At 70.8% G+C, this 113,116-nt stretch carries 101 protein-coding genes, 1 tRNA gene and 3 pseudogenes (1 of these 105 cut by a window edge); 54 read left to right on the top strand and 51 right to left on the bottom strand.

Annotated elements, in window-relative coordinates; translation table 11 throughout:
- Positions 1-517, bottom strand: the 5' end (the start) of a protein-coding gene (gene lnt / locus AB0I69_RS41015) for an apolipoprotein N-acyltransferase (RefSeq protein ID WP_363100882.1). Its footprint begins 1,094 nt before the window's first position; the window shows 517 of its 1,611 coding nt (coding positions 1-517); it begins with the start codon at positions 515-517; its stop codon lies off the left edge, out of view.
- Positions 518-753: 236 nt separating this feature from the next.
- On the opposite strand from lnt, the gene AB0I69_RS41010 reads away from it, so the two are divergent.
- Positions 754-1,821, top strand: coding sequence for an O-antigen ligase family protein (locus tag AB0I69_RS41010; protein WP_363100920.1), 1,068 nt, complete (start codon positions 754-756; stop codon positions 1,819-1,821).
- Between the two features lie 16 nt (positions 1,822-1,837).
- Here the strand turns inward: AB0I69_RS41010 and AB0I69_RS41005 are convergent, their stop codons facing one another.
- A complete protein-coding gene (locus AB0I69_RS41005) occupies positions 1,838-2,383 on the bottom strand; it encodes a hypothetical protein (protein ID WP_363100881.1) in 546 nt (181 codons plus the stop codon).
- Positions 2,384-2,489: 106 nt separating this feature from the next.
- Positions 2,490-3,275 carry an aspartate/glutamate racemase family protein gene (locus tag AB0I69_RS41000; protein ID WP_363100880.1) on the bottom strand — a complete coding sequence of 262 codons (786 nt, stop codon included), beginning with the start codon at positions 3,273-3,275 and terminating at the stop codon, positions 2,490-2,492.
- Positions 3,276-3,332: 57 nt separating this feature from the next.
- On the opposite strand from AB0I69_RS41000, the gene AB0I69_RS40995 reads away from it, so the two are divergent.
- The gene (locus AB0I69_RS40995) at positions 3,333-4,511 is read left to right on the top strand and encodes a glycosyltransferase (RefSeq protein WP_363100879.1); all 1,179 of its coding nucleotides are present in this window, start codon (positions 3,333-3,335) and stop codon (positions 4,509-4,511) included.
- A gap of 4 nt (positions 4,512-4,515) precedes the next feature.
- Here the strand turns inward: AB0I69_RS40995 and AB0I69_RS40990 are convergent, their stop codons facing one another.
- The gene (locus AB0I69_RS40990; RefSeq protein WP_363100878.1) at positions 4,516-5,808 is read right to left on the bottom strand and encodes a TerD family protein; all 1,293 of its coding nucleotides are present in this window, start codon (positions 5,806-5,808) and stop codon (positions 4,516-4,518) included.
- A 279-nt stretch (positions 5,809-6,087) separates the two neighbouring features.
- Between AB0I69_RS40990 and AB0I69_RS40985 the strand changes: the two genes are divergently transcribed.
- The 4 genes from AB0I69_RS40985 (at position 6,088) to AB0I69_RS40970 (ending at position 10,722) form a co-directional block, all read left to right on the top strand.
- Positions 6,088-6,528 (top strand): DUF6643 family protein, encoded by a 441-nt coding sequence (locus AB0I69_RS40985; RefSeq protein ID WP_363100877.1) that lies wholly within the window; start codon positions 6,088-6,090, stop codon positions 6,526-6,528.
- A 42-nt stretch (positions 6,529-6,570) separates the two neighbouring features.
- A complete protein-coding gene (locus tag AB0I69_RS40980) occupies positions 6,571-7,395 on the top strand; it encodes an MOSC N-terminal beta barrel domain-containing protein (protein ID WP_363100876.1) in 825 nt (274 codons plus the stop codon).
- 179 nt (positions 7,396-7,574) lie between these two features.
- Positions 7,575-8,180, top strand: a complete 606-nt coding sequence (locus AB0I69_RS40975) for a hypothetical protein (protein WP_363100875.1) — start codon at positions 7,575-7,577, stop codon at positions 8,178-8,180.
- A gap of 106 nt (positions 8,181-8,286) precedes the next feature.
- Positions 8,287-10,722 carry a right-handed parallel beta-helix repeat-containing protein gene (locus AB0I69_RS40970; protein ID WP_363100874.1) on the top strand — a complete coding sequence of 812 codons (2,436 nt, stop codon included), beginning with the start codon at positions 8,287-8,289 and terminating at the stop codon, positions 10,720-10,722.
- Here the strand turns inward: AB0I69_RS40970 and AB0I69_RS40965 are convergent.
- Positions 10,692-13,042: pseudogene (locus tag AB0I69_RS40965) on the bottom strand (hypothetical protein). The gene AB0I69_RS40970 and the pseudogene AB0I69_RS40965 sit on opposite strands and share 31 nt — an antisense overlap.
- Before the next feature lie 278 nt (positions 13,043-13,320).
- Here AB0I69_RS40965 and AB0I69_RS40960 point away from each other — a divergent pair.
- Together AB0I69_RS40960 and AB0I69_RS40955 are read left to right on the top strand one after the other, a co-directional pair.
- Positions 13,321-14,148 carry a DeoR/GlpR family DNA-binding transcription regulator gene (locus AB0I69_RS40960; protein ID WP_363100873.1) on the top strand — a complete coding sequence of 276 codons (828 nt, stop codon included), beginning with the start codon at positions 13,321-13,323 and terminating at the stop codon, positions 14,146-14,148.
- 71 nt (positions 14,149-14,219) lie between these two features.
- Complete coding sequence (locus tag AB0I69_RS40955; protein ID WP_363100872.1) at positions 14,220-14,690, top strand: SRPBCC family protein; 471 nt, start codon at positions 14,220-14,222, stop codon at positions 14,688-14,690.
- Positions 14,691-14,773: 83 nt separating this feature from the next.
- Here AB0I69_RS40955 and AB0I69_RS40950 read toward each other — a convergent pair whose 3' ends face one another.
- On the bottom strand, positions 14,774-15,898 hold the full coding sequence (locus tag AB0I69_RS40950) for a PLP-dependent cysteine synthase family protein (protein WP_363100871.1): 1,125 nt from the start codon (positions 15,896-15,898) through the stop codon (positions 14,774-14,776).
- A gap of 305 nt (positions 15,899-16,203) precedes the next feature.
- On the opposite strand from AB0I69_RS40950, the gene AB0I69_RS40945 reads away from it, so the two are divergent.
- Entirely contained in the window at positions 16,204-16,527 is a 324-nt protein-coding gene (locus AB0I69_RS40945; RefSeq protein WP_363100870.1) for a hypothetical protein, read from the top strand.
- Positions 16,528-16,764: 237 nt separating this feature from the next.
- Positions 16,765-17,316, top strand: a complete 552-nt coding sequence (locus AB0I69_RS40940; RefSeq protein ID WP_363100869.1) for an ATP-binding protein — start codon at positions 16,765-16,767, stop codon at positions 17,314-17,316.
- Positions 17,317-17,734: 418 nt separating this feature from the next.
- Here AB0I69_RS40940 and AB0I69_RS40935 read toward each other — a convergent pair whose 3' ends face one another.
- Genes AB0I69_RS40935 through AB0I69_RS40925 form a run of 3 tightly spaced genes read right to left on the bottom strand, consistent with a single transcriptional unit; the run spans position 17,735 to position 21,350 of the window.
- Positions 17,735-20,296, bottom strand: a complete 2,562-nt coding sequence (locus AB0I69_RS40935; protein ID WP_363100868.1) for an FtsX-like permease family protein — start codon at positions 20,294-20,296, stop codon at positions 17,735-17,737.
- Complete coding sequence (locus AB0I69_RS40930; RefSeq protein WP_363100867.1) at positions 20,293-21,045, bottom strand: ABC transporter ATP-binding protein; 753 nt, start codon at positions 21,043-21,045, stop codon at positions 20,293-20,295. Before AB0I69_RS40930 ends, AB0I69_RS40935 begins: the two co-directional genes overlap by 4 nt.
- The gene (locus tag AB0I69_RS40925) at positions 21,042-21,350 is read right to left on the bottom strand and encodes an SHOCT domain-containing protein (RefSeq protein ID WP_363100866.1); all 309 of its coding nucleotides are present in this window, start codon (positions 21,348-21,350) and stop codon (positions 21,042-21,044) included. The genes AB0I69_RS40930 and AB0I69_RS40925 overlap by 4 nt, the downstream gene beginning before the upstream one ends.
- Positions 21,351-21,541: 191 nt before the next feature.
- Between AB0I69_RS40925 and AB0I69_RS40920 the strand changes: the two genes are divergently transcribed.
- Genes AB0I69_RS40920 through AB0I69_RS40905 form a run of 4 tightly spaced genes read left to right on the top strand, consistent with a single transcriptional unit; the run spans position 21,542 to position 24,020 of the window.
- Positions 21,542-22,108: a TetR/AcrR family transcriptional regulator gene (locus tag AB0I69_RS40920; RefSeq protein ID WP_363100865.1), complete on the top strand. Its 567-nt coding sequence runs from the start codon at positions 21,542-21,544 to the stop codon at positions 22,106-22,108.
- A 12-nt stretch (positions 22,109-22,120) separates the two neighbouring features.
- Positions 22,121-22,516 carry a cupin domain-containing protein gene (locus AB0I69_RS40915; protein ID WP_363100864.1) on the top strand — a complete coding sequence of 132 codons (396 nt, stop codon included), beginning with the start codon at positions 22,121-22,123 and terminating at the stop codon, positions 22,514-22,516.
- An 11-nt stretch (positions 22,517-22,527) separates the two neighbouring features.
- On the top strand, positions 22,528-23,112 hold the full coding sequence (locus tag AB0I69_RS40910; RefSeq protein WP_363100863.1) for a DUF4865 family protein: 585 nt from the start codon (positions 22,528-22,530) through the stop codon (positions 23,110-23,112).
- Complete coding sequence (locus tag AB0I69_RS40905; RefSeq protein WP_363100862.1) at positions 23,106-24,020, top strand: phosphotriesterase; 915 nt, start codon at positions 23,106-23,108, stop codon at positions 24,018-24,020. Before AB0I69_RS40910 ends, AB0I69_RS40905 begins: the two co-directional genes overlap by 7 nt.
- A 105-nt stretch (positions 24,021-24,125) precedes the next feature.
- Here AB0I69_RS40905 and AB0I69_RS40900 read toward each other — a convergent pair whose 3' ends face one another.
- Complete coding sequence (locus tag AB0I69_RS40900; RefSeq protein ID WP_363100861.1) at positions 24,126-25,595, bottom strand: ketol-acid reductoisomerase; 1,470 nt, start codon at positions 25,593-25,595, stop codon at positions 24,126-24,128.
- A gap of 88 nt (positions 25,596-25,683) precedes the next feature.
- Between AB0I69_RS40900 and ilvY the strand changes: the two genes are divergently transcribed.
- Complete coding sequence (gene ilvY, locus AB0I69_RS40895) at positions 25,684-26,535, top strand: HTH-type transcriptional activator IlvY (protein ID WP_363100860.1); 852 nt, start codon at positions 25,684-25,686, stop codon at positions 26,533-26,535.
- Between the two features lie 110 nt (positions 26,536-26,645).
- On the opposite strand, the gene AB0I69_RS40890 is transcribed toward ilvY, so the two are convergent.
- From AB0I69_RS40890 to AB0I69_RS40875, 4 genes are all read right to left on the bottom strand, one after another.
- Positions 26,646-27,827 (bottom strand): SPFH domain-containing protein, encoded by a 1,182-nt coding sequence (locus tag AB0I69_RS40890; RefSeq protein WP_363100859.1) that lies wholly within the window; start codon positions 27,825-27,827, stop codon positions 26,646-26,648.
- 10 nt (positions 27,828-27,837) lie between these two features.
- Positions 27,838-28,089, bottom strand: coding sequence for a hypothetical protein (locus AB0I69_RS40885; protein WP_363100858.1), 252 nt, complete (start codon positions 28,087-28,089; stop codon positions 27,838-27,840).
- Positions 28,090-28,219: 130 nt separating this feature from the next.
- The gene (locus AB0I69_RS40880) at positions 28,220-29,458 is read right to left on the bottom strand and encodes an ROK family protein (protein WP_363100857.1); all 1,239 of its coding nucleotides are present in this window, start codon (positions 29,456-29,458) and stop codon (positions 28,220-28,222) included.
- Positions 29,459-29,604: 146 nt separating this feature from the next.
- Positions 29,605-30,246 (bottom strand): alpha-ketoglutarate-dependent dioxygenase AlkB, encoded by a 642-nt coding sequence (locus tag AB0I69_RS40875; RefSeq protein ID WP_363100856.1) that lies wholly within the window; start codon positions 30,244-30,246, stop codon positions 29,605-29,607.
- A gap of 77 nt (positions 30,247-30,323) precedes the next feature.
- Between AB0I69_RS40875 and AB0I69_RS40870 the strand changes: the two genes are divergently transcribed.
- Entirely contained in the window at positions 30,324-31,454 is a 1,131-nt protein-coding gene (locus tag AB0I69_RS40870) for a methyltransferase (RefSeq protein WP_363100919.1), read from the top strand.
- Here AB0I69_RS40870 and AB0I69_RS40865 read toward each other — a convergent pair.
- Together AB0I69_RS40865 and AB0I69_RS40860 are read right to left on the bottom strand one after the other, a co-directional pair.
- Complete coding sequence (locus tag AB0I69_RS40865) at positions 31,444-32,313, bottom strand: ketose-bisphosphate aldolase (protein WP_363100855.1); 870 nt, start codon at positions 32,311-32,313, stop codon at positions 31,444-31,446. The two genes, AB0I69_RS40870 and AB0I69_RS40865, sit on opposite strands and share 11 nt — an antisense overlap.
- Before the next feature lie 33 nt (positions 32,314-32,346).
- Entirely contained in the window at positions 32,347-33,228 is an 882-nt protein-coding gene (locus tag AB0I69_RS40860) for an SIS domain-containing protein (RefSeq protein ID WP_363100854.1), read from the bottom strand.
- A gap of 126 nt (positions 33,229-33,354) precedes the next feature.
- On the opposite strand from AB0I69_RS40860, the gene AB0I69_RS40855 reads away from it, so the two are divergent.
- Positions 33,355-34,134, top strand: a complete 780-nt coding sequence (locus AB0I69_RS40855; protein WP_363100853.1) for a DeoR/GlpR family DNA-binding transcription regulator — start codon at positions 33,355-33,357, stop codon at positions 34,132-34,134.
- 36 nt (positions 34,135-34,170) lie between these two features.
- On the opposite strand, the gene AB0I69_RS40850 is transcribed toward AB0I69_RS40855, so the two are convergent.
- From AB0I69_RS40850 to AB0I69_RS40840, 3 genes and pseudogenes are all read right to left on the bottom strand, one after another.
- Entirely contained in the window at positions 34,171-34,761 is a 591-nt protein-coding gene (locus AB0I69_RS40850) for a dihydrofolate reductase family protein (protein WP_363100852.1), read from the bottom strand.
- A gap of 47 nt (positions 34,762-34,808) precedes the next feature.
- Positions 34,809-35,153: pseudogene (locus tag AB0I69_RS40845) on the bottom strand (phospholipase); the annotation flags it as partial.
- A 195-nt stretch (positions 35,154-35,348) separates the two neighbouring features.
- The gene (locus AB0I69_RS40840) at positions 35,349-35,495 is read right to left on the bottom strand and encodes a hypothetical protein (protein WP_363100921.1); all 147 of its coding nucleotides are present in this window, start codon (positions 35,493-35,495) and stop codon (positions 35,349-35,351) included.
- 163 nt (positions 35,496-35,658) lie between these two features.
- Between AB0I69_RS40840 and AB0I69_RS40835 the strand changes: the two genes are divergently transcribed.
- Entirely contained in the window at positions 35,659-36,630 is a 972-nt protein-coding gene (locus AB0I69_RS40835; protein WP_363100851.1) for an ATP-binding cassette domain-containing protein, read from the top strand.
- The gene (locus tag AB0I69_RS40830; RefSeq protein WP_363100850.1) at positions 36,627-37,418 is read left to right on the top strand and encodes an ABC transporter permease; all 792 of its coding nucleotides are present in this window, start codon (positions 36,627-36,629) and stop codon (positions 37,416-37,418) included. Before AB0I69_RS40835 ends, AB0I69_RS40830 begins: the two co-directional genes overlap by 4 nt.
- On the opposite strand, the gene AB0I69_RS40825 is transcribed toward AB0I69_RS40830, so the two are convergent.
- The 4 genes from AB0I69_RS40825 to AB0I69_RS40810 form a co-directional block, all read right to left on the bottom strand.
- Positions 37,399-40,521, bottom strand: coding sequence for a BTAD domain-containing putative transcriptional regulator (locus tag AB0I69_RS40825; protein ID WP_363100849.1), 3,123 nt, complete (start codon positions 40,519-40,521; stop codon positions 37,399-37,401). The genes AB0I69_RS40830 and AB0I69_RS40825 overlap by 20 nt on opposite strands.
- A 235-nt stretch (positions 40,522-40,756) precedes the next feature.
- Complete coding sequence (locus tag AB0I69_RS40820) at positions 40,757-41,497, bottom strand: TIGR03943 family protein (RefSeq protein WP_363100848.1); 741 nt, start codon at positions 41,495-41,497, stop codon at positions 40,757-40,759.
- Complete coding sequence (locus AB0I69_RS40815) at positions 41,494-42,537, bottom strand: permease (protein WP_363100847.1); 1,044 nt, start codon at positions 42,535-42,537, stop codon at positions 41,494-41,496. Before AB0I69_RS40815 ends, AB0I69_RS40820 begins: the two co-directional genes overlap by 4 nt.
- Before the next feature lie 305 nt (positions 42,538-42,842).
- On the bottom strand, positions 42,843-43,523 hold the full coding sequence (locus tag AB0I69_RS40810) for an FCD domain-containing protein (protein ID WP_363100846.1): 681 nt from the start codon (positions 43,521-43,523) through the stop codon (positions 42,843-42,845).
- A 333-nt stretch (positions 43,524-43,856) separates the two neighbouring features.
- On the opposite strand from AB0I69_RS40810, the gene AB0I69_RS40805 reads away from it, so the two are divergent.
- Genes AB0I69_RS40805 through AB0I69_RS40780 form a run of 6 tightly spaced genes read left to right on the top strand, consistent with a single transcriptional unit; the run spans position 43,857 to position 50,578 of the window.
- Positions 43,857-44,753, top strand: a complete 897-nt coding sequence (locus AB0I69_RS40805; protein WP_363100845.1) for a proline iminopeptidase-family hydrolase — start codon at positions 43,857-43,859, stop codon at positions 44,751-44,753.
- Positions 44,754-44,811: 58 nt separating this feature from the next.
- On the top strand, positions 44,812-46,539 hold the full coding sequence (locus AB0I69_RS40800; protein WP_363100844.1) for an ABC transporter substrate-binding protein: 1,728 nt from the start codon (positions 44,812-44,814) through the stop codon (positions 46,537-46,539).
- The gene (locus tag AB0I69_RS40795; protein WP_363100843.1) at positions 46,536-47,564 is read left to right on the top strand and encodes an ABC transporter permease; all 1,029 of its coding nucleotides are present in this window, start codon (positions 46,536-46,538) and stop codon (positions 47,562-47,564) included. Before AB0I69_RS40800 ends, AB0I69_RS40795 begins: the two co-directional genes overlap by 4 nt.
- Positions 47,565-47,569: 5 nt before the next feature.
- Positions 47,570-48,538 (top strand): ABC transporter permease, encoded by a 969-nt coding sequence (locus AB0I69_RS40790; RefSeq protein ID WP_363100842.1) that lies wholly within the window; start codon positions 47,570-47,572, stop codon positions 48,536-48,538.
- On the top strand, positions 48,531-49,574 hold the full coding sequence (locus tag AB0I69_RS40785; protein ID WP_363100841.1) for an ABC transporter ATP-binding protein: 1,044 nt from the start codon (positions 48,531-48,533) through the stop codon (positions 49,572-49,574). Before AB0I69_RS40790 ends, AB0I69_RS40785 begins: the two co-directional genes overlap by 8 nt.
- On the top strand, positions 49,571-50,578 hold the full coding sequence (locus AB0I69_RS40780; protein WP_363100840.1) for an oligopeptide/dipeptide ABC transporter ATP-binding protein: 1,008 nt from the start codon (positions 49,571-49,573) through the stop codon (positions 50,576-50,578). The genes AB0I69_RS40785 and AB0I69_RS40780 overlap by 4 nt, the downstream gene beginning before the upstream one ends.
- Here the strand turns inward: AB0I69_RS40780 and AB0I69_RS40775 are convergent, their stop codons facing one another.
- From AB0I69_RS40775 to AB0I69_RS40765, 3 genes are read right to left on the bottom strand one after another with little or no spacing between them, the layout of a single operon-like run.
- Positions 50,579-51,052 carry a DsrE/DsrF/DrsH-like family protein gene (locus AB0I69_RS40775; protein WP_363100839.1) on the bottom strand — a complete coding sequence of 158 codons (474 nt, stop codon included), beginning with the start codon at positions 51,050-51,052 and terminating at the stop codon, positions 50,579-50,581. It lies immediately after the preceding gene.
- Between the two features lie 14 nt (positions 51,053-51,066).
- Positions 51,067-51,384 carry a TusE/DsrC/DsvC family sulfur relay protein gene (locus AB0I69_RS40770; protein WP_363100838.1) on the bottom strand — a complete coding sequence of 106 codons (318 nt, stop codon included), beginning with the start codon at positions 51,382-51,384 and terminating at the stop codon, positions 51,067-51,069.
- Between the two features lie 31 nt (positions 51,385-51,415).
- Positions 51,416-52,657: an FAD/NAD(P)-binding oxidoreductase gene (locus tag AB0I69_RS40765; RefSeq protein WP_363100837.1), complete on the bottom strand. Its 1,242-nt coding sequence runs from the start codon at positions 52,655-52,657 to the stop codon at positions 51,416-51,418.
- Positions 52,658-52,933: 276 nt separating this feature from the next.
- Between AB0I69_RS40765 and AB0I69_RS40760 the strand changes: the two genes are divergently transcribed.
- From AB0I69_RS40760 to AB0I69_RS40745, 4 genes are all read left to right on the top strand, one after another.
- Positions 52,934-53,383 (top strand): OsmC family protein, encoded by a 450-nt coding sequence (locus AB0I69_RS40760; RefSeq protein WP_363100836.1) that lies wholly within the window; start codon positions 52,934-52,936, stop codon positions 53,381-53,383.
- The gene (locus AB0I69_RS40755; RefSeq protein ID WP_363100835.1) at positions 53,380-53,865 is read left to right on the top strand and encodes a nitroreductase family deazaflavin-dependent oxidoreductase; all 486 of its coding nucleotides are present in this window, start codon (positions 53,380-53,382) and stop codon (positions 53,863-53,865) included. The genes AB0I69_RS40760 and AB0I69_RS40755 overlap by 4 nt, the downstream gene beginning before the upstream one ends.
- Positions 53,866-53,879: 14 nt before the next feature.
- Complete coding sequence (locus AB0I69_RS40750) at positions 53,880-54,122, top strand: hypothetical protein (protein WP_363100834.1); 243 nt, start codon at positions 53,880-53,882, stop codon at positions 54,120-54,122.
- 510 nt (positions 54,123-54,632) lie between these two features.
- Positions 54,633-55,106 (top strand): DUF5990 family protein, encoded by a 474-nt coding sequence (locus tag AB0I69_RS40745; protein ID WP_363100833.1) that lies wholly within the window; start codon positions 54,633-54,635, stop codon positions 55,104-55,106.
- Between the two features lie 22 nt (positions 55,107-55,128).
- Here AB0I69_RS40745 and AB0I69_RS40740 read toward each other — a convergent pair whose 3' ends face one another.
- From AB0I69_RS40740 to AB0I69_RS40730, 3 genes are all read right to left on the bottom strand, one after another.
- A complete protein-coding gene (locus tag AB0I69_RS40740; RefSeq protein WP_363100832.1) occupies positions 55,129-56,862 on the bottom strand; it encodes an LCP family protein in 1,734 nt (577 codons plus the stop codon).
- A 187-nt stretch (positions 56,863-57,049) separates the two neighbouring features.
- Positions 57,050-58,804, bottom strand: a complete 1,755-nt coding sequence (locus tag AB0I69_RS40735; RefSeq protein ID WP_363100831.1) for a hypothetical protein — start codon at positions 58,802-58,804, stop codon at positions 57,050-57,052.
- A gap of 178 nt (positions 58,805-58,982) precedes the next feature.
- Positions 58,983-60,629, bottom strand: coding sequence for a serine/threonine-protein kinase (locus tag AB0I69_RS40730; protein WP_363100830.1), 1,647 nt, complete (start codon positions 60,627-60,629; stop codon positions 58,983-58,985).
- A gap of 532 nt (positions 60,630-61,161) precedes the next feature.
- Here AB0I69_RS40730 and AB0I69_RS40725 point away from each other — a divergent pair.
- Positions 61,162-62,268 (top strand): substrate-binding domain-containing protein, encoded by a 1,107-nt coding sequence (locus tag AB0I69_RS40725; protein WP_363100829.1) that lies wholly within the window; start codon positions 61,162-61,164, stop codon positions 62,266-62,268.
- A gap of 75 nt (positions 62,269-62,343) precedes the next feature.
- Here AB0I69_RS40725 and AB0I69_RS40720 read toward each other — a convergent pair whose 3' ends face one another.
- On the bottom strand, positions 62,344-64,092 hold the full coding sequence (locus tag AB0I69_RS40720; protein ID WP_363100828.1) for an esterase: 1,749 nt from the start codon (positions 64,090-64,092) through the stop codon (positions 62,344-62,346).
- A gap of 304 nt (positions 64,093-64,396) precedes the next feature.
- Positions 64,397-65,272 carry a PhzF family phenazine biosynthesis isomerase gene (locus AB0I69_RS40715; protein WP_363100827.1) on the bottom strand — a complete coding sequence of 292 codons (876 nt, stop codon included), beginning with the start codon at positions 65,270-65,272 and terminating at the stop codon, positions 64,397-64,399.
- 331 nt (positions 65,273-65,603) lie between these two features.
- On the opposite strand from AB0I69_RS40715, the gene AB0I69_RS40710 reads away from it, so the two are divergent.
- The 3 genes from AB0I69_RS40710 (at position 65,604) to AB0I69_RS40700 (ending at position 70,094) form a co-directional block, all read left to right on the top strand.
- Positions 65,604-67,382 (top strand): protein kinase, encoded by a 1,779-nt coding sequence (locus tag AB0I69_RS40710; RefSeq protein WP_363100826.1) that lies wholly within the window; start codon positions 65,604-65,606, stop codon positions 67,380-67,382.
- A gap of 566 nt (positions 67,383-67,948) precedes the next feature.
- On the top strand, positions 67,949-69,118 hold the full coding sequence (locus AB0I69_RS40705) for an MFS transporter (protein ID WP_363100825.1): 1,170 nt from the start codon (positions 67,949-67,951) through the stop codon (positions 69,116-69,118).
- Positions 69,119-69,278: 160 nt separating this feature from the next.
- The gene (locus tag AB0I69_RS40700; RefSeq protein ID WP_363100824.1) at positions 69,279-70,094 is read left to right on the top strand and encodes an SAM-dependent methyltransferase; all 816 of its coding nucleotides are present in this window, start codon (positions 69,279-69,281) and stop codon (positions 70,092-70,094) included.
- Positions 70,095-70,161: 67 nt separating this feature from the next.
- Here the strand turns inward: AB0I69_RS40700 and AB0I69_RS40695 are convergent, their stop codons facing one another.
- Positions 70,162-71,052, bottom strand: a complete 891-nt coding sequence (locus AB0I69_RS40695; protein ID WP_363100823.1) for a helix-turn-helix transcriptional regulator — start codon at positions 71,050-71,052, stop codon at positions 70,162-70,164.
- A gap of 335 nt (positions 71,053-71,387) precedes the next feature.
- Here AB0I69_RS40695 and AB0I69_RS40690 point away from each other — a divergent pair, with 335 nt between their 5' ends.
- The 6 genes from AB0I69_RS40690 to AB0I69_RS40665 are packed head-to-tail and all read left to right on the top strand — an operon-like array spanning position 71,388 to position 77,573.
- Positions 71,388-72,479, top strand: coding sequence for a substrate-binding domain-containing protein (locus tag AB0I69_RS40690; RefSeq protein ID WP_363100822.1), 1,092 nt, complete (start codon positions 71,388-71,390; stop codon positions 72,477-72,479).
- A 52-nt stretch (positions 72,480-72,531) separates the two neighbouring features.
- Positions 72,532-73,626 carry a mandelate racemase/muconate lactonizing enzyme family protein gene (locus AB0I69_RS40685; RefSeq protein ID WP_363100821.1) on the top strand — a complete coding sequence of 365 codons (1,095 nt, stop codon included), beginning with the start codon at positions 72,532-72,534 and terminating at the stop codon, positions 73,624-73,626.
- The gene (locus AB0I69_RS40680; RefSeq protein WP_363100820.1) at positions 73,623-74,687 is read left to right on the top strand and encodes an ABC transporter permease; all 1,065 of its coding nucleotides are present in this window, start codon (positions 73,623-73,625) and stop codon (positions 74,685-74,687) included. Before AB0I69_RS40685 ends, AB0I69_RS40680 begins: the two co-directional genes overlap by 4 nt.
- A gap of 5 nt (positions 74,688-74,692) precedes the next feature.
- On the top strand, positions 74,693-75,727 hold the full coding sequence (locus AB0I69_RS40675) for an ABC transporter permease (RefSeq protein WP_363100918.1): 1,035 nt from the start codon (positions 74,693-74,695) through the stop codon (positions 75,725-75,727).
- The gene (locus tag AB0I69_RS40670; protein ID WP_363100819.1) at positions 75,724-77,250 is read left to right on the top strand and encodes a sugar ABC transporter ATP-binding protein; all 1,527 of its coding nucleotides are present in this window, start codon (positions 75,724-75,726) and stop codon (positions 77,248-77,250) included. The genes AB0I69_RS40675 and AB0I69_RS40670 overlap by 4 nt, the downstream gene beginning before the upstream one ends.
- Positions 77,247-77,573, top strand: a complete 327-nt coding sequence (locus tag AB0I69_RS40665; RefSeq protein ID WP_363100818.1) for an L-rhamnose mutarotase — start codon at positions 77,247-77,249, stop codon at positions 77,571-77,573. Before AB0I69_RS40670 ends, AB0I69_RS40665 begins: the two co-directional genes overlap by 4 nt.
- Before the next feature lie 40 nt (positions 77,574-77,613).
- Here the strand turns inward: AB0I69_RS40665 and AB0I69_RS40660 are convergent, their stop codons facing one another.
- Together AB0I69_RS40660 and AB0I69_RS40655 are read right to left on the bottom strand one after the other, a co-directional pair.
- A complete protein-coding gene (locus AB0I69_RS40660; protein WP_363100817.1) occupies positions 77,614-78,336 on the bottom strand; it encodes a GntR family transcriptional regulator in 723 nt (240 codons plus the stop codon).
- A 100-nt stretch (positions 78,337-78,436) separates the two neighbouring features.
- The gene (locus AB0I69_RS40655; protein WP_363100816.1) at positions 78,437-80,011 is read right to left on the bottom strand and encodes an MFS transporter; all 1,575 of its coding nucleotides are present in this window, start codon (positions 80,009-80,011) and stop codon (positions 78,437-78,439) included.
- 164 nt (positions 80,012-80,175) lie between these two features.
- Here AB0I69_RS40655 and AB0I69_RS40650 point away from each other — a divergent pair, with 164 nt between their 5' ends.
- Both AB0I69_RS40650 and AB0I69_RS40645 read left to right on the top strand, forming a co-directional pair.
- A complete protein-coding gene (locus tag AB0I69_RS40650) occupies positions 80,176-80,805 on the top strand; it encodes a hypothetical protein (protein WP_363100815.1) in 630 nt (209 codons plus the stop codon).
- 57 nt (positions 80,806-80,862) lie between these two features.
- On the top strand, positions 80,863-81,579 hold the full coding sequence (locus AB0I69_RS40645) for a DUF1775 domain-containing protein (RefSeq protein WP_363100814.1): 717 nt from the start codon (positions 80,863-80,865) through the stop codon (positions 81,577-81,579).
- A 141-nt stretch (positions 81,580-81,720) separates the two neighbouring features.
- Here AB0I69_RS40645 and AB0I69_RS40640 read toward each other — a convergent pair whose 3' ends face one another.
- A complete protein-coding gene (locus tag AB0I69_RS40640; protein ID WP_363100813.1) occupies positions 81,721-83,688 on the bottom strand; it encodes a heavy metal translocating P-type ATPase in 1,968 nt (655 codons plus the stop codon).
- A 162-nt stretch (positions 83,689-83,850) separates the two neighbouring features.
- Between AB0I69_RS40640 and AB0I69_RS40635 the strand changes: the two genes are divergently transcribed.
- Positions 83,851-84,231, top strand: coding sequence for a metalloregulator ArsR/SmtB family transcription factor (locus AB0I69_RS40635; RefSeq protein WP_363100812.1), 381 nt, complete (start codon positions 83,851-83,853; stop codon positions 84,229-84,231).
- 51 nt (positions 84,232-84,282) lie between these two features.
- Here AB0I69_RS40635 and AB0I69_RS40630 read toward each other — a convergent pair whose 3' ends face one another.
- Positions 84,283-85,533, bottom strand: coding sequence for a DUF418 domain-containing protein (locus tag AB0I69_RS40630; RefSeq protein ID WP_363100811.1), 1,251 nt, complete (start codon positions 85,531-85,533; stop codon positions 84,283-84,285).
- A gap of 195 nt (positions 85,534-85,728) precedes the next feature.
- On the opposite strand from AB0I69_RS40630, the gene AB0I69_RS40625 reads away from it, so the two are divergent.
- The 4 genes from AB0I69_RS40625 (at position 85,729) to AB0I69_RS40610 (ending at position 89,439) form a co-directional block, all read left to right on the top strand.
- Positions 85,729-86,397 carry a response regulator transcription factor gene (locus tag AB0I69_RS40625; protein ID WP_363100810.1) on the top strand — a complete coding sequence of 223 codons (669 nt, stop codon included), beginning with the start codon at positions 85,729-85,731 and terminating at the stop codon, positions 86,395-86,397.
- Positions 86,394-87,512, top strand: a complete 1,119-nt coding sequence (locus tag AB0I69_RS40620; RefSeq protein WP_363100809.1) for a histidine kinase — start codon at positions 86,394-86,396, stop codon at positions 87,510-87,512. Before AB0I69_RS40625 ends, AB0I69_RS40620 begins: the two co-directional genes overlap by 4 nt.
- 160 nt (positions 87,513-87,672) lie before the next feature.
- A complete protein-coding gene (locus AB0I69_RS40615) occupies positions 87,673-88,017 on the top strand; it encodes a hypothetical protein (protein ID WP_363100808.1) in 345 nt (114 codons plus the stop codon).
- 357 nt (positions 88,018-88,374) lie between these two features.
- Complete coding sequence (locus AB0I69_RS40610; RefSeq protein ID WP_363100917.1) at positions 88,375-89,439, top strand: LacI family DNA-binding transcriptional regulator; 1,065 nt, start codon at positions 88,375-88,377, stop codon at positions 89,437-89,439.
- A 302-nt stretch (positions 89,440-89,741) separates the two neighbouring features.
- On the opposite strand, the gene AB0I69_RS40605 is transcribed toward AB0I69_RS40610, so the two are convergent.
- The 4 genes from AB0I69_RS40605 to AB0I69_RS40590 are packed head-to-tail and all read right to left on the bottom strand — an operon-like array spanning position 89,742 to position 94,369.
- Positions 89,742-91,133 carry a glycoside hydrolase family 32 protein gene (locus AB0I69_RS40605; RefSeq protein ID WP_363100807.1) on the bottom strand — a complete coding sequence of 464 codons (1,392 nt, stop codon included), beginning with the start codon at positions 91,131-91,133 and terminating at the stop codon, positions 89,742-89,744.
- Positions 91,130-91,984 carry a carbohydrate ABC transporter permease gene (locus tag AB0I69_RS40600; RefSeq protein ID WP_363100806.1) on the bottom strand — a complete coding sequence of 285 codons (855 nt, stop codon included), beginning with the start codon at positions 91,982-91,984 and terminating at the stop codon, positions 91,130-91,132. Before AB0I69_RS40600 ends, AB0I69_RS40605 begins: the two co-directional genes overlap by 4 nt.
- 13 nt (positions 91,985-91,997) lie before the next feature.
- Positions 91,998-92,963: a sugar ABC transporter permease gene (locus AB0I69_RS40595; protein ID WP_363100805.1), complete on the bottom strand. Its 966-nt coding sequence runs from the start codon at positions 92,961-92,963 to the stop codon at positions 91,998-92,000.
- Complete coding sequence (locus tag AB0I69_RS40590) at positions 92,960-94,369, bottom strand: extracellular solute-binding protein (RefSeq protein ID WP_363100804.1); 1,410 nt, start codon at positions 94,367-94,369, stop codon at positions 92,960-92,962. Before AB0I69_RS40590 ends, AB0I69_RS40595 begins: the two co-directional genes overlap by 4 nt.
- 181 nt (positions 94,370-94,550) lie before the next feature.
- On the opposite strand from AB0I69_RS40590, the gene AB0I69_RS40585 reads away from it, so the two are divergent.
- The gene (locus AB0I69_RS40585; RefSeq protein WP_363100803.1) at positions 94,551-96,110 is read left to right on the top strand and encodes a GH32 C-terminal domain-containing protein; all 1,560 of its coding nucleotides are present in this window, start codon (positions 94,551-94,553) and stop codon (positions 96,108-96,110) included.
- 63 nt (positions 96,111-96,173) lie between these two features.
- Here the strand turns inward: AB0I69_RS40585 and AB0I69_RS40580 are convergent, their stop codons facing one another.
- Positions 96,174-97,163, bottom strand: coding sequence for a penicillin-binding transpeptidase domain-containing protein (locus AB0I69_RS40580; RefSeq protein ID WP_363100802.1), 990 nt, complete (start codon positions 97,161-97,163; stop codon positions 96,174-96,176).
- Positions 97,164-97,341: 178 nt separating this feature from the next.
- Positions 97,342-97,836, bottom strand: a complete 495-nt coding sequence (locus AB0I69_RS40575; protein WP_363100801.1) for a DUF1877 family protein — start codon at positions 97,834-97,836, stop codon at positions 97,342-97,344.
- Positions 97,837-98,147: 311 nt separating this feature from the next.
- Between AB0I69_RS40575 and AB0I69_RS40570 the strand changes: the two genes are divergently transcribed.
- On the top strand, positions 98,148-98,831 hold the full coding sequence (locus tag AB0I69_RS40570; RefSeq protein WP_363100800.1) for an RNA polymerase sigma factor: 684 nt from the start codon (positions 98,148-98,150) through the stop codon (positions 98,829-98,831).
- A gap of 67 nt (positions 98,832-98,898) precedes the next feature.
- On the top strand, positions 98,899-99,660 hold the full coding sequence (locus tag AB0I69_RS40565; protein WP_363100799.1) for a hypothetical protein: 762 nt from the start codon (positions 98,899-98,901) through the stop codon (positions 99,658-99,660).
- A 128-nt stretch (positions 99,661-99,788) separates the two neighbouring features.
- Here AB0I69_RS40565 and AB0I69_RS40560 read toward each other — a convergent pair.
- From AB0I69_RS40560 to AB0I69_RS40545, 4 genes are all read right to left on the bottom strand, one after another.
- Positions 99,789-99,865 (bottom strand) — tRNA-Pro (locus AB0I69_RS40560).
- Between the two features lie 58 nt (positions 99,866-99,923).
- Complete coding sequence (locus AB0I69_RS40555; protein ID WP_363100798.1) at positions 99,924-100,838, bottom strand: YceI family protein; 915 nt, start codon at positions 100,836-100,838, stop codon at positions 99,924-99,926.
- Positions 100,839-100,925: 87 nt separating this feature from the next.
- The gene (locus AB0I69_RS40550; protein WP_363100797.1) at positions 100,926-101,672 is read right to left on the bottom strand and encodes an NUDIX domain-containing protein; all 747 of its coding nucleotides are present in this window, start codon (positions 101,670-101,672) and stop codon (positions 100,926-100,928) included.
- 26 nt (positions 101,673-101,698) lie between these two features.
- A complete protein-coding gene (locus AB0I69_RS40545) occupies positions 101,699-103,162 on the bottom strand; it encodes an MFS transporter (RefSeq protein ID WP_363100796.1) in 1,464 nt (487 codons plus the stop codon).
- 147 nt (positions 103,163-103,309) lie between these two features.
- Here AB0I69_RS40545 and AB0I69_RS40540 point away from each other — a divergent pair, with 147 nt between their 5' ends.
- The gene (locus AB0I69_RS40540; RefSeq protein ID WP_363100795.1) at positions 103,310-103,888 is read left to right on the top strand and encodes a helix-turn-helix domain-containing protein; all 579 of its coding nucleotides are present in this window, start codon (positions 103,310-103,312) and stop codon (positions 103,886-103,888) included.
- Between the two features lie 8 nt (positions 103,889-103,896).
- Here AB0I69_RS40540 and AB0I69_RS40535 read toward each other — a convergent pair whose 3' ends face one another.
- Genes AB0I69_RS40535 through AB0I69_RS40525 form a run of 3 tightly spaced genes read right to left on the bottom strand, consistent with a single transcriptional unit; the run spans position 103,897 to position 107,605 of the window.
- Entirely contained in the window at positions 103,897-104,976 is a 1,080-nt protein-coding gene (locus AB0I69_RS40535; protein WP_363100794.1) for a maleylacetate reductase, read from the bottom strand.
- On the bottom strand, positions 104,973-105,833 hold the full coding sequence (locus tag AB0I69_RS40530) for an intradiol ring-cleavage dioxygenase (protein WP_363100793.1): 861 nt from the start codon (positions 105,831-105,833) through the stop codon (positions 104,973-104,975). The genes AB0I69_RS40535 and AB0I69_RS40530 overlap by 4 nt, the downstream gene beginning before the upstream one ends.
- Positions 105,834-105,859: 26 nt before the next feature.
- The gene (locus AB0I69_RS40525; RefSeq protein WP_363100792.1) at positions 105,860-107,605 is read right to left on the bottom strand and encodes an FAD-dependent monooxygenase; all 1,746 of its coding nucleotides are present in this window, start codon (positions 107,603-107,605) and stop codon (positions 105,860-105,862) included.
- Positions 107,606-107,787: 182 nt separating this feature from the next.
- Here AB0I69_RS40525 and AB0I69_RS40520 point away from each other — a divergent pair, with 182 nt between their 5' ends.
- A complete protein-coding gene (locus tag AB0I69_RS40520) occupies positions 107,788-109,629 on the top strand; it encodes a helix-turn-helix domain-containing protein (RefSeq protein WP_363100791.1) in 1,842 nt (613 codons plus the stop codon).
- Positions 109,630-109,653: 24 nt separating this feature from the next.
- Here AB0I69_RS40520 and AB0I69_RS40515 read toward each other — a convergent pair whose 3' ends face one another.
- On the bottom strand, positions 109,654-110,166 hold the full coding sequence (locus AB0I69_RS40515; RefSeq protein ID WP_363100790.1) for a hypothetical protein: 513 nt from the start codon (positions 110,164-110,166) through the stop codon (positions 109,654-109,656).
- Positions 110,167-110,288: 122 nt separating this feature from the next.
- On the opposite strand from AB0I69_RS40515, the gene AB0I69_RS40510 reads away from it, so the two are divergent.
- Entirely contained in the window at positions 110,289-110,633 is a 345-nt protein-coding gene (locus AB0I69_RS40510) for a cupin domain-containing protein (protein ID WP_363100789.1), read from the top strand.
- A gap of 23 nt (positions 110,634-110,656) precedes the next feature.
- Here AB0I69_RS40510 and AB0I69_RS40505 read toward each other — a convergent pair whose 3' ends face one another.
- Positions 110,657-111,688, bottom strand: coding sequence for a LacI family DNA-binding transcriptional regulator (locus AB0I69_RS40505; RefSeq protein ID WP_363100788.1), 1,032 nt, complete (start codon positions 111,686-111,688; stop codon positions 110,657-110,659).
- Between the two features lie 107 nt (positions 111,689-111,795).
- On the opposite strand from AB0I69_RS40505, the gene AB0I69_RS40500 reads away from it, so the two are divergent.
- Together AB0I69_RS40500 and AB0I69_RS40495 are read left to right on the top strand one after the other, a co-directional pair.
- The gene (locus AB0I69_RS40500; protein WP_363100787.1) at positions 111,796-112,971 is read left to right on the top strand and encodes a phytanoyl-CoA dioxygenase family protein; all 1,176 of its coding nucleotides are present in this window, start codon (positions 111,796-111,798) and stop codon (positions 112,969-112,971) included.
- Between the two features lie 8 nt (positions 112,972-112,979).
- Positions 112,980-113,116, top strand: a pseudogene (locus tag AB0I69_RS40495) (short-chain dehydrogenase); the annotation flags it as partial.

Below are 113,116 nucleotides of genomic sequence, written 5' to 3'. Positions count from 1 at the left end.
CCGCAGCAAGCGGCAGGAAGACGCCGTCCGCCTGGCCGAACGCGATCTTGCCCCAGGGGAAGCCGTTGAAGGGGGCACGCGCGCGTACCGCCTCGCCGGCCATCCACAGTGCCGCGGCCCACAGCGGCCAGGCGGGCAGCTTCGAGACCGCGGTGATGCCCGCGCCGACCAGCGCGACGAAGACCGCCTCGACCACGACCAGGGCGATCCAGGGTCCGGGGCCGACCTCGACGCCGGTCCACACGAGGAGCGGCAGCAGGAAGCCGAGGCCGAAGAGGTAGCCGAGGCCGAGGCCCGCCTTCCAGCTGCGGCCGCGCAGCACCCAGCCGAAACAGGCGAAGGCGGGCAGCGCCAGCCACCACAGGGTGCGTGGCGGGAAACTGACGTAGAGCAGCACTCCGGAGAGCGCGGCTACGGCGGCCGGAACCAGACGGACGAGGCGGGCGAGGCGCGATGCGGGCGCGGCCTGGGGCTCCAGCTGGTCCGACTCGTCCACGGAAGTTGCGGTGACGGTCACTCCGGGAGTGTACGGCGGTTGACCTTGGCGCCGACAGCACGGTCCGGATGGCAGCACAGGGCACTGAACAGGGCCGCAGCAGCATCGTTCCTGCGCAACTCGTCCACAAATCGGTCATCAGCCGTTACGGTGTGCCGGAGCCCTTGTCGTCCGGTCGGTCCAGGCCAGGACGGCCGGGGCCGGTCACGGGTCGGGGGCGGCCCGGTTCAGGGGGCGGCGGGGTGGGTTCCACGGGGATGGCGTCGGCGACCGGTCCGGACGCCGACAGTGAGAGACGAAACGTTTCGGATGCGGCGGGCATCGTGGTCCTCGGATCGTGTGCCGCGTGGTCGCTGATCACCGCCGCCATGCACGACGGCCGGCCCGAGGGTGTGCTGCTCGCGGTTCTCGCGGTCTCCGCGGGTTACGCGTCGGGGCGGATCTCCGGGGCGCTCGTACCGGTCGCCGCACCCTGTGTCGGAGCGTTGGCCGTGCTCGGTCTGGCGCTGGCCGAACCGCATCTCGCCCCGGGCCCCCAGTTCGTCGTCCCGCTCGGTCACGCCGGTGCGACCGCGGCCCTGCTGACCCTGGCCGCGGGTTCCGCGTGCTGCTCCGCCTGGGCCGCCTCCGCTCCGGCCCTACGGCTCGCGCTGCGGCTGCTGGCGGCCGGGATCACGGTCACGGCGGCCGTCCTGGGTTCGATCACGGGATTCGTCCTGTGCACTGCGGTGCTGCTGTGCTCGCTCGCCGCCGACCGGATGCGACACCGCGGTCTCGGCATCACCGGCCTGGGCCTGGCCGCTGCCCTGGTGACCGGCGCGACCTGGGCCGTCGCCGGAAACGTACTGCCGGACGGCCTCACGGTGTCCTTGGAGGGGCAGCTGACCCCGCACCGGGTCCAGCTGTGGCAGGACGCCCTGCACATGGCTCATCAGGATTCCGCCCTGGGCGTGGGCCCGGGGCGCTTCGGCGAGCTGAGCGGCGCGGCGGCCGAGGCACTGCTGCCGGACGGCAAGCCGCACTCGGCGCCGTTCCAGATGGCGGCCGAGCAGGGAGTCGTCGGCGTACTGCTGCTGGGAGCGGCCTTCTGCTGGGTGCTTCACGCGTTGTGGCGCACTCCGCGTTCCACCCCGATCGCGCTCACGGCGGGCGCCGCGCTGACGGGGCTCGCGGTCATCGCCTCGGTCGGCAACGCGCTGAGCTTTACCGCGGTGTCGGTCGGCGCCGGTTTCCTGGCCGGGCTGGCCACGGCCCACCCGATCGCCGACGACGCCTCGCGCACCACGCCGGACGCACGCGCGCGTGGCGACCGCCTGGCCCCCTGAGGGGTGAGGGAGGACGTCAGTGCACCGCGCCGGGAGTGGGCGGCGCCAGCCGGTCCGTGATGATCCGTACGGCCGCCTCCGCGTTGTCCACGGTGATCGTGAACGTGTGCCCGTCCCACAGTTGCAACACGATGCCCTCGCCACGCCGTACGACGACGGCGGTGCCCTTCTCGGGCCGCCAGCGGTAGCCCCAGCCGCCCCACTGGCGCGGGGTGACGTGCGGGGCGAACTCGGCGCCCGCGACGCTCGCGAGGGGGATGCGGCGGCGCGGCAGACCGATGTGACCACAGCGCACTTCGAGGGACTCCGTGTCGACCTTCAGGGCGACGTGCACGAAGGCGAGCGTGCCGAACAGCATGAGCAGTCCGGCCGCGATGCACCCGACGACGGACATGACGAGCGGGGCGATGCCGGACGTCCAGGTGGAGTCCACGGCCAGCTCGATGCCGAGCGCCATGCAGGCGGCACCGGCGAGCGCCAGCAGCCACTGGAACCGGTTCGTCGCGCGTCCGGTCCAGATCTCGGTCTGCGGGATGGTTTCGTCGCGGGGGTGGTCCCTCATGCCTACGAGACTACTCAGGTTTCGCTGCGCGGGTACGGCGTTGCGGAGGGTGACCGTTTTGTGTGCCGACACGGTGGACGCACGGCGTCCGGTTGACCGCCGGCGGTCAGTGGGCGGGGGTGACGGCCCGCAGGAGTCGGCCCTCGGCGTAGACCGAGGCGGCGGCGGGCAGCGCGCCCTCACGGCCGTTCAGGAGCACCGTCACGGTGCCGTCGGGCAGTGCCTCGGGGGCGGGCTGTTCACCGATCCGGCGCAGTGCCTGGGCGGCCACCGCGTCGGCGGAGCCGTGCAGGACGAGCGGCGGGCGGTCGGGGCGCTGCACGGCGGCGCGGATCCGTTCGGCGACCAGTTCGTAATGGGTGCAGCCCAGGACGACGGTCGTTACATCGTCGGGGGTCAGCTCGGCGGCCGCGGCGACGGCGGCGTCGATGGCCGCCTCGTCCCCGTGCTCGACTGCTTCGGCCAGTCCCCAGCACGGGATCTCGGTGACCGGCACGCCGTCGGCGAAGTCCTTGATGAGGCCGCGCTGGTAAGGGCTGCCGGTGGTGGCGGGTGTCGCCCAGATGGCGAAGGGAGTGCCGCCGGCGGCGGCCGGCTTGATCGCCGGGACCGTGCCGATGACCGGGATGCCGGGCTCCAGACGGTCGCGCAGGGCCCTCAGGGCGTGCACGGTCGCGGTGTTGCACCCGATGATCAGGGCGTCGGGCCGGTGCGCCGCGGCGGCCTCGCCGACGGCCAGCGCGCGCTGGGCGATGTCTTCCGGCGTGCGCGGCCCGTAGGGCATGCCCTCGGGGTCCAGGGAGAGCACGAGATCCGCGTCGGGGCGCACGCGCCGTACCGCCGCAGTGGCCGCCAGAAGGCCGATTCCGGAGTCCATCAGCGCGATCTTCACCCGGCCACGATAGACGATGGCCTCTGTGGACCCGCTCCCGTGGGGCAGACTGCGGCCGTGAGCGCCATCGTGTGGATCGCCGCCGGATCACTCGCCGCCTGGCTGTGGCTGCTGTTCTGTCAGGGCTTCTTCTGGCGTACGGACATCAGACTCCCGGCCCGTACCGACCCCGACGACTGGCCGCCGGTCTGCGTGGTCGTCCCGGCCCGCGACGAGGCCGCCGTACTGCCCGAGAGTCTGCCCTCGCTCCTCGCCCAGGACTATCCGGGGCGGGCGGAGATCTTCCTGATCGACGACGGCAGTTCGGACGGCACCGGGGAACTGGCCCGTGAACTGGCGTCCCGGCACGGCGGGCTGCCGCTGATCGTGGACTCCCCCGGCGAACCGCCCGCGGGCTGGACGGGCAAGCTGTGGGCGGTACGGCACGGTATCGGGCTGGCACGCGCGCGTGGCCCCGAGTACCTGCTGCTGACGGACGCGGACATCGCGCACGCCCCGGACAGCCTGCGGGAGTTGGTGGCGGCGGCCCGCACCGGCGGCTTCGACGCCGTCTCGCTGATGGCCCGGCTGCGCGTGGAGAGCCTGTGGGAGCGGCTCGTGGTGCCGGCGTTCGTCTACTTCTTCGCGCAGCTGTATCCGTTCCGTCGGATCGGTAAGCGGTCGGCGCGGACAGCTGCTGCGGCGGGCGGCTGTGTCCTGCTGCGTACCGACGCGGCCGAGCGGGCGCGGATCCCGGATGCCATCCGGCACGCGGTGATCGACGACGTGGCGCTCGCGCGGGCCGTCAAGGGCGGCGGCGGTCACATCTGGCTGGGGCTCGCCGAGCGGGTGGACAGCGTGCGCCCCTACCCGCGGCTGCACGACCTGTGGCGGATGGTCTCGCGCAGCGCTTACGCGCAGCTGCGGCACAACCCGCTGCTCCTCGTGGGTACCGTCCTGGGCCTGGCACTGGTGTATCTCGTACCGCCGGTGGCCCTGTTCACCGGCCTGGCCGTCGGGAGTACGGCGACCGCGGTCCTCGGCGGTCTCGCGTGGCTGGTGATGACAGGGACGTACGTCCCGATGCTCCGCTACTACGGGCAGCCGGTGTGGCTTGCTCCCCTTTTGCCGTTCACCGCGTTTCTGTACCTCCTCATGACCGTCGATTCCGCGGTGCAGCACTACAGGGGACGTGGTGCGGCCTGGAAGGGCCGCACGTACGCGCGTCCGGACGCTGTCGTCGGCGACGAGAGCTGAGGGGTCACTTGCGGCCCGGGGTCCAGTTCATGCCCCACCCGTAGATGCGGTCGACGGTCCGCTGGGGGCTCACCCCGCGGTCGGGGACGAGATAGCGGGCCTCGCGCTGGACGACGAGGTCGCCCCCGGTGTTGGTGATCAGGGCGAGCGCGCACACCGTGGAGGGGACCGTGCACTCGTCGAGCGAGAAGTCGATCGCGGCGCCGTGCTGCGGCTGGAGGGTGACCGTGGCGTGCAGGTCGGCGAAGGAGCGGGCGCCTTCGTAGATGGTCACGAAGACGAGGATGCGCCGGAAGTCCTTGATGTGGTCGAGGTTGACGGTGAGGTTCTCCCCGCTCGCCGACGCGCCGGTGCGGTCGTCGCCGTCGAGGTGGATGTACGGGGGTCTCTGCAGGGAGCCGTACGCGTTGCCCAGGGACTGGACGACGCCTTTGCGGCCGTCGGCGAGTTCGTACAGGGCGCACAGGTCGAGGTCGAGGTCCGCGTGCATCGCGACCGCCTGGCCGCGTTTGCTGCCCCAGCCCGAGAACTGCTTGCGGACCTCCCAGTTGAGGTTCACGCGCAGGGCGCCCGAGGTGCCGCCCTGCTTGGTCAGTGAGACCGAGGGGGCCGCCTTGGTGAGCGTCACCTTGGTCAGCCGTACGGGTGCCGCGGGCGGGGGCGGGGGCGGGCCGACGGGAGGAGCGGTGGGCATGGGCGGCGGCAGGTTCACGGGCGGCCCGGAGGGTGGCGGCATGGTGGCGGCCGGTGCGGCCTGCTGCGGTTCGTCCACGGTGATGCCGAAGTCGGTCGCCAGGCCTTCGAGCCCGCTGTCGTAGCCCTGGCCGACGGCACGGAATTTCCAGGCGCCCTGGCGGCGGTAGAACTCGCCGAGCACGAAGGCGGTCTCGACCGTCGCGCCCGTGCTGTCGAAGCGGGCGACCGCGGTGTTCTGTACGGCGTCCTTGACCTCGATGTACAGGTCGGGGACCTGGCCGAACGTGCCGCCGTCCGCCGAGGCGGCGAGGACGATGCGGTCGACGGCGGGCTCCACGCGCGCGAGGTCGACGACCAGGGTGTCGGTCACCCGCTCGCCGGCGTTGCCCTTGCCCTCGTGGCGGACCGCGCCGGAGGAGTGCGTGGGCTGGTTGTAGAAGACGAAGTCCCCGTCGGAGCGGACCTTCCCGTCGACCAACAGCAGGGCCGAGGCGTCCACATCGGGGACGCCGGGTCCGGACCGCCGGCCCAATTCGACGCGCAGTGCCGTCGTCGGCACCGGAACATTCGACCCTTTCGGCATTGACATGTCTGCCCCCATCACGTGTCACCGTGCCAGGACACGCCCCGGCAGCCCATTGGGTGTCTACCCGGACAACCTATTCCCCGAGGGCGCGAACGCCCATGTGGGGCGCGGCAACACCGGTGGCCAACCGCTGGTAACCCGCCGGGAACTCGGGCTTTACACGATCCAGACACCGATCGATGCCCTTTTTTGCCAAGTTCGCTCGCATTGGGGATCCCATGCCACTGCCGACACGGAAAACAACCCTCTAATCGGTCTCCCCAACCACCACATCGTGGGCTTAACTTATGTGCCATGACCTCCCCCCGCTCCACTTATGGCGGCGGCTACTACTCCGCCTCCTTCCCGGACACTCCGATCTACGACTCCCTCGTGGCCGAGCGGGGTACCCCGCAGATCGCCCCGATCCGGGTCCCTGCCATGTACGACATGCCGGGGAGCAACCTGCCCGCGCTGCCGTCGGGACTGCCCGCCCTCCCGGCGGGTCCGTCGCAGGCTTCCTACGGCGGCTATCCGCAGGCGCAGCAGCCCGCCCCGCTGCAGCAGGCGCCCGCCGCCTACATCCCGCAGCAGGCCCCGCCGCGTGGCTACCCGGGCCAGCAGCAGCAACAGCAGCCGCGCCCGATGGCGGCTCCGGCCGGCTACGAGGCGATGCGTCCGGCGGCTCCCCGCCCCGCCCCTGCTCCGTACCAGCAGGACCCGTACAACAACCAGCAGCAGTACCGCGGCTACTGATCCGTACCCTGCGCTGTCGGTGCCGCCTGGCACGATGGAGTGATGGGGAATGCGGAGCTGCGGTCGATCCACGTTCATCCGGTCAAGGCGCTCCGGGGCTTCTCGCTCCGGGAGGCTCTCGTGGAGCCTTGGGGGCTGGCCGGAGACCGACGCTGGGCGCTGATCGACGACGGGGGGAAGGTCGTCACGCAACGCGAGCACCCGCGTCTCGCACTGGCCGCCGCCGAGCTTCTGCCCGGCGGCGGTGTTCGTCTGTCCGCGCCCGGCCGTGACCCGCTGACCGTGCCCGTTCCGGAGCCGGTCGTCACCGTGGCGATGGAGATCTTCGGCACCAAGGTCGACGCGGTGCCGGGCCGGGCTGCCGCCCATGTCTGGTGCAGCGACTATCTGGGCTTCGGCGTGCGCCTCGTCCACATGGACGATCCCGCCACACGCAGGCCCGTCGATCCGGACTTCGCGCTTCCCGGTGAGACGGTCGCTTTCGCCGACGGCTATCCGCTGCTGCTGACCTCCGAGGCCTCCCTCGACGCCCTCAACTCCCTGATCGCACAAGGCGATCACGCGGCCGAGGGGCCGCTGCCCGTGAATCGGTTCCGGCCCAATGTGGTCGTGGCGGGCACCGCCGCGTGGGCCGAGGACGACTGGTCGGAGGTCGCGATCGGCGAGGTCGCCTTCCGGGTCGCCAAGAAGTGCGGGCGCTGCGTCGTGACCACCACCGACCAGAGCACCGCCGAGCGCGGCAAGGAGCCGCTGCGCACCCTGGCCCGGCACCGCCGTATCGGCGGCAGGCTTGTCTTCGGGCAGAACCTGGTGCCCCGTTCGACCGGCACGATCCGCGTCGGAGATCCGGTCCGGATTCTCGCGTAGGCGGAGTTCCGTCGATGAGCGCGCGAGGCGGGAACCCTCCCCGTGGGCCCGGTCGTTGAGATCCCGTGAGAAGTTCATGAGAGGCCCGGTGAGAGGTGATTTCGCTCTCTCTTTGCCGGGGCTCTTGGGTGAACTGCTGCGCCTGGGGTTATCACGGAGCGGGAAGGGGGTGCGGGACGGTGGGAGCAATCCGGGGTCTGTGGCGCTGGCGGCACAATCCGCTGCGTCGCGCGACCGATCTGGTCGAGGCCTGGCTGGCCCTCGTGGTCCTGCTGCTGGTCCTGGTCGCCGCGCCGTTGATCGGTTCGCTCATCGGCGTCGTCGCGCAGGACACCTTGCAGCGGTCGGTGCGGGAGCAGCGCGCGGACCGGCACGTCGTGACGGCCACGGTGGTCAAGAAGCTGAAGGGGGCCGTGCTGGACCCCGACCCCGACTCGTCCACCGCGCGGGACTCCCGTAGCCGCGTGCTCGCCGACTGGACCGCGCCGGACGGCACCGCGCAGCACGGCGCGGTGCTGGCGAACCTGAACGTCCCGCACGCCGGCGACCACTTCAAGGTCTGGACGGACCAGCACGGCCGCGTGGTGGCCCGCCCCCTGGACTCGGCCACGGCGACGACGCACGCCGTGCTCGCCGGGTTCGGTGCGGCGCTGCTGACCGCCGGGCTCGTCGACAGCGGCAGACGGCTCGTGCTGTGGCGCATGGTCCGTCGCAGGTACGCCCGTTGGGACCAGGCGTGGGAGCGGGCGGGTCCGGACTGGGGCCGGACCGGCACCGGCAGCTGACAGCCTTCCGGCTCTGGTCAACCCACCGCCCGCACGCACGCTACGGTGGACCGGCGAAGGCTTCGGCATCAACCCGCGTACCACGAGGTGGGGGCACAGCAGCGCCATGGCACAGGGCACGGTCCAGGTGACGCACACCGGTACATCGCGGTGGCGGCGCCGCACAGGTGAGTACGCGTCGCTCGCCGCCGCCCTGGAGGCCGCGGCCGAGGGAGATGTCCTGACCGTGGCTCCCGGCACCTACCGGGAGAACCTCGTCGTCCAGCGGTCGGTGACCCTGCGCGGCCCCGAGGGTTCGCCCGGCTCGGTGCGTATCGCGCCCCTGGACGGCGTGCCGTTGACCGTCCGCGCCTCGGCGATCGTCCAGGACCTGCATGTCGAGGGCCAGGACTCGGCCGCGCCCGCCCTCCTTGTCGAGGAGGGCGCACCGGAGTTGACGGACCTTCGGATCGTCACGCGCTCCGCGTCCGGCATCGAGGTGCGCGGTGGTGCCCGCCCCACCGTGCGGCGCTGCACCGTCGACAACCCGGCCGGCATCGGGATCGCCGTACTCGACGGCGGTGGCGGGGTGTTCGAGGAGTGCGAGGTCGTCTCGGCCGGCCAGGCGGGCGTCGCGGTCCGCGGCGGCGGTCACCCGCGCCTGGAGCGCTGCCGCATCCACCACGCGTCGGGGGTGGGTCTGTCGGCGACGGGCGAGAACTCCGCGCTGGAGGCGGTGGGTTGTGAGGTCTACGAGACGCGGGGCAGCGGCGTCCAGATCACCGGCCGGGCCACCGCGCACCTCACCGACTGCGATGTGCACCGTACGGCCGCGGACGGCGTCACGCTCGACACGGACGCGGTGCTGACGCTGGCCGACTGCCGTATCCACGACATCCCGGAGAACGCGGTCGACCTGCGCTCCCGTTCCGTCCTGACGCTGACCCGGACGACGGTGCGTCAGTTCGGGCGCAACGGACTGTCGGTGTGGGACCCGGGCACGCGCGTGGACGCCAACCAGTGCGAGATCTTCGACAGCACGGGCGACTACCCGGCGGTGTGGGTCAGCGACGGCGCGACCGTGGTCCTCGACTCGTGCCGGGTGCACGACGTGCCGGACGCGCTGTTCGTCCTGGACCGCGGCTCGCGCGCGGACGTCGTCGACAGCGACATCTCGCAGGTCCGCAACACGGCCGTGTCGGTGAGCGACGGCGCGACCGCGCAGCTCGACGACTGCCGGATCCGGGACGCGGCCACGGGCGCGTGGTTCCGCGACCACGGCAGTGGCGGCACCCTCAACAACTGCACGGTGGACGCCACCCAGACCGGCGTGATCGTCACCAAGGGCGCCGACCCCACCATCGAGCGCTGCACGGTCGACTCCCCCGCCGAGGCGGGTTTCTACGTCTCCGCGGGCGGCCGGGGCACCTTCCAGGGCTGCCGCGTGACTGGCAGCGGCGGCTACGGCTTCCACGTGATAGACGGCTGTCGTACGACGCTCAAGAAGTGCCGTACGGAGCGGTGCGCGCGCGGCGGTTACGAGTTCGCGGACGCCGGACCGGACGCGGCGCCCGGCACGGGACCCGTTGTCGAGGACTGCACCAGCGACGAGAGCGGTCTCAAGCCGCCCACCACTCACGAGACGGCCGTGGAGACGGCGAGCCGGTCGAGCAGCGTGCTGGGCGCGATCCCCAGCCAGCGCACGGCCGAGCAGGAGCCGTTGGTCACCGCGCCGGAGCCGGAGAAGGAGTCCCGCACCTCCAAGGCCGTCCTCGGTGAACTCGACGCGCTGGTCGGCCTGGACAGCGTCAAGCGCGAGGTGCGGGCCCTCACCGACATGATCGAGGTGGGCCGCCGCCGCCAGCAGGCCGGCCTCAAGGCGGCTTCCGTCAAACGGCACTTGGTCTTCACCGGCTCCCCCGGCACCGGCAAGACGACGGTCGCCCGGCTCTACGGCGAGATCCTCGCCTCCCTCGGCGTCCTGGAGAAGGGGCATCTCGTCGAGGTGTCCCGGGTCGACCTGGTCGGCGAGCACATCGGCTCCACCGCGATCCGCACCCAGGAGGCCTTCGACAAGGCGCGCGGCGGAGTCCTGTTCATCGACGAGGCGTACGCGCTGTCCCCGGAGGACTCGGGCCGCGACTTCGGCAAGGAAGCCATCGACACGCTCGTGAAGCTGATGGAGGACCACCGGGACGCGGTCGTGGTGATCGTCGCCGGCTATACGGCGGAGATGGAGCGGTTCCTTTCCGTCAACCCCGGTGTGGCGTCCCGTTTCTCACGGACCATCACCTTCAGCGACTACAACCCCGAGGAGCTGCTCAGGATCGTCGAGCAGCAGGCCGAGGAGCACGAGTACCGGCTCGCGGAGGGCGCGTCCGAGGGGCTGACGAAGTACTTCACGGCGATCCCGAAGGGCGCCGCGTTCGGCAACGGCCGTACGGCTAGGCAGACCTTCGAGGCGATGGTGGAGCGGCATGCGAGCCGGGTCGCCCACGTCGAGGAGCCGAGCACGGACGACCTGACCCTGCTCTACGCGGAGGACCTGCCCGAGCTGCCCTGAGGCGGCACCTCGGGCCGCAGCCGGGCCAGCAACCGTTCCCGTTCCTCGGCGAATGCCGGGTCGGCCTGGTAGTCGGAGTGGCCGAGGATCGGTGCGGGCAGCGGGTGTTGTGCCGTGCGGCCGTACTCCAGGGGGTCCTTGAGGGGTGCGTGGTCCACCTCGGGGCCGCAGTCGCCGGTCAGGCGCACCGGGCCGCCGATGGGGTCGGTGAGCCGGTACAGATTGCGCCAGCAGTCGACCTCGTGGTGCAGCCGGCTGAGCGCGGCCGGTCCGAAATGGGCCGGGAACCAGCGGCCGTAGAGCCGCTCCAGCGGTGAGCCGTAGGTCAGGAGGGCTACTCGTTTGCGCTGGGCCGGCTTGAGTTGCCAGGCTGCTGCGGCGGCGAGGACGCTGCCCTGGGAGTGGCCCGAGATGACGAGGCGGCCGCCCGTGGCGTGTGTCCAGGTCGCCATCCGCCAGGTCAGGTCGGGTACCGCGCGCTCGGCGTAGCAGGGCGGGGCGAAGGGGTGGGCGGCCCGTGGCCAGAAGGTGCCGACGTCCCACAGGATGCCGATGGTGCGCCGCGCGGAAGCGTCCTTGTAGGCGCGCCGGCCCCAGGTGACGAAGAGGAGGAAACCGAGCCCGATCAGCCAGGAGCCGAGGCCCTGTGAGGTCTCGGCGGCGCCGTGCACGAAAGCCTGCCCCTCCTCCCCGGCCCGTTCCGGTGTCTTGTCGGTGGCGAAGGCGCCGACGAGCGCTCCGGCGCCAAGGAGCAGGGTCGCGGTGGAGGTCACGGCGACGAGGAGCGGGCCGCGGTCGGTGAGCGCGGCCATCGCGCGCGTGCTCGCGATACGGACGGTACGCGCGTGATCCCTTCGCTCGCCCGGGTAGTCGTGCGCCACCACGGCCAGTTCGCTACGGCGCAACCGCAGGGTGCGGCGGCCGAGCCCGGCACAGAGGACGAGTACGACGACCAGCAGCGGCGGGATCACCGAGGCCTGCCAGGTGAGCAGGACGGGCGGGCCCGCGATGGACGTTCCGGTGCCGTCCAGCCAGTCGGAGACCCGCTGGGACACTCCGCCGGACATCACGCCGCCCAGGGCGCAGGCCAGCATCGCGACGGCCGGTCCGCCCAGGCCCCGCATCGCGGCGCGCGGGTCGGGGTGGGTGCGGTGCAGCAGGTGGGCGACCACGGCGAGGGCGATCACCAACAGGCCCTGGACCAGGGCGATCCCGCCGAAGGCCGCGTCCCCCGGCAGCCGCCCCGACGACTCCCACCCGGGGCGCGACCAGCCGGCGTACAGCAGGGCGAGGGCGAGCAGCAGGAGCGAGCCGAGCGGCAGGCGTCGTACGAGACGGCGGTCGAGTGCCTGGTCGAGGCGGTTCTCGCTACGGCCCCGGCGGCACACGACATAGACCACGACACACGCGAGGCCGGCGAGCGCGGTCTCCAGGAGCACGCCGAGGATGGCCAGTCCCGGGGACCCGCCGGGGCCGCGGTCGAAGCCCACCGTCGAGACGGTGACGGCCGCGGCGACCGTCAGGAGGCCGGCCGCCGTGTGCGCGGCGCGCAGTCGGGCCACCAGGCGGCGGCCGTACCAGAAGCCGGGGCGGCCCAGCGAGGTGCGGCCGGTCTCGTCGTCCGGCTCGGGGCTGCGGGACATCGGCCGCTGCGACTCGTAGGCGCTCCAGGTGCGGCGGGAGAGGTACCAGAGCAGGACGGTGAGCGCGGTCGGCACCAGGGCGGCGAGCGCGAGGCGACGGCCAGGGCCGCTCCACCAGCTGCCGTGCGACACGGTGGGCGACAGGAAACCCAGCCAGGAGTGCCGGTCGGCGCACGCGCGCGTGCCCGCGCACTGCCAGGCGGCGAGGTCCAGGGCGACCTCGCAGGCGGCGGCGACGAGCAGCACGGTCAGGGTCAGTCCCGCGAGCCGCACCAGCAGGCCGTAGAAACGCACCGTCCGTTTCCGGTCGCGGGCGGTGGGGCGCATCCAGTGCGCGAGGTTGACGACCATGAACGGCAGGAGCAGCAGCCACAGGGCGCGGGTGCCGTTGCCGGAGGTCAGGTTGCACCAGACGTACGCCTCGCGGATCGGTCCGTCGCGCTGGTCGGCGGGCCGGGACTCGGCGTCGACGTCGGCGGCGCGCCGGAAGACGGCCGCCGTGTCGTCGCCGGTGATCCGCACCGTGCGCGGATCACCGAGCATCTCCTCGGGTGTGGCGCCGCCGACTCCGTGGACCAGGAGTTCCAGGGCGGGTTCGGTCTGGTCGGGCCGTCCGGCGGGGCCGTTCGCCTCGCTGGTGACGGCGTGTTCCTGTACACGCTCCACTGTTCGCACATCCCCCGTGACGCACTGTCTGTCTGTGTCCGTGCGCACACCAGGATCGCCCTTTCCGGCGCGTCGCACACGCCCCGTCACCGAATCTCCCCGATCCGTGTGACACAAGGGGGACGGATGAGGTCCGGATGACATGTGCGCGTCGGGACGGGCGGTGGCGCAGTGCTTGCGGTGGCGTGCGAGGATGGGACGTCCGCGCACCGCAGCCGGGAAGAATGTCCTGCTCCGAGCGGGTGCGACGGACAGTCGGACGGGTTGAGGCGAAAGGACCGGAGCGTACGTGAGTGAGAATCAGAACCTCCTCGCGGAGCAGCGGCGCGCACTGATCCTCGACGAGGTCCGGCGCCGCGGCGGCGTCCGCGTCAACGAACTGACCCGCAAGCTCGGCGTGTCGGACATGACCGTACGCCGCGATCTCGACGCGCTGGCCCGCCAGGGCGTTCTGGAGAAGGTGCACGGCGGGGCGGTCCCCGTCGTCGAGGCGAGCACGCACGAGCCGGGCTTCGAGGCCAAGTCGGGTCTTGAGCTGACCGCCAAGGAGGACATCGCGCGGGCCGCGGCGGAGTTGGTGGCGCCGGGCACGGCGATCGCGCTCTCCGGCGGTACGACGACGTATGCGCTCGCGCATCACCTGCTTGAGGTCCCCGATCTCACCGTGGTCACCAACTCGGTGCGGGTGGCGGACGTGTTCCACGCGGCGCAGCGGACGTCTGGGCAGCGGCAGGGCGCGGCGACGGTCGTGCTGACCGGTGGAGTGCGCACCCCCTCCGACTCGTTGGTGGGGCCGGTGGCCGACCAGGCGATCGCGGCGCTCCACTTCGACATGCTGTTCCTCGGTGTGCACGGCATATCGGTCGAGGCCGGGCTGTCGACGCCGAACCTCGCGGAGGCCGAGACCAACCGCAGGCTGGTGCAGTCCGCGCGGCGGGTCGTGGTGGTCGCCGACCACACCAAGTGGGGCACGGTGGGCCTGAGTTCGTTCGCCGCGCTGGAACAGGTCGACACGCTGGTGACGGACGCGGGACTGCCGGCCGAGGCGCGTGCGGACATCTCCGAGCATCTACGGCTCGTGGTCGCGGGCGAAGCCGGTGACGGGGCAGACATCTGACGGGGCGCCAGCTATCGTGACGGTCGCCCACCCCGGTCAACTTCCCTTACCTGTCAAGGGGGTTCGCGTCCATGGCCAACCAACTGCGTCCCGTCGGGCTCGACTTCATCGACACCGCTCCGGTGCGTCTGGTCTTCACGCAGGAGATGTCCGCGGCGCCGGACGCGGTCTTCCACGCCCTCAACGACGATGTGCCGGGGTGGGCGGAGTGGTTCTCGGCCGTCACCAGTGCGCGGGCGGTCGACGACGGGGCGGGGCGGGACATCCGGCTCAGGGGCGGTGGGCACTTTCGCGAGACGGTCATCGCGGCGAAGTCGGCGGAGGTGTACGCGTATCGGGTCGACGTCACCAATGCGCCGGGCGCCCGTGCCATGGCTGAGGAGTGGCGGTTGAGCCCTGCGGGGAGTGGAACGCGGGTTCAGTGGACGTTCGCCGTGGAGGGGACGGCGGTGTTCAGGGGGGTTGTGCGGGTGGCTCGGCCTGGGTTGGGGCGGGCGTTCAGGGGTGCGGTGACGGAGTTGGATCGGCGGTTGGCTGCCTAGTACGTCGTCTGCGGGTTCTCTGTGGCTGGTCGCGCAGTTCCCCGCGCCCCTAAAAGGCAAGGCCCAACTGGCACTCGTTCAGCTCAAGTTGGCCAAACTCCCGTTGCCAAGAGCGACGTGATCGCCTTGCTGTAGGGGGCGATGTCCAGGCCCTGTTGCGTCAGCCAGGTGTCTGAGTAGTACTTGTCCAGGTAGCGGTCGCCCGGGTCGCACAACAGGGTTACCACGCTGCCCTGTTGGCCTGCTGCGACCATCTCGGCGATGATTTTGAGGGCGCTCCAGAGGCCGGTTCCCGTGGAACCGCCCGCCTTGCGGCCGATGGCTCGTTCCAGTGCCCTTACGGCGGCGACACTGGCCGCGTCCGGGACCTTCATCATGCGGTCGATGGCGCCGGGCACGAAGCTCGGTTCCATCCGGGGGCGGCCGATGCCCTCGATACGGGAGCCGCAGTCGCACGTGACGTCCGGATCGCCGGTGGTCCAGCCCTCGAAGAAACAGGAGTTCTCCGGGTCGGCGACGCACACGCGGGTGTCGTGCTGCATGTAGTGGACGTAGCGCGCGAGGGTCGCGGAGGTGCCGCCGGTGCCGGCTGTCGCGACGATCCACGCGGGCTCCGGGAAACGCTCCAACTCCAGCTGGCGGAAGATGGATTCGGCGATGTTGTTGTTCCCGCGCCAGTCCGTGGCCCGCTCCGCGTAGGTGAACTGGTCCATGTAGTGGCCGCCGGTCTCCACCGCGAGGGCGGCCGACTCCTCGTACATCTTGCGTGGGTCGTCCACGAAATGGCACCGGCCGCCGTGGAATTCGATCAGGCGGATCTTCTCGGCGCTGGTCGTGCGCGGCATGACCGCGATGAACGGGACCCCGATCAGCTTGGCGAAGTACGCCTCGGAGACAGCCGTGGAACCACTGGACGCCTCGATCACCGGACGGGTGGGCCGGATCCAGCCATTGCACAGGCCGTAGAGGAAGAGGGAGCGGGCGAGGCGGTGCTTGAGGCTGCCCGTCGGGTGGGTCGACTCGTCCTTCAGGTACAGGTCGATGCCCCAGTGCTCGGGCAGCGGGAACCGGAGCAGGTGGGTGTCCGCGGAGCGGTTGGCGTCGGCCTGGACCTTGCGGACGGCTTCTTTCAGCCAGCCCCGGTAGGCGGCGTCACTGCGGTCGATGTCGAGGGTGGCGCCGGTCAGGGCCTGTGGGGTGGTGCTCACGGCGGGGCTCCTTACGCTTCGCGCCGACGGCGCCTCGCGCGGCCGACGCCTCGATCATAAGCACCTTCCACACGCTTCTCACCTGCATAAACACACCTTTGGGAAGGTCAAAGGCACCCCTGGGGAGCGATCCCGACCGATCCGGGGGGCGCATTTATGCGAGTGCTCCGGATACCCAACGTGACCGCCTCGTACGTACTGGTGCTCGACGCCCGAGGCGGGCAGACTGCCGGAGCAGGACGAACGTCCTGAACGGGGGCGCACACTGGATCACGAGATGTCCTGGACCAAGGGGGCGGGGAAGCATGGCGGAGCCGGAGTTCACGGCCACGGGCGTGCGGATCGGGAAGCGACTGCGCTCGCTGACCCGGGCCGGGCAGGTCCGGATCAATGACGGCAGGGTGGAGTTGCTCACCAGTTACGGCAGTGAGATCGACAGCGCGCCGGTGCAGGCCGTACGCGCGTCCAAACCCTGGTTCGCCCCGGAGGACCGGGCGCTGGCCGACCTGAACGGCAACCGGTACCTGCTGACCCTCGGCGAGCACGACCCCGCACCGGGTCAGCCGGGGCCTCCCGCGGCACGCCGGTTCATCGAGGCCGTACGCAAGGCGGCCGGGCGCGGCGGCTGACCGGCGCGATGGCTGACTGGCGCTGCGGTTGACCGACGTTGCGGGACAGCGGCGATCGGCCGCGAGTTGCGGGACCGCAACCCCTGCGTCACTCTGGTCTCACGTCACTCTGGGTTTACCGGCGATAACGCTGCGAACCAGCCGCCGGGCACAACAGCAGGCGGCCTATTTCCCTCGACCACCCTGCTGGATCCGAACTCCGTGTTCTTCCGGACCTCTCGTCGGGGAGTCGCAGCCGTGATCACTCACCCAAGCAGGCACTGCGCGGTGGAGCTCCAAGCCCTGCCGTCGCGGATCGGCCAGGTCCGCAGAATCGTATCTGCGCAGTTGCGCTACTGGCATCTCGATCCTCTGATAGACCGGGCCGCGCTCGGTGTGACAGAGCTCCTCACCAACGTCCACCGGCACGCCCAGCCCGACAAGACGTGCACCGTCGAGATCGAGCTGCTGCTCGACCACCTCATCGTCTCGGTGCACGACCACGACCCCCGGCTCCCGGTGGTCGGGGACATCGCGGACGTCGCGACCACGGCCACCTGCGGGCGTGGGCTCGCCATGGTGGCCGCGGTCAGCGAAAGCTGGGGCGTGCGGCCGAACGGCGAGTCCGGGAAGGTCGTGTGGTTCACCCTCCCCGCACCCCAGCCCGCGACGCCGACACCGGCGCCGGCCCGGCACCCGCGGCGTACGGCCGCGGAGAAGCCGGCGCACCGGTTCGTCACCGAGGTCGAGCACCCGGTCGACGGCCACCGGCCCCAACACGCTCCCGCCCGGTCCGCCGTTGCCGGTTGACCGGGCGGTGATTTGTTATGGGGGGTGGTTGTCGGGGGGGGTGGTTGTCGGGGGGTGTCGGGGGGGCTGGGCCGGGGTGAGACGGTGGGACAGCTGGGGCGGTTTTTAGGTGGCGATGTAGCTGGGCCCGTGTTGTGAACACGCGGTACCTGGGCCGGTGTTGAGAACAGGCGATACCTGGGCCCGTGTTGAGAACGCACCCCGCGCGCACCTCTTTTGGTTCGGTCGCCTTCGGGGCGCTGGAAGCCGGTGTCGAGAGCCCCACCGTGCTCGACCCTTCGGGCCTCCGCCCGCTGGGGCTCTCGACACCGGCGCGCCCCTACGGCTCCCTCTCGGCCGACGCGTGGGGACAGTGGGAGTTGGTGGGCCCTCGCCGGGGGTTGGGGTGAACGCCGTTCGCTTCTCTGGCCGGGGTGGATCACTCGGTGGCAATCGCGCGTAGTACGTCGAGGCGTGCTGCTCGGCGTGCTGGGCGCAGGCCCGCCAGGGCTCCCGCGGTGACGCCTACCAGGGCCACCACCACGAGTTGCACGGGCGGAATCGCGAAGGCGAAGGCGCTGTCGCTCGCGCCGTCCGAGGCCTTGACCAGGACCCAGCCCAGGAAGGCGCCCAGGGCGAGTCCGCCGAGCGTGCCGAAGGCGGCTACCAGGACCGACTCCCAGCGGACCATCGCCCGGAGTTGGGAACGGGTCTGGCCGACTGCCCTCAACAGGCCCAGTTCTCGGGTGCGTTCGTGGATCGCCAGGGTGAGGGTGTTGGCGATGCCGAGCAGGGCGATCAGGACCGCCAGGGCGAGTAGGGCGTAGACGAGGGTCAGCATCATGTCGATTCCGCCGGCCGAGGACTGTGCGTATTCGTGGCGGGTCTGGACTTGTGGGTTGCCGTAGTGGGTCGCGATTTTCTCGACTGCCGCCTTGCCCTTGGCTGTGCTCACGCCTGCTTTGAAGGACACGGCGACCAAGGTGTCGGAGTCCTGGGTGCGGTGTGGGGACCAGGCTGCGCGGGTGATGACGTAGTCGCCGGCGAGTTCGGACCGGCCGTAGACCGCGCGGACTGTGAAGGTCTTCTTCTTGCCGTCGGTGAAGGCGAGTTGGGCCTTGCTGCCGGTGGTCAGGTGTTGGCGGTCCGCCTCCGTCCTGGTGATGGCTATGCCGTCCGTGCCGAGGGAGCGGAGGGAGCCTTGGACTGTGCCCAGGTCGAAGGTACGGGCGAGGGCTGTGGGGTCGGTGACCGTCAACGCCCTTCCCTTGCCGTCGACTTCGGCCACTCCGCGGCCCAGTCCCACTGCCGTGTCGACCTCGGGCAGCTTGGCGACGGCTCCGGCGAGCCTGGGGCTCAGTCCGCTGCCGCCCGCGCCGAAGGAGGGGGTACTGACGGCGACGTCACCGGCGAAGGACCGGGACACGGTCTGGTCCATCGTGGCCTTCAGCGAGGCGCCGAAGACGGTGAACAGCGACACCACGGCCACACCGATCATCAGCGCGCTCGCGGTGGCGGCCGTACGCCGGGGGCTGCGCAGGGCGTTGCGCCGGGCGAGGCCGCCGGTGACGCCGCGCAGCCGGTCGAGGGGGCTGCCGAGGGCGCGTACCGCCGTGGAGGAGGCGACAGGGCCGAGGACGACGAAGGCGATCGGGGCCAGTACGGCGCCAAGTCCCGGCAGAATCAAGGACGGTGAGGCCAGTACGCCGGTGAGGGTGGTCCCTGCCGCGAGGGCGGCGAGGGCCATGCCTGTCACCGCGCGGGCGCGGGACGCGCCGGACTGGTCCACGGCCGTCTCGCGCAGCGCGGCCAGGGGGGCGGTGCGGCCTGCTCGGATGGCCGGCATGAGTGCGGAGCCGAGGCAGACGACGATGCCCACGGCCAGCGGGAGCATCAGGGAGAGCGTGTGGATCACCAAGTCGCCGCCGGGGAAGGGGAATCCGATGGCCGGGAACAGCATCTTCAGTCCGGCCGCGATCCCGATGCCGCCCGCGAGTCCGGCGAGCGAGGCGGTCAGGGCTACGACGCTCGCCTCGGTGACGGTGGCGGCGGTGACCTGACGGCGGGAGGCACCGAGAGCTCGCAACAGGGCGTTCTCTCGGGTGCGTTGGGCGATGACGATCGCGAACGTGTTGTGGATGGAGAAGGTCGCGACGAGTAGGGCGATGCCAGAGAACACCAGGAGGAACGTGGTGAAGATGGTCAGGAACTGGGACGAGATCATGTCCGTGTTCTCCTGCGCCGACTGTTGACCCGTGATCGCCTCAACTCCCTTGGGGAGGAGGGGAGTCAGGCGGTCTACCAGTGCCTGCTGGCTTACGCCCGGGCCTGCTCGTACTTGGATGCTCGCCGCCTCGCCCGGCTTCGCGGTGAGGTACTTCTCGGCGTCGGACTGCGTCATGCCGGTGAACGTCACCTGCGCCATGCCGTCCTCGCCGCCGAAGGTCGCGAGGCCGACGATCGTCACCTTGACGGGGTCGGGTGTGCGCAGGGTCGTGGTGTCGCCAATCTTCAAGTGGCCCTTGTCGGCGGCGCCTCGGTTGATGACGACCTCGCCCGACCTGGCGGGAGTTCGGCCTTCCGCGAGGCGGTACGGGTTGAGTTTCGGGTCGGTGATCCAGTTGCCGGCGAGGGTGGGCGGGCCCTTGCCGCCGATGGCTTCGCCGTTGGCGCCGACGAGTTGGCCCGCGCCCTGGATGCTCGGGGCGGCGGCCGCGACGCCGGGGGTTTGGTCGATGGTATTCACCAGGGCTGTGGGCACCGGTTGCCGAACGCCCTGACTTTCGCCGGGTGTTGTGATGGCGTCGGCGCTGCGGACCACCGCGTCCGTGCCGCTGGTCGCGTCGCCGAACATGGTGTCGAAGTTGGCGCGCAGGGTGTCGCCCATGACGAGGGTCCCGGCGAGGAAGGCGACCCCGAGGAACACGGCGAGGAACGTACCGGCGAAGCGCCTTTTGTGGGCTCGCAGGGAGGACATGCTCAGGCGTACGGACGCGTTCATGACCCCACTTCCTCGAAGGCCTTCAGGCGGTCCAGGACCTTGTCGGCCGTGGGGGCTTCCATACGGTCCACCAGGTGCCCGTCGGCGAGGAAGACGACCTCGTCGGCGTGGGCGGCGGCTACCGGGTCGTGAGTCACCATCACGACCGTGCGGTCCATCTGCCGTACGGCGCGGCGGAGCAGTCCGAGGACCTCGCCGCCGGAGCGGGAGTCGAGGTTTCCGGTCGGCTCGTCGGCGAAGACGACCTCCGGGCGGCCCGCGAACGCCCTTGCCACGGCCACGCGTTGCTGCTGGCCGCCGGAGAGTTCGGAGGGGCGGTGGTGGAGCCGGTCGCGCAGGCCGACGACGTCGACGAGGGCGTCGATCCACTCCCGGTCGCCCCTGGTTCCGGAGAGGTCCAGGGGCAGGGTGATGTTCTCCGCGACGGTCAGCGTCGGTACCAGGTTGAACGCCTGGAAGACGAAGCCGACGCGGTCGCGGCGGAGGAGGGTCAGGCGGCGGTCGTCCAGGGTGCCGAGTTCCGTGTCGCCGATGTAGGCGGAGCCGGAGCCGAGTGTGTCGAGTCCGGCCGCGCAGTGCATCAGGGTGGATTTGCCGGAGCCGGACGGGCCCATGATCGCGGTGAAGCGGCCGGCCGGGAAATCGACGCTCACCCCGTCCAGGGCACGTACGGCGGTGTCGCCGACGCCGTACACCTTGACGGCGTCGACGACCCGCGCGGCCGTGCGGGTGGTGGTCGCGGTGGTCATGCCGGGCCGCCCTCCTTGCCGGTGCGGCCGAACTGCTCGTCCAGGACGGAGAGGCGGCGCCAGTACTCGTCCTCGTCGATCTCGCCGGAGGCGAAGCGGCGGCCGAGGACTGCCAGCGGGGAGTCGCCGGTGGGGCGGGTGTCGGCCATCGCGCGCCACGGTCCGCCGCGGCCGACCCCGCGACCGCGCCAGGCGGTGCGGCGGAGGACGGTCACCGCTCCGACCACCACGGCCGCCCAGATCAGCGGGAAGAGCAGGATCCACGGGCCGGGGCCGCCGCCGTTCCAGTTCGCCAGAGTCTGCATGTCGATTCATCTCCAAGGAGCCTGGAGCCCTCGATGGGCTTCCTGTGATGTATCGAGACTGGCTCCGGGGAGGGGTCCGGGTCGTCGTACGGCCAGCGGCTGTGTGCGTACCTCCCGGGGAGTACGCGCGTGCGTTCCGGATGCTCCACAGGGCCTCGACTTCTGTACCTACTAGTATGTACAGTCCTCGTATGAGCACCTCCGAGCGACTGATCGAGTCCACCCGCGAGCTGCTGTGGGAGCGCGGTTACGTGGGCACCAGCCCCAAGGCGATCCTGGAGCGCGCGGGTGCCGGACAGGGCAGCATGTACCACCACTTCAAGGGCAAGCCGGAGCTGGCGCTGGCGGCGATCCGGCGGACGGCCGAGGAGTTGCGGGCTACCGCCGAGGGAGTACTCGACGGGCCCGGCACGCCGTACGAGCGGATCGAGGCGTATCTGCGGCGCGAGCGTGACGTGTTGCGCGGGTGTCCGATCGGGCGGTTGACGATGGATCCGGACGTGATCGCCAGCGCCGAGCTGCGGGAGCCGGTCGACGAGACGCTCGACGCGATCCGTGAGCGGCTCGCCGGAATCGTCGAAGAGGGCAAGGAGCAGGGGCAGTTCGGGCCGGAGCTGGACGGTGAGGAGATCGCGGCGACGATCCTCGCGACCGTGCAGGGCGGGTACGTGCTGGCCCGCGCGTCCGGGTCGCCGGCCGCCTTCGACACCGGCGTTCGGGGACTGCTCTCCCTTCTCTCCCCCATGTCTCCCCGATAGGAGTCCCGGCACGTGCAGATCAGCAGGAAGCACCCCGACACGAGGCAGGGGCCGGCGGAGAACTTCACCGGCACGGTGTGGCTCGACGAGATCGCGGCGCCCGAACCGCCTTCCCGGATACGGGTGTTCAGCGTGCACTTCACGCCGGGCGCGCACACGGCATGGCACACCCATCCGCACGGCCAGGTGTTGCACGTGACGGAGGGCGAGGGTCTGGTGCAGCGCAAGGGCGGTGCCGTCGAGCCGATCCGCGCGGGCGACACCGTGTGGATCGAACCGGACGAGTGGCACTGGCACGGCGCCGCACCGCGCACGTTCATGACGCATCTCGCGGTCGTCGAGGCCGCCGAGGACGGCACGACCGCCTGCTGGTACGAGCATGTCGGCCCTGCGAACTACCCGACTTGAGGAGGCAGTTGATGCACGCGATGCAGTACGGACTCACTCTTCCCGCGGACTACGACATGACCATCATCCGGGGACGGGTCGCGCGGGTCGGGCATCTGCTCGACGACTGGGACGGCCTCGGTTTGAAGGCTTATCTGCTGCGTGAGCGCGGGGTGCACGGTTCGCCGGTCAACCAGTACGCGCCGTTCTATCTGTGGAACATGGTGGAGGGCATGAACCGCTTCCTCTGGGGCGGCGCCTTCCAGGGGCTCGTCAACGACTTCGGGCGACCGGAGGTGTTGCGGTGGACCGGCCTCGCGTACGAGGAGGGCGGTGCCGCGGGCTCACCCGCCGCGGTTGCCGTGCGGCGGCGCCAACGGATAGCGGAGGGTGTGGAGTTGGCCGCGGTCATGGAGGACGCCGTGGGTGAGACCCGGCGGCTGGCCGGGGAGGACGGCGCGGTGCTCGCGGCGGCGGCCGTCGACCCGCACAGCTGGGAGGTCGTCCACTTCTCCCTCTGGGAGCACGACACGCCGAAGGCGGTGGGCGACGTGTTCCAGGTGCTGCATCTTTCGGCGCCGGGACGGGGACGGTTGCCGCGAGGTCAGCAGTGGTAAGTGCCGTTGTGCGTACGGTGCTTGGGGACGTGGACCCTGGGGATCTGGGTGTGTGCGACGCGCACGACCATCTCTTCCTGCGCAGCCCGCAGCTCCCCGGCCAGGAGCTGGGCGACTCCTCGGCCGCGCGGGCCGAGTTGACCGCGTTCCGTTCCGTCGGCGGGGGCAGCGTCGTGCAGTGGACGCCGTACGGGATGGGGCGGCGGGTCGCCGATCTGCCGCTGCTGTCCCGGGCGGCGGGGGTGCACGTGGTCTGCGCGACCGGGTTGCACCAAGCGGCGCACTACAGGCCGGAGTTGCTGGAGAGTCTGCGCGGCAGGCTCGCCGACGTCTTCGTCGCCGAGCTGACGGAGGGCATCGGGCCGTCCGGTGTCCGCGCGGGGATCATCAAGGTCGCGGGCGGCTTCCACGGCCTCGACGCGCACGCCCGCAGGACGATGACCGCCGCGGCCGAGGCCCATCGGGCGACGGGTGCGCCGATCGCCGTCCACCTGGAGCTGGGCACGGGCGCCCTCGACGTACTCGACCTGCTGTGCGGCGAGTTGGGGGTCGAACCGCAGCGGGTGATCCTCGGCCACCTCAACCGCTCCCCAGACCCGGTGGTCCAACGCCAGGCCGCCGACGCGGGCGCCTACCTGGCGTTCGACGGCCCGTCCCGGGCCCACCACGCCACGGACTGGCGGATGCCGGACGCGGTCCGGGCCCTGGCCGAGGCCGGCTTCGGAGACCGGCTGCTGCTCGGCGGGGACACGGTCGTCGCCGGGGCTCGCTCGGTGGACGGCGGCCCGGGGATGCCGTATCTGCTGCGGCGGGTGGGGCCGCGGCTTGCGGTGGAACTGGGGGAGGAACTGGTGGGGCGCATGTTCAGGGAGAACCCGGCGCGGGCGTTCGCGGTCGAGTGGCGCTGAGAGAACACGGGAGCGCTGGAGGCACGCAGGCGGAACCCAGGGGACGGGTTCCGCCGCAGCCGCGCTCGACGGCGTCACCGTCCAGAAAGTCGCCAAGCCGCTGAGCTAGGCCACCGAGATGTCCACGGAGGGGCGCAGTTTCGCCGCCGCGGCCAGTGCCTCGTGCATGGGGTGGGTGTCGAATGCCGTCAACAGAGCCTCGTTCGCCGGGAGTTCGGACATCGGGTACGCGATCTGCTCGTAGGCCGCCTGGAAGCGCGGGCCCCAACGGCGGGCGCCGAGGCGGGCCGTGCGGGAGCAGTTGTCGACCATGTGGGCCACGTCCCGTGCGTGCATGTAGGGCAGCAGGGAGTCGACCGCCTCGATGACGGACTCGTTGACGATCTCCGACCAGGGGTGGCCGCGTTCGGCGAACTCGTCGACCTGGGCGGTCATCGTCGCCACGAACACTCCGGCGGTGAACGGTTCGACGGGCAGGGCCCGTTCGGCCCGGCGCGCTCGCACCTCCGCTCCCGCGGCCCACATCGGGGAACCGCCGATCCCGCTCATCTCCCGTGCGCCGAGCCGCCGTTCGGCGAGGACGACGCTGCGCAGCTCGGTGCCGTCGGCGACCTCGTCGTAGATCTCGGCGACGATCTCGCGGGCGGGACCGTAGGTCGCCGAGTACGCGCGGTCGAAGACCTCCCGTCCGGCCGGGTCCAACTCCTCGCGGACGGCGCGGAGTCCGGCGTGGGAGATGGTCCGGGCGATGGGTCCGGTGACGTTCTCGCAGGAGCGCTCGTAGGCGGTCACCGCGTCGTCGCCGACCAGGCGGTAGCGCGTGAAGAGGCTCTCGACGATGCCGTGGACGGCGCCGAGCAGGATGGCGCGTTCGCCGACGATGTCGGAGCGGTACTCGCTCTCCAGGGTGGTGCGGAAGGTGTACGGCGAGCCGAGCGCGACCGACCAGCCGAGCGCGCGGTCGGTGGCCTTGCCGTCGGGGTCGGCGTGGACGGCGTAACTGCTGTTGATTCCGGCGCCGTTGATCTCGGCGCCCTGCTCGTAGAGCCGGCGCACGGAGTCGCCCATGCCCTTGGGGCAGACGGCGATCACGCCGTGTCCGGGCGGGAACTCCCCACCGGTGGCCCGGAGATGACCGAGCAGGAAGCCGTGCGAGCGGCCGATGGTGGCGCCGGGCCTGAGGGCGGCGAAGATCTCCTCGTGGTGGGCGGCGAGGGCCGCGTCCGCGATGAGCAGGATCACCAGGTCGCTCTCGGCGGTGACCGCGAGCCAGTCGCCGAGCGTGCCGTTCTCCTCCGTGAAGCCGTGGGCGCGGGCGTCGGCCGCGGATGCCGAGCCGGGGCGCAGGCCGACGCTCACCCGGATGTCCGTACCGGCGAGGGAGTCGCGCAGGTTGCGGGCCTGGGCGCGGCCCTGCGGGCCCCAGCCGATGACACCGATGCGGCGGACGTCGGCGAACGCCTGCGGCAGCAGCGGGAAGAGGTGCCGGCCGCCGCGCAGGATGGTCTCCGTGCCGCCGGGCACGTCCATCGTTTCGAGGGTGAAGACGGCGGAGGTGTACGTGGTCGAGGTCATGGTGGAGTTGTAGGCTCCGGGCGAGTGTTGCGGCAAGCGCAACCTGTGCAGCGGGCTGTTGCGTGAAATGAAAGGGCCAGGTCACGGTATGCGGGACGACCATCGGGAGCTACGGCTTTTCCTGCATCTGGCGCAGACGCTGAACTTCGGGCGGACGAGTCTCGACTGCCATGTCAGTCCGGCGACGCTCACGCGGACCGTGCAGCGACTGGAGGCCGACCTCGGACACCGGCTGTTCGACCGCGGGGCGCGCGGGGTCTCGCTGACGGCGGAGGGGCACCGCTTCCGTGAATACGCCGTCCAGTCACTGGAGTTGTGGCGTGCCTACCGCGAGGAGCATCCCGACCCGGCCGAACTCACGGGCAGGCTGGCCCTGTTCGCCACGGTGACCGCCTGCCAGGCGCTGCTGCCCGACCTGTTGGCGCCCTTCCGGGCCGCGCATCCCCAGGTACGGCTCGATCTGCGCACCGGCGACGCGGCGGCGGCGCTGGCCCGCCTGGACGAGGGTGAGGTGGACGTGGCGGTGGCCGGTATCCCGGCGCGGCTGCCGGAGCCGTTGGTGAGCCGGACGGTCGCGGTGACGGAACTGGTCCTGGTCACCGCCCGCGACCGTCCCGACCCGGGTCTCGACGGCCCGTTCGTCCTCCCGCACCGGGGGCTGGTCCGCGAGGCGGCCGACCGCTGGTTCCGCGCCCGGGGCACGACACCGGACGTGGCCTGTGAACCGGACGGCCACGAGGGGTTGTTGACCCTGGTCGCGCTGGGCTGCGGGACGGGCGTGGTGCCCCGGCTGGTGCTGGAGAACAGCGCCGTACGGGAACGGCTGGCGGTGATCCCTGCGGACCCACCCCCGGAACCGTTCCCGATCGGCCTGTGCGTACGCCGAACGGACCTACGCCGCCCACTGGTGGCAGCCTTGTGGAGCCTCACGACGCCGTAGGGCAACGGCCTGTGCTGGAGCGCCCCGAAAGGGGCGCGGGGAACTGCGCGACCAGCCACGATGGCGCCGCACTGGACCGACGACGCCTCCCGGTACGTCCAGCGGAGCGCTCAGTCCAGGTCAACCGGCCCGTCGTTCTTCTTCTCGTCCTTCTTCGCCTGCAACTGGAGCAGGTTCTTGACCTCGTCGCCGGGACGGCGCCCGTCGGGGTCCGACCCACTCAGGTTCCCCCGCACCGAGTCCAGAATCGTCAGCCCCTGCGAGACCAGGCCCGCGGCGATCTCGCCGAGGCCGTCCGCGCCGTTGAGGACGTTGACGTTGGCCCCCGCAAGACCTCCCGCCGCTTCCTTCACGATCTGCGGAAGCTGGTCGATCAGCATCCGGTCGAGCGCGACGCGGTCGTACGACGCCGCCGCCTCGGCCTGGATCTTCATGCGGTCCGCCTCGGCGATGGCGAGCAGCTTGATCCGCTGGGCCTCGGCCTCGGCCGGCTTGACGATCTCGGCGACCAGCTGCTGCTGGCGCAACTCGGCCTGACGCTGGGCCAGTTCGGTCTGCGCGGCGAGCACTTCCTGCTGGGCGTGGGCCTGCGCGAGGGGTCCGGCCTGCGCGGCCTGCGCCTGGGCGCGGTCCACCTCGGCCGAGTACTCCGCCTTGACCACCGCGGTCTGCCGGGCGTACTCGGCCTGGTTGCGGGCCGCGACCTGCTCCGCCTCGACGGAGGCCTGGGTGGCCTGGGCCTGGGCGATCTGGGCCTGCCGCTGGATGGCCGCCTTGTGCGGGGCGGACATGGCCTCGATGTAGCCGACCTCGCCGTCGTCGATCGACTGGATCTGCAGCGAGTCCACGATCAGACCGATCTTGGCCATCTCGACCTTTGACGTGTCCAGGACCTCGGCGGCGAGCTTCTGCCGCTCCGTGACGATCTCCTCGACCGTCATCGAGCCGATGATGGACCGCAGGTGACCTGCGAAGATCCGGCCGGTCAGCACCGACATCTGGTCCTGGTCGGAGAGGAAGCGCTGGCCCGCGTTGATGATGCTCTCGGTGTCGTTGCCGACCTTGAACGCGATCACGGCGCGGACGTGCAGCGCGATGCCCTGCCGGGTCACGCAGGTCTCGGTGACCTCGGCCTCGCACATCGACAGCGTGAGAAAACGGGTCTTGCGGAAGACCGGCAGCACGAACTTTCCGTGCCCCGTGACCACTCGGAACGGCGCGCCCCCCAGTCCCCGCCTGCCACCCGAGATCAGCATCGCCTCATCGGGGGCGGGAACGCGGTAACCGAACATGTCTTGCTCCTCACTCTGCGCCGGCGGGTTCGCCGCCCAGCGCGTCCAATGGATCCGCCCACTCGATGACGTGCACAGCACGACGTCCACGGGACTCGATCACGAGCACCCTGGCCCCCGTGGGCAGGGGATCATCCGACCAGGCCAGGAATGTCTCGGAGCCGCCCCGGACCCGCACGAGGATCTCGCCGGGACCCGCGCTCCCGCGGGTTTCGATGATCACCTCTCCCGTGCATCCGATCACGGGCTCGTCCTGCGGCATCACCGGCCGCCTCCATCCTCTGGCCTTAGGTTTCCGACGATAGACCCACTCGGGTCACGGACCCAACGGGCCCACCACACACCTTTTGCACGACGTCTGCCGAGCGACAGCCGGGCGACACCGTCCACTGTCAGGACAGTGCCGCCAGCGGGTCGTCGAGGACCGGCTGCCACGCCAACTCGGCTGCCCCGACCAGGCTGTTGTGATCCAGGGTGCACGCGAGGATCGGCACGCCCCCGCTCTGCCCCCACAGGCTCCGGTCGGCGACGACCGCGCGCAGCCGGTCCGGGTCGGCGTCGAGGAGCGTGCGGTGCAGTCCGCCGAGGATGATCCGGTCGGGGTTGAGGATGTTCACCAGGCCCGCGAGGCCAAGGCCGAGCCGGTCGATGAGCGCTTCGGCGGCCTTCCGGACGGACGGGTCGTCGTAGTGGCGGCGGATCAGCTCGTTGGACTCCTGGAGCAGGGACACCTCGGGGCCGGGCTCACGACCGGCGGCGGTGAGGAACGCGAGCGGGTCGGCCTCGACGTCGAGACAGCCGCGGCTGCCGCAGTAGCAGGGGCGTCCCTCGGGGTTGACGGTGAGGTGCCCGACTTCGAGCGCGAGCCCCGAACTCCCGGTGTGCAGGCGCCCGTCGAGCACCAGCGCGCCGCCGACACCCCGGTGTCCGGTCGCCACGCACAGCAGGTCGCGGGCGCCGCGGCCCGCGCCGTGCCGGTGCTCGGCGAGCGCGGCGAGGTTGACGTCGTTGCCCGCGAACGCCGGTCCGGTGAGGCCGGCCGCGCGCACGCACTCGGCGAAGATCCGCCGCACGGGCGCGCCAGCGGGCCAGGCCAGGTGGAGGGGGTTGAGCGCCAGGCCCTCGGGCTCGGCCACGGCGGACGGTACGGCGAGCCCGGCGCCGACGCAGCGCCGGCCGGTCTCGCGCAGCAGATCGGCACCGGCCTCGACGACCGACCCCAGCACCTTCGCGGGGTCGGCGTCCACGGCCTCGCAGCCGGGAGCCGTCGCCACGATCTGCCCGCCGAGGCCGACCAGGGCGGCGCGGAAGCCGTCGGCGTGTACCTGGGCGGCGAGCACGACGGGGCCGTCCTCGGCCAGCGCGAGCCGGTGCGAGGGGCGTCCCTGCGAACCGGCCGCGGCGCCGGGCCTGGCGTCGACCCTGATCAGCCCCAGCGCCTCCAGCTCGGCTGCTACCGCGCCGGCCGTCGCGCGGGTCACCCCGAGTTCTGCGGTGAGTACGGCTCGGGTGGGGGCGCGGCCGGTGTGCACGAGCTCCAGCGCGGGGCCGAGCGCTCCGCGGCCCCGGTCCAGTCGCGCCCTTGAGGTGGTCCCATCCCCCGCCGGCCGGGGGTCCGCCTTGCCGCTCATGAGGGCGAGTCTCCCATGATCCGCAGGAGTGGCGACGAGGTGTGCGGGTCGTGTTCACAGTGCGGGCCGGTGGGGGCTGGTCACGCCCACGCGGCGGAGCCGCATATCGATACAGCCCCGCGCCCCTTCGAAACGCACCCTCCCGTTCAGAAGCCACTCACTCTCAGCGTCACGTTCAGCCTCCCCCTCAGCCCCAACTCCCCCGGCCCCGTCCCCTCGTACACCCGCGGCACCCCGTGATACGCCAGCCGCGACGGCCCCCCGAACACGAACAGGTCGCCGCTCCTCAACTCGACGTCCGTGTACGGCTTGGTACGGGTCTCCGTGTTGCCGAAGCGGAAGACGCAGGTGTCGCCGAGGCTGAGCGACACCACGGGGGCGTCGGACTGTTCGTCGCTGTCGCGGTGCATGCCCATGCGGGCGTCGCCGTCGTAGAAATTGATCAGTGCGATGTCGTACGACGCCGTCGGCGCCCCCACTGTGTCGGTGACCGCCCGCCGGCCCAAGTCGTCGAGCCAGGTCGGGAAGGGTTTCACCGGGGTGCCGTCGCCGTCGGTCACCGTGCGGGAGTAGGCGTACGGGTGCCAGTGCCAGCCCAGGCACACCTGCCGGGCGGTCATCGTGCCGCCGCCGGGGGTGCGGACCGTGCGCAGGCCGGCCGGGGGCCGGGTCCACTCACGGCAGGCCGTCAGGAGGTCGCGCTGGCGGTCCGGGGAGAGCCAGTCAGGCACGTGCACCGCGCCCGGCGCGATCTCCGTACGAACCCTCGGAAACAGCTCGGCGTCCATGGCCCCATCCTGCCCCGACCGGCCATGAGCTGGCACTCGGTTAGCCTTGGCGCACGATGGACGACCATATCGACCGCATGACGACTCCGTGGGGCGCCTGCGCCCTGGCCCGCTTCCCCGAGGACCCGCGCGACCGGCTGCGCGCCTGGGACGCCTCCGACGAATACCTTCTGCGGCAGCTCGCGGAACAGGACACCCCGCTGTCCGGCACGGTCGTGATCGTGGGCGACCGCTGGGGCGCCCTGGCCACGGCGCTCGCGGAGCACAGCCCGGTGCAGATCACGGACTCGTTCCTCACCCAGGAAGCGACGAGGGCGAACCTCGCTCGCAACGAGGTCGACGCGGATTCCGTACGACTGCTCACCACCCAGGACCCGCCGCCCGAGCGCGTCGACGTGCTGCTGGTCCGGGTGCCCAAGAGCCTCGCACTGCTGGAGGACCAATTGCTGCGGCTGGCGCCCGCGGTGCACGCCGACACGGTCGTCGTCGGTACCGGCATGGTGAAGGAGATCCACACCTCGACGCTGAAGCTGTTCGAGCGGATCCTCGGCCCGACCCGGACCTCACTGGCCGAGAAGAAGGCGCGGCTGATCCACTGCACGCCACGGTCGTCGGCACGTGCCACCAACCCCTGGCCGCACAGCTACGCCCTGCCCGACGGCATCGGCGTGGTCTCGGGGCGGACCGTGGTCAACCACGCGGGCGTGTTCTGTGCGGAACGTCTCGACATCGGCACCCGTTTCTTCCTCCAGCACCTGCCCTCAAGTCGTGGGCTCGGCAGGGTGGTTGACCTCGGGTGCGGCAACGGTGTCGTCGGTACGGCGGTGTCGCTGGCCGATCCGGAGGCCGAAGTCCTGTTCGTGGACGAGTCGTTCCAGGCCGTGGCCTCGGCGGAGGCCACCTTCAAGGCGAACGGCGTTCCGGGCCCTGCCGAGTTCAGGGTCGGGGACGGGCTCGCCGGAGTTCCGGCCGACAGCGTCGGCCTCGTGCTCAACAATCCCCCGTTCCACTCCCACCAGGCGACGACCGACGCGACGGCCTGGCGGATGTTCACCGACGCGCGGCGCGCACTGCGGCCGGGCGGCGAACTGCACGTGGTCGGCAACCGGCATCTCGCCTACCACGTGAAGCTGAAGCGGCTCTTCGGCAACAGTCAACTGGTGGCCAGCGACGCAAAGTTCGTGGTCCTGAAGGCCGTCAAGCGGTAACCCCACCGCCTCCCGCGAGCACGCCGATGATCCGGGCCACCGCCCCCGCCATCGCCTCCCGTCCCACGCTCAGGTACTTGCGGGAGTCGACCGCCTCGGGGTGTTCGGCGAGGAAGGTGCGGATCGCGCCGGTCATCGCCTGGTTGAGGGCTGTGCCCACGTTGACCTTGGTGATGCCGCCGGTGACGGCCGCGGTCAGTTCGTCGTCGGGCACTCCTGAGGAGCCGTGCAGGACGAGGGGGACGTCCAGAGTGGCGGCGAGCCGCTTGAGGAGGTCGTGGTCGAGGGTGGCCGTACGGGTGGTCATGGCGTGCGAACTGCCGATGGCCACGGCGAGTGCGTCCACCCCGGAGGCGGCGACAAACGCGCGGGCCTGGGCGGGGTCGGTGCGGGCGCCGGGTGCGTGGGCGTCGAGCGGCGGTTCGCCGTTCTTGCCGCCGACCTCTCCCAACTCGGCCTCGATCCACAGCCCTTGGGCATGTGCCCAGTCGGCGGCGGCGCGGGTCGCGGCGAGGTTCTCGGCGTAGGGCAGGCGGGCCGCGTCGTACATGACGGAGCTGAACCCGGCGCTGTGCGCCTGCCGCAGCAGGTCGTCGCTCTGGACGTGGTCGAGGTGCAACGCGACGGGTACGGCGGCCCGTTCGGCGGCGGCGACGGCCGCGCGGGCGAGCGGGAGGAGGCGGCCGTAGCGGAACTTCACGGCGTTCTCACTGACTTGGAGGACGACGGCGGCGTCTGCGGACTCGGCTCCGGCGATGACGGCCTCGACGTGTTCCAGCGTGATGATGTTGAAGGCGGCGAGCGCGGAGCGGGCGGTGGCGGCGCGGGTGATGAGCTCGCCGGTGGTGACGAGGGGCACGGTCTTTCCTTTCCTGGCCTGGAGTTCCGGGCTTCAGGGGGCGAGGATCACCGAGCGGGTGAGGTGGCGCGGGCGGTCGGGGTCGAGGTCGCGGTATGCGGCGACGGCGACCGCGAGGCGCTGGGCGTGGACGAGTTCGGCGAGCGGGTCGAGGCCGCCCTCGATCCACAACCCGCCGGTGGCGCCCACCTGTTGGGCGAGTCCCTCGGGTGCCTCGCCGAGCATCCAGGTGGCGGTGCCGTGGGTGGTGATGCTGATCGGGCCGTGTCGGTACTCCATCGCCGGGTAGGCCTCGGTCCAGGACAGCGAGGCCTCGCGCATCTTCAGCCCGGCCTCGTTGGCGAGGCCCACCGTCCAGCCGCGGCCGAGGAAGGTGAACTGCGTGCAGGCGATGAGTTGTTGGGGCAGTTCGGCGGCGAGCGCGGTGCGGGCGTCGGCGACCACGGCATCGGTGTGCAGGCCCAGGTGGGCGCGGAGCAGGGTGAGGGCGGTGGTCGCGAACCGGGTCTGCACCACGGACCGTTCGTCGGCGAAGTCGAGCACGACGACCTCGTCGGCGGCCGTCATGACGGGGGTGTGCGGGTCGGCGGTGATCGCGGTGGTACGGGTACGCCCCTTCAACTCCCCGAGGAGTTCCAGCACTTCGGTGGTGGTGCCGGAGCGGGTGAGGGCGAGGACCCGGTCGTACGCCCGCCCGTGCGGGAACTCCGAGGCGGCGAAGGCGTCGGTCTCGCCCTGGCCTGCTCCCTCGCGCAGGGCGGCGACGGCCTGGGCCATGAAGTACGAGGTGCCGCAGCCGACGATCGCGACCCGCTCCCCCGGCGTCGGCAGCGCGTCCCGGTGCCCCGGTGCCTCCGACGCGGCGCGTGTCCAGCACTCCGGCTGGCTGTTCAGCTCGTCCTCGACATAGGTCATGCCGTACCGCCCTCCCCGTTGATGCTTGTTCCTGCAAGATATAGCGAGCTTTCGAGCACAATCAAGCATTCCAGCCGAGAGGGTGTGCGCTAGGGTCGCCGGGGAATCGAGGAACGGAGAGTGCGGATGTCGCGCGACGCCCGCTGGAAGGTGCTGCTGGATCTGCTCGTCGAGCGCGGTCGGCTCGACGTCGAGGAGGCGGCTGCCGACCTCGCGGTCTCCGCCGCGACGATCCGCCGCGACTTCGACCAACTCGCCGAACAGCAGATGCTGGTGCGCACCCGGGGCGGCGCCGTCGTGCACGGGGTGTCGTACGAACTGCCGTTGCGCTACGAGACCGCCCGGCACGCCTCCGAGAAGCAGCGCATCGCCAAGGCGGTGGCCGAACTCGTCGCGCCCGGCGAGGCGGTGGGGCTGACCGGCGGTACGACGACCACGGAGGTGGCCCGCGCCCTGGCCGTGCGCAGCGACCTGACGTCCGGGACGCCCGCGCTGACCGTCGTGACCAACGCGCTCAACATCGCCAACGAGCTTGCCGTACGGCCCCAGTTCAAGATCGTGCTGACCGGTGGGGTCGCGCGCCCACAGTCGTACGAACTCGTCGGGCCCCTCGCGGACGGAGTGCTCTCGCAGATCACCGTCGATGTGGCGGTGCTCGGCGTGGTCGCCTTCGACGTGACGCACGGCGCGGCGGCCCACGACGAGGCGGAAGCCGCCATCAACCGGCTGCTGTGCGAGCGCGCCGAGCGCGTGATCGTCGCGGCGGACTCCAGCAAGCTCGGCCAGCGGGCGTTCGCCCGGATCTGCTCGGCCCAGGCGGTGAACACGCTGGTGACGGACACGGCGGTGGGGGCGGACATGGTGCGGCGGTTCGAGGAGGCGGGGGTCCGGGTCGTCGCGGTGTGACGGCGGGGCCCGCACCAGTCTGCGCCGGGAGCCCGATCAGTGCTTGGTCAGGACTTCGAAGCGCAGGTGGGTGATGTCCGGCGACTCGCGCGTCCAGAGCCTGCGGAGTTCGACGGGACCGCCGAGGTGGTCGAAGAGCCGCTTGCCCGCGCCCAGCACCACGGGGACGAGCATGATGTGCACCTCGTCCAACAGCCCGACGTTCAGGGCCTGTTGGGCGACGCTCGCGCCGTGGACCCCGACGTCCCCGCCGGCGGCGACCGCCTTGGCGCGGGCCACCGCGGACTCGATGCCGTCGGTGACGAAGGTGAACACGTCGGGGGCGACGACGTCCGCCGGATCAGGAGCGCGGTGGGTGAGCACGACACAGGGAACCTTCCCCACGGGCCCTCCGTCGCCCCAGCCACCCTCGCCTTCGCACACGTCGTAGGAGTGCCGGCCCATGAGAACGGCGCCGATGCCATCGGCCATCTCGGCGAGGACCCGGGCGTCGGCGTCGGCCATTTCCCGGACCCATCGGTGCAGGCGTTCGCCGCCGACGCCCAGCGGATGGGCGCGGGTGTCGTCCGGGGCGGTGATGAAGCCGTCCAGGGACATGGACATTCCGGAGATGAGTTTGTCGCTCATGCCGGGTAGACCTCCCGCGCCGCCGGAACTCATCGGTCGACCGTCCGTCAGCCGAAGGCCTTGACGGCCTGGTAGTACGTCCACGCCGTGCTGTTGCAGGCGGTCCTGGTGGCGCCGTGGTAGACGGCGCAGACCCGCTTGAGGTCTTCGTAGAAGGCGCTGTCGATCCGGGACTTGTTGGCGCTGAAGGCGCCGGCCGTCTTGTAGTTGCGGTAGCCGAAGTCGTGGCGGGCGCAGGACGTGGCGAAGGGGAAGCCGAAGGGCTTGTCGGGCGAGTCGGAGCAGTAGTCGGTGGACCAGTTGAACCCGTAGGCGGACCAGGCGACTTTGTCGGCGCGGGCCGCCGCCCAGAGCTTGTAGCTCGACGCGCTGGTCCGGGTCCAGCTCGCTAGGTCGTGTCCGCAAAGTCCCGTCGTCCGCCCGAAGGGCGGGCCCCGCGGCGTCCGGTGCGTGCTCTGGGGGTCCCCCCGGCCGGAGGCTGGGGGAGTGCCGGGCGGAAGCCCTCGTACTGGACGTACTTGGGCTTTCGCCCGGTGCGGCGAGAGTGCGTGCCGGGCGTCTCGGGGCTGGGGGCACCTCCCACGCCTTTAAGACAGTGGGGGAGGGATTTTGCGGACACGGCCTAGGACCTGGGACTTGTCGGCGGGAGCGGCGGTGGCGGCTGTCGCGGTGGCGACGACGGCTGCCAGGGCCAGAGTCGAGGCGGCGAGACCGGTGGCGAGTCTGCGGTGCATCCAACACCTCCATGAGACCGCGATCCACCCATCGGATCGCAGGTCCATGACAAGATGATTTACAAGCGGACCACGCCTTTACACCGCTCGTGCCCGAGCGGTTCCAGGGCACTGAAACCGTCGTGAAACCGCGCTGAATGCGGCCCGCCGCAAGCTCTGCGGCATGACGACAACGACATCGCACTCACTCGGCATCGCGGCCAAGGGGCTGCGCAAGGCCTACGGGGACAAGACGGTCCTCGACGGCATCGACCTGGCGGTACCGGCCGGCACGGTCTTCGCCCTGCTCGGACCGAACGGCGCCGGCAAGACGACCGCCGTCAAGATCCTCTCCACCCTCATCACCGCCGACGCCGGTGACCTGCACGTCGGCGGTCACGACCTGGCGGTCGACCCGCAGGCCGTGCGGGCCACGATCGGTGTCACCGGGCAGTTCTCCGCCGTCGACGGCCTGATCACCGGCGAGGAGAACATGCTCCTCATGGCCGACCTGCACCACCTCCCCCGCGGCGAGGGGCGCCGGGTCGCCGCCGAACTCCTGGAGCGCTTCGACCTCACCGAGGCCGCGAAGAAGCCCGCCTCCACCTACTCCGGCGGCATGAAGCGCCGCCTCGACATCGCCATGACGCTGGTCGGCAGCCCGCGGATCATCTTCCTCGACGAGCCGACCACCGGCCTCGACCCGCGCTCCCGCCACACCATGTGGGGGATCATCCGCGAGCTGGTCGCCGACGGCGTCACCGTCTTCCTCACCACCCAGTACCTGGACGAGGCCGACGAACTCGCCGACCGGATCGCGGTGTTGAGCGACGGCAGGATCGCCGCCGAGGGCAGCGCCGACGAGCTGAAGCGGCTCGTCCCGGGCGGACACGTGCGGCTGCGGTTCACCGACCCGGACGCCTACCAGGCCGCCGCCGTCGCCCTGCGCGAGGTCACCCGCGACGACGAGGCGCTGTCACTGCAGATCCCCAGCGACGGCAGCCAGCGCGAGCTGCGCGCCGTCCTCGACTGGCTGGACGCCTCCGGCATCGAGGCCGACGAGCTGACCGTGCACACCCCCGACCTCGACGACGTGTTCTTCGCCCTGACCGGCGACAGCAAGGTCCCCCACCAGTCGAAGGAGAACGCCCGATGAGCACCCTCGCCCTCGCCCTGCGCGACTCGTCCACGATGCTGCGCCGCAACCTGCTGCACGTCCGGCGCTACCCGTCGATGACCCTGAACCTGCTGCTCACCCCGATCATGCTGCTGCTGCTCTTCGTCTACGTCTTCGGCAGCGTGATGAGCACGGGCATCGGTGGCGGCGGCGCCGACCGCTCCGACTACATCGCCTATCTCGTCCCGGGCCTCCTGGTGATGACCATCGGCAGCACCGTGATCGGAGCCGCGATCTCCGTCTCCATGGACATGAACGAGGGGCTCATGGCCCGCTTCCGCACGATGGCGGTCTACCGCGGCTCCGTACTCATCGGGCACGTCGTCGGCAGTGTGCTGCAGGTGCTCGCCAGTCTGGTCCTCGTCGGTGCCGTCGCCGTGGCCATCGGTTTCCGGTCCACGGACGCCACGGTCCTGGAGTGGCTGGCGGCCTTCGGGCTGCTCGCGCTGTTCGCCCTGGCGCTCACCTGGATCGCGGTCGGGATGGGCATGGCCAGCCCCAACCCCGAGGCGGCCAGCAACATGGCGACACCGCTGATCCTCCTGCCGCTCATCTCCAGCGCCTTCACCCCGGCCGACACGATGCCGGGCTGGTTCCAGCCGATCGCCGAGTACCAGCCCTTCACCCCGACCATCGAGACCCTGCGCGGCCTGCTCCTGGGCACCGGGATCGGCGACAACGGGTGGATCGCGCTCGCCTGGTGCGTCGGGCTCACCGTGCTCGGCTACCGCTGGTCGACGGCACAGTTCAACCGCGACCCGAAGTAACCGACATGACAGCGCGGGCCGCCTCCCGCAGCTCGTCCCGCTCCAGGGCGGCATACTCCGACACCGCGTCGGCGTACGCCGCCCGGTCGGCGTCCTGGGCCGCCTGCCGGGCGCGGTCCGCCGACATGGTGGGCTGGAAGTCGCGCAGCACCCGCAGCCGTTCGGCGAGCGCGACCATCCGTACGGCGGAGGCGTCGCCGGAGACGATCCCGGCCATGCCGAGGGCGTGCAACCCCGTCCCGAACACGGGGAGTTCCATGGGCGAGCGGGCGGGTCCCGCGAGCAGGGTGCGCAGCCGCTGCCGCAACCGGTCGACCACATCCGTGACGAGCCCGAGCCGGTCGGCGTGCGCATGTGCCGTCACCGCCGCCGACTGGACCTGCAGCAGCCACCGGTCGAAGAAGGGGTCGTCGCTCTGTACCGAGTCGGCCTGCGGGATCGCCTCCACGTTGCGGCGCCACAGGCCGAGCCCGACCTCCGTCAGCCCGCGGGCGAGCGCGATCTCGGCACGGCCGCCGAAGTCGGGGCTGTAGACGTCGTCCTTGTGCGCGGGGTTGCGCTCCTCCGCCTGCCGCAGCCAGTACTCGGCCTCGTCGGGTTCGCCGCGCTGCAAACAGGCCAGGACGAGGCCCCAGCGGACGCCGATGGAGTCGTGCTCGTCACCGAGGCGCGGCAACGCCGCGAGCGCCGCCCTGAGACTCTCGTACGCGGCCTCGCCCTGCTCCGTCTGCAGGCACAGCTCGCTCAGCCGGGCGTGCCCGAGGACCTGGAGGAAGGGGTGGTCGATCGGCGCCAGTGCCGTGATGCTGCGCCGGGCGGAGGCGAGCGAGCGGTCGATGTCGTGCTCGTACTCCCACACATAGGTGGCGACGCACTCGGCGATGCCGGCGAGCAACGGCCGCTCGCTGTCGCAGAGTTCGCCCAGCACGTCGTAGTCCGGGGGCAGCATCTCGGGGACCGCGCCCAGCACGGCCGAGATGGCGCGCAGCAGGGTGTCCGGCGGTGCCGGGGGCAGCCGCCGGAGGGTGACGAGCTGGCGTACGACCTGCGGGCCGAAGCCCATGAAGAGGCTCGCCGTGCACAACACCGCGGCGGCGCGGGCGACTTCGACGTACTCGGGCTCGGGGTGGTAGTGCGACAGCGGCGGGCCGGTGTCCGCGGCGAGTGCGGTGAGGCGGGGGTAGCTGGAGCCGGTCGACCACAGGGCGGCGAGGACCGCGGTGAGGGCGGCGATGGTGGGACAGTCCGTACGGGCCAGGGCGTACCGCAGTGCCAGCACGAGGTTGTCCTGCTCGCCCCTGATCCGCTCCCAGGCGGCGCGCGGCTCCGAGCCGAAGAACCAGTCGTGGTACGCGACCCCGAAGTCCCGTGCCCAGAGCAGGAATTGGTCTACGGCCGCCTCGTCCTCGCCCGCCTCGGTGCGCCGGGCGGCGCTGAACTCCCGTACGGTCTCCAGCATGCGGAACCGTACACCGGCCGGGGTGTCGGCGACGGTGAGCAGGGACTGGTCGGCCAGTTGCTCCAGGAGGAACAGCGCTTCCTCGCCGAGGACTTGCTCCGCCGCCTCGGCGAGGAAGCCGCCGGGGAAGACGGAGAGGGTGCGCAGCGCGGCCCGGGCGTCCTCCGCGAGGAGGTTCCAGCTCCACTCCACGACCGCGTGCAGCGTGCGGTGCCGCTCGGGTGCGTCCCGTGCGCCACCGCGCAGCAGCGCGAACCGGTCACCGAGACGCCGCGCTATGTCCGGCACCGAGAGGACCCGCACCCGCGCCGCGGCCAACTCCACGGCGAGCGGCAGCCCGTCGAGGTGACGGCACAGCTCGGTCACCGCGTCCGACGGCAGCTCGACACCGGGCCTGGCGGCGCGCGCCCGCTGGGTGAACAGTTCGACGGAGGTGGCGAGTCCCAGCTCCGGGAGCGCGTACACCGCCTCCGAGGTCAGGCCCAGCGGGGCGCGGCTGGTGGCGAGGACCCGCAGGTCCTTCGAGGACGAGACGAGGGCCTGTACGAGGCCGGAGGCGCCCCGGACGATCTGCTCGCAGTTGTCGAGAACCAGCAGCGCGGGCCCGGTGCCGAGGACGCCGAGGATGCCGGCCACCGGATCGCCGGCGGCGGGCCCGCTCATGCCGCCCGCGCCGAGCGCGGAGGCCACCTCGGCGGCGACGTCCTCGTCCGCCGTGACGCCTGCGAGCGGCACGAAGTACACCACGCGCTGCTCGGCCCGGCGGCTGACGGCGTGCGCGAGCCGGGTCTTGCCCAGGCCGCCGGGTCCGACGACGGTGACGGCGCGGGAGGTGCGCAGCGACTGCTCCACCGCCGCGATGTCCTCGTCCCGGCCGAGCAGCGGGTTCGGCTCGTGCGGCACCCCGTGCCTGACCACGGGCGCCTCACCGCGCAGCAGTTCCTGTTGTACGGCCTTGAGTCCGGCGCCCGGGTCCGTGCCGAGGTCGTCGCGGAGTTCCCTGCGGTACTCCTCGTACCGCATCAGCGCGGCGGACGGACCCGTCGACGCCGCCTCGCCGCGCAGCAGTTCGGCGAGCACCTCCTCGTCGCGCGGATGCTCAGCGGCGGCCACGGCCAGCGGGCCCGCCGCCTCCGCGTGCCGCCCCAGCCGGGCGAGCGCGAGCGCCTGCGCGCGGACGAGCGTGCCGTGGACGGGGGCGCGCTCGGCGCGCAGCGCGGTCACCGGGTCGTCGCTGTCGGCGTCCCCGTCAGGCGTGCCCTCCCACAGCGCGAGCCCGGACTCGGCCGCGGCCAGCGCTCCCGCGTGGTCCCCGGCCCTGGCGCGGTCCGCGCTCGTGGCGGCGTGCAGCAGCAGCGCGGAGCTGTCGACCTGGTTCTCGGCGAGGGTGAGCCGGTAGCCGGTGGGCGTGCTGGCGATGACGTCGGCGCCGAGTTGTGACCGCGCCCTGGACACGAGGACCTGGACGGCCTTGCCCGGCCGTTCCGGCAACTCGTCCGGCCACAGCCCCGCCACCAGCCGCTCGGTGCTGCAGCCCGTGCGCAGGTCACCGGCGAGCAGCGCGAGGAGGCCGCGGAGCCGGGGCGCGGTGACTTCCTGCCCGTGATGGGCGACGCGCGGCAGCAAGGTCAGATCGGTGGTCACCCGTGCAGGTTAACCAAGGCCGAGCCGTCACGACCCCTGCCGTGTTGACCAAGGCCGGGCCGTCACGACCCCTGCCGTGTTGACCAAGGCCGGGCCGTCACGACCCCTGCCGTGGGCCGAACTCCCGCCGCCGGGGCGGCAGCCGCCCCGGCGGGCGTCGGGACCGACGGATCGACCGCCTCCGGAACCCGGCGCCGATCCGCCCCAACACCCCGACCACCAGCGGGAGTTCGCGTCACCGGGACGGTGTGAGGGGCAGGTCGTCCGTAAAGGCGTTGACCGGTTGGGCGATGGGCCGGGTGGCGTGGATGTCGAGGGCCGCCGCCGCGGTCTTCGTGCCGAGTGCGCCCTGCGTGTGCCAGGTTCCGGTGACGGCCAGCCAGGTGTTGGCGGGCGGGGCGGGGGTGCCGTACATGTGGACCTTGACCGTCTGGGCGTCCGCCGCGCAGCAGGTGAAGATGATCCGGGTCAGGTCCCAGCCGTTGCCCCGCCCCGGCGTCACGAAGCCGGTCATCTCGACGCTGCGCCCCTTGATGGCCCGCTCCTTGTCCTGCTGGACCCGGGTGGTGAAGTCCGTGAGGGTCATCGGCAGCGGTGAGGTCGCGGGCAGGGCGGCGAACCCCTTCTGCTGCTTGACGGTTTCGCTGCCCGCGTGGGAGGCCGTGTAGGCGCCGAGGGCGGGTGGGGCGTAGAAGAGGAGGCTGAGCGCGGGGAGGAAGAGCAGCCAGGCGATGCGGGGTGCGGTGGAGTGGTCGTGCCCATGGCCGTGTTCGTGGTCGTGCTTCTCCGCGTCGCCGGGGCTTCGGTCGAGCGCCGCGTGGGCCAGGCCCAGCAGCAGCAGGAGGGCGCCTGAGACGATCAGGAGCGGGCGCAGGCCCTCCTTGACGTAGCGCAGGTAGAGGTCGGTGAAGAGGGCGGTGTGCAGGAGGCCCAGGCCGGTCAGGACCAGGATCAGTACTTGGGCGGTGCGCTTCACAGCAGGGCGCCTCCGATCAGGACGCTGGCGGCCACGGCCACGACGGTGGTCGCGGTGGAGAAGCGCACCGCGAACGCCCGGCCGAAGGTGCCCGCCTGAAGGGCGATCAGTTTCAGGTCGACCATCGGGCCCACGACCATGAAGGCCAGGCGTGCGGTGGGCGAGAAGCCGGTGAGTGAGGCGGCGACGAAGGCGTCGGCCTCGGAGCAGACCGCGAGGACGACGGCGAGCGCGGCCAGGAACAGCACGGAAAGCCAGGGCGAACCGGAGAAGGTGTCGAGGACGGAGCGCGGGACGGTCACGTTGAAGGTGGCCGCGGCCATGGCGCCGAGGACGAGGAAGCCGCCTGCGTGCAGGAAGTCGTGCTGGAAGCCGAGCCGGAACTCCGTGAAGCGGCTGTGTCCCGACCGGTGTCCGGTGTGCCGTACGACCGGGCGCAGCCACTCCTCACGCCCCAGCCAGAGCCACAGCCAGCCCATGGCGGCGGCGGTGGCGAGGGAGGCGAGGAGCCGGGCCAGCACCATGGCGGGGCTGCCCGGGAAGGCGACGGCGGTGGCGGTCAGCACGATCGGGTTGATCGCGGGCGCCGAGAGCAGGAACGCGAAGGCGGCGGCCGGGGTGACGCCCCGGCGGATCAGGCTGTTCGCGACCGGCACGGACGCGCACTCGCAGCCCGGCAGCACGACTCCCGCGATCCCGGCGACCGGGACGGCGAGCGCGGGGCGCTTGGGCAGCACCTTGGTGAACAGGTCGGCCGGGACAAAGGCGTTGATGGCTCCGGACAGTGCGGTGCCCAGGAGGAGAAAGGGCAGCGCCTGCACGGTGATGGCCAGGCAGACGGTGCGCCAGGCCGCCACGGCGGGGTCGTTCAGCCACGGCGTGCCCGACAGCACGAGGACGGCCACCGCGAGGCCGAGCGCGATGACGAGCGCCGTGGTCGGCGGGGGTCTGCGGAGGACGCGGCGCCGTCGCTCGGGTGGGCGGACGGCGGCCGGGAGCACCGTCTCCGTCACATCAAGCAGCTCATCCGTTTTTGGCATTTTTGCTCCGAATGTCTGATGTTGTGACAGAACATAGCGAGGAGTACGGCCACTGCCGCGCCCACACGCCGTCCTAGGTCCTGTCGTCACATTCCCTCCCCCACCGCCTTAAGGGCGTGGGAGGTGCCCCCAGCCTCGCGACGCCATGCACGCACTCTCGCCGCACCGGGCGCAGACCCAAGTACGTCCAGTACGAGGATCTACGCCCGGCACTCCCCCAGCCTTCGGCCGGGGGGACCCCCAGAGCACGCACCTGACGCCGCGCGGCCGCCCTCCGGGCGACGACGGGAATGTGACGACAGGACCTAGTGCGCGCGGACCCTCGCCAGTACGTCACGGATCAGGTCGGCGCTGATCGTGAAGTGGCCCCGGGCGATCTCCTCGGCACGCTCGGGCTCGCCCGCCGCGATGGCCTCGTACAGGGCCTTGTGGTCCTCGCCGCCCTGGTGGAAGTGGGTCTGCTCGCCCTTGCCCCAGGGCTCGACGGGGAAGCCGAGGCTGATCCGGGCCAGCAGGTCCTGGCTGAGCATGACGATCTGCGGGTTGCCGGTGGCGGTGCGGACGGCTTGGTGGAAGGCGCTGTCCGCGGTGTGCGCGTCGCGCGGGGTGCTCGCGGAGAGGTAGGCGGACAGGGCGTCCCGCATGGGTTCGAGGTCCTTGGCGCTACGGCGCCGGGCGGCCGTCGCGGCGACCATGCCCTCGACCAGACCCCGCAGGTCGAAGAGCTGCTCGAACTCCTCCCAGCGGGGCAGCAGCGTGTGCCGGACCGCGGTCGCCGTCGACTCGGTCCAGCTGTCGCGGACGTAGGTCCCGCCGTTGCGCCCGCGCCGGATCTCGACCACACCCACGGCCTGGAGGCGGGCGACCGCCTCGCGCACAGTGGGGCGGCTGACCCGCAGCAGCCCGGTGAGTTCGCGCTCGGCGGGCAGCCGTTCGCCCGGCAGGAAGTCGCCGACGGCGATCGCGGTGAGCAGCCGGTCGGACACCTCGTCGACCGCCGAGGCGACCCGGACCGGGCGCAGCGCGGAGGACGGGGAGCCGCCGAGGAGGACGCGGTCGAGGACGCGCGAGAACTCGTCCCCGGCTTCGGATGCCTCAGGTACGGATGTCAGTTGTCCTCCCCCTTCAGTGCCGCTTCTGTAAACGCGAGCGGGCCACGTGAACTCGCCGTTACGTCTTGCCCAGCCACCGCTAAAAGGTCTTGTGCGCTGACCTTTTACCCAATCACTATCGCAGCCATCCGTCACATCCTTTTCGTCTCAGCCAGAGGCCAGGCCCGGAATCCGGCCTGGCGGACGGCCCGTCTGGGAGGCCCTCGCGTGGCGATTCCCGAACCGAATCACACCGGCACCGTCGACTTCAACGGCCATTCCACCTGGTACCGGATCACCGGCGAACCCGGCAGGACGCCCCTGGTCGTCCTGCACGGCGGACCCGGCGCCGGTCACAACTACACGCTCAGCATCGCGGGCATCGCCGAGCAGGGACGCCAGGTGGTGCACTACGACCAGCTCGGCACCGGGCTGTCCACCCATCTGCCCGACGAGGGTGCCGACTTCTGGACCGTCCAGCTCTTCCTCGACGAACTCGACAATCTGCTCAAGGAGTTGGGCATCGCCGATGCCTACCATCTCCTCGGCCAGTCCTGGGGCGGCATGCTCGCCGCCGAGCACGCGGTACGCCGGCCGGCCGGGCTGCGTGGTCTGGTCATCGCCAACTCCCCCGCGTCCATGGAGCTGTGGCTCGCGGCGGCGGCCGAACTGCGCGGCCAACTACCGCCCGAGGTCCAGCGGACCCTGCTCGCCCACGAGGCGGCCGGGACCACCGACCACCCCGGCTACCTCGCCGCCGAGCAGGTCTTCAACGAGCGCCATGTGTGCCGACTGACCCCCAACCCGCCAGAGGTGCAGGCGACTTGGGAGAACATCGCGGCCGACCCGACCGTGTACCACACGATGAACGGGCCGAACGAGTTCCATGTCATCGGCACCATGAAGGACTGGTCCGTGATCGACCGGCTGCATCTGGTCGAGGCACCGACCCTGCTGGTGTCCGGCCGGTACGACGAGGCGACGCCCGAGACCCTGCGCCCGTTCGCCGACCACATCCCCGACGTGCGCTGGCACATGTTCGAGCGCTCCAGCCACATGCCGCACGTCGAGGAGGAGGAGCTCTACCTCCGGGTCGTGGGCACCTTCCTCGACTCCACCGACTGATCACCCAACTGATCACCCGGCCGACCCAACAGCCGTTCCCCCGACGGGAGTTCCCTGGATGTCCCGCAGCACGAGACGAGGCGCGTTCGCCGCCGCCACCGTCGCCCTCGCCCTGACCACCGCCGCCTGTTCGTCCTCCGACAGCGGCTCCTCCGACCCGACGACGTCCACGTCCTCATCGGCGTCCGGCTCCTCCGCGTTCCTGCCGCAGCACAAGGGCGGCACCCTGAAGCTCGTCGCCCACGCGGCGGCCGGCAGCCTCGACCCGCAGGTCAACTACACGCTGCAGTACTGGCAGTTGTACCAGTCGATGTACGACGGGCTGCTGTCGTTCAAGAAGGTCGGCGGCCAGGAGTCGTTCACGGTCGTCCCGGACCTGGCCGCTGCCATGCCGAAGGTCACCAACGGCGGGAAGACGTACACCTTCACGCTCCGCAAGGGCATCAGCTTCTCCAACGGCAAGGCGCTGACCACCGACGACGTGGTGGCGTCGTTCCAACGCATCTTCAAGGTCTCCAGCCCCACCGCGGGCACCTTCTACAACGGCATCGTCGGCGCCACCGCCTGCCTGAAGACCCCCGCGTCCTGCACCCTCAAGGGGGGTGTGACCGGCGACGCGAAGGCGAACACGGTCACCATCAACCTGACGGCGCCGGACTCGGAGTTCCCGTACAAGCTGGCCGTCCCGCACGCCAGCATTCTGCCGAAGGACTCGCCGACGAAGGACGCGGGCACGAAGCCGCTGCCGACGACCGGCCCGTACACGGCGGCCTCGTACGACCCGAACCGTGCGCTGAAGCTGGTACGCAACCCGCACTTCAAGGAGTGGTCGCGGGAGGCAGAACCACAGGGTTACCCGGACCAGATCGACTACACCTTCGGGCAGACCGTCGAGTCCGAGGTCACCGCCGTCGAGAACGGCCAGGCGGACTGGATGTTCGACCCGCCGCCCGCCGACCGCCTCAACGAGATCGGCACCAAGTACACCTCCCAGGCACATGTGAACCCGCTGACCGCGTTCTGGTACGCGACGCTGAACGTCAACTCGGCCCCGTTCAACAACAAGTTGGCGCGCCAGGCCATCAACTACGCCGTCGACCGGTCCGCCGTGGTCCGGCTCTACGGCGGCACCAACCTCGCCTCCCCCGCGTGCACGATCCTGCCGCCGGGCTTCCCCGGGCACGTCGACTCGTGCGACTACACCAAGGGCGGCGGCAAGACCTGGACGGCTGCCGACCTGGCCAAGGCCAAGGCACTGGTGAAGCAGTCCGGTACGGCGGGGCAGGCGGTCGGCATCGTCGTGCAGGACGACGACGTCAACAAGTCGATCGGGCAGTACCTGCAGAGCCTGCTCACCCAGCTCGGCTACAAGGCGACGCTCAAGCCGCTGTCGGCGAACATCCAGTTCACCTACATCCAGAACACCAAGAACAAGGTCCAACTCGCCCTGACCTCTTGGTACCAGGACTATCCGGCGGCCTCGGACTTCCTCAACGTACTGTTGTCCTGCGCCGCGTTCCACCCGGGCAGCGATTCCAGCATCAACATCTCGGGCTTCTGCGACAAGGGCATCGACGCCAAGATGCAGACCGCGCTGAAGACCGCCCAGACCGACCCGACGGCGGCGAACAAGCAGTGGGGCGCGATCGACCAGTCGATCATGCAGCAGTCACCGGTCGTCCCGCTGATCAACCCGAAGATCATCGACTTCACGTCGAAGCGGCTGGGCAACTACAGCTTCAGCAAGCAGTTCTACATGCTCGTCGGCCAGTTGTGGGTCAAGTGAGCACCGCCGCACCCGAGTTGGCCACCGCGGAGGCCCGGCGCTCGCCGGGCCCCTGGCGGACGGCCGGTGCCGACCTGTTGCACAACAGGTCGGCGCTGGCCGCGGCCGTCGTCCTCTTCCTCGTCGTGCTGGCCACCCTGTGCGCACCGCTGTACGCGCACCACATCGCCCACACCGACCCCTTCCAGTCCCATGTCTCCGGCACCACGGTCGTCGACGGGAAGACCGTGCCGGTGCTCACCCCGAGCAGCACCGGCCTCGGCCTCGGCGTCACCCCGATCGGCCCGACCTGGGACCCCGCCCACTACTTCCTCGGCGCCGACAACCAGGGCCGCGACGTCATGGCCCGCCTGCTCTACGGCGGCCGGACGAGCCTCTTCATAGGGTTCACGGCGGCGCTGCTGACCTGTGCCCTCGGTACGGTCGTCGGAGTCGTCGCCGGATACGCGGGCGGTGTCGTGGACGCGGTCATCTCCCGTGTCCTGGACGTCATTTGGGCGTTCCCGGTGTACCTGCTGGCGATCTGCCTCTCGGTCGTCCTGCTCACCGACGGGCTGCACCTCGGCCCGCTCACCGTGGAGGCGGGGAGTCTCTGGCTGCCCGTCGCGATCATCGCGGCGATCTATGTGCCGTACATCGCAAGGCCGTTGCGCGGTCAGGTGCTGGTGCTGCGCAACAAGGAGTACATCCAGGCGGCCATCGGCTCCGGGGCGCCGACCGTGCGCATCCTGCGCCGCGAAGTGCTGCCGAACGTGCTGCCCACGGCGATCGTGTTCGTCCCGCTGATGACGGCACTGGCCATGCTCACCGAGTCGGCGCTGTCCTTCCTGTCCGTCGGTGTCCAGCCCCCGGACGCCAGTTGGGGCACGATCATCGAGGACGGACTCGGGCTGCTGTACACCCGGCCCGCCGTGACCATCGCGCCCGGCCTGCTGATCGCGCTCACCACGGCGGCCCTCAACGTCCTCGGCGACGGCGTGCGCGACGCGCTCGACCCGGGCGCCCGGCTGCGCGGAGGGGTGTGACTCCGATGCTCCGGTTCATCGTGAAGCGCTTCGCGTCCGCCCTGCTGGTGATGTTCGCGATCAGTGTGCTGGTCTTCCTGATCTTCTTCGCCACACCGGGAGTTGACCCCGCCGCACGCATCGCGGGCCGCAACGCCGACCCGGCGACGCTCGCCCAGGTGCGGCACTCCTTCGGCCTCGACCGTCCGATGCCCATCCGCTATCTGCTGATGATGCGACACCTGCTGATCGACCGCGACCTTGAGTCGTTCGTCAACCGCGGCTCCCGCGTCATCCCGCAGATCGTGCAGGCCACCCCGGTGACCCTCTCGCTCGTCGTCGGCGCCGCGCTGATCTGGATGACGGCCGGCATCGTCATGGGCACCGCCGCGGCGGCCCTGCGCGGCAAGGCGGCCGACCCGCTGATCATGCTCGTCGGCGTGGTCGGTGTCTCGCTGCCGGCCTACTGGCTCGGCGAGGTCGTCAACCTCATCACCCAGAAGCAGCTGCACAGTTCGGTGTTCTCCTGGGTGCCACCACCGGGATACGTCGACCTGAGCCACGCCCCCGGCCAGTGGGCCCTGCACCTGCTCTTCCCGTGGCTGACCCTCGCGCTGCTGTACGCCGGGATCTACGCCCGGCTGCTCCGCGGCGAGGTCGTCACCGCGCTGAACGAGGACTACGTCCGCACCGCGCGCGCCAAGGGCCTCTCCGAGCGGCGCATCCTGATCCGGCACGCCCTGCGCTGCTCCCTCATCCCGATCGTGTCGCTGTTCGGCCTGGACTTCGGCGCGTTGGTGGGAGGCGCCGCGCTGCTCACCGAGGTCGTCTTCGGCCTCCCCGGCATCGGCAAGCTCACCTTCGACGCCCTCCAGAACCTGGACCTGCCCGTGATCATGGGGACCGTCCTGTACGCGGCGTTCTTCGTGGTCCTCGCCAACGCCCTGGTGGACATCCTGTACGCCCGACTCGACCCGAGGGCCCGCCATGCCTGACCAACCCCTGCTGGACGTACGCGACTTGAGGGTGTCCTTCCGCACCCGCCGAGGCTCCGTCACCGTCGTCGACGGCCTGTCCTTCTCGGTGTCGCCCGGTGAGATCCTGGGCGTGGTGGGCGAGTCGGGCTCGGGCAAGAGCGTCTCGATGCTGGCCGTACTGCGCCTGCTCACCAGTCCGAACGTGACGGTCGAGGGCGAAGTCCGCTTCCGTGGACGGGACTTGCTCACCCTCCCCGACAAGGAGATGCGGGCGGTACGGGGCCGGGAGATCGCCATGGTCTTCCAGGACCCGATGACCGCGCTCACCCCCGTGTACACCGTGGGCTGGCAGATCGCCGAGCAGATACGGGCGCACGAGAAGGTGTCCCGCAAGGAGGCTCACGCCCGTGCGGTCGGCCTACTCTCCGACGTCGGCATCCCCGACGCGGCCTCCAGGGCGAACGCCTACCCGCACGAGTTCTCCGGCGGCATGCGCCAACGCGCGGTCATCGCGATGGCCCTCTCCTGCGGCCCCGCACTGCTGATCGCCGATGAACCGACCACGGCCCTGGATGTCACCGTCCAAGCCCAAATACTCGACCTGATGCGGGAGTTGAACGCGGAGGGCTCGGCCGTCGTCCTCATCACGCACGACATGGGCGTCATCTCGCAGATCGCCGACCGGGTCCTGGTCATGTACGGCGGCCGGGCCGCCGAGGAGGGTCCGCGCCGGGCGGTCTTCCACGGACCGCGGCACCCGTACACCTGGGGGCTGCTCGACTCGGTGCCCCGGGTGGGCGGACCCCGGCTGCGGCGGCTGCCCACCATCGCGGGGATGCCTGTCGCGCCGGGGAGCCTGCCGGAGGGGTGCGCGTTCGCCCCTCGGTGCCGGTTGCGGCACGAACGGTGCGAGGAGCGGCCGGAGTTGTCGACAGGGGCGGGCCCCCACCGCGACGCCTGCTGGCTGCCCGACGACGACCGCGCCTCGCTGCGCCTCACCTCCCGCGCGGCGGCGACGGACGTACCGGACAAGGAACGAGAGGCGACACCATGAGCGCGCTGACGACATCGACTGAGGTACTGCTGCGCGCCACGGACGTCACCAAGCACTACCCCTTGCGTGCGGACGGGTTCTCCCCGCGCCGCAGGGTGCTGCGGGCCGTGGACGGTGTGTCGTTGGAGGTGCGCGGCGGGGAGACACTCGGCATCGTCGGCGAGTCTGGCTGCGGCAAGTCCACGCTCGGCCGCTGCCTGGTCCGGCTCACCGAACTCACCGGCGGCCGGGTCGAGTTCGACGGCCAGGACATCAGCACGCTGTCCACACGGCGGCTGCGTCCCGTGCGACCGGGCATGCAGCTGGTGTTCCAGGACCCGCAGGCCTCGCTGAACCCGCGCCGTCGTGCCGGGGACATCGTGGCGGAACCGCTGCTCGTGCACCGCTACGGCGACGGGGCCGCCGTGCGCCGTCGGGTCGCCGAGCTCTTCGACGTCGTAGGGCTGGCCGCGGCCCATCTGGACCGCTATCCGCACGAGTTCTCCGGCGGTCAGCGGCAACGCATCGGTATCGCGCGGGCGTTGGCGACGAACCCGAAGCTGATCGTCGCGGACGAACCGGTGTCCGCGCTGGATGTGTCGATCCAGGCGCAGGTGTTGAACCTGTTCGCCGATCTGCAGGAGGAGTTCGCGCTCACCTACGTCTTCATCGCGCACGACCTCGGGGTGGTCCGTCATGTGTCGGACCGGATCGCGGTCATGTATCTCGGGGAGATCGTCGAACTGGCCGAGACCGAGGCCCTGTACAAGGAGCCCGCGCATCCGTACACGCAGGCGCTGCTGTCGGCGGTCCCGGACATCGACGACGGCACGCTCACCGACGAGGTGCCCCGGGAGCGGATCGTGCTCACCGGTGAGGTGCCCAACCCGGTGGACAAGCCTACGGGGTGCCCGTTCCGGACTCGGTGTCCCTACGCGCGGGAGCGGTGTGCCGTGGAGCGTCCCCGACTGACCGTGACGGCCAGTGGCAGGCACACCGCCTGCCACTATCCTCTGGCCGGTTGATCAAGTGAAGATGATCTGGCCGCCGGCCGCCCGCTCGTAGAACTCCCCCACCGTGATGATGTCCTGGACCTGCTCGACGAGGTCGTCCTTGTCGAGTTCGAAGAGGTCGACCGATGCCTTGCAGGCGTAGATGCCGGCGCCGGTGTCGGCGATCATCTCTATGAACTCGGGGATCGGCGGGATGTCGAGCTTGTCCATCTTGCGTTCCATGTACCGGGTGACCAGGTCGGGGACCCCCGGCATGCCTCCCAGGAGGGTGGGCAGGTGCAGGCCCGGGTTGCCGACGGTGGCCAGCTTGATGTGCTCCCAGCGCTTCTTCGTGATGGCGTCGAGGCCGAAGAAGGTGAAGAACAGGTCGGCCTCGATGCCTTCGGCGCGGGCGCCGTTGGCCATGATCAGGGCCGGATAGATCCCTTCCAGGGATCCCTTGGAGACGATGATCGAGACCTTCTCGATCGTTGCGTTGTCGGCCATGGCGGACGTACTCCTCAGATGCAGCCGCGGGGCTTGGGGATGCCGGCGATCTTCGCGGCGGTCTTCGCCGGGCCCTTCGGGAAGAGCTGGTAGAGCTCCTTGGTGCTCACGCCTGACGTCTTGCCGAGGAGGCGCACGGTGGGGCCCGTGCCCGTGGTCTCGTAGGCGGTGCGCATGAAGCGGATGACCAGCCAGTGCCGGTCGGTCAGCGCCTCGACGCCGCTCACGCGGGCGATCTGCTCGGCCATGGGTTCGGTCCACCGCGCGGGGTCGGTGAAGAAGCCCTCGTCGTCGACGGGGACGGTGGCGCCGTCGTAGGTGGCGGTGGGCATGGTGGGCCTCCTCGGCTCGGACGGAATCAGTTCAGACGGGCAGGGACTGCTTTCCGTGCCGGGGCATCGCCGAGGCGATGCCGGGCACGTCCCGGCCGGGCAGCAGACCGTGCCAGTACAGCCACTCGAAGGCGAGCTTCCCGAAGTGGTTGGCGCGTGACTCCTTGAGCAGCGGCAGGCCTACGGAAGCGGGGTAGTGGCCCGGCAACGGCTCGGTCTCGTAGTTGAAGTCGATGAGCAGGGCCTTGTGGAAGCCGGTCTCGACGAAGCAGTTGGTGTGCCCGTCGAATGAGGCGTCCAGCGGCCGTCCGGCCAGGAAGCGGCCGATGTTGTGGACCAGTACCTCGCCCTCGAAGTGGGCCACCGACCCGGCCTTGGAGGCGGGCAGACCGGCCGCGTCGCCGATGGCGAACACGTCGGGGTGGTCCGGGAGTTGGAGCGTGTGCGGGTCGACGGGCACGAAGCCCAGTTCGTCGCCGAGGCCCGGGGAGCGTTCGACGTACTCGGCGCCGCCGTGCAGGGGCACGACGACCGCCAGGTCGAAGGGCAGCTCGCGCTCGTCGTAGGAGACCAGCCGACCGCCTTCGCCGTCGACCTCTCCGAGCGCGAACTCGGTGACCAGCTCGATGCCCTTGCGCTCCAGCAGTCCGCCGAGTTCCCGCGCCGCGACCGGTTTGGTGAAGGCGGCGTCGAGGGGCGTGGCATAGGTCAGCCGCACCTTGTCGCGGATGCCGCGACGCTGGAAGTACCAGTCGGCGAGGAAGGCGAACTCCAATGGTGCGACAGGGCACTTGACCGGCAGGTCCACCATGTCGATCACCACCCGTCCGCCCTCGAAGCGCTCCAGCGCCTGGTGCAGGTCGACGGCGCCGGGCAGGTCGTAGAACGTGAACACCGACTCGCCCCAGCCGGGACCCGTGAGGCCTTCGGTCTCGTCGGGCAGCAGTCGGGCGCCGGTGGCGACGACGAGGACGTCGTACGCGAGCCAGCCGCCGACTGCGAAGTGCACCACCTGTCCGGCCAGGTCGACGCGGTCGATGTGGGCCCGGCGGTAGTCGATGCCGTCGTGCAGCTGCCGCGGGCGGGAGCGGACCAGGGCGTGCGGCTGGGCGAGCCCGAACGGGACGAACAGCAGCCCGGGTTGGTAGACGTGGACGTCGTTCTGGTCGACGACCGTGATCCGGAGTCCGCTCTCGTCGTAAGCGCGTCGCAGCCGGTTGGCCGTCATGGTGCCGGCGGTTCCGCTGCCGAGAATGACGATCTGTTTGCCCATGTCTCCACCCTGGTCCGGGAGATGAGGGGCGGTCAGGGGCCGATGGTCCCGCGGCAGTTACCGATTGGGGTAGGGCCACACGCCGTGCACCCGCCCGCGTGCCGCGCGTCCCGGGTGACGTTCACCGCTCGCCGTACCCCGCAGGCCGTATCGCGCGTCGATCGCCCCGCCAGGGCCGAACGGCCTTCATCGGGCCCCGATCGTCCCTCGCGCCGAGGCCACCGGCCGCGTTCCACTGGAAGCGGAAGCGGGAGGCGAACACGAGGAGGCAGTGCCATGGCCGCACCAGCGCCGGAGACCACCACCCCACGCCCTCCGGAAGCCACCGCGCACATCCTCGAAGTCACGCATGTGGACGGCGACGCCTTCGCCGTGGACATCCGTGACCACCGTCTGCTGATCGACCAGCCCCGGGAGGCGGGCGGCACCGACACCGCACCGACACCCACCGAACTCTTCGCTGCCTCCCTGGCCGGCTGCGTCGCCTTCTACGCGGGCCGCTACCTCCACCGCCACGGCCTGGACAGCGAGGGACTGCGGGTCCGGGCCGAGTTCACCATGGCGAGCGACCGGCCGCCCCGCGTCGACGCCGTCCGTCTCGTCGTCGCCCCGCCGCCCGGGCTGTCCGAGCAGCGCCGGGCCGCTCTGCGGGTGGTCGTCTCGCACTGCCCCGTCCACAACACACTGCTGGAGCCGCCCGAGGTCCACATCGAGGTGGCGCCGTGACCTCGCAGACCGCGCCGACCGGCCCGAACGGCCCCGGTGTGCCGCGTGACCCCACCCGAGGAGGTGCGGTCCTCATGCCCTTTCCCAGGCTTCTGAGCCGTCGTCTGCGGGGTCGCGTCAACAGGACGACCCTCCGCTTCGCCGGTCACCTCGCCTTCGCCGACCTCGAACACGTGGGCCGCAGGACCGGCACCCTCCGCCACACGCCGCTGCGTGCCTTCCGCACGGGTGACACGGTCGTCGTCGGGATCAACTTCGGACGGGATTCCGACTGGTTGAAGAACATCCAGGCCGCGGGAAGGTGCCGGATGCGACTGGGGCGTACCTGGCTGGAGCTGGGGGCGCCGAGGATCGTCCCCGCCGAGGAGGGCGTCCGAGGCATGCCGTGGTTGTTCGGCTACGCGCTCCGGTACATCTTGCGTACCGCCGACTGCGTCGAGCTGCCCGTCGTCGGGACCGGCCGGCCCGGGCAGTCGGCCTGAGGAGGGTCGGTGCCATGGTCGTCGTAGCCTGCCTGCTCCAACTGCTCATTCTCGTGGGCGCGTTGTACGACACGGCCCGCCTGCTGCACCCGGCCGCGGGCACCCCGCGTCGGCGGCGCCGGGCCGCTCTTGAGGCGGCGGAGCGGCGGCTGGTGGAGCAGCGGCTGCGGGGCCGGATCGACGCGCCCGCCTACCGGGCGAGGATGCGGGCCCTCGCCGAGGGCCGGCGATCGACGGGGGCCGGGCGTCACGGCTGACCTCGGACCCGGCCGTGCCCGCCGTGCATATCGGCCATCACCATGTGTGTCTGCCAGCGAGGAACGGACCGCGACGACCACGACCGTGATCCCGGTGAGGTCTCCCTGCGGCCCGACCGGCCGCCGCCCCTCTCTCGGAGGCGGCCGACCATGTCTTCCACTGCCCGTTCACGGAGATTCCGGCCTGACGTCATCCGCTGCGCAAGGTGCCGAGCGGCCCTTGGTCGAGGCCGTGCGCCCCTGCCGCATCAGTGGCCTCTGCATGATCATTGGATCAGGCGCGGACGCCGGCCACGGCACCCGCGAGGGGTTCCCCCGGCCCCCGCCGGAACGGCTTCCGCGCCAGGGGGACGGGCCCCGAAGGGGCAGCGGTCGCACGTGGGTCGCGGCCAAGCCCCGCCCGGCCGGCCCGTCCCCGCCCGCCGCACGGACTGCGGCGGTCACTGATCGGCTGAGCGGCACTCGGCTCCACGGGGAACGTCGCCCGGCGGACCCTGCATGATGGCCCGTATGCACCTCCGCATCGACGCCGTCGACCTGCCCGGCCGTACCTTCCCCGCCCCCGCCGACAAACCCGTCTCGACGTACGACAACGTCCACGTCGCCGTGCAGCGCCGGGACCGGCCGGCTGAACTCCTCGATCCGCGGCCGGGGGACGCCGCGTCCGCGACCTGGACGCTGGAGTGCACGACGGAGGCCACGCCGGACGGCATCGTGGTCACGGGCCCCTATGTGCAGCACCGGATGGGGCTGCGGTTCGTCTACCTGTCGTGGGGGACGGTCGATGCGGCCGGTCTCTTCACCATGTTCCGGCGCGCCAAGCTCATGCTCGACTCGGTGCCGGACGAGGTCCTGGCCGCCGCCGCGTCCGACGGTCTGCTGGTCGGCCGGCTCGGTCTGACCGACGCGAACGGCGGCCCGCTGTGCGCGCGGGTGGATCCCCCGCACATCACCTGGACCGCCGAGAGCGTCGTCAGGCCGTAGTCCTGCGGGCCGTAGCCGTCTGTCAGGAGTCGGAGTCCTTCTTGTTGGTCGCCGCCCGGTAGGCCTGGGTCGGGGTCATCGGGACGCCGTTCAGACTGACCGTCTTGTAGGTGCTGACCTTGGCGCAGGACTTCGACTGGTCGGCGGTCGAGGCCTGGGCGTTGGAGGTGGCCGCCTTGGTGTCGGCGGGCGCCGGGGACGAGCTGGCGCCGGGGTACGTCGTGCCGCTGGGCCAGTCCGTGCCGATCACCAGGGTCAGGCCGGTGCCGGTGCCCTGCTTGAGACGCGAGGAGGCGAGGCCGATCGCCTTGGCCACCGTCTGGGCCTCGGCCTTCTGCCCGGTGCCGTAGGTGAGCGTGCTCGCGGTCGCGCTGACGGAGGCGTTGCCCGTGGTGGTGTCCGAGCTGAAGCCGCCGTCTATCAAGGAGGTCGCGACCGTGGAGGCGCGGCCACTGATGGAGGTGCCGTTCTCCACCGTCACGGCGATCTGCGCGGCGGGTACGGCCGCCGCCGTGGCGGTCGCGGTGGCCGCCGAGGACTTCTTCCCGGAGGACGTGGTCAGCGACTGGTCGTTGGCGATGGTCGCGAACAGGCTCTTCGCCGCGGCGGCGGGCACCACCCGGTCGGCGTTGTTCGGGTCGGCGCCGGTCTGCATCGTGGTGAACGTCATGCGCTTCGTGGGGACCTTGTCCAGGTCCGTGGCGAGCCCGATGAGCTTCTTGACGGTGCCGAGGCCCGTGTCCACGGTGAGCGCCTTGGTGGCGGCGTCGGCCAGGTTGTAGACCGCCGTGGGATCGGTGAGCGTGCCGGCGCTCTTGAACTTGCGGATCATCGCGCTCAGGAACAGGTGCTGGGAGACGGTACGGCCCAGGTCGCTGCCGTCGCCGAAGCCGTGCCGGGAGCGGACGAACTCAAGCGCCGCGGTGCCCTTGAGGGTGTGGGTGCCCTTGGCGAGCTTCAGGTGCGAGTAGGTGTCGTAGACGTCGGCATTGACACAGACCGAGACGCCGCCGACCGCGTCGGACATCTTCACCACGCCGGAGAAGTCCATCTGCACGAAGTGGTCGATGGTGATGCCGGTGAGCTGGTGCACGGTCTTGACCTGGCACTCCTGACCGTACTGAAGCGCGCTGTTGATCTGGCCGTAGTAGCCGGCCGTCGACTGGCCGCCGTCCGTGGCCTTGCAGGCGGGGACCTGGGTCATGGTGTCGCGCGGGATGCTCATCACGGTGGCGTTGGAGCGGTCGGCGGAGATGTGCACCACCATCTCCACGTCCGCGTTGCCGTTCCCGGACTGCACACCGGTCGTCGAGCAGCCGCCGCCGAGCTTGCAGTCGGTCGCGCTGCTCCGGGCGTCGCTGCCCATCACCAGGAGGTTGATCGGCGTACGGCCGAAGGCGTCCGCCTTCTCCTTGCCGCCCGCGCCGTCGTCGATGGGGACGCTGTTGATGTTGCCGTTCAGGTGCTCGTAGAACCACCAGCCGGCACCCGCTGTCGCCATGATCACCACGGACAGGGATATCGCGCTGACCTTCAGCACCCGCCTGCCGCGCGGGGTCGGCTTGGCGCGGCGGCGCGAGTCGGTGCGGCCGCGTGCGCGGGATCCGCCGCGTGGGGCCTGGCGGGCCGCGGCACGGGCGGCGGCCCGGCCGCCGGTCGGCAGCGGCTCCTCGGCCTCAGCCGCACGCGGTCTGGGCACCCCTCGTGTGCGGCTGCGCGTGGCGTGGCCCACAGGGCCGTCCCCGAGGTCGGTCATCTGGCACTCCCACATAACGGTCGGGCCGTTCAGGCCGTCGGTGCTGCGGCCTGGGGCGCGCGGCCGTGTCGGGTCGAGTGAGGCGGGGTTCCCGTCTCGCTTGCGTGGTTGCGCAATATAACAATCTCAGATGAGAACGCTGTAGGGCCTTTCTCATTTACGGGATATCCTTTTACGTCAAACTCGGTCAACTGATCGGAATCCGTGCGCTGGTGATGGTCATCGGGGTACCGGTCACGGCGATGAGGTAGAAGCGGGGATGCGTCCCTCCCGGCACCCGCCGGACACCGCCGGGCGGCTTCACGACGTACGTCGCGGAGGCGTGCGGGGCGAGGGCCGCCGGGCCGTCGGAGGCGGTCCACCAGTCGGAGGCGCCCTGTCCGAGGCGGCTGGCGAAGTGCGGGGTGAGACGGGTGCCCGTGATGTTGACCACCCGCACCACGAGCCGGGTGATGTCCCGGTGGCCGGACCGCACCACGAAGCTCGGTGTGACGTTCATCCGCATCGGTGGCGAACTGGCCGCGGCGACCGTCGCACACAGCACGGCGGGCGCGACGAGCCCCGCCGCGAGGACACTCCTGGCCCGGCGTCCGGTCACGTGCGGGATGCGGGGCTGCCAGGCCGAGGCGAGCGCGGAGGCCGGGACGGTGGCGGCCGCCGCGAGCCACAGCGGGGTCATCATCAGGAAGTAGCCGTCCTGGGACCGGGTGGCGAGGTAGAAGCTCAGCCAGGGCAGCACGGTGATCGCCGGGCCGAGCCGTCGTACGAAGAGCAGTGTGGCGGCGAGCAGGCCGAACAGGAGCAGCTGGCTGGCGTAGGAGTAGTAGTCGAGGTGCCTGCTGCCGGCGGTGAAGTAGTACGAGATCCCCATGAGGCCCTGGCCGTGCAGGATCGCCTTCTGGGTGAGCGGCAGCAGCAGGCCGTGCAGCCAGGTGTGGAAGTCCTGGACGGCGAAGTAGGCGTTGATCGCGGCCCAGGTCAGCAGTGCGGTGGCGGTGTAGCGGGCGACCACGCCGAGGGCGAGCCGGGGGCCGAGGTCGCCGCGTCGGACCGCGTAGAGGCCGACGAGGAGGAACGGCGTGAGGAACCAGGCGAGTTGCTGGGTGGCGCAGGCCGCACCGAGGCAGAGGGCCTGCAGCACTCCTGGCAGTCCGAGTCGGCCGCCGGCTCCGGTGTCGGGCCAGCGGACCACCACGGGGATGAGCAGCACCAGGGCGAGGACGGCGGGGTAGCCGGAGTAGGCGTAGCCGGGCAGGAAGCCGAAGCCGAGGCACACGGCGGTGGCGCCGGACCGCCAGGGGGCCGGGAGCAGCCACCACAGCAGGACGGCGCCGCCGAGGAGCGCGCCGGTGGTGACGAGGGTGGCGGCGGCCGTCGAGTGGACCACGGCGTGGACGGGGGCGGCGAGCAGCGCGGTCAGGGGCGGGTAGCCGTAGGTGTAGTCGGCGCCGCCCGCCATGGTCTTGGTGATGCCGACCGCCGACCGGTCGAACAGCCACGGCCAGGGCTGACCGTAGACGGGGTGTCCGTGCAGGATCTCGTGGGCGGCCTGTGCGGTGAGGACGCCCTCGTCGGTGCCGGCGTGGTTGAGCCAGTAGCCGCACAGCACCAGCAGGACGGCGAGCAGCAGTACGCCCGCGTCCACCCGGGTCAGGGCGCGTCGGGTGCGTGTGGTGAGGGCGAGGACGCCCGCGACGAGGATTCCTGCGTAGCAGACGGAGATGATCGCGGCGACGGGCGGATGGGAGGTCATCGCCCTGGTCCAGGCGTCACGGGTGCCGATGAAGAGGCTGATCGCGGCGATCAGCGTCATCCCCCGGTGCAGCTGCTGCGGCGCCGCGGGCCCGGTCGCGGGCGGCCGGGTGCGGAGCGGCCCCGCCGCGGCGGGCGCGTCGCGCCGCCTCAGCCGGAGATCACCGCCGGCACGGGGACCGTCATCCATGGCGTCCTTCTCCTCGTTGCGTCCCCGTCGGCAGGCAGTTCACTTCGGGGTCACCTCTACTACATGTCGTAGAGGTGAAAGGAGCCGATGAGGTTCACCGGAGGAAGGGAAGAGCTGGGCAAGAAAGAGGTGACATGCGGGGAGAGGCGGCACAGCGCGGTTCCAGCGGCTCGAACCGTCAGTGTGCCGACAGTTCGGTCGCGGTGAAGCGCTCGAAACCCGCGTGGAAGGCCGTGCCCTGTGGGTCGGTCGCGCTGTAGTGGAAGGCGGCCAGCCCGCAGCCCCGTGCGTCGAAGGCGGCTCCGGTGTACGAGGCGACCCGGGTGCCGTTGAGGGCGAGTTCCACCTTGATGCGGCCCGTACCGGCCGAGGAACAGGTCATCGACATGTCGACCTGCTGGTCGGTCTTCACCTTCAGGCCCACGTCTGCGAGGTTCACCTCGACGACCCGGTCGTGCTGGAAGGCTCCCTTGTACCGGAACTCCCGCACGATCAGGGCCTGTTGATCCGTGGTCAGGTAGGTCGCCCAGCGGGAGCCCTTCCGGTAGTCCCCCGAGCCGTTGCACCAGAGCCCGATCCCGCCCTGGCCGCCGTACCACTCCGCCTGGGTGCTCAGCCGGACCGCGAACGAGGACGGCTCGAAGGGCGCCTGCGGCCACACCTCCAGCTCGGACCGGGGATCCACCAGCATGGTGCCGCCCTTGTGCGTGACCTTCCCGAGGGTCGGGTCCTTGTACGACCAGTCGCCCGAGTCGGTCAAGTCATCGGTGTACGACAGGGGTTGGGAGCTCGCCGGTGTCGTCGATCTCCCGGACGACGAGGACGCGGAGGACGAGCCGTGGGTCTTCGGGCCGCCCTCCGTCGCCGATCCTCCCGAGGTGGTGGTGAGCACGACGGCGAGCAGCACTGCCACCGCGGCACTCCCGGCCGCGAACCACCACAGCCGTAACTGCTTGGCGCTCAAGCCGGAGCCCGCGCCGCCGCTCCCGTGTCCGGGCCGTGGCGTACCCGTCTCCGTACGCGCGCCGTCCGCCGCCTCCGCCGCTCCCGCGAGCCGGGTGACGAGCTGGGCGGCGGTGGGACGTTCCGCCGGGTCCTTGCTCAGACAGTCGGCGACGATCGAGCGGACCGGCTCCGGCACCGCCGTGAGATCCGCGTCGCGCTCGCAGACGGCGACGAGTGCTTCGTAGGCGTTCTCCCCGCCGAAGGGGTGCCGTCCCGTGGCGGCGAAGTAGAGCGTGCCGCCGAGGGAGAACACATCGGAGGCGGCGGTGACCCTGAGCGACTTGAACTGCTCGGGCGACATGTACGCGGGCGAGCCGAGCACACCGCCCGGGGTGGTGAGCGCCGACTCAAGCAGCTTGTCGTCGCGGGCGATACCGAAGTCGATGATCCGCGGTCCGTCCGGGGAGAGCAGGATGTTGGACGGTTTGATGTCCCGGTGCACCACGCCCACCCGGTGCACCTGTGCCAAGGCGTGCGCGACGGCCAACGCCAGGGACTGCAGCCGCCCCGAGGACAGCGGGCCGTTGGCGACCACGTGCTGGTGGATCGTGGGCCCCGGGACGAACTCGCTCACGATGTACGGGTGTCGCCCGGAAAGGTCCGCGTCGAGGACCCGCGCCGTGGCCAGCTCACCGACCCGGCTCGCCGCGCCGAACTCCCGGCGTACGCGGGCGAGCGCGACCTCGTCGTACTCCTTGCCCGGCAGCAGAAGCTTCACCACCACCTGCTGCCCCGCCCGGTCCCGGGCGAGCCACACCACGCCCTGCCCGCCGCGGCCCAGTTCGCGCTCGCAGACGTACCCGCCCACCGACATCTGCATCCGCGGATCCATGCCCCCGCCCCCAGCCCCGCCCCCGGTACATGGCCACCCGCCAGCGTATCGGCTCCCCGCGCCGCGGCAGCCCTCTTGGCGAGGTCCCTGCGACCGGGAGCCACGACGGCAACCTCACCTGTTGTCTCCAACACCCCCTGCAACGCACGCGGTTACCCGGAGCGCCCATGGACGTCTTCCTCGGCGATCGTCCTTCCCTCCGCACCCTCACGGACGCGGCCGAATCAAACCGGGTCACCGAAGCCGTCACAACCTCTCTCCGCGATCATCACCCCGTCCACATCAAGGAAGTGCGACGGTGACGGTCTGAGACAGGGAGCGCACAGGTGAAGGAGCTCCTCCCGGTCGTGGAGGCCGTATCGAAACCTTCTTGCCCCCTCGCAGACGCAGGCACAAGGGCAACATCCCCTGCCTGGCAGCTACTTCTCACCGGACATCAATGACCACCGAAAGCCACCTTGCTTCCCCCCACACTCGAAAGGCGCCCGACGTGAGTGTTCCTGCCCTTTGTGGAATTCCCGTGCGTCATCTCGCGACGGCCCTGACCGCCTCCGTGTCCGCGCTGGCGCTCACCGCGTGCGGCGTCATCGACGGAGTCGGCGGAGGCGACAGCTCCGCGTCTCCGAAGAAGGGCAACGACATCACGGTGGGACTGCTCCTGCCCGACAAGGACACCGCACGCTTCGAGGCCTTCGACCACCCTGTCATCAAGAAGGAGGTCGCCGCCCTCACCGACGGCAAGGGCAAGGTCGTCTACGCCAACGCCGAGGCGAGTCAGGACAAGCAGAGCCGGCAGTTCCAGCAGATGGTGGCCCAGAAGGTCGACGTGATCCTGGTGGACGCGCTGGACGCCAAGGCGATCGCGCCGGACGTGCAGAAGGCGAAGGACGCCGGCATCCCCGTCATCGCCTACGACCGGCTCGCGCAGGGTCCGATCGCCGCGTACGTCTCGCACGACAACGAACTCGTCGGCGAGATCCAGGCTCGCGCCATCATCGCGGCGCTCGGCAGCAAGGCGGAATCCAGCAAGATCGTCATGATGAACGGCGACCCCTCGGACACGAACTACGCGAAGTTCAAGGACGGTGCCCTCGGCGAACTTGAGCACAGGGTCGTGATAGCCAAGGAGTACGACACCGCCAAATGGTCACCGGCGGTTGCCAAGGCGAACATGAAGAAGGCGATCAAGGCCATCGGCCTCGACAACATCGCCGCGGTCTACGCGGCCAACGACGGCCTGGCGGGCGCTGTCATCGAGGCGCTGAAGGATGCGGGTGCCACCAAGATCCCGCCGGTGACCGGCCAGGACGCGAACCTGGACGCGGTGCAGCGGCTCGTCTCGGGTGAGCAGTACATGACCGCGTACAAGCCGTTCCAGGAAGAGGCCACCCGCGCCGCGGAGATGGCGGTGTACAAGGTCCAGGGCCGCGACATCCAGTTCGACGCGCTGACCCGCGACACGGTCGACAGCCCCACCGAGAAGAAGATCCCCACGATGCTGGTGCCGGTGGTCTCGCTCACGAAGGACAACATCAAGGACACGGTGATCGCGGACGGCATCTACTCCGTCAAGGACATCTGCACCCCGCAGTACGCGGCGGCCTGCGCCGCGATCGGCCTGAAGTAGCAGCCACACTCCGGAAGGTGCCGGGCGCCTGATCGAGGCTCGTCGGTCGGACGCCCGGGCTGTCCCGGCTGACGATCACTTCTTGACGACGGACTCCACCCAGCTGATGAAGTTCGTCGTCGAGTCACCGGTGCGCTCGGCCATGGTGTGTGCTTCGGCCCACACGGTGGCGAAGTCGACGTCACGGATGCCGTAGTTCTGCAGGGCCAGCAGGATGTTGATCTCGGTCGTGTTGGCCGTGTCCCCCTGCATGATGCCGGTGCGGATGCGCCAGTGCCGCGCCACCTGCGACTGCCGGTAGCCGCCGAAGGCGGGCGAGAGGAAGTACAGCGGGTTGTACGCGTCGCCCCGCCACGCCATGTCCTTGCCGACGCTGTCCTTCTTGGCGAAGTCGCTGTCGTACGCCGAGGAGCCGTAGTCGGTGTTCCAGTCGGAGTACGTGGCGTACGTCGTCTCGTTCGCCTTGATGACGTCACGGGTGAGCGGCGCGAAGTGCGAGGGGGTGTTGAGCCCCATCGCGAAGACGCTGTTCTCGCCCTGGCCGCGGGAGTATCCGTCGAACGCGCCGACCGGCTTGTTCGCGGTCTTCTGGCTGTTCACGAAGCCTTCGAGACCGGACACCGTGGCGGTGTTGGTCGTGGCGTCGTAGGTGACCCAGGTGCTGCTGGTGTTGAGGTAGGCGATGTAGTCCGCGACCGTCTCGTACGTGGTCGAGGTCCCCGTCTGGCCCGATCCGGGCGGACCGCCCTGGGTGGTGATGGTGTACGGGAAGGTGTTGTCGGACAGGAAGTGGTTCAGCGAGGTGGTGATCACCTCGATCAGGTAGTCGTAGTAACTGCCGGACAGGTAAGTGCCGTTGCCGGACTCGGTCAGTTCCAGGCGCCTGCCGTGCTCGTCGCGCAGACCCAGGCGGTTGAGGTACTTGGGCCAGGCCTTCGCGAGGTCCGCCGAGTAGGCGCTGGTCCACGTGCCGGACGCGCGCGTGCCGGTGGAGGCGAACTGGCCCATGTTCCACTCGTAGGACAGGTTGGCCTCGGCGAGGTCGGTGATCGGACACCAGGCCATGACGCCGGCGACCGCGTCGCTGAGAGGCCGGCCCTGTGCGTCCTCCATCGCCGCGCCGATCGTGCGCAGGTACGGGAAGTACAGGGGACTGTCACCGGACGTGCCCGCCACGGTGTCCTGGGCGCCGCCGCCGCTCATGCCGAACAGGACGATGTCGTCCGTGCTGCCGGGCAGGACGCTCCGGTTGTACCGGAGGAAGCGGACCGCGGCCTTGAGGTCGGTCACGCCCCAGGGGGCCGCGTCGGAGCGGGTACTGGTCGAGCTGTCCCGGCCGCGCAGACCCGGCCACACGTAGACGAGCCCGGCTTCCAGGTACGCCGACACGCTGGTGTAGCTGTAGGACGTGGCCGGCGCCTGCTGGGCGTAGCCGGGGGTGTTGACCGGGATCACGATCGGCGCCGTGCGTCCCGAGTACGCGCCGACGGTGCCCTTCGGGTTGGCCTTCGCGGTGTACGTGGTCCCGTCGCTGTTCACGGTGGCCGTCAGATAGGCGCCCGGCACATAGATCGACAGGTTCTCGTAGTCCGTCGCGGCAGGGTTCCCGACGTACACCTTCCCGATCTGGTAGTACACGTCGTTGGTCGAGTCGTACGACCAGGCGGTGGAGTCGAACTCCAGCGAGTACGCCGAGGACGTGCTCGACGCGCTGCTCGACGCCGAGGTGGCGGCGAAAGCCGTGCCTGCCGTGCCCTCGGCGACTCCGAACGCGGCAAGGGCTGCGACGCCCGTGGCGCTCCGGATCACAGTTCTGCGGTTCATGTCCACCCGTAGACCTCCATGTGCAGCTGGTTACGTGGTCACAGCCGACCTGGGCACCACCCCCGGCGACACCGCGGGCAGGTCGGGCTGTGCGGCTCATACGAGTCCCAGACTGTAGGGCGGGAGTGTGAGCTGGACACGGAAATTGTTAACAATTTTGATGATAATTTTGTTAGAAGATTGACTCGCGGATTGGCACCCGAGACGGGCGACGGACAGGGCAGCCAAATGAGCTCACCGGAACTTGCGATGCCCAGCGACCACCGGGAAGTCCGGTACCCGCACCGCCGTCACGGCCGGCCCTTCAACTGATGCGAGTGCCCGCGCCGCTGACCCGGACGCGTGCGTCTCCCGCGCGCAGCGTCACCGTGAGTTCGCCGGGGCGGCCCAGGTCCTCGCCCTGGTGCAGGGTGAGGACGGCGTCCTCGGGGACCAGGCCGAGTTCACGTGCGTACGCACCGAACGCGACCGCCGCGGCGCCGGTCGCCGGATCCTCGACGACACCGCCGACGGGAAAGGGGTCACGGACGTGGAAGACGGTGGCCGACTCCCGCCACACCAACTGGACCGTGGTCAGGTCCAGTTGGTGCATCAGGGCTTCGAGGCGCGCGAAGTCGTACGCGAGATCCGCGAGGCGGGCACGCGTCGCCGCCGCGAGAACGAGATGGCGGGCACCGGCGAAGGCGATACGGGGCGGGAAGGCCCGGTCGAGATCGGCGGCCGGCCAGTCCAGTGCGGCGAGCGCCTCCACCAGGTCGGCGTCGGTGATCTCCTCGACGTGCGGCTCGACGCTCGTGAGCGTGGCCCGGAGCGTCCCGTTCTCCTCGACCACCTCCACCGGCACGGTGCCCGCGCGCGTCGCGAACACCAACTCCCCCGCACCGATCCGCTCGGCGAGCGCGACGGCGGTCGCGACAGTGGCGTGCCCGCAGAACGGCACCTCGGCCTTGGGACTGAAGTAGCGGATGCTGTACGCCCGCCCCTCCTGACCGCCGAGGCCCTCCGGAGGCGCGGTCAGGAACGCGGACTCCGAGTATCCGAGGTCTGCCGCGATGGCCAGCATGTCGCTGTCGTCCAGGGCGGTGGCGTCCAGAACGACACCGGCCGGGTTTCCGCCGTCGGGGTCGCTGGAGAAGGCGGTGTATCGCAACACCTCGGGCCGCGGCGCGTTGGTCGTCATGCCGGTGGCAACACGGGGAAGGCTCGCCGCCATTCCCGGACCAAAGTCATAGGGGCACCCTCCCCCGTGCCCCACCTCCTCCACTCCGCACTCACCCTCGGCCTCGTCCTCGTGGTCTCCGGCGCCGCCTGCGGAGGGATCAACACCCCACAAGCACAAAGACTCTGCCGGATCTCGCACCGAGTACTGACACTGCGGCATGCCTCCGCATCCTGAGCAGCCCTCCGGCGGAACGGAAGTGAGGGAAACCCTGAGCGGACGCCACGGCTCGGATAGCCTCGTCAATCCTCGGGCCGAACTGACGTACGGCGCACATCACTTCGGGGGATCCGTGTCAGAACAGCGGCCACTGCCACCGGACCTGGCGACGAACGAGGCCGCCGCACTGCGGCAGACCGGTGCCGCACCCCTGCGCCTGGGCGACCCGGATCGCATCGGTCCCTATGCGCCGCTGGCCCTGCTCGGCAGCGGCGGTATGGGGCGGGTCTACCTCGCACGTCCCGAGGACGGCAGTCCCGGTCTGGCCGCGGTGAAGGTGATCAGGCCGGAGTACGCGGACGATCCCGGTTTCCGGCGCCGGTTCGAGCGTGAGGCGTCGGTGCACGAACGCGTCAGCACGTCGCACACACCGAGACTCTGCGGCACGGGCTTCCAGGACGAGTTGCTGTGGATGGCCACCGAGTACCTCCCGGCGCTCGATCTGGCGCACGCCGTACGTGAGCACGGAGCCCTGGAGACGGCCGCCGTCTGGCGTCTGGTCGCGGAACTGGGGCAGGCGCTGGCCGACCTCGCCGCCACCGGGATCGTGCACCGGGATCTGAAGCCGTCCAACGTGCTGTTGTCCGTCGGGGGCGCGCACGTGATCGACTTCGGCATCTCGAAGGCCATGGACGCCAGCACGATCACCGGCACCGGTGTACGGGTGGGAACTCCGGCCTACATGTCGCCGGAACACTTGAGGACCGGCAGATCCGACACGGCGTCGGACGTGTTCTCACTCGCCGGGACGCTCGTGTACGCGGCGACGGGGCGTGCCCCCTTCGGCGACGGTACGGGGGTCGACGTGATGCACCGGGTGGCGTTCGAGGAGCCGGACCCCGAGCTGATCGCCGAGATCTCGGCGGCGGACGCGGCGCTCGGCTCGCTGCTGACCGCCTGCCTGGCCAAGGATCCCGAACAGCGCCCCACAGGGCTGGACTTGATCGACACGGCCGGCGAACGAGCCGGAGCGACCGTGTGGCCCGAACCGCTGGCCGGCCAACTACTGGCCCGGCAGCGGGCGTACGAGGTGCTGTACCGCCTCCCCGTCTCGTCGCAAGCCCGATTACGGTCTCCGGACGAACGGCCGATGGCGATGCCGTCGGCACCGGCCGGGCAGGACGGCCGACCTGGTCCGCCCGTTCCCGAACCACCGGTGGTGGCCGCCGACGCCGCCTCCGACACACCGTCGGCACGCTCCCAGGAGAGCAAAGTCCGCACCTGGGCACGGAAGAAGGCAGTGCGGGCCGTCGCCGCGGGCATCGCCGTCTGCGCGGTGGCCACAGGGATCTTCATGCTCAGTCGCCACGACGCCCCGCCCACTTCCTCCCCGGGGTCCGCCACGACGACCGGCCGCACCGTGCCCGGCGGCACCGCCTTGTCACCGATACCCGGGGCCTCGGACGCGAGGACTTCCTCCGGCAAAAGCGTCGACGGCCCCGCGAACCCCGACGGCGCGGCCACCCGCCCCGGGGACTCCGGCTCCGCCGCACCGGCGGTGCACGGCACTGCCTCCGCTCCCGGTGCCGATCCCAGCGCCTCGGCCGACGCGACTCCCTCCTCGTCCCCGAGCAGCCCGCCCACCACCGAGCCCGCGACCCCGGCCTGGATCTCGGACTGCACGTACTACCGCGGCAACGGACGCACGCGCCTGGGAGACAGCGGCAAGCGTGTGCTGCAGGTGCAGTGCATGCTGACGAAACGCGGATACGGCGTCGGGAGCACAGGCGTGGACGGCGACTTCGGTGCCGGAACCGAGTCGGCGGTGCGGAGCTTCCAGAGCGACAAGCTGCTGGACGCCGACGGCATCGTCGGCCACGAGACCTGGCTCGCCCTGCGCAGCACCGAGTGACACACCTGTCTCACTCGCGACCACCGCGGCGTGCACCACGTCGAACGGAACATGAGGCAACTTCTACCGACCACGCTCCGACCGGCGGCGGCGCTGCTGTCGGTGTCGTACGTGGCCCAGCAGGTGAAGTGGCGGCGGAGGAACGGGCGAGGCCGGCGGAGTGGCTGAACGCGGCCGGTTCGAGCTCGACAGGCACAGTCGCCTCGGCCCGGACCTGACAGCCCGGTCGGCGACGGTGCCCGGCCCACGCACCCGCGAGGACGAGACCGCCGCGGCTCCGGCCCGCCGAAGGTCCGTCGGGCGGAAAACCCTGTCGGTATGAGCGAACGAGGAATGCCGGAGCCGGCCCTGCTGCTGACGGCGCCGGCGAATGCCCCTCGACACGGGTATGCCATCGCCAAGGAGGTCGAGAGCATCACCGACGGCGGCTCCCAGGTGGTCCACGGACAGCGTCCGCGACGCGAGCCGCGCCTCGCCCTCGCCCCTCGGCACCCTTGTCCCAGCGACCCGATCCCGCCTAGCCTGATTTTGTGCCGCAAATAAACAAACCCCGAACGCACAACGCCGTGCCGGGCACCCCCACCGACCTCACCCGACTCCGCACCGTCCTCACCGCCTTCTTCGCCCTCGACGGCTTCGTCTTCGCCGGCTGGGTCGTCCGCATCCCCGCCATCAAGGAACAGACCGGCGCCTCCGCCGGCACCCTCGGACTCGCCCTCCTCGGCGTCTCCGCCGGCGCCGTCATCACCATGATGCTCACCGGCCGCCTCTGCCACCGCTACGGCAACCACCAAGTCACCGTCGTCTGCGCCGTGTTGCTGTCCCTGAGCGTCTCACTCCCCCCGCTCACCCACTCCGCACTCACCCTCGGCCTCGTCCTGCTGGTCTTCGGCGCCGCCTACGGAGGGATCAACGTCGCGTTCAACAGCGCGGCGGTCGACCTGGTCAGGGCCATGCGGCGGCCCATCATGCCCAGCTTCCACGCCGCGTTCAGCCTCGGTGGCATGGTCGGCGCCGGACTCGGCGGACTGGTCGCCGGCTCCCTCACCCCCACGGAGCATCTGTTCGGCCTCACCGTGATCGGCCTGCTCGTCACCGCCCTGGTCGGCCGCAGCCTGCTGCGCCTGAAGCCCCCGGCACTCCCCGAGGACACGCCGAAGGAGGAAGCCGCGCCGCGCCGCCTGGACAGGCGCACCCGTGGTCTCGTCATCACCTTCGGCCTGATCGCCCTGTGCACGGCCTTCGGCGAAGGAGCCCTCGCCGACTGGAGCGCCCTGCACCTGGAACAGGACCTCGACGCCACCGCCGGCGCCGCCGCCATCGGCTACTCCTGCTTCGCGCTCGCCATGACCGCCGGCCGGCTCACCGGCACCCGGCTCCTCGAACGCCTCGGCCGGACCCGCACCCTGGTGTCCGGCGGCACGACCGCCGCCGCCGGCATGCTGCTCGGCGCGCTCGCGCCCACCCTGTGGGCAGCCGTCCTCGGTTTCGTGATCACCGGGCTCGGCCTCGCCAACCTCTTCCCCGTCGCCGTCGAACGCGCCGGCACCCTCGCCGGCCCCGACGGAGTCGCCATCGCCTCCACCCTCGGCTACGGCGGCATGCTCCTGGGCCCGCCCGCCATCGGTTTCATGGCGGACTGGTACTCCCTCCCCGCCGCCCTCACCAGCGTGGCCGTCCTGGCCGCCACCGCGGCCCTCATCGGATTCTTCACACGACACGCGGCAGAGCGTTGATTCCGGTTCACCAAGGGCGGCAAACAAGCCAACGGGCGGCCGAACAAAGGCGGTTGGGACCGTCGAGGCGCATGAGCCGGGCCGTGGAGGAATAACGTGGGCTTCCACGACCGGTGTTCGACGGTGTCGTGATTCTCACCACGCACGCACAGGAGCGTCCATGACTGATGAGGCAGAGAACTCCGAGCAGGATGCGCTCGCCAGGTTCGACACGACGGTGCCGCAGTCGGCCCGGATCTGGAACTACTGGCTGGGCGGGAAGGACAACTACGAAGTGGACCGCGTGGCCGGTGACGCGTTCCGCGAGATCTTCCCCGGTATCGAGACCGGAGCCCGCGCCGCCCGCTACTTCCTCGCCCGCGCCGTCCGTCACCTGGCCGCCGAGGAAGGCATCCGGCAGTTCCTGGACATAGGCACCGGCCTGCCCAGCGTGGACAACACCCACGAGATCGCCCAGCGGGTGGTCCCCGAGTGCCGCATCGTCTACGTCGACAACGACCCGTTGGTGCTGGCACACGCCCGCGCGCTGCTCACCAGCGCCCCGGAGGGGGTCACCAACTACGTCGACGCCGACCTGCGCGACCCGGCCACCATCGTCCGCGAGGCGGGCAAGACGCTGGACTTCGACAAGCCCGTCGCCCTCATGCTGATGGGCATCCTGGGCCACATCGAGGACTACGACGAGGCCCGTTCGATCGTGCGGCGGCTGGTGGACGCCCTGCCCTCCGGCAGCTACCTCGTGCAGTACGACAGCACCGACACGAGTGAGGCCTACGTCGACGCCATCCGGCAGTACAACGAGGGCGGTTCGATCCCGTACATCCTCCGCAGCCCCGAGCAGATCGCGGGCTTCTTCGAAGGGCTGGAACTGCTCGAACCGGGAGTGGCGTCGTGCTCGCGCTGGCGTCCCGACGACAGCGCCTGGGGCCTGCCCGCGGAGGTACACCAGTACGGCGGGGTCGCTCTCAAGCGCTGACTCAAGAGCCGACGCAAGCGCTGAGACCGGCACCGGCCGGCCGCCCGTCGGCCCACTCCCTCCCCGATCAGGTCTCCTGAAGGATGCGATGCAGGATCGTCGGAGTCTCGTCCGGCGATTCCGCTTCCACCACCAGACGGTTCATGACATCCCAGTAGTGCTCGATCTCGTGCGGCCTGTCGGGGTAGAGGGCGGTGACGCGCTGTTCGAGGTAGATCATGTCGGGCAGCCGGCCGCCGGGCAGCCGCAGGATGGTGACCGGTCCGGCCTCCGCCGCGTGCCCTCCGGCGAGGAACGGCATGACCTGGACGGTGACCTGCGGGAGCCGACAGATCTCGATGAGATGCCTCAACTGGGCGCGCATCGTACTGATGCCGCCCACCGGGCGACGCAGGGCCGCCTCGTCGATCACTGCCCAGAGCTGTGCCGCCGGCCGCCGGCGCAGAATCCGCTGCCGTGTCATCCGTAGCTTGACCCGCCGGTCGAGTTCCGCCCCGCCGGCGCCCGAGTGGGCGAGCCTGAGGGAGGCGCGCGCGTAGTCGGGGGTCTGCAGCAGGTGGGGAACGCGTTGGACCTCGAAGCAGCGGACCAGGCTCGCCGCCTGTTCGGCCCCGAGGTAGGCCCGCGTCCACGTGGGCACCACGTCGTTGAAGTGCTGCCACCAGGCTGGGGAGTTGGCCTCCTCGGCGAGGACCAGCAGGGTGGCGCGCTCGGCCTCGTCCGTGACGCCGTAGAGCGTGAGCAGGTCGGCCACATCACGCGGTTTGAACCGGTGGCGGCCCGCCTCCAGTCGGCTGATCTTGGAGCGGGAGGCGCGGATGGCCTCACCGGCGGCCTGGCGGGAGATGTGCCGCTCTTCCCGGAGTTCACGCAGCCGTGCGCCCAGCACCAGCCGCGGCACCACGGGGCCGGCCGACAGCCCGTCCAACGGCGTGGTTAAGACCTCATCGGTACCCATGCGCAATCTCCTTGCGGTGAACGGCCCTTGCACGCCCGTGACGTGCCCGCCCACGAACGCTGAAGCCAGCCATCCTAGAGGGCTGCCGGGCACGCGATCTTCGAGTTGCGGGAATGATCTGTACCTTTACGGCCAGGCCGACACGTAGGTGTTTCCTATACGATTTCGCGCGCAGCCGTGCCAGGAGAGAGGCGTGGGAGCGAGCCCCCTGAGCCGCAAACTCCCTAAACAATGCACCTGTTCGTGCCGCAGGTCTTGACGGGCGTACGTTCCTCCCCCACGATCGCCGCATCGTTTTCCTATCTGATTCCTATCTGAATCCGCAGGGGTGGGTCATGCGCTTCCCAACCAGATCTGTCCTGCCCGGAGTTGTCGCGGCCGTGTTGCTGGCCTCGGGAACAGCGGCGTGCACCTACAAGAACTCGGGCGCCCAGTCCGGCAGTCAGGCCGCACCGGCCGCCCGGACCGGCGCCGGCGCCGACCTCGTCGACGGCTCCAAGACCAAGGTCGCCCTCGTGCCCGGCGGCGCCCACCCGTACTTCCAGCCCTGGAAGACCGCGGGCGCCGCCGCGAAGAAGACGTACGGCCTCGGAGCCGTCGCCTTCGACGAGACGGCGGAGTGGGACCAGCAGAAGCAGAACAACCTGCTGTCCACGCTCGCGGCGCGCGGCTACAACGCCTTCGGGGTGTTCGGCGTCTCCCCCACCGACATCAACTCGACCTTCGCGGACCTCAAGTCGCAGGGTTTCCCGGTGGCTTCGCTGGGTTCGTGTCCCGCGGGCACCAAGGACGAGGCCGACTTCTGTCTCTCCACGGACGTCCAACTCGCCGCCTACAAAGCCGCGAAGGCGGCGATCGCGGCCATGGGCGGCAAGGGCACTCTGGTCCACCTCACCGGCAACAACGTTGACGCCAATACCCAGTTGAGGATCAAGGGCGTCACCCAGGCCGTGAAGGAGTCGGGCGGCAAGGTCAAGCTCCTGCAGACCATCACCGACATCGACACGGACCTGCAGACCGCGCAGAAGGCCGTGTCCGACCTGATGGCGGCAAAGGGCAGTCAGATCACGGGCATTGTCGCCACCGCGTACAACCCGGCCGTCGCCGCGGCCGACGTCGTCAAGTCGTCCGGTTCGAAGGCGAAGGTCATCGCCATCGACGACGACGCCAAGATCCTCAGCGGCATCAAGCAGGGGACGGTCACCGCCACCGTCGTACAGAACCCCGTCGGCCAGGCCGAGATCGGGGTCTGGGCGCTGGCGCTGCTCCAGACGAAACAGTGCACGGTGCGCTCTCCCGGGGTGGAGGTGGACTCGGGTTCGTTCGTCGTCACCAAGGCGAACGTCGCCGGCTACGACAAGGCGCGGCAGGCGAAGACCACCGAACTGAAGAAGCAGTTCGCCGACAAGATCCTCTCCTGCGGCTGACGGCCGACCACCACTGACGGCCAACTCCCCCGACAGAAACCGGAATTGCTGAATGAGCAGCAGCATCATCACGGCCGCGACCGCCAGGCTGGCCGACATCGCCGTCGAGCAGGACCGTACCGACGCGGTGCAGACCTTCGTGAAACAGGAGACGGTCCTGGTCGACCTGGAGACGGCGGACGGCGTCACGGGAACCGGCTACTCCTACACGATCGGTACCGGCGGCACCTCCGTACTGGCCCTGCTGCGCGACCACTTGCTGCCCGCGCTCGTCGGACAGGACACCCGCAACGTCGAGGCGCTGTGGCAGCGGCTGTTCGCGCTGACCCGGTCCACCACCACCGGAGCCATCACCTCGCTCGCCCTCGCCGCCGTCGACACCGCCCTGTGGGACGTGCGCTGCAAACGGGCGGGCGAGCCGCTGTGGCGGCTGGCCGGCGGCCACCGCCAGGAGGTGCCGGTCTACGACACCGAGGGCGGCTGGCTCCATCTGAGCGCCGAGGAACTGGTCAAAAGTGCCCTGCGCGCACAGGAATTGGGGTGGGCGGGCGTCAAGATCAAGGTGGGCCGGCCGCATCCCTCCGAGGACGCCGAACGCCTGCGCGCGGTCCGCGAGGCCGTCGGCCCCTCGCTGCACATCATGACCGACGCCAACCAGTCCCAGACGGCGTCCTCCGTCCTGCGGCTCGCGGCGGCGCTGGAGCCGTACGACCCGTACTGGCTGGAGGAGCCGCTGCCCGCCGACGACATCAGCGGTCACGTCCGTCTCGCGGCGGCGACCCGCATCCCCGTCGCCGTCGGCGAGTCCATGTACTCGCTCATGCAGTTCCGCAGCTATCTGGAGGCCGGCGCCGCCTCCGTCGTCCAGGTCGACGCCGCCCGGATCGGTGGCATCACCCCGTGGCTGAAGGTCGCGCACCTGGCGGAGAGCCACAACGTCATGGTCTGCCCGCACTTCCTGATGGAACTGCACGTCAGCCTCGCCGCCGCGGTCCCCAACGGCCAATACGTCGAGTACATCCCGCAGTTGAGGGCCGTGACCCGCACCGAACTGACCATCCGCGACGGCAGGGCCGTAGCCCCCGACGTGCCGGGCATCGGCATCGACTGGGACGCCGACGCGCTGGACGACCGGAGGGTGGCATGACGACCTCGATCAGCCCACCGGACACCGTCCCGGAGGAGAAGGCGGCCCCTCACCACATGCCGTTCTGGGTCAACCAGCGGCTCGGCCTCCTGGTCCTCGTCATCGCGCTCAGCGTCCTGTTCGGCGTGCTCCGACCGGCCTTCCTGGACCAGCAGTTGGTGCTCTTCCCACTCCTCCGCGACGTCGCCACACTCACCGTGGTCGCGCTCGCGCAGATGGTCGCCCTGTCCGTGGGCCACATGAACCTCGCGGTCGGCCGCATGGCCGCCTTCGGCGCCATGTTCGCGGGCCTCGGCTACGACCGCCTAGGCGTCCCGATGCAGGTGGGGCTGCTGATGTGCCTGGCCGCCGGGGCGGCGATCGGCGCGGTCACCGGCTGGCTCATCGCCCGTACCGGAGTGAGCTCCTTCGTCGTCACCCTGGCCATGGACTTCGCCCTGCTCGGCCTGGTGTCCCTCCTCTACTCGTCCCTCACCGACGACGCCGCCTTCACCACCCACCCGTCCGGCATCGACCAACTGCGCTCCTACTCCCTCGCCGACATCTGCGCGGGCCCCATCTGCGGCTCCCCGGCCGTCCCGCAGATAGCCCAGTTCACCGTCCTCGCCATGCTGGGCCTCGGTTTCCTCTACGGCTGTACGCGCATCGGCAGGGAACTGCTGCTCACCGGCGCCAATCCGGCCGCCGCGGAGCTGTCCGGCATTCCCACCGGGCGCCGTGTCCTGCTCGCGCACACGCTGTCGGGGCTGCTCGCGGCGCTCGCCGGGTTCATGGCGGCGGCCGGCACGGGTACGTTCCGCGCCTCCATCGGCGACGACTTCATGCTCCCCTCCTTCCTGGGCGCGGTGCTCGGCGGCACCCTGCTCACCGGCGGGGTGGTTTCGGTGCTGGGCACACTGCTCGGCACCGCCCTGGTCGGCGTCATCCGCAAGGGCCTCGACCTGCTCGGCGTCGGCCTGGAAAGCCTGAACATCTACCTCGGCTGTGTCCTTCTGCTGGCCCTGTCGGCCGACCGGATCCGCACCGTGGTGTCCTATCGCAAGGTGGTGCGCTCGACATGAACCGCATGAACACGGCTCCAGGTCAGGGGAGTTGGGCCAACACGTCGCTGCGCCGGTTCTCCCGTTCCACAGCGGCGATGCTGCTGTGCGTGGTCGTGGTGGGCTATGTGGCGCTGGGTATCGCCTCGTCGGGCTCGTTCTTCGAGGGCCCTTCGGTGCGGGTCTTCCTCCAGTACCTGGCCACTCCCATCCTCATCGGCCTGGCCCAGATGGTGGCGCTGTGCGTGGGCCAACTCAACCTGGCCGTAGGCGCCTTGGGCGGCTTCACCGCCTGTCTCGTGGGCGTCCTCATGGCCGACCACGGAATGCCCGCCGGAGTCGCCGTGATCGTGGGCCTGTTGACGGCGACGGCCATCGGGCTGGCGACCGGTGTCGCCATCGTGGGCACCCAGATCAACGGGTTCATCGTGACCCTCGCGACGATGACGATCCTCCTGGGCGCTCAGTACCGGCTCACCGGCACCCGTACCGTCGACGGCTACTCGCGCACGCTGCGCGACTTCGGCACGTCGGCGCCCCTGAACATCCCCCTCGTCTTCGTCACCGCGCTCGTCGCGGCGGCGCTGCTGGCCGCCTTCATGTACCGCACGGTCGCGGGCCGACGGCTCCTCGCCGCCGGCGGCAACCCCCTCGCCGCCCGGCTGTCCGGTATCTCCACCGACCGGCAGATCGTGGCCGCGCACACCCTGTCCGGGCTGCTGATCGGCGTGGCCGCCGTGACCGCCACGGCCTCACTGCCCGGCGTCAACCGCAGCGTCGGCGGCGACTGGCTGCTGCCGAGCTTCGCCGCGCCGATCATCGGGGGCGTGGCCCTCACCGGCGGTTCAATCGCCGTACTGGGTACGGTTCTTGCGGCCTTCGTGACGCGGCTGATCGACGCCGCGCGAGCCCAGTTCTCCCTGGACCCGAGCTGGGTGAACCTCCTCATCGGCCTGGTCGTGCTGGGTACGGTCGCCGGTGGCCGACTGCACCAGACGCGCCTGGAGAAGTCCGCGACGACCGACGGCGCCGTCCTGCCGCAGACCGGAGGTGCCCAGTGAGCGGCACGGTTCTTCTCGCATGCGAGGACCTGGTCAAGGTCTTCCCCGGTGTCCGGGCGCTGGACGGCGTGGGGCTGCGGCTGACCGCCGGCAGCGTGCACGCGCTCCTCGGCGAGAACGGCGCCGGCAAGTCGACCCTCATCAAGGTCCTGACCGGGGTGCACTCCCCCGACGGCGGGCGGCTCATCTGGAACGGCCAACAGGTCCATCTGCGCTCGCCGTTGGAGGCGACCCGCACCGGCATCGGCGTGGTCCACCAGGAACGCAACCTGATCCCGGGTTTCTCGGTGGCGGAGAACATCACCCTGCAGAACCCGCCCTCCCACCGCGGCCTGGTCGACCGCGAGGCCATGACCGCACCGGCCCTGGCGTGCCTCGCGGAACTCGGCGTCGACCTCGACCCGCAGCGCCCGGTGCGCGAACTGTCCGTCGCACAGCAGCAGTTGGTGGAGATAGCCAAGGCCCTCTACACCGAGAGCCGAGTGCTGCTGCTGGACGAACCGACCGCCTCCCTCTCCCCGCAGGAGACGGAGCGCCTCTTCGAGGTGATCCGGCGACTGGCCGACCGAGGCGCCTGTGTCGTCTTCGTCAGCCACAAGCTGGAAGAGGTCTTCGCGGTCTGCGACACGGTCACCGTGCTGCGCGACGGCAAGTCGGTCCTGGAGTCCTCGCCCCTGGCCGACCACACCCACGACGACATCGTGGGCCTGATGGTGGGCCGCGCCCACGCGGCGACGGAGATGCGCCCCCGCACGGTCGACCGCACCACCACCCCAACTCTCGTACTGGACAAGGTCTCCACGGCCGGCGGACACCGCGACATCAGCCTGGAGGTCCGGCCCGGCGAGATCGTCGGCCTGTACGGACTGGTCGGCGCCGGACGCAGCGAACTGATCAAGGCGGTGCTCGGCCTGGACCGCATCACCGGCGGCGAGGTCCGCGTGCACGGCAGCCCGGTCCGCATCACCTCGCCCCGCCAGGCCCTGCACGAGTACGGCATCGGGTACGTCACCGAGAACCGCAAGGAGGAGGGCGTCTTCCTGGAGCAGCCCATCGTCCGCAACATCACGGTGACGGTGTGGAAGAGGCTCGCCAAGGCGCTCGGGTTCGTCTCGGCGCGCGAGGAGCGGGACGTGGCGCAGGATCTCGTCGACCGGCTCGGCATCCGTGTCTCGGGGCTCGGGCAGAACGCCGGTGAACTCTCGGGCGGGAACCAGCAGAAGGTCAGCCTCGCCAAGTGGCTTGCCGCGGACACCCGGTTGCTCGTCATCGACGAGCCGACGGTGGGTGTCGACGTCCGCACCAAGCGCGCCTTCCACGAACTGATCTGGGACCTGGCCCGCGACGGCCTGCCCATCCTCCTCATCAGCAGCGACCTCGCGGAGATGGTCACCCTCGCCGACCGCATCGTCGTCATGACGGACCACCGCATCCGCGGCGAGGTCGACAACGACCGCGACTACGACCGCATGAGCGGCCGGGTGATCCGCCTGATCCACGACCGTGACACGGTGCGCTCGTGAAGCGCGTGGCCCAGGTCATCGCCGTACGCCCGGAAAAGCTGGACGAATACCGGGAGTTGCACCGCGCCGTGCCTCAGCCGGTGCTCGACCGCATCCGGCGCAGTCACATCTCCAACTACTCGATCCATCTGCTGGGCGACCGCCTGTTCAGCTATTTCGAGTACCACGGCGACGATCTCGCGGCGGACCTGGCTCTGTTGGCCGAGGACGAGGCCACCCAGCGGTGGTGGAAACTCACCGCCCCGTGTCAGGTGCCCGTGCCGGAGGCGGCGGCGCCCGGCGAATGGTGGGCCACGGCGGAACAGGTGTTCCTCATGGAGTGAGCGGGGACAGGCCCCCAACTCCGGCTTCTGCGGCGGCCGTTCAGGAACCGGACGCCTCGCCGTCCTCGATCTGCCGTTCCAGGCTCCGGGTGAGGTGCTCCGTCATCGCCTCGGCCGCCCGCTCGGGGTTGCGGCGCAGCACCGCGCGTACGATCCGCTCGTGCTCTGCGACGGTCGGGCCTCCGGCGCCAACCACCTTGCTGAGCCGGAAGATGTGCAGATGCGCGTGGAGCCGTTCCACCGCGTCCGCCAGGAGCGGTCGGTGCGTGGCCTGGCCGATCGCCTCGTGGAAGCGCTGGTCGAGAGCGGCGAAGTCGCGGTACGACGCGTACCGTCCGTTCGGGTTCGGGTGGGCCTGCATCTCCTCGACGATCCGCTCAAGGCCGTCGAGTTGCGCCTCGGTGGCGTTCACGGCGGCCAGCGCGGCGGCCCTGGGCTCCAACAGCAGGCGCATTTCGAAGAGTTCCTCAAGACCCTGGCGGGTCAGCAACTGCGTGGCCCGGTAGCCGGAGAGCGCGCGCTTCACCACCAGACCGTCGGACTCCAGCCGGGCCAGCGCCTCCCGGACGGGGGTCGGCGAGACCTGGAGTGTGCGGGCCAGCGCTTCGATGCCGACGCGTGCGCCGGGGGCGATCTCGTGGTCCATGACCATCGCCTTGATGCTCTCGTACACGCTGTCCGACAGCGCCTGCCTGACGGGCGGCACGCTCCGCTCGTCCCCCTCGTCCGGGACCCCGGCCGCGGAAGCACTGTGCGGCGGCATCCCGACTCCCCCTCAAGGCACTTGGCGTTCCCGACAGTTTACCCAGGTAGACGGGTTGAGAGAGGGTCGCCGGCAGAACATCGCCGTCCGATTCGGCTCGTCACCCCGCATCCGCGGCGACCGTCGCCGCTCCCCCGCTCTTCTCGGTCAGGTCGAGGCTGCTGCGCAGGCTGACCGGCTTCAGCAGGATCGCGGCGATCACCGCGAGGAGGGCCGCGGCGGCCGAGAGGAGGAAGATCTGTGCGGTGGCATCGCCGTAGGCAACGCGGATGATCTCCTGTACGGCGGCGGGCTGCGCGGAGACATCAGAGGCAGTGCCCGTGGTCCGCAGTCCCGCGGAGGCGAGTCCGTGCGCGATCTGGTCCTGGACGTGCCGGGCCAGCACGGCACCGAGGACGGAGACACCGATCGTGCCGCCGAGGGAACGGAAGAACGACACCGTGGAGCTGGCCGCGCCGATGTCCTTCAGCGGCACGGTGTTCTGCACGACGAGCACCAGGTTCTGCAGCGTCATGCCGACGCCCATCCCGACACACAGCATCGCCACGCCCAGCAGCGGCATGGGCGTCCTGGAGTCGATGGTGCCGAGCACGGCGAACCCGACCGTGAGGAGGACGGCGCCGGTGATGATGAACGGCTTGATCTTCCCGGTCCGGCTGATCAGTCGGCCCGCGACCGTGGAGGCGATCAGGATGCCGGCCATCATCGGGATCGTCAGCAGGCCCGCCTCGGTCGGACTGTGCCCACGGCTGAGCTGGAAGTACTGACTGAGGAACACCGCGGCACCGAACATGGCCGTACCGACGGAGAGACTGCCGACGATCGCCAGCGCGGTCGTGCGCCGCCTCACGATATGGAGCGGTACGACGGGTTCGGCGGCCCGCGACTCCACCCACACGGCCGCGCCGATCAGCAGCAGCCCGCCGGCCACCATGACCGCGGTCTGCCACGAGGCCCAGCCGAAGGAGTTGTCGACGAACGACACCCACACCAGCAGCACACTGACCCCCGAGGCGATCAACGTGGCCCCCAGGTAGTCGATCCTGACGTTCTCACGGCGGAGGACGGGAAGGTTCAGCGTCCGCTGGAGCATGAACAGCGCTACGGCGGCGATCGGCACGCCGATGAAGAAGCACCACCGCCATCCCAGCCACGAGGTGTCGACGATGACACCGCCGAGGAGCGGCCCGCCGATGGTCGACGTGGCCGTGACACTGCTCAAGTAGCCGCTGTAGCGGCCGCGTTCGCGTGGCGGGATCATCGCCGCGAGGGTGATCTGCACGAGGGCCTGCACGCCTCCGACCCCGACACCCTGCAACGCCCGCGAGGCTATGAGCTGCCCCGCGGTCTGGCTTGTCCCGGACGCCACGGCACCCAGCACGAAGACGGCGATGGACACCTGCACGAGGGTCTTCTTGCTGAACAGGTCGGCGAGCTTGCCCCAGATCGGCGTGGTCGCCGTGGTGGTGAGGAGCGTCGCGGTGACGACCCACGTGTACTGCGTCTGCGACCCGTGCACCGCCCCGATGATCTTCGGCAGCGCGCTGGAGACGACCGTACTGCTGAGGGTCGAGACGAACAGTGCGAGAAGCAGCCCGCTGAGCGCCTTCAGCACCTTTCGCCGGGCCGCGGGGGACGTGTCCGACGGACTCGACTCGTTCACTGCCGTGCTCATCAGACGGACTCCAAGCCATCCGTTCGCTATACGCCACGTATAGCGAGATCGGTTCACCATACATGGCGTATAGCGAAGAGACGTAAGCGAAGAGACGTAGACGTCGCCGTCGATCCGGAACCCGCCGCCGGCCGCGCCGGGCCATGCCCGATGATGGTCGGGCCATGACCATGTCCCGTACGACAACGCACCGTGCGCCACTGCCCGTTCTGCGGGCCGCGGTGTTCGCCGCCGTCGGGACGGTGCTGGGCGTGAGCGCCCACCATCTGATCGCCGAGGGTCCGGCGCCCTGGCGGCAGAGTGTCTGGGCGGCCACCGTGCTGTTCGGCATCGGGCTCGCCGGTGCCCGGCGTCCGCGCACACTGGGCGCGGTGACGGCCACCAGCGCCACCGCCCAAGTGGGCCTGCATCTCTGGCTGTCGACGACGCACGCACACACCGCGATGCCGACGATGGCCATGGACACCCATGGTGCCTGGCACGAGCGGCTGCACGGTTCGCTGACGATGACCGCCGTGCACGCCGTCGCGGTCGTCCTCGTGGCCGTGCTGCTGCACCGTGCGGACGCGGCGTGCTGGTCGCTGGCGCGCGGCCTGACGGTGGTCGCGGAAGGGGTACGGGCACGGATCGCCACGGTCCGGGCGTTGCTGAGCGAGCGCCGAGCGCCGGCCCAGGGCGATCCGCCGACGCTCGCCCTCGCGTGGCGGGAACGTCCGGCGCCACAGGGGGCGTTGCTCGCGGACGTGGTGGTACGGCGGGGTCCTCCGCCGACGGGGTTCGTTCTCGCCAACTGACCCCGCCGGAGCAGCGCTCTCTCGCCGCTCCGCGTTCCACCACGTCTGGAGACATCCATGTCCCGCCTCAGCAACACCCGCACCACCGCCCGGCGCCTGACGATCGCCACCGCCGCGACCGCCACCGCCGTCCTCCTCACCGCTGGTCCGGCCGCCGCCCACGTGGAGGTCGAGTCCGAGAAGGCCCAGGCCCTCGCCGAGAACGTCGAGGTCTCCTTCGACGCCGAGTCGGAGTCCAGTACGGCCGGGATCACCGGGATCCGCGTGGTCCTGCCCGAGGGCATCGCGCCCGCGGACGTGACGTACGGCGAAGGGCCCAAGGGCTGGAAGTTCACCGCGAACGACGACGGCTACACCGTGCAGGGCCCCGCGGTGAAGGCCGGTGCGAACGCCGAGTACTCGGTCGTCGTCAAGCAGCTCCCCGACGCGAAGGAGCTGGCGTTCAAGACGCTCCAGACCTACGACGACGGCCGTACCGACCGCTGGATCGAACTGGACGAGAGCGGTGAGCAGCCGGCCCCGGTGCTCAAGCTGAAGGCCGCCGCGCCCGGCGCGAAGTCCGCGAGCCCGACCCCGACCCCGTCCGAGACCGTGTCGCAGTCCGCCTCTCCCACGCCGGAGGAGCCCTCGTCCTCGCCCGTCGCCGAGGCCGAGACGAAGGACGACGGCGGCCTGTCGGCCGGCGCCTGGACCGGCATCGGTGCCGTGGTGGTCGTCGTGGTGGGCGGGGGCGTCTATCTCGTACGCCGGGGTAGGGGAGCCGCGTCCGCGTAACCCCACCGGGCGGGATGCTCGCACGTTTCGAGGCAGTTCACCGCACGAACGTGGATCGTACCGCCCAACTCGACCTCCAGTTAGGTGAGTTGGGCGGCACGGTCGACGCCACGAACCCCGGCCGGGGGGCTTTGCGGCGGCTCACTCGGCCGCCCGTTTCCAGGCCGCCTCGCGCAGCAGCCGTAGCCCGTTGAGGCCGACGACGACCGTGGAGCCCTCGTGGCCCGCGACGCCGAGCGGCAGCGGCAGGTGGCCCGCCAGGTCCCAGACGACCAGGCCCGCGATGAACACACCGGCGATCACGAGGTTCTGCACGACGAGTTCGCGAGCCCGGCGCGAGAGGGAGATCACGGCGGGCACGGTGACCAGTTCGTCGCGGACGATCACCGCGTCGGCGGTCTCCAGCGCGAGGTCGGAGCCCGCCCGGCCCATCGCGACACCCGTGTGCGCGGCGGCCAGCGCCGGGGCGTCGTTGACGCCGTCCCCGACGACCATGACCTTGCGGCCCGCGCCCGTCAGTTCCCTGACCGCGCGCACCTTGTGCTCGGGCAGCAGGCCGGCTCGTACGTCCTCGATGCCGACCTCGGCGGCGAGGCGGGCGGCCGCACGGGGGTTGTCGCCGGTCAGCAGCAGGGGTCCGGTTCCGGTGAGGGACGTCAGCGAGGAGACGGTCGCGATCGCGTCGGTGCGCAGGCGGTCGGCGATGCCGAGCAGGCCCACCGGCCTCCCGTCGAGGGTGACCAGCGCAGCGGTCCGCCCGTCCTCCTCCAGCGCGCCCGCGAGCGCGGCTGCCCGCGCCGAGCCCGCGTCCGGCTTCCCGGCGAGCAGTCGGGCCGGGGCGCCGACCGCGACCACTCGTCCCTCGACGGTGGCGGTGACGCCGACGCCGGGGGTGGAATCGAAGTCGTACGCCACCGGGAGGCCGAGTCCCCGCTCGCGCGCCGCGTCCACGACGGCTCGCGCCAGCGGATGCTCGCTCGGGTGCTCCGCCGCCGCGGCCAGTGCCAGCACGTCGCCCTCGTCCAGCCCGGATCCGGCGAGCGGACGGACGTCGGTGACCCGCGGGGTGCCCTCGGTCAGCGTGCCGGTCTTGTCGAGTGCCACCACGTCGACCTGTCCCAGCCGCTCCATGACCACCGCCGACTTGACCAGCACGCCGTGGCGTCCGGCGTTGGCGATCGCGGACAGCAGCGGCGGCATCGTCGCCAGCACGACCGCGCACGGCGACGCCACGATCATGAACGTCATGGCCCGCAGCAGCGCATCGGTGAGTCCCGTCCCGAAGGCGAGCGGGACGAGGAACACCGCGAGGGTCGCCGCCACCATGCCGAGCGAGTACCGCTGTTCGACCTTCTCGATGAACAGCTGCGTGGGCGCCTTGGTCCCGGACGCCTCCTCCACCATCCGTACGATCCGCGCGATCACCGAGTCGGAGGCGTCCCGCTCGACGCGCACCCGCAGGGCGCCGGTGCCGTTGAGCGTGCCGGCGAAGACCTCGTCGCCCTTCTCCTTGGCCACGGGCAGCGGCTCACCGGTGATGGTCGCCTGGTCCACGTCACTGGCCCCATCCAGCACCAGGCCGTCGGCTCCGACGCGCTCGCCGGGCCGTACGAGGATCGTGTCACCGACGGTCAACTCCTCGACGGCGACGGCCACTTCCCTGCCCTCGGCGTCGAGGCGGGCGGCCGTGGCCGGCGCCAGGTCCAGCAGGCCGCGCACCGAGTCGGCGGTCCGGGCCACGGCCAGCGCCTCCAGCGCGCCCGAGGTGGCGAAGATGACGATCAGCAGCGCGCCGTCCATCACCTGTCCGATCGCCGCCGCTCCGAGCGCGGCGACCATCATCAGGAGGTCCACGTCGAGGGTCTTCTCCCGCAGCGCCCGCAGGCCGGCCCACCCCGGCTCCCACCCGCCGGACGCGTACGACAGCGCGTACAGCGGACCCCACGCCCAGGCCGGCGCGCCGGTCAGCTGCAGCGGCAGGGCCAGGAGGAAGAGAACGACGGCCACGGCCGCCCAGCGCGCCTCGACCAGTGCGAGGACCCGCGTACGGCGCCGGGGCACACCGCTCTCGCCCGGGGGTGCGGCGCGATCGGCCGGGGGACGGGACATGGCGGTGGTCATAGGGGTGGCCATAGGGGCAGAAATCCTTCGCGCGGGGCATGACGGAGCGGCGGGCACTCCGAGAGCGCCGGGTGCCGTTCTCTTCACCGTACAGGATCACATGAAGACTCATTCATACGTTCATTCATGCATCTCCGTAGGATGGAGACCATGGGCCATGGAGCTGACGCCGAGACCGCCGCCACCGCGCGCGAGCGCCTGGAGGCCGTGGGTGCCACCGACGTGGCCGCCACCCTCCAGGCCCTGGCCACTCCCTCGCGGCTGCGGATCCTGACCCGGCTCCAGGAGGGACCGTGCGCGGCGACCGAACTCGCCGACGCCGTCGGCATGGAACAGTCCGCCTGCTCCCACCAACTGCGCCTGCTGCGCAACCTCGGCCTGGTCACCGGCGAACGCCGGGGCCGGTCGGTCATCTACGCGCTCTACGACAACCACGTCGCCGAGCTGCTGGAACAGGCCCTCTTCCACGTCGAGCACCTGCGCCTCGGCCTGCGCGACGCCCCGACCACGGCAGTCGCGGCCGAGGCGTGAGCGACTGGGCTCCACGCCACCTCTCTCCTGGCGGGGCGTTCCTTCCGCGTGCTACGTGATGTGCCGTGCGGGCCGGGTGGCGGCATGGAGCAGGTACTCCAGGGGGCCGCGACGGAAGTAGCGGGCCCACACGGTCGCCAGCAGCATGACCGTCGCGATGAAGCCCAGCAGCACCGGTAGTGCGGCCATCGTCTCGTCGTCGATCAGGGGCAGGTGCCAGACGTCGGTGAGGAGCCAGAGGGCGACGATGTGCAGGACGTAGGCGGTCAGCGTCATCGTGCCGACCGTGGAGACGGGGGTGGCGATGCGGGTGAGGCGTGGCATCCGGTCGGCGACGACCAGGCAAGTGGCCACCACCACAAGGGCGATACCCGTGTTGCCGAGAATGGAGAGGGTCGTCTGGCTGTGCGGTGCGGCCACCAGGAGCCAGGCGAGCGGTGTGCCGTTCTCCGGTTCGCCGACCGTGTCGGACCACCAGGCCGAGGACGCCGAACCGCCGCCCGTGGCCGACGCGATGGTGGTGAGCGCGTGCGGGACGAGATGCAGGGCGAGCCAGGAGCCCCCGTAACCGAGGACGGCGAGCGCCCCGCCGGTCAAGGCTAGCCGGGCCCGGATCCCGGGCCGGGTGAGGTCGAGCCTGCCCAACGCCATGCCCGCGATCACGAACGGCGCCCAGGTCAGGACCGGGTACGCGCCGGTGAACAGCAGCTCTACGACGCCGTCCGTGCCGCTGATCCGGGCCAGCGGGTCCGCCTGTACGACGGCGTCCGCCCAGGCGCCCCCTTCGATGGACTTCCGTACGGCGTAGAGGACTTGAGGCAGGATCAGTGCGCCGGACGCGGCGATGAGCGCGAGCGTGGCGGCGCGCAGTCGGTACAGCGGGAGGACCGCCAGGAAGAGCACGCCGTAGCAGCTGAGGATCACGTCGACCTCAGTGTCCAGGGCGGTCAGCGCGTAACCGAGCGCCAGCAGGACGACGGCACGGATCGCGACCCTGACCGCCGCCTGCCGTCCGGCACGGCCGGTCCGGGGTCGGGGACGGCCGGTGATGATGATCAGCGAGAACCCGGCGAGCAGCGCGAACAAGGCGGAGGAACGGCCTCGTGCGGTCTCCAGCAGGAAGCCGACGGGTCCGCCGACCGTGACGTCGGGGCCGACGTGGGCGGAGTACATGCCGAGGACGGCAAGTCCACGCGCCAGGTCAATACCGATCAACCGTCCGGTCGTTGGAGGGTCGGAGGGGACCGCCCGCCGCTCGGGTAACGCGGCTGTCGGCGGGGCCGGGGAGGCGTCGTGTGTCATGCCTCCAGGGTTCGCGGGCGGCGGGGAACAGCACACCCGGCAACCTTCCGAAGCCGACCCGCCGACCGGCTGGAACCTCGGCGGCCGACCGGATGGTCCCTGTCGACGACCGGCCGGAGCCGAACCGGTCCTACAAACAAGACCCGTTCGGCGTGGTACCCATCGAACGACGGGCAGTTGAGGAGCGGAGCGCACATGATCCGGGTTCTGGTGGTCGACGACGAGGCCCTCGTCCGTACGGGCTTCACCCATATCCTCAACGCCTCGGACGACATCGGGGCCGTGGCGGCCGTTCCCGGAGGCCAAGCCATCGAGGCCGTACGGGAGTTGAGCCCCGACGTCGTCCTGCTCGACATCCGGATGCCCGACGTGGACGGACTGACCGTCCTGGCCGAGCTCCGCCGTATGCCGAACCCTCCCGTGGTGGCCATCCTGACGACGTTCGACACCGACGAGTACGTCGAGGCGGCACTGCGCTCCGGCGCCGCCGGTTTCCTCCTCAAGGACACCGACCCCGAGCAACTGCCGTATCTGATCCGCACGTTGGCCGAGGGAGGAACCGTACTGTCGTCGCAAGTCACCCGCACGATGGTGGACGCCTTCCTCGACCAGGGCGGGCGTGAGCCCTACGCCGTCCGTCTCGTCGACCGGCTGAGCGAACGCGAGCGTGCCGTCCTGGCATTGATGGCCGAGGGACTCTCCAACACCGAGATCGGTGACCGGCTCCACCTGAGCAACGGCACCGTCAAGGGCCATGTCAGCACCGTCTTCGAGAAGTTACGGGTCGACAACCGTGTCCAGGCGGCGCTGGTCGCCGAACGCGCCGGCCTGCTCACACCGCCCGCGGACGGAGCAGCCCGGTGAACTCCCGCCGCCCGCCTGCCGTGTTGCTCGACGCGGTACTGGTCGGTGCCGGACTGCTGGATCTGTGGGTGAACGTCGACAGCGAGGATCACCTTGCCGGTGCCTGGGCACTCGTCGCGGCCCTGGCCCTCGCCCTGCGCCGCCACCGCCCGCTGCCGGCCTTCGCGTTGACACTCCCCGCCGCCCTGCTCAGCGACGCGGCGTTCGCCGCGTTGGCCGCGCTGTACACGCTCTCCTCCCTGAGCCGGCACCGCGTGCTGCTCGCGGGCTGCGCGCTGGCCTTCGCCGTCAGCGACTTCATGCCCTGGCCCTGGACATCCCTCGATGTCGAGGAACTCGACGAGACCTACAGTCTGGTCCACCTCACCTACACCCTCGCCACCGCCGCCGCGCCCGTCTTCCTCGGCCAGCTCGTGCAGGCCCGACGCGAACTGTCCCTCCGGCTCGCGGAGATCTCCGAAGCTCGTGAACAGGAGCAACTCCTCACGGCACAGACCGTGTTGGCGAAGGAACGCGCCCAGCTCGCACGCGAGATGCACGACGTCGTCTCCCACCAGGTCAGCCTCATCGCCGTGACCGCCGGCGCCCTCCAGGTCGGAAACCCGGACCCCGAGGCGCGAGCCGCCGGGGCCGCGATCCGCCGGCTCAGCGTGCAGACCCTGGAGGAACTGCGTCACATGGTCGGCGTCCTGCGCGCCTCCGGCAGCCGCCCCACCGAACTCACTCCCCAGCCGTCCCTGGCCGACCTCCACCAACTGATCGCGGTCAGCGGCATCGAGACCGAGTTGGAGACCGACCTGCCCGACGGTCTCCCGCCCACCCTCCAGCGCGCCGTCTACCGCACGGTCCAGGAGGCGCTCACCAACGTCCGCAAACACGCCCCAGGCACCACCGCGACCGTCCGCATCCACCACCGCGACGGCACCCTCCGCGCCACCGTCACCAACGCCGCCCCCACCCGCCCCGCACTCCCCCTGCCCGGCGCCCACCACGGCCTCGTCGGCCTGCGCCAACGCGCCGAACTCCTCGGCGGCACCGTCACCAACGGCCCGACGACCGACGGCGGTTACGAACTCCGCCTGGAACTGCCGGCCGCCGCCGACAACTCAGCCTGACCTCGCCGCGTTCGCATGCCACTGAGCCCGGCGGCCGGATCGGCAACACGGCATGTGTCCTGTCGGCCGGGAACCGGGCGACGGCTCTCGCGACAACGGCGGACGGCAAGGACGCCCTCGCCGAGCTGGGCTGAGCGACCTGCCCAGCGCCGCCCGTTCGGTGTACGACGACACGGGCACCCAGGAACTCGAAAAGTTCGGGCTACTGGGCCGCGTCGACCTGGCCAAGGACCTGAAGTCGGGCAGCATCACGCAAGGAGCACCGGGTACCTCGGGCACCGACGCCGGAACGCAGGTCAGCGCCTACTGGTCAGCGACCGGCACCGGAACCAGGGCCAGCGGCCCTGCCGGTGACATCACCGGTGGCGGCAGCAACCCTGCCCAACTGCCCACGATGAACGCCGAATACGACCGCTGGCGCAACACGGCCAAGACGGTCGAGAAGGCCGATACGACGACCTGCACCATTACCCGCGGCCACGACAAGGCCCGCCGACCACCGTGACTCATGTCCCCGTTCTGGACTGTTCCCGCGAACGCGGGAGGGCCGGGAAGAGATCCGCGAAGTCAAGATCGTCGCCCTCAGCAGACGACGCTCCCCGCATGCCCGCCAAGTGGTGCACATGCGCGATCCGGCCAGCGCCACCCTCCACCGAGCCGGTGGGTCGGCATCGCCGGTGGATGACGTGCTTGCGCCCGGTCCGAAGCGGTCCCCGCCCTCCGGGGAATCCGGTGATCAAAGGTGATCACATCGGACGGCCACGCCGCGGCGCCCTGGGGATCTCCCGTATGCCGTGGCGCTCCCCGCGGATAGGGTGGGCGGTGATCGACAGGGTCGGGCTGGGTGAGGGCGGCGGGCGGCGTGGGCGGTGCCGAGGAGAGCGGGAGCACGGGCACCGGGCGCCCGACGTCACGGGACGTCGCCCGGCTCGCCGGTGTGTCGCACACCGCGGTGTCCTTCGTGTTCAACGGCCGGGCCGACGGCAACCTCTCCCCCGCCACCCAGGAACGCATCCGGCAGGCCGCGACCCAACTGGGCTACCGCCCCGACCCGGTGGCCCGCGGTCTGCGCCGTCGCCGTACGGCCGTGATCGGGCTGGTCACCGATGAGATCGCGTCCTCTCCGTTCGCCGGTCGGCTGCTGCGCGGTGCCATGGAAACCGCCTGGGACAGGGACCATCTCGTCCTCACCGTCGACTCCGGCGGTGACCCGGTCAAGGAGGACGCGGCCGTCGCGGAACTGCTCGACCGGCGCGTGGACGGCATCATCTACGCGGCCATGTCACTGCGCCGGGTCCGCGTCCCCGAGGGCCTGCACCGCACCCACTCCGTGCTGGCCAACTGTCTGCCCGAGGACGACTCCCTGCCCGCCGTGGTCCCTGCCGAGCGCGCCGGTGGCCGTACGGCGGCCCGGCTGCTGCTCAATGCGGGCCACAGCCGGCTCGCCGTGATCGGCGGTCTGGACGACATCGCCTCGGTGGAACGTACCCGCGGCATCCGGGAGGCGCTGCGCGCCGAGGGCGTCACCGTGCCCGGGGAGTGGATCGTGCGCGGCGGCGGGGAGATCTCCGCGGGATACGCGGGGGCGCTGCGCCTGCTCGACGGGGTCGAGCCGGGCCGTCGCCCCACGGGTGTCCTGTGCTACAACGACCGGGTCGCGGCGGGTGTCCTGCACGCCGCGACCCGGCTCGGGATCGACGTGCCCGCCGATCTGTCGGTGGTCGGTTACGACGACCAGGAGCACATGGCCGCGTTTCTCACCCCGCCGCTCACCTCGGTCGCGCTGCCGCACCGGGCGATGGGCGAGGCGGCGGCCCGGCTGCTCCTGGACGCCATCGAAGCCGGCCAGGCGCCGCCGGCGACCGTCCGGCGGTTGACGTGTCCTGTGGTCAGTCGGGCTTCCGTGGGCCCGGCGCCCAGTCGGTGACCTGGGCTGCCAGCCCGTGCCTGGTCAGCCGTGTGGGTCCGGCGCCTGCTTCCTGGTGCCCCGGGTCCCCGGTCCGTGCCTGGCCTGCCCTGTGGTCAGCCGCGCCTCCCTGGGTCCGGCGCCCACCCGGTGACGTGGGCATCCGGCCCGTGCGTGGTCAGTCGTGCCTTCGTGGGTGCGGCGCCCACCCGGTGACGTGGGCACCCGGCCCGTGCGTGGCCTGCACTCTGGTCAGCCGCGCCTCTGTGGGTCCGGCCGCCCGATGACCTGGGCGCCCGTCCCGCGCCTGCCCTGCCCCGTGGTCAGCCGCACCTCCCTGGGTCCGGTGCCCACCCCGTGACCCTGGCACCCGGCCCGTCGACGACCAGCTCGGCGATGTCGCCGGGGCGCCGGTAGACGCGCTCGGTGACCATGGCCCGTTCCGCGACGAAGAGTTCGAGGAGCGAGCCGTCGACGAGCAGCCGGAGCGTGAGTTCCGGCGCCTTCGGCACGTGGACGGTGATCGGGGCGGAGCCTTCCCTGCCGGTCCGGGGCCAGGCGCTGCGGTCGAGGACGACGGTCCCCGAGGCAGGGTCCGCCCGGACGGTCAACTCCCGGCCCGCCGCGTCCCGGAGCAGGCTCACCGTGGTCGGTTCGCGTGCGGTGACCGTCAGGTCGTACGCGAGTGGCAGCGGAACTCGGCCCGGTGCGGTGACGAACGGCTCGGCCGGGCGCAGCAGTTCGAGTTCCGGGGCCGGGCTCACCCGTAGTGAACCGTCGGGGTGGACGTCGACGACCCGTGGCGCGGTGAGTACGCCCGCCCATCCGGCCCGGTCTGTCTCCTCCTGCGGGCGGGCCTCCCACGACCAGCCCCACAGCAGTGCGCGGTCCGGCTCCTGGAGCACGGCGGGAGCGTAGAAGTCCCGCCCCTGGTCGAGCCTGCCGCCGGCGCGCGGTACGAACCTCAACGCGCCCTGTCCGTCTGGCTCCAGACGGCCTGTCAGATATCCGGTGGAGCAGGGATCCCCGTCCCACAGGGACACCAGGAGCACGTGCTCGCCGCCTGCCGTCCGGTAGAGGTGCGGGCACTCCCAGCCCACCGACTTGTCGCCGAACACGCCCGCGGCCACCAGGTCGTTGCCGTCCAGCAGCACACCGGCGAACCGCCAGTCGGTCAGGTCGTCGCAGTCGTAGAGCAGGACCGACGGTGTGCCGTCGGCGTGCCCGGCCCCGACGAGGGCCCAGCGTCTGTCCGTGTGGCGAAAGACGAACGGGTCGCGGAACATCACCACGTCCAGTCCCGGCGGCGGCCCCGCCACCACCGGCGTCGGCAGCGGCTTCCACTCGGTCAGCCGCTCGTCGTCCGGGTCGGCCGCCCGCGCCAGGCAGATGGTGCCGAGTCCGGTGTGGGAATGGTCAACTCCTGTGTATACGGCGGTCGGTGTGCCGGCGTCGTCGGTCACGCAGCCCGACCAGCAGCCGGCCTCGTCGGGGCCGCCGGGCGTCGGGGTGAGCGCGATCGGGTGGTGCTCCCAGTGCGCGAGGTCGGTGCTGGACGCGTGACCCCAGTGGACGTTCGCGTGCACCGGTGCGTCGGGGTTGTGCTGGTAGAAGAGGTGGTAGCGGTCCCGCCAACGGAACGGCCCATTGGGGTCGTTGATCCAGCCGACGGGCGGACGGACCCTGAAACGCGGCACGTTGGGGTCGTTGCTCAACGGTTGACTCCTGCGGACGTGATGCCCTCGCGCAGAGGGCGCTGGCCGACGACGAACACGGCGAGGGCGGGGAGCATCGAGAGCACGACCCCGGCCAGGACCACCGAGATGGATCCGGTGCCGAGGTTGCCCTGGAGGGAGACCAGGCCCAGCGGAAGCGTGTAGTTCTGGCTGGAGGTCTCCAGGATCAGTGGGCGGAAGAACTCGTTCCAGTGGTAGTTGAAGGCCAGTACGCCGACGATCGCCAGGCCTGGTGTGGCCAGCGGCGCGTACACCGAGCGGAAGATCCGCCAGGTCCCCGCGCCGTCCAGCATGGCCGCCTCGCCCAGGTCCTTCGGCATACCGAGGAAGTACTGGCGCATCAGGAACGTGCCGAAGGCGGTCGGGAAGGCCGGGATGATCAGGCCGAGGAGCGTGTCGGTGAGGCCCATCGTCTTCAGCACCAGGAACACCGGCACGATGGTGACCTGCAACGGCACCATCATGGTCGCGAGGACCAGGCCGAAGAGCGGCTTCTTGAAACGGAACTCCAGGCGCGCGAAGGCGTATCCGGCCAGGCCCGCCGTGATCATCTGGCCGACGGCGATCAAAGCCGTCACCAGCGTGGAGTTCAGGGCGAGCAGCCACACGTCGATCTGATCGAAGACCCCGCGGTAGGCCGCGGTCGTCGGGTGCGTCGGGATGATCTGCGGGGGCAGGTCGAAGGACTGGGCCGGAGTGCGCAGCGAGGTGGCGACGGTCCAGATGACCGGGCCCAGCGTCAGCAGGGCGCACACGGTCAGTGCGGCGACCCGGGCCCAAGGGGTGAGTGAATAACGTAGGCGACTGAGGGTCGGGGTTGCTTGGCTCATGCGGCTCACCGGCTCACTGGTAGTGGACGAAACGCCGGCTGAGCCGGAACTGGACGGCGGTGACCGCCATGATCAGTGCGAAGAGCAGCACGCCCACCGCGGATGCCTCGCCGAAGTCGAGCTGCTCGAAGGCCCTCTCGTAGATCACCATCACGACGGTGCGGGTGGCGTCGCCGGGTCCGCCGTCGGTGAGGACGTAGGGCTGTTCGAAGACCTGCAGGGCGTTGATGATGCCGACCACCGACGCGACGAGCAGCGTCGGCGACAGCAGCGGCAGCGTGATGCCGAGGTGCTTGCGCAGGCCGGTCGCGCCGTCGAGAGCGGCGGCCTCGTGGATCTCCTTGGGGATGTTGTTCAGACCGCCGACGAACAGCAGGAACGAGAAGCCGAACTGCTGCCAGACGTAGACCAGGACCACCGTGGCCATCGCCGCGTGCTCCGAGGTCAGCCAGGGCACGGGCGCGATGCCGACCAGGCCAATCAGCCAGTTCACCACCCCGAAGTCCTGGTTGAACAGGTACTTCATCACCACCGAGATGGACGCGGCGGACAGTACCAGGGGGAAGAAGAACGCCGAACGGAACAGCGACCGCAGCCACACCGGCATCCACTCGTTCAGCGCGAGCGCCAGCGTCAGCGCGATCAGCAGTTGCAGCACGACCGCGAAAACCATGAAGAGGAGCGTGTTGCGGAAGGAGACCAGGACGGTCGAATCCGTGAAGGTCGTACGGTAGTTGGCGCCGCCGGCGAAGCGGGGCGGGTCGATCACGTTCCAGTGGAACAGGCTCAGCACGACGGACCCGATGATCGGCACGACCGTGAAGACGACGATGCCGACGACCGTGGGCGCCAGGAACAGCGCGGCCAGCAGCCGGGCGCCGCGGTCGCGGACGGACGGGCGTACGGCGACGGCGGGTGGCGTGGCGGACCGCGAACGTACGTCCGGGGCCTGGGAGTTCGGGACCTGGGTGTTCGTCATACCTCACGCTCCATGGCCTGCTCCAGGTCGCCCTGCATCCGGCGCAGCGCGGGACCCACCGCACGCGGCGAGGCCAGCGCGGTGCCGGTGTACTTGAGCAGCACGTCGGTCACCTCGGCGACCTGCGGCGGCGCGGGGATCGGGCCGGTGTCGGGAAACCGGTCGAGGGTGTCGTAGAAGACCTGCCAGTGCGCCGGGCCGCTCTCGGCGTAGCGGGCGGCGTTCAGCATCGAACGCCGGGCCGGGGTTGTCTGGTTGCTCTTGAACAGCCGGGTCATGGTGTCCTTGCGGGCCGCGTACTTGATGAACTCCCAGGCGGCTTCCTGCTTCTTCGAGGTGCGCAGCAGCGCGTAGCCCGCCGCGCCGAACTGGTGGCGCTGGGTACGCCAGCGCGGGAAGTACTGCACGTCGTAGTCGGCGGCCCGCATGCCGGCCAACTGCAGGCCGCCCGCCCAGAAGCCGCCCGCCGGTGTGACGCCGACGTGGCCGGTGGAGAACACGCCGACCAGGTTGCTGCCGTTGCCGCCCTCGGGCCGGGTGCACAGGTCCTCCTGGACGAGGGAGGCGAGATAGTCGTACGCCTCCTCGACGCGGCCGGCGGTGGCCTGCGGGGTCGTCCAGCGGAAGCCTCCGCCGCGCCCCTTCCGGTCGGCGGCCGGGTAGAAGGTGTCCCACAGCCAGGAGCCGCCGGGCGCCTTCGACTCCTTCAGCAGGTTCGTGCCGTTCGCGAAGAGCCAGGGCACCACGCCGCCCCAGAGCCGGTTGGTCCAGAAGTACGGCGTGAAGTGCGAGCCGCCGCCACGCTTCAACTGCCGCAGCAGCGCGGTGAAGTCGTCGCGGCTCCAGTCGGCCGCCGGGAACCCCGCGCCCGCCCGCTTCAGCACCTGCTTGTTGAGGTACATGTCGGCGGCGTTGAACTCCATGGGCAGTTGGTAGAGGTTGCCCTCGTACATCATCGACTCCACCAGCGAGGGGTGGACGTCGGCGAAGTACTCACGCAGCTCCGCCGCGTCCCGCCGCACCCAGTGGTCCAGGGCCACGCCGAGTCGCTGGGCGAACAACTGCACGCCCTCGGTGGCCACATACACCAGGTCGGGAGCGGTACCCGCGGCGATCTGAGTGAGGATCTTCGCGAAGAAGTCCGACCAGTCGACGGCCTGCACCGCGTTCACCCGCAGCGGGATGTCGGGGTGGAGCCGGTGGAAGCCCTTGGTGAGGGCGTCGACGGTGGCCGGGTCGAAGGCGGAGCCGAGGGTGGCGACGACGAGGGAGCCGTCGTCGCGGCCGGGGATGTCGGCTCCGGTGAGCCGGTCCCAGCTCGCGGCGGTACCGGCCAGGGCGGCTGCTCCGGCCCCGTATGCGCCGTACCGCAGCAGCGTGCGGCGGGGGATGTGCGAGTCAGTCATCTAACGGGCCTAACTCGTGTTAGTTCAGGGGTGATGCCCCAGATGATGGGAACCGGGCGGCAGACCTGTCAAGGGTCGGGAACGCTTGACCTTTAACGAGTTAGGTCTACAGTCCTCGTTCGCAGGAGCCGATTTTTCACGCCCTCTACGTCGTGAGCCGCCACGAGAGGAACGATGCGTCATGCCCGGAACATCGGGGCTTTCCAGGAGATCACTGTTCGCGGGATCGGCGGCGGGCACCGCCGCCGCGCTGCTGTCCGCCGGAACGGCCGCGGCCACCCCTAAGCCCAAGTCCGCGGCGAGCGGGGCGAGTTACCGCGCCGGGTACCACTTCACGGTCCCCGACCAGTGGAAGAACGACCCGCAGCGGCCCGTCTGGATCGACGGCGAGTACCACTACTACTACCTCTACAACGCCGACTACTTCACCGGTGTCGTGGGCACCGCGTGGCGCCTGGCCACCACCGAGGACCTGGTCTCCTTCACCGACCGCGGGGTCGCCGTGCCCAAGGACACCACGGTCAACGGCGATCTCTGGTCGGGTTCGGTGGTGGTCGACACCGGCAACACGGCCGGGTTCGGCGCGGGCGCGGTCGTCGTCATCGTCACCATGTCCCCCGGCGGCGGCACCGACCACCAGGAGCAGTTCCTGTACTACTCGACCGACGGCGGTCTCACCTTCGCCAACTACGGGACCGACCCCATCCTGCCCAACCCCGGCGTCGCCGACTTCCGCGACCCCAAGGTGATCCGCGACGAGGACCGGGGCCGCTGGGTGATGGCCCTCGCCGAGAACGACAAGATCGGTTTCTACCACTCCGACGACCTCAAGTCCTGGACGTACGTGAACGGTTTCGTCCACGACGGCATCGGCGTCCTGGAGTGCCCCGACCTGTTCCGCATCACCGCGGGCGACGGCACCGTGAAATGGGTGCTCGGCGTGAGCGCCAACGGGAAGAGCTCGGGGCTGCCCAACACGTACGCCTACTGGACGGGTTCCTTCGACGGCAGCGCGTTCACCGCTGACACGAGTGACCCGCAGTGGCTCGACCACGGCTGGGACTGGTACGCCGGCGTCACCTTCGAGAAGCGGGACGCGAGCGGTGCGGTGGACGCGGCTGCCCGGTACGCGCTCGGCTGGGTGAACAACTGGGACTACGCCGACACCACGCCCACCATCGACTGCGACGGCTTCAACGGCACCGACTCCGTCGTCCGCGAGATCACCCTGGAGAAGGCGTCCGACGGCACCTACTACCTCGCCTCCCAGCCCGTCGCCGGCCTCGACGCGCACGTCTCCCGCACCGTGAACCTGGGCGACGTGACCGTGAACGGCACGAAGGTGCTCGACTACACCGGTATCTCCTACGAGGTCACGACGGAGATCACCTGGTCCCAACTCACCGGCGCCGGACTCCAGTTGAGGCGCTCACCCAGCGGCGGTCGGCACATCGACGCCGGTATCTACTCCGACTACGCCTTCCTCAACCGACGCAACACCGTGAACGCCGACACGTCCGGCAAGTGGCAGGAGAGCCACACCCCGTTCGACCCGTCCGCCGGCACGGTGAAGCTGCGCATCCTGGTGGACCGCACATCGGTGGAGATGTTCGTCGACGACGGCCGCTATGTGCACACCAGCCAGGTGTTCCCGTACCTGCTGGACACCCGGCTCGCACTGTTCACGATCGGCGGCAGCGCGGTGTTCCGCAACACGGTGATACGCGAGTTCACCGTGTGAGCCGGGCCGGCTACCAGGGCATGGGCACGCAGACCGGCGGACTGTAGGCCGCTGCTGTCGTGGTCAACGGCACTTGTGGCGGTTGCACTTGGCGTGGGTCGTCGGGGTGCCCGGTGTCGGGGCGGGAGCGGTGGTCGTGCTCTTGCCGGGCTTGCCGTCGTGCTTGGTGGGAGCCGTGGACGGGGAGGGCGAGGGCGAGGGGGCGCCGAACTCGTCGGTGCCGTCGCCGAGGGAAGTGGGCGCGGGGAAGGGGGTGTCGGGCAGGCCGGCGAGGGCGGCGCGCATGTACTGGGTCCAGATCGCGGTGGGGATGTCACCGCCGAACACCTTCTGCAGGCCACCGACGCCCACCAGGGATTGCAGCTGTGGGTGGCTGGAGTCCTCGCGGAAGAGGACGACGGAGGTGGCGAGTTGCGGGGTGTAGCCGATGAACCAGGCCGAACGGTAGTCGTCGGTGGTTCCGGTCTTGCCTGCGGCGGTCCTGCCGAGGGTCTGCGCCTTGGTGCCGGTGCCCCGGGCTATGACGCCTCGGAGTACGTCGGTCACGTTGTCGGCGACCGCCGTCGGCAGGGCCCGTACGGGCGCGGGGGCGGTGAAGGCGGTCAGCGCCGAGTCGTTGTGGGTGACCTTCGTGACCGAGTACGGGGCGGTCTGCATTCCGGAGGCGGCGAAGGTGCCGTAGACACTCGCCATCCGAATGGCGCTCGGGGTGGAGGTGCCGATGTAGAAGCCGGCGCTGGGGGCGGCGAGGCTGCTCGGGCGCAGGCCGAGGGATTGCGCCGTCCCCGCCACGTTCCCGTAGCCGACGTCCTCTCCCAGTTGTACGTACGGCGTGTAGACCGAATCCTCCATGGCCTTGCGCAGGGTGATGTAGCCCCAGCGCCGGGAGGTGTCGTTGTGCTGGTGGAGGAGGCCGGTGGGGTCCTTGGGGTCGGCGACGTAGGTGCCCTGCTGGTCCTTGATCCTGATGCCGTCGTCACCGTTGAACCTGCTGGCCGGGGTGATCGCCCGTACGGCTCCTCGCCGTACGTCCCGCCGCTTTCGTCCGTCCACTGCACGAGTCGTGCCCCCTGTCCTGTCCGACCGACACGGTCGCCCGCATGGACAGAGCGAACTCGGCCGGAAGTGTTACACCTCGGTTTCGCATAACGGATCAAAGCGACCTAAGGAGCAAGCCGAACAGGAAATCGGCTGTCGGCCTCGGGCTTCCGACCCCGGCCCTTCACGTGTCTCAGGCCGGCAGCCACTTCACCACCGCGTCTCCGTACTCGGCCGTCTGCGCGTAGAACGCCTTCAGCTCCTGGTGCGCGGCCGCGAACGCACCCCAGGTCTCGGGCTCCGCGGTCACGCCGCCGTATCGCGGCACCAGTTCGTCGCGGGCGACATCCCACAGCGCGTCGAAGTCGGCCGTCGCCAGGAACCCGGCAACCCGGCGGACCTGGGCCGCCGTGAGCACCAGGAACGGCGGCTTGTGCCGGTCGGGGCGGAACACCGGTCGGCCACCGAGCACCACCTGGGCCCGTGGCCGGTCCTCGGCACGATGCGAGAGGGCACCGGCGTAGATCCGCTCCTGGTCCAGATAACACTTGTCCAGCACCTCCTCGTGGTGCCGGCCGAGTCGGTGCCGGACGGTCGCCGAGCTGTCCCCGAACAGTCGTTCAAGCCAGGTCGCGCTGTTGCGCAGTGCCGGGGGCGGCACCGCTCGCAGTCGGAGGTACGTACTCATGCCAGAAGGAGCACACGGGGGCCCCGAAGCATTACGCGACCCGGTGGACCCCCTTCCGGCAAGACCCCCGCGACCGTCGTGCGCACGAGGGTGATGTTGTCGGGCGTACGTGGGTCCGGTACTCCCCCAGCGCCGGGGAGGTGTTGAACCGACCCTCGCGCCGGCGGCGGAGCGCCTGCGATGCCGTGGAGAAGCCTGATGTGTTGTGACACTTCTGTGAGCACGGACGCTGGTCAACATGGGGCCGTCGATGCGACCGGAGCACGGCGGACGGCACGGACCCACTCTGAACGGTGCGAACGAGGACAGTTTTGGGCCAGCTACGGCGACCCCGGCGCGTACAGGCGTACGACGGGGAATTGGGCGCGGCAGTCGAACGAGCCCAGAACGGCGACGAAACCGCCTTCACAATCCTCTACCGGATCCTGCAGCCCAGCCTGCTCGGCTACCTGCACGGGCTTGTCGGCGACGACGCGGAGGACGTGGCGTCGGACGCCTGGCTGGAAATTGCCCGTGACCTCGAACGTTTCAAGGGAGACGGGGCCGGGTTCCGTGGCTGGACCGCGACCATCGCCCGGCACCGTGCGCTGGATCATCTGCGGCGCCAGCGCGTGCGGCCCCGGGCGGGCGGGACCGAACAGGACGTACTGGACCTGCCCGGCCCGCACAGCACCTATGACCAGGCCCTGGAGTCCCTCTCCACCGAGCGGGCCCTGGACCTGGTCCGCGGGCTGCCGCGGGACCAGGCCGAGGCCGTGCTCCTGCGGGTCGTCGTCGGCCTGGACGGTCCCGCCGCCGGCCGCGTCCTCGGCAAGCGCCCAGGAGCAGTGCGCACTTCCGCCCATCGCGGACTGAAACGCCTCGCGCGCCAGCTGGGCGTCGGCAGCGAGATGGACACGGGTGTGACGGATGAGGCTTCCCGAACGCTGGTGGAATCGAAACGGACAACAACAACAGCCGAAATGAACATCGACGGCCACAGTGGGCCGATGTAGCCGATGTACAGACACCAGACGGATATGCCGAACGAATCGAACCTGTCGGACAAGAACGGAAGCGGACATGGGTGAACGGCTGAGCGGCGACGGAGTTCCGGGCCGCCAACGTGTGCACCCTGGTGGCGCCGCGTCCGGCCCGTGGGACGAGCAGGACACCGCCGGACTGGAAGCGACGCTGGACGTCGTCATCCGCGACAGAGAGCTCGACCCCGAGGCCGAGCAGCGCGCCCTGGTCGCCTTCCGGACCACCCGCAACCCGGGCACGCACCGGGCACGGACCCGGCGCCGGGACGACTGGCGACTGCCCGCGAAGCGGCGTGCCGGGCGACCCGTGAAAACGACGTTCGGAGTGGTATTCGCCAGCCTGGCCCTGGGCGGCGTCGCGGTCGCGGCCATCGGTTCCGCCGGCTCGTCCACGGACGGTGCCGGTACCGGCCGGGCGACCGAGCACCCGTCGGTCGCCCCGGACCGGCCGGGCAGTACGGCCTCGTCGGCGCCGAGCGGAGCCGACCGGCCGACGGACGGTTCGTCCCCCGCCCAGGACACCGAAGCCCATTGTCGCGCCTACGAGCAGGTCAAGGACCGCGGCAAGGCGCTCGAAGCGACGGCCTGGCAGCAGCTCGTCGCGGCCGCCGGCGGGAGTGACAAGGTCGCCGCGTACTGCTCCGAGCAACTGGCGCAGGCGACGTCCGCACCGAGCAAGTCGGTCGGCACGGGCAAACCCAGCCAGGCCGCAGACGCCGGCAACGGCACGGCGGGCAACACCGGTTCCTCCGGCAGCGGCCAGACAGGCGCAGCCAAGGGCAAAGGGAAGAAGCCCAAATAACCCTCGCCCCTGCAAGCGAGTTCGCCGAGAGGACGCTTGTCCGACCGCAATGCGACCACCAGCCCTCCAGGAACGCGAAAAGCCGCCCTCCCGTAAATGAGAGAACGGCCTCCGACCCGCATCAAAGCTGGTCGGGACGACAGGATTTGAACCTGCGACCCCTTGACCCCCAGTCAAGTGCGCTACCAAGCTGCGCCACGTCCCGGTCGCGCCACACCCGTTTCCGGGTGAACGCGCAGGTTAACCCTACCGCATGCGCCGGGTCACTTCGGCGGCGTCGGGGTGTCGTGGGTGCGGTACATCGCCTGGATGTCCAGCTCCAGTTGGACGGTGGGGCCGACAACGGCGATGCCCCGGGCGAGCATGCTTCGCCAGTTCAACGTGTAGTCCTCGCGGTGCAGTTCGGCCGTGGCGAGGGCGGCGCAGCGGAGTTCCTCGGCGTAGCCGCCGTTGACGGTGCCCAGGTAGGTGGTGTCCAGGTTCACCGAGCGGCTCACACCGTGCATCGTCAGCGAACCCTGCAACGTCCACTTGCTGCCGCCGCGGTAGGCGAACCGGGTGCTGGCGAAGTCGATGTACGGGTAGCGCTCCACATGGAGGAAGTCGCCGGAGCGCAGGTGATTGTCCCGGGTGGTGTTGCCGGTGGTGATGCTGGACGCGTCGATGCGGACGTGGACCCGGGAGTCGGTCATCTCCTGGGCGATCTGGATACCGCCCTGGAACCGCTCGAACCGGCCGTGCACATGGGCCATGCCGACATGCTTGGCGATGAAGCGGATCGCGGTGTGCGGCGGGTCGAAGAGCCAGGTGCCGGGCGGCGGGAGTTCCTGGGCGCGGCCGGGCTGGAGCCAGACGCGTTCCGTGGGCTCGGCGACTCCGGCGACGATCTCCACCGTCTCCTGGTGCGGCTGGAGTCCCTGGGCCGAGACGAGGATGCTGTAGCGGCCGGGTGGCAGGGCCGCGAGGAAGAAGCCGTACGGGTCGGTCGTACCGGAGGCGGTGACGCGGTGCGAGTCCAGGGCCGTCACCGTCACCTCGGCGGACGCCATGGGCACGCCCATCGGGTCGACGATCTCACGGCCGAGGCCGCCCGCGCCGGGCGGGAGGGGGAGCGAGAGGCCCGCCGCCGTGGCGGGGCCGCCGTGCGGCAGCCAGCGCCTGAGCAGTGCGAGGGCCATGGTGATCACCTTTCTTCACAGCAGTCGTACGCTGCCGATCATGAAGGTTTCGGCGCCGCCACGGGTGTCTCAAATCGAGACACCCGTTCATCCGGCCTCCGCGTAGCGGCGGACGATCGGCTCCAGGTAGTCCGCGTGCGGGCCCACCATGAGCGGGAGTTGGGCCGTCGAGTGGATCAGGAAGATGTTGTCCAGCTCCGGTTCGCGGCCCTGGGCCCGCTCCGCCGCCGCCATCGCCTTGAACCGCTCGCGCAGCCACGTCTCCGGGAGGGACGGCGCGCGGAAGAGGACACCGATGCTGCCGTTTCCGGCGCGGGTCACGTTCCAGAGGGTGAGGTCGTCGGGTCGGGTGTCGATGCCGGTCTCCTCGATCAACTCCCGTGCGGCGTGGCGGTACAGGGCGCTCATGTCGAGCGGTTCGTCGCCTTCGGGGGGTTCGAGCGAGCCGCCCGGCAGTTGCCAACGTCCCGGTGCCGCTGTCGAGTTCGACATACGGCCGACCAACAGGCGTCCGTCGTCGGCCGGTTGGAGGACGGAGACGAAGAACGACGGCAGCCACGAGGTCGAGAACGGGACGCGCCGCAGGGCGAAGTGCCGGTACGTCGTCCTGACCCAGGAGACGGTGAGGTCGTCCGGCCCCTCCCGACTCGTGCCCGCACACACCAGGACCGGCCCGTCGAAGAAGCTCGGGTTGTCCCGTACCTTCGCGTCCCACACCTGGTCCATCGCCAGCCGCTCCTCGGGTGTGAGCCGAGGAGCGGCGGTCTCGACGAACCGGAGCCGGTGCACGTCCAGGAGTTCGGCACCGGAACCCCGCGCGCTCTGTTCGATCATCACCTCATGCTGGCACACCGGCCGGGTCAGTTCAGGGCGCCGGGAGCCGTCACCGACGCTTCCTCCTCCGCCTTCAGGAGCGCCGACCGGGAACCACCGACAGTCGTTCCTCCGCTACGGCCGGACCGTCGCGCCGGCACCATGAGCGCGGCCAGTGCGGCGGCGAGGAGGAGCACCGCGAGCAGGGCGAACCCGTGGGTGTACCCGGAGCCGTACGGCAGCCCCGAGGTCTGCAGGTGGCCGGTGACCAGGACGCTGGTCACCGCGGCGCCGATGGAGCCGCCGATGGTGCGGATGTTGGCGTTCATGCCGGTGGCGGCGCCGGTCTGCTCGGGCGGGACGCTGCCGACGATGAGGTTGGCCATGGAGGCGAAGGCGAGTCCGATGCCGAAGCCGAAGATGCCTGCCACCAGGGCTATTTGCCACTGCTGGTCGTGCCAGAGGGCGAGGATGCCGCAGGCGACCGCGCCGAGGGCGGCACCGGTCGTGAGCAGCGCCTTGGCACCTACGACGGGCTCCAGTCGGCCGCTGAGCACGCCGGAGACGAACATCGCGAGCAGCATCGGGAGCATGAGGAGTCCGGACGCGGTCACGCTGGCGCCGAAGCCGTAGCCGGCGGACGAGGGGGTCTGGACGAAGCCGGGCAGGAAGGACCAGATCGAGTACATGCCCGCGCCGAACAGCAGCGCGGCGGTGTTGGTGGTCCACACGGACGGCAGTCGCATCACCTTGAGGTCGATGAGCGGGCTGCGGGAGCGGGCCTCCGAGAACAGCCAGGCCGCGAAGAGTACGACGGCCGCGGCGAACAGGCCGACGACCCGCACGGAGCCCCAGCCCCAGCTGCCGGCCTGGCTCAGCGGCAGCAGCAGGGCGACCAGCCAGCCCGAAAGGAGCACGGCGCCCAGCCAGTTGACCCGTCCGTCGGCACGGTTCGGCGACTCGGGGACGTAGCGCAGGGCGATGAGCGTGGTGACGGCGACGATGCCGACGGGGAACCAGAACAGCCAGCGGTAGTCCAGCGCGGACACGATGGGACCGGCGGCCACCATGCCGACGCCACCGCCCGCGGCGATCACGGCGGACAGGTTGCTGATGCTGCCGGGGACTCGGGACGCGTCGAACTCGTCGCGGATGATGCCGAAGGACAGCGGGAACAGTGCGCCGCCGATGCCCTGGACGACCCGGGCGATGATCAGGACGCCGATGTTGGGGGCGAGCGCGGCGACCAGACAGCCGGCGAGCACCGCCAGGAGGACGGCGACGAGGGTGCGTTTCTTGCCGACCAGGTCGCCGACGCGGCCGAGTATCGGGGTGAAGACCGAGGCGGACAGCAGATAGGCCGTCATCACCCAGGTCGCGGTGGACTGGGAGGTGTGCAGCGCGTGCTGGACGGTCGGCAGGGCCGGTGCGATCAGCGACTGCAGCATGGAGAACACGCCCGCACCGGTCGCGAGGACCGCGAAGGTGAGGCGGGTGGACTTGCGGGGCATGGAGAGCCTCTCCGAAAACAAGCGAACGGGGGCGCGCCCGCGCAGGCTTTACGGCGGAACGCGCCCACACTGCTAAAGTGGAGGTACCCCTCCACCATAACGGAGGCATCCCTCCGGTTCAACCCAGCCCGCCCCCGGGAGGCACCCGTGACGGCCCAGCCGTTCCCCGTCAGCGAGATCGTCGCCGCGCAGCGCCCGCACCGTAAGGACGCGGCCCGCAACTACGACGCCCTGCTGGCCGCCGCCCGCGAGGCCTTCGCGGAGCACGGCTCGGAGGCCTCGCTGGAGGACATCGCGCGGCGCGCGGGCGTCGGCATCGGCACCCTCTACCGCAACTTCCCGACCCGCCGGGCCCTCTTCGAGAGCGTCTACGCGGACGACGTGAACGCCCTGTGCCAGGCCGCGCTGTCCCTCGCCGACCAGGAGCCGTGGGAGGCGCTGACCTCGTGGCTGAACCGGTTCGCGGGCTACATGGTGACCAAGCAGGCGGTGCGCGAGGCGCTGGACAACGACTCGGAGATCTTCGGGACCTGCCGCGAGTCGATGTTCTCGGCGGGCGGCCCGCTGTTCGAGCGCGCGCAGAAGGCGGGCTCGGCCCGCACGGACATGGACTTCGGTGATCTGCTGCGGCTGGTGGCCGGGGTCACCGGCACGACGTTCGTGGACGACACCCAGCGCGACCGCGTCCTGGCCATCGCGCTGGACGGCGTCCGCACGAACCACTGACAGACCGTTTACGCAGGGGGCGTTCCCTCGTACGCCGCGCGCAGCAACGCGAGTACGCCGTCCTCGGTGACCGGCCGGGGATTGGCGTACGCCTGACTCACCGCCTGTGCGGCAGCCGTCACCAAGTCGCTCTCCTTCAGGCCGAGTTCGGCGAGCGAGCGCGGTGCGCCGAGCCGCCCGGCCAGCTCCCACAGGGCCACCGGGGCAGCACCCACGTCCTCCGCGCCGAGCGCACGGGCCACGGCGGTGGCCGCTTCCGGTGCGGCGGGCGCGTTGTACGCCAGCGCGTACGGCAGCACCACCGTGTGCGTCTCGGCGTGGGGCAGGCCGAAGGTGCCGCCGAGGACATGGCACAGCTTGTGGTGCAGGCCCATGGTCGTGGCGCCGAGGCACGAACCGCACAGCCACGCCCCGTACAGGGCACGGCCCCGGGCGTCCAACGACCGCGGCTCGGCGGCCAGTTCGGGCAGCGCGCCCGCCAACGCCCGTACGCCTTCCTCCGCCATCAGCGCGATCAGGGGTGAGGTGTCCGGGGCGTACAGGGCTTCCACGGCGTGCGCGACGGCGTTGACGCCGCTGGTCACCGTGAGCGGGATCGGGAGTTCCAGGGTGAGTTCGGGGTCGTAGACGACGCTGCGGGGCAGGACGGCGGGGTCGCGGCCGGTGCGTTTGGCGCCGTGTTCGGTGAGGCCCCAGACCGGGGTCATCTCGGAGCCGGAGTAGGTGGAGGGCACGGCGATCAGCGGGAGGCCGGTGCGCAGGGCGATGGCCTTGCCGAGGCCGATCGCCGAGCCGCCGCCCACCGCCACACATCCGTCGGCGCCCAGCGTGCGCGCCAACTCGACCGCCCGGTCGGCGACTTCGACCGGGACGTGCATCTTCGCCTCCGCGTGCACCCCGACGCACGCCTCCCCCAGCGAGTCGGCGACCGCCTGCGCGGTGTCGGCGCCGCGCGCCCCGGAGAGCACCAACACCCGTCGCAGCCCGAGCCGTTCGGCCTCGCCGGCGGTCGCGGTCAGCGCGGCGCCGGGACGGAGGACGACCCGCATGGGCTGGGCGACGTAGGCGAAGTCGAGGAAGTCCTTCACGACCGCTGCTCCAGTACGAGGTCGAACCGGGCGTGGCGGAAGGGGTTCTCGATGCCGAACTCCCGTGCCAGGGACGGGTCGTCGGTGACGGTGAAGTCCTCGACGAGGCTCTCCTTGACGGCGAAGACGGCGTCGGAGTCGAGGTAGTCGCTGCCCGCGACGAAGATGTGCGTGGTGACCGGGGTGTGGCCGTCGGCCGAGGCGATGAAGTGGATGTGGGCGGGGCGGTAGGGGTGGCGGCCCGTTGCTTTGAGGAGTTCGCCGACCGGGCCGTCCGTGGGGATCGGGTACGGGCTCGGCACACAGGTGCGGAACCAGAAGCGGCCCTCGGCGTCCGTGGTGAACAACCCCCTTCCGTTGCCCGGGGGTTGGACGTCCGGGCGCTGCACGTCGTAGAAGCCGTTGCCGTCCGCCTGCCAGACGTCCAGGACGGCGCCCGGCAGCGGGGTGCCGTCCCCGGAGACGATCCGGCCGCTGACCACGCACGGCTCGCCGCCGCCCACCAGGTCGATGTTCGCGCCGAGTTCGCGGCCCGGGGACTCGGTCATGTGGAAGGGGCCGAGGACCGTCGACTCGGTGGAACCGGCGGCCCGGTCACCGTTGATCGTCTCCACCAGCATCGACAGGCCGAGCACGTCCGACAGGAGGATGAACTCCTGCCGGGTGTCCGTGCAGGTCTGGCCGGTCTCCGTCAGGAAGCCGATCGCCCGCTCCCACTCCGCCTGGGTGAGACGGGTCTCCCGTGCGAACGCGTGGAGGTGCTGGATCAGGCCGGTCAGCAGTTCACGCAGCCGTGGATCCGCGGTCCCGTTCAGGCTCGCGACGGCCTCGTCGGTGACGGTCACGTGAGTGGTCATTGCGGCTCCCTACCCGATACGAAATGTCAGCCGTGCCCGAGGATGCGTCGCAGCGCGTCCGTGAGCAACTGTTCGGCGTTCTCGGCCGCGTCGGCGTGGCGAAAAGCGACATAGCCGTCGGGGCGCACGAGCAGGGCGCCCGCGTCGGACACCTCGCTCAGGCGGGCCCAGTCGCCGTACGGGTCGTCGTACTCCTGGCCGGGGCCGACGACGACCGTGGCGATGTCGAGGGGCTGCTTCGCGGCGGCCCGCACCCAGGCGTCGCCGCCGATTCCGGTGAGGAGGGTGAAGCGGCCCTTGCCGACCGTGTCGAGGGTCGAGACGGTACGGGTGCCGGAGGTGATCCAGGCGTGCGGGAGCTTGGCGCCGGGGCGGGAGCTCGGCTGGTGGTACAGCTCGGGGTCGCGGTCGAAGCCGGGGTCGGGCGTGCCGTCGGGCACGACCGCGATCGAACTCTCCGCGGAATAGCGCTGGTTGAGGTCGACGCCGTGCGCGTTGAACTCGTAGACCTTGAAGGCGATGGCCTCGCGCAGCGCGGCCCGCTGCTTACCGGCGGCCTCGGTGGCGTCCTTGCGGGCGTCGATGTTGGCCCACAACTGCTCGGGCGTCTGCGGGGAGAGCCCGTCGAGCGCCTCGAAGATCGGGGCGGTCTCGCCGATGGACTTGTTGGCGCGGGTGACGATCTGCTTGCCGACCGGCGCGCGTTCGGCGTCGTAGGTGTCGAGCAGCTTGAACGTGGCGGTGCCGTCGAGGACCAGCTTCAGCTTCCAGGCCAGGTTGTAGGCGTCCTGGATCGACGTGTTGGAGCCGAGCCCGTTGGACGGCGGGTGACGGTGCACGGCGTCTCCGGCGCACAGGACACGCCCGTTGCCGTACGTCTCCGCGTACATCTCGTTGACCGTCCACGCCGAGGACGACTTGATGGTCACCGGGATGTCGTCGTCGCCGACCAACTGCCGTACGACGGACAGGGCGTACTCCTCAGTGAGGTCGGGGGCGCCGGCGCTCACGTCGTAGCCCCACACGATCAGCCACTCGTTCCACGGCTTGACGCAGCGCACCAGGCCCGCGCCGATGCCGCCGACGGTGGCGCCGGGGGCGAGCACCCAGTAGAGGGTGGAGGGGCGGTGGGCGGTGTACTTGCTCAGGTCCGCGTCGAAGACGATGTTGATGCTGCCCGCGACGCCCATCTGGCCGCCCATCGGCAGCCCGGCGTCCTCCGCGACCTGGGAACGGCCGCCGTCCGCGCCGATGAGGTACTTGGCGCGGATCTGGTACTCGTCGCCGCGCAGCCCGTCCTCGACAGTGACCGTGACGCCGTCCTCGTCCTGGACGAAGGACTTGTAGACCGTGCTGAAGCGGACGTTCGAGCCGCGGGCGAGCGCCGCGTCGATCAGCACCGGCTCCATCAGGTGCTGCGGCATGTCGCACATGCGGGTCGGGCTGGCCAGGTCGTGGGCGGCCTGGACGAGCGGGTCGTTGCCCCAGGAGCGGATCCGGCCGAGTTCCTCGCCGGCCATGCTGGTGCAGAACGTGGTGTTGCCCATCAGGTTCTGCGGTGTCGCCTTGGCCAGCACCTCGTCCTCGACGCCGAGGTCGCGCAGGACCTCCATGGTGCGCTGGTTGGTGATGTGCGCGCGGGGCGTTCTGGTGAGGCGCGAGTAGCGCGTGACGACGATATGGGGCACGCCGTAGGTGCTCAGCGCCAGCGCGGCGGCGGCGCCGGCCGGGCCGCTGCCCACGATCAGTACGTCGGTCTCGACAACGTGCACGGCGGGACGCTCCAGGGGTGAGGCAGGGGTGCGACGGAGGTCGGACAGGTTGAGACAGAGGTGAGAAAGGCACCGACTCTTCACGATCATCATGCGGCTCGGACACGCGCGGGTGTCTCATTACGAGACAGTTACAGCCCCCCGGCGGCTGCCGCCACGGGCCCGATACGGTGAGAGGCGTCATGACCATCGTGGAGCACTCCCCCGCCCTCGCCCCGCTGCGCCAGGCGCGCGAGCGGTTCCTCAGTGGCCGCCCGCTGCCCGACGGCGTCCCGGACGAGGTCCTCGCCGCCTGGCGCCGCGCCCGCTTCTTCGGCGTACGGCACGACCTCGATGGACCGGTCCACGAACCCGAACCACCCGCCGAATCCGCCCTGTTGGAGGCGGCACGGCCCGTGCTGGACCGCATCGCGCCGGCGCTCGGCCACTCGGCGCTGCTCCTCACCGACGAGCGGCTGCGGGTGCTGTGGACCACGGGCGAGGCCCCCGGCGACGACCGGTGCCGCGACCTGTCCGAGCGGGAGGTGGGCCACAACAGCGCGGCCCTCGCCCTGCGCACCCGGCGCCGGGCCGAGGTGCACGGGCCCGAGCACTTCCTCGACGTGTGGCAGGACGTGTCCGCGGTCAGCGTGCCCCTGTTCGCCCCGGATTCCGGCCAGGTGCTGGGCACGGTGACCGTCGCGTCCGGCCTGTGCGCCGGCTGCGGCCCGCACCCCGGAGCCGCCCTCGCCGAGGCGGCGGCCACCGCGGTGGAAGCGGAACTACTCGCCCGCTCCCGCACCGCCGAACGGGTGCTCCTCGACGCCTACACCCGCGCCGCCCACGGCCCGGACCGCGCGGTCGTCGCCCTCGACGGCCGCAACCGCCTGATCAGCGAGGCCGCGGTCCGCCTCGCGACACCTCAGGTACTGGCCGCGCTGGAACGGTCCAGCACGAGCGAGCGAGCCTCCGGCGCACGGCCGCCCCACGACTCACGATCGCCTCAGGACACCGGGTGCGGTCCGGTGTTGGAACGGTCCCGCGACGCCGGGGGCGCTCCGAGCCGGGAGCGGCCCGCCGGCACGGGGTGCGGTCCAGCGGTGGAACGGTCCTACAGCGTGACGCTCCCCGCCGACGCCGGGTGCACCGCCGAGATCACTCCCGTACGGCATGAGGGGCGCGTCCTCGGGATCGTCGCCGTACTGGAAGCGCGCGCCGCCGAGGTGCGGGTACCGCGTCTCGCTCCGCGCCCCGCGCTGGCGCTCGCGGGTGGTTCGGTGCCCTGGCGGCACGCGGTCGCCCGGGCGGTCGAGCTGGCCCGGGTCCGTGAGCCCCTGCTGCTGACCGGCGAGCGCGGGAGCGGCAAGACCGCGCTGGCCCGTGAGCTGCTCGGTGAGCGAGTGCCACTGGTCGCGGATGCCGCCGAGTCGCCCGAACTCGGCGTGAAGTACAGCGAGTTGGCCGACGGCCGCCCGCTGCTCCTGCGGCACGCGGAACGGCTGGCCCAGCCGGACGTCGCCGCGCTCAACTCCCTGCTCGACGAGCACCCCGACGTCTGGCTGCTGGTCACCTACACGCCCGGCACTCCCCCGGGCCCCTGCTTCCAGCGGCTCCTGGACACCCTGGCGCCCCGGTCGGTGACCCTGCCCGCGCTGCGTGAACGCCCGGAGGACGTACGGGAGTTGCTGCCGGTGCTGGCGCCCCGCCCGATCCCGGGACAGCCCCCGCTCGCCTGGACCCTGGACGCGCTGCGGGCCCTGGAGGAACATCCCTGGCCCGGGAACGTCACCGAACTCGCCCATGTCGTCAGGGCGTTGGCGGAACACCGGCGGGTCACCGGCCCGGTGCGGCGGGCCGAGCTGCCCGATCCCGTCCGGGAGGGCCCGGCGGCGCGGCGGCTCAGCCCGATGGAGCACGCCGAACGCGCGGCGATCCTGGCCGCGTTGCGCCGGAACGGCGGCAACAAGGCACGGGCGGCAGCCGCGTTGGGGATCGGCCGGGCGACGCTGTACCGCAAGCTGCGCGGCTACCAAGGCATCTCGTAGGCCCACAGGCGGGCCGAACGGCGTTTATTTGATCAGGGCGTTGGCCACGACGACCACCACTCCGAGCAGCGCGTCCACCGCCCCGATGACCACGGCGGCCGTCCAACTCCGCGCCGACCAGCGGGCCGTGACCAGCCCCAGGCAGAACAGCAGCGCGATGTTGAGGACGAAGGCCGCGTACTCGACGCCGTTCGCCGGCCACCAGCCCCAGCCCGCCCCGGCGAGCAGCAGCACGGTGGGCAGCGCGGCGGCGACCAGCGGCCACTCGTCGCGCAGGGTGCGCAGGGCGTCCCAGCGGCGGTGCGGAGCGCGCTCGGCGATGAAGTGGGCGTACCCGTGGGCCAGCGCCGAGGCGCCCGCGGTCACCAGCAGCCACAGGGCGTCGTAGCGGCGGCTGCCCTTGGAGGTGTGGCCGTACTGGGTGAGCGCGGCGACCATCGAGCAGGCCAGGACGGAGCCGTAGACGCCCCCGAAGAGGATGTTCTCCCGGGTCTCGTGCGGGTGCGGCTCGGGGACGGCTGCCGTGGTCTGCGCCATGCCCTCCACGATCACCCGGCCCCGCCCGGGCCGCCACTCCGCGACGAAGTGTCCTCCGACCTGGGCCGATACCCCACACAGTGTCCACGCCTGGACCGGTCCACCCCGGCTAGGGTCGCGGCATGACGCACAGTTTCGTAGTCCGTATCCCCGACGCCGAGCTCGAACCCGAGCCGCTCGATCCGGCGCAGATCGTCTCCGGTACGCCCGAGGTCACCGGGAAGGTCGTGTGGGAGTCCGAGGACGGCAGGCAGCTCCGCGGGATCTGGCAGATCACCCCGGGTGTCGTCACCGACACCGAGGCGGACGAGCTGTTCGTCGTGATCAGCGGGTCGGCCACCATCGAGGTCGAGGGCGGCGAAACCCTGAAGGTCGGCCCCGGGGACATGGCCGTGCTGCACGAGGGCGACCGTACGACGTGGACCGTGCACGAGACGCTGCGCAAGGCGTACGCCATCAATCTGTGAGCAGGTTCAGCCTCTGAACGGGCTCAACGCGGCGTCGGCACAGGCATGTTGTAGGGCGTGACGACCTGGATCGCGGACGGCAGGGTCGGGCCCGCGGGCGGCAGCGCGTCATGCGCGCGCATGACGATGCGGCAGGCCTCGCGGACGTCCTGGCGCAGGTCGTGGTGGAGGACGGCGGACAGCTGCTGCTCGTGCAGCAGCCGGGTGTTGTCGTGGTCGAGGTCGTGCGCGACGAACACGGCGCACTCGCGGCCCAGGTCGGCGAAGGCGCGCAGGGTCGCGATGTTGCCGCCGCCGATCGAGTAGACCGCGCGGATGTCCGGGTCGCGCTTCAGGGCGGCCCGGACGAGCTCGTACTGGGTGGCGTCCAGGCCGTGGCCCTCGGTGATCTCGACGAGGGCCCGATCCGGGTAGCGGGCGCGCATGGTGCTGCGGAAGCCCATCTCGCGTTCCTCCTCGTTGCGGAAGAACCCGCTGCTCAGGCTGGTGAGGACGTTGCCGGGGCGGTCGCCGAGCCACTGGCCCATCAGATAGGCGGCCGTCGCGCCCGCCGCCCGGTTGTCTATGCCGACGTAGGCCAGGCGGGCGCTGGCGGGCAGGTCGGTGACCAGGGTGACGACCGGGATACCGGCGGCGACGAGCCGGCCGACTGCGGTGGTGATCTCGGGGACGTCCGGTGCCTTGAGGATGACGCCCTGCGAGCCGCGCCGCGCGATCCGGTCCAGGGTCCCGACCAGCTCCTTCACCGGCGCGGTCTCCCGGAAGTGGAAGCGGGAGCGCACGACGGCCGGGTGCAGGTCGGGCAGCTCGGCCTCCAGCGCGGTCCGTACGGCGGTGGAGAACCGCTCCGGCGTCTGCATCACGATGTCGATCATGAACGTACGGCCCACCAGCCGGACCTGGGTGCGCTGCCGGTCGAGGTCGGCGATGGCCTGGCGCACCTCACGCTGCGTGCTCTCGCGCACACCGCCCCTGCCGTTCAGGACCCGGTCCACGGTGGCCTCGCTGAGGCCCGCCTGACGTGCTATTTCGCGGATCGGGAAGGGGTGGCCCACGGGTCGCCTCCCTGAGGGGTTTTTGATGGCCGGTTGCTGGTTGTTCGAAGGGTTTGTACTGACAAGAATGACAGAGCCGCACCACTCCGTGACCCGAGGGGACGACGATGTCCTTCACATCAACAGGAACCCGCACCTGGCTCACCGAGCAGGACTGCGACCTCGACACCTTCCGCGCGCTCGTCGAGCAGCCGACCGACCTGGCCGACTTCCCGTACGCGTCCTCGGTCGAGCGGAACGTCCTCGTCTACGACAGCGACCGCCTCCGCAAGTCCGTGGCGGCCGGCGAGCGCCGCGAGGTGCAGGCCGAGCTGGTGCGGGCGTTCGCCGAGGGACCCGGCATCGTGGTCCTTCAGGGTGCCTTCCCGGATCTGTCGGTGGTGGACCGTTCCACCGAGGTGTTCGAGGCCCTGATCGCCGAGCAGCGCGCCTCGGGCGCGGGCGCCGGCGACCACTTCGCGAGGCCGGGGGCCAACGACCGGGTGTGGAACGCGCTGGAGAAGGCCGCGCTCTACGACCCGGAGGCGTTCGCCGACTACTACGCGAACGACATCCTGGCCCTGGTGTCCGTCGCCTGGCTCGGCCCCGGCTACCAGGTCACCTCGCAGGTCAACGTGGTCCACCCGGGCGGCGCCGCACAGACCGTGCACCGCGACTACCACCTCGGGTTCCTCACGAACGAGGTCGCCGCCGACTACCCGGCGCACGTGCACCGCCTCTCCCCCGTGCTCACCCTCCAAGGGGCGGTCGCGCACTGCGACATGCCGGTCGAGTCCGGGCCGACGATGTACCTGCCACACTCCCAGAAGTACGAGCCGGGCTATCTGGCGTGGCGACTCCCGGAATTCCAGGCCTACTTCGAGTCGCACCACATCCAACTGCCCCTCGCCAAGGGCGATGCCGCGTTCTTCAACCCGGCGCTGTTCCACGCAGCCGGCACCAACCGCACGGCGGACGTCCGGCGCATGGCCAACCTGCTCCAGGTGTCCTCCGCGTTCGGGCGTGCCATGGAGACCGTGGACCGCGAGGCCGTCACCAACGCGGTCTTCCCGGTGCTGCTGAAGCGCAAGGCCGAGGGTGCGGGCGAGGAGTGGCTGGACACGGTCGTCGCGGCGAGTGCCGAGGGCTATCCGTTCCCGACCAACCTCGACAACGACCCGCCGGTCGAGGGTCTGGCCCCGCCCTCGCAGGCCGACCTCGTACGCCGTGCGGTGCGTGAGGGGTGGGACCCGCAGGCGCTCCGCGGGGAGCTGCGGGCCGGTGCCGAGCGGCGCGAGAGCTGAGGAGCGCCATGGGACTTGCTGAACTCACGGGACTTCTGGACGGCAGGGTCGTCCTCGTCAACGGCGGCAGCCAGGGCATCGGCGCGGGCATCGTCCGAGCGGCCGTACGGGAAGGCGCGAGCGTCGTCTTCACCGGCCGCCGCGC

Origin of the sequence: Streptomyces sp. NPDC050508, from assembly GCF_040655155.1 — a bacterium.
In the GTDB taxonomy this organism is placed as follows: domain Bacteria; phylum Actinomycetota; class Actinomycetes; order Streptomycetales; family Streptomycetaceae; genus Streptomyces.
Note: the sequence above shows the minus strand (reverse complement) of the source record. Positions and strands in the feature narration are given on the sequence as shown.

What these genes read in the sequence shown, in the direction of transcription:
- AB0I69_RS40990 (WP_363100878.1), bottom strand. Translation starts at nt 5,808, where the DNA reads ATGGGGGCAGACATGTCAATGCCGAAAGGGTCGAATGTTCCGGTGCCG.
- AB0I69_RS40600 (WP_363100806.1), bottom strand. Translation starts at nt 91,984, where the DNA reads ATGAGCCAAGCAACCCCGACCCTCAGTCGCCTACGTTATTCACTCACC.
- AB0I69_RS40660 (WP_363100817.1), bottom strand. Translation starts at nt 78,336, where the DNA reads ATGCCGCCGCACAGTGCTTCCGCGGCCGGGGTCCCGGACGAGGGGGAC.
- AB0I69_RS40635 (WP_363100812.1), top strand. Translation starts at nt 83,851, where the DNA reads ATGGGCCATGGAGCTGACGCCGAGACCGCCGCCACCGCGCGCGAGCGC.
- AB0I69_RS40935 (WP_363100868.1), bottom strand. Translation starts at nt 20,296, where the DNA reads ATGAACGCGTCCGTACGCCTGAGCATGTCCTCCCTGCGAGCCCACAAA.
- AB0I69_RS40880 (WP_363100857.1), bottom strand. Translation starts at nt 29,458, where the DNA reads ATGAGCGGCAAGGCGGACCCCCGGCCGGCGGGGGATGGGACCACCTCA.
- AB0I69_RS40550 (WP_363100797.1), bottom strand. Translation starts at nt 101,672, where the DNA reads ATGATCGAACAGAGCGCGCGGGGTTCCGGTGCCGAACTCCTGGACGTG.
- AB0I69_RS40500 (WP_363100787.1), top strand. Translation starts at nt 111,796, where the DNA reads ATGTCCTTCACATCAACAGGAACCCGCACCTGGCTCACCGAGCAGGAC.
- AB0I69_RS40695 (WP_363100823.1), bottom strand. Translation starts at nt 71,052, where the DNA reads ATGGGTACCGATGAGGTCTTAACCACGCCGTTGGACGGGCTGTCGGCC.
- AB0I69_RS40985 (WP_363100877.1), top strand. Translation starts at nt 6,088, where the DNA reads ATGACCTCCCCCCGCTCCACTTATGGCGGCGGCTACTACTCCGCCTCC.
- ilvY (WP_363100860.1), top strand. Translation starts at nt 25,684, where the DNA reads ATGCGGGACGACCATCGGGAGCTACGGCTTTTCCTGCATCTGGCGCAG.
- AB0I69_RS40980 (WP_363100876.1), top strand. Translation starts at nt 6,571, where the DNA reads ATGGGGAATGCGGAGCTGCGGTCGATCCACGTTCATCCGGTCAAGGCG.
- AB0I69_RS40920 (WP_363100865.1), top strand. Translation starts at nt 21,542, where the DNA reads ATGAGCACCTCCGAGCGACTGATCGAGTCCACCCGCGAGCTGCTGTGG.
- AB0I69_RS40890 (WP_363100859.1), bottom strand. Translation starts at nt 27,827, where the DNA reads ATGTTCGGTTACCGCGTTCCCGCCCCCGATGAGGCGATGCTGATCTCG.
- AB0I69_RS40595 (WP_363100805.1), bottom strand. Translation starts at nt 92,963, where the DNA reads ATGACGAACACCCAGGTCCCGAACTCCCAGGCCCCGGACGTACGTTCG.
- AB0I69_RS40930 (WP_363100867.1), bottom strand. Translation starts at nt 21,045, where the DNA reads ATGACCACCGCGACCACCACCCGCACGGCCGCGCGGGTCGTCGACGCC.
- AB0I69_RS40925 (WP_363100866.1), bottom strand. Translation starts at nt 21,350, where the DNA reads ATGCAGACTCTGGCGAACTGGAACGGCGGCGGCCCCGGCCCGTGGATC.
- AB0I69_RS40590 (WP_363100804.1), bottom strand. Translation starts at nt 94,369, where the DNA reads ATGACTGACTCGCACATCCCCCGCCGCACGCTGCTGCGGTACGGCGCA.
- AB0I69_RS40870 (WP_363100919.1), top strand. Translation starts at nt 30,324, where the DNA reads ATGACGACTCCGTGGGGCGCCTGCGCCCTGGCCCGCTTCCCCGAGGAC.
- AB0I69_RS40515 (WP_363100790.1), bottom strand. Translation starts at nt 110,166, where the DNA reads ATGGCGCAGACCACGGCAGCCGTCCCCGAGCCGCACCCGCACGAGACC.
- AB0I69_RS41010 (WP_363100920.1), top strand. Translation starts at nt 754, where the DNA reads ATGGCGTCGGCGACCGGTCCGGACGCCGACAGTGAGAGACGAAACGTT.
- AB0I69_RS40530 (WP_363100793.1), bottom strand. Translation starts at nt 105,833, where the DNA reads ATGACCACTCACGTGACCGTCACCGACGAGGCCGTCGCGAGCCTGAAC.
- AB0I69_RS40510 (WP_363100789.1), top strand. Translation starts at nt 110,289, where the DNA reads ATGACGCACAGTTTCGTAGTCCGTATCCCCGACGCCGAGCTCGAACCC.
- AB0I69_RS40565 (WP_363100799.1), top strand. Translation starts at nt 98,899, where the DNA reads ATGGGTGAACGGCTGAGCGGCGACGGAGTTCCGGGCCGCCAACGTGTG.
- AB0I69_RS40740 (WP_363100832.1), bottom strand. Translation starts at nt 56,862, where the DNA reads ATGACCGACCTCGGGGACGGCCCTGTGGGCCACGCCACGCGCAGCCGC.
- AB0I69_RS40885 (WP_363100858.1), bottom strand. Translation starts at nt 28,089, where the DNA reads ATGCCGCAGGACGAGCCCGTGATCGGATGCACGGGAGAGGTGATCATC.
- AB0I69_RS40760 (WP_363100836.1), top strand. Translation starts at nt 52,934, where the DNA reads ATGGCCGCACCAGCGCCGGAGACCACCACCCCACGCCCTCCGGAAGCC.
- AB0I69_RS40690 (WP_363100822.1), top strand. Translation starts at nt 71,388, where the DNA reads ATGCGCTTCCCAACCAGATCTGTCCTGCCCGGAGTTGTCGCGGCCGTG.
- AB0I69_RS40945 (WP_363100870.1), top strand. Translation starts at nt 16,204, where the DNA reads ATGGCGGAGCCGGAGTTCACGGCCACGGGCGTGCGGATCGGGAAGCGA.
- AB0I69_RS40970 (WP_363100874.1), top strand. Translation starts at nt 8,287, where the DNA reads ATGGCACAGGGCACGGTCCAGGTGACGCACACCGGTACATCGCGGTGG.
- AB0I69_RS40850 (WP_363100852.1), bottom strand. Translation starts at nt 34,761, where the DNA reads ATGAGCGACAAACTCATCTCCGGAATGTCCATGTCCCTGGACGGCTTC.
- AB0I69_RS41005 (WP_363100881.1), bottom strand. Translation starts at nt 2,383, where the DNA reads ATGAGGGACCACCCCCGCGACGAAACCATCCCGCAGACCGAGATCTGG.
- AB0I69_RS40790 (WP_363100842.1), top strand. Translation starts at nt 47,570, where the DNA reads ATGCTCCGGTTCATCGTGAAGCGCTTCGCGTCCGCCCTGCTGGTGATG.
- AB0I69_RS40645 (WP_363100814.1), top strand. Translation starts at nt 80,863, where the DNA reads ATGTCCCGCCTCAGCAACACCCGCACCACCGCCCGGCGCCTGACGATC.
- AB0I69_RS40955 (WP_363100872.1), top strand. Translation starts at nt 14,220, where the DNA reads ATGGCCAACCAACTGCGTCCCGTCGGGCTCGACTTCATCGACACCGCT.
- AB0I69_RS40775 (WP_363100839.1), bottom strand. Translation starts at nt 51,052, where the DNA reads ATGGCCGACAACGCAACGATCGAGAAGGTCTCGATCATCGTCTCCAAG.
- AB0I69_RS40835 (WP_363100851.1), top strand. Translation starts at nt 35,659, where the DNA reads ATGACGACAACGACATCGCACTCACTCGGCATCGCGGCCAAGGGGCTG.
- AB0I69_RS40745 (WP_363100833.1), top strand. Translation starts at nt 54,633, where the DNA reads ATGCACCTCCGCATCGACGCCGTCGACCTGCCCGGCCGTACCTTCCCC.
- AB0I69_RS40770 (WP_363100838.1), bottom strand. Translation starts at nt 51,384, where the DNA reads ATGCCCACCGCCACCTACGACGGCGCCACCGTCCCCGTCGACGACGAG.
- AB0I69_RS40585 (WP_363100803.1), top strand. Translation starts at nt 94,551, where the DNA reads ATGCCCGGAACATCGGGGCTTTCCAGGAGATCACTGTTCGCGGGATCG.
- AB0I69_RS40855 (WP_363100853.1), top strand. Translation starts at nt 33,355, where the DNA reads ATGTCGCGCGACGCCCGCTGGAAGGTGCTGCTGGATCTGCTCGTCGAG.
- AB0I69_RS40545 (WP_363100796.1), bottom strand. Translation starts at nt 103,162, where the DNA reads ATGCCCCGCAAGTCCACCCGCCTCACCTTCGCGGTCCTCGCGACCGGT.
- AB0I69_RS40830 (WP_363100850.1), top strand. Translation starts at nt 36,627, where the DNA reads ATGAGCACCCTCGCCCTCGCCCTGCGCGACTCGTCCACGATGCTGCGC.
- AB0I69_RS40655 (WP_363100816.1), bottom strand. Translation starts at nt 80,011, where the DNA reads ATGAGCACGGCAGTGAACGAGTCGAGTCCGTCGGACACGTCCCCCGCG.
- AB0I69_RS40780 (WP_363100840.1), top strand. Translation starts at nt 49,571, where the DNA reads ATGAGCGCGCTGACGACATCGACTGAGGTACTGCTGCGCGCCACGGAC.
- AB0I69_RS40840 (WP_363100921.1), bottom strand. Translation starts at nt 35,495, where the DNA reads ATGCACCGCAGACTCGCCACCGGTCTCGCCGCCTCGACTCTGGCCCTG.
- AB0I69_RS40685 (WP_363100821.1), top strand. Translation starts at nt 72,532, where the DNA reads ATGAGCAGCAGCATCATCACGGCCGCGACCGCCAGGCTGGCCGACATC.
- AB0I69_RS40715 (WP_363100827.1), bottom strand. Translation starts at nt 65,272, where the DNA reads ATGACGACCAACGCGCCGCGGCCCGAGGTGTTGCGATACACCGCCTTC.
- AB0I69_RS40800 (WP_363100844.1), top strand. Translation starts at nt 44,812, where the DNA reads ATGTCCCGCAGCACGAGACGAGGCGCGTTCGCCGCCGCCACCGTCGCC.
- AB0I69_RS40675 (WP_363100918.1), top strand. Translation starts at nt 74,693, where the DNA reads ATGAACACGGCTCCAGGTCAGGGGAGTTGGGCCAACACGTCGCTGCGC.
- AB0I69_RS40640 (WP_363100813.1), bottom strand. Translation starts at nt 83,688, where the DNA reads ATGTCCCGTCCCCCGGCCGATCGCGCCGCACCCCCGGGCGAGAGCGGT.
- AB0I69_RS40720 (WP_363100828.1), bottom strand. Translation starts at nt 64,092, where the DNA reads ATGAACCGCAGAACTGTGATCCGGAGCGCCACGGGCGTCGCAGCCCTT.
- AB0I69_RS40900 (WP_363100861.1), bottom strand. Translation starts at nt 25,595, where the DNA reads ATGACCTCGACCACGTACACCTCCGCCGTCTTCACCCTCGAAACGATG.
- AB0I69_RS40785 (WP_363100841.1), top strand. Translation starts at nt 48,531, where the DNA reads ATGCCTGACCAACCCCTGCTGGACGTACGCGACTTGAGGGTGTCCTTC.
- AB0I69_RS40765 (WP_363100837.1), bottom strand. Translation starts at nt 52,657, where the DNA reads ATGGGCAAACAGATCGTCATTCTCGGCAGCGGAACCGCCGGCACCATG.
- AB0I69_RS40520 (WP_363100791.1), top strand. Translation starts at nt 107,788, where the DNA reads ATGACCATCGTGGAGCACTCCCCCGCCCTCGCCCCGCTGCGCCAGGCG.
- AB0I69_RS40910 (WP_363100863.1), top strand. Translation starts at nt 22,528, where the DNA reads ATGCACGCGATGCAGTACGGACTCACTCTTCCCGCGGACTACGACATG.
- AB0I69_RS40700 (WP_363100824.1), top strand. Translation starts at nt 69,279, where the DNA reads ATGACTGATGAGGCAGAGAACTCCGAGCAGGATGCGCTCGCCAGGTTC.
- AB0I69_RS40680 (WP_363100820.1), top strand. Translation starts at nt 73,623, where the DNA reads ATGACGACCTCGATCAGCCCACCGGACACCGTCCCGGAGGAGAAGGCG.
- AB0I69_RS40750 (WP_363100834.1), top strand. Translation starts at nt 53,880, where the DNA reads ATGGTCGTCGTAGCCTGCCTGCTCCAACTGCTCATTCTCGTGGGCGCG.
- AB0I69_RS40555 (WP_363100798.1), bottom strand. Translation starts at nt 100,838, where the DNA reads ATGGCCCTCGCACTGCTCAGGCGCTGGCTGCCGCACGGCGGCCCCGCC.
- AB0I69_RS40625 (WP_363100810.1), top strand. Translation starts at nt 85,729, where the DNA reads ATGATCCGGGTTCTGGTGGTCGACGACGAGGCCCTCGTCCGTACGGGC.
- AB0I69_RS40860 (WP_363100854.1), bottom strand. Translation starts at nt 33,228, where the DNA reads ATGACCTATGTCGAGGACGAGCTGAACAGCCAGCCGGAGTGCTGGACA.
- AB0I69_RS40575 (WP_363100801.1), bottom strand. Translation starts at nt 97,836, where the DNA reads ATGAGTACGTACCTCCGACTGCGAGCGGTGCCGCCCCCGGCACTGCGC.
- AB0I69_RS40730 (WP_363100830.1), bottom strand. Translation starts at nt 60,629, where the DNA reads ATGCAGATGTCGGTGGGCGGGTACGTCTGCGAGCGCGAACTGGGCCGC.
- AB0I69_RS40735 (WP_363100831.1), bottom strand. Translation starts at nt 58,804, where the DNA reads ATGGATGACGGTCCCCGTGCCGGCGGTGATCTCCGGCTGAGGCGGCGC.
- AB0I69_RS40650 (WP_363100815.1), top strand. Translation starts at nt 80,176, where the DNA reads ATGACCATGTCCCGTACGACAACGCACCGTGCGCCACTGCCCGTTCTG.
- AB0I69_RS40815 (WP_363100847.1), bottom strand. Translation starts at nt 42,537, where the DNA reads ATGCCAAAAACGGATGAGCTGCTTGATGTGACGGAGACGGTGCTCCCG.
- AB0I69_RS40875 (WP_363100856.1), bottom strand. Translation starts at nt 30,246, where the DNA reads ATGGACGCCGAGCTGTTTCCGAGGGTTCGTACGGAGATCGCGCCGGGC.
- AB0I69_RS40630 (WP_363100811.1), bottom strand. Translation starts at nt 85,533, where the DNA reads ATGACACACGACGCCTCCCCGGCCCCGCCGACAGCCGCGTTACCCGAG.